Below are 115,343 nucleotides of genomic sequence, written 5' to 3' on the forward strand. Positions count from 1 at the left end.
CCGGGCCGTACGCGCCTTTTGATCGTTGATCCGTTCCTGGAGGCGCTCAATCTCAGCCTTGGCATTGCTGGCTTCTTTCACCAGTTGATCCCAGTCGTGCCCGCTGCGGTCATTATTCAAATGCTCTTCCCAGGAGACAGCCCGCTCTTTTCGTTCCGCCACCGCCTGTTCAAGCTCTTCTTTTTCTCTATGCAGCCGTTCTTTTTCTTTTTGTTGAGCGGATACATTCTCCCGCAGTGCCGCTGTCCGTACTTTCTCATCTGTTTCCTGCTCACGCAGCGACGCTTCTTCCTTATCCCGCTTTGAGTATTCCTGCTCGAGCTTGTCGATTGAGGATTTTAACTCCGAAAGGGTTTTTTCCACTCTCTTCCGGCTTCCTTCAAGCACCTGCAGCCGCTCTTCCAGACGTTTTTTCTCTTCTTCTAGCGACTCGTATTCCCGGTCAAACATACCAAGACGGGAATCAAGGCGGTCATGCTCCTGCTCGCTTTTGCGGCGCATCTCTTTTTTTTCCTCGAGCTGGCTGCTGTATTCGAGGGCTTTCTGCTGCTTTTCGCCGGCGGTTTCTTTCTGCTTTTTTGCAGCCTGTTTCGTCTGCTCCACTGTTTTTTCCCAGTCTGCAGTCTTTTTTTCTATGTCTGATAAATTGTCTTTTAACTCCCGAAGTTCACGCTGCTTTTCGAGAAGCGTTCCCTTATGATTCTGTGTTTTCCCCCCGCTCATCGAGCCTCCGGGGTTTACGACGTCCCCCTCGAGGGTAACGATACGAAGCTTATAGCTGCATGCTGCTGCCAGCCGGTTCGCCGTTTCCAGCTGGTCCACCACAAAAATGTGTCCGAGCAGCTGGTCGCGGATGTGCTCGTATCCCGGGCGCACCTGCACGAGCTCTCCGGCAGTGCCGATAAAACCGGAAAACGACCGGGCCTTGTCATAGCTGGCCCGGTCTGCCCGCCTCGGCCGCACTGTTTCAGAAGGAAGCAGGGTCGCCCGTCCCTTTTGGTGCCTGCGCAGAAACGCAATCGCTTCACGGGCATCCTTTTCGGTCCGGGTTACAATATGCTGTAGCGATGCCCCGAGAGCCGTTTCCATCGCCTCCACGTATGCCGCAGGCACATCGATCAGCTCTGCCACTGAACCGATAATGCCCGCAAGCTTCTGTTCCCGGGCTTTCAAAATTTCTTTAGCACCTTGATAATAGCCGGAGTATTCCTCCTGCATTTCTTCAAGCATCCGGATTTTTGATTTTTTTTCGTCCACGTACCGATACGCTTTATAGAGCTTATCTTCCTGTTCCTTCAATTTTTCTTCCAGGCGCTCTTCTTCGCTGCGCGCCGCTTCTGCATCCGCACGTGCATTTTCTGTTTGCTGCAAGAGCGATTCTTCTTCTTTTTTCCGTTTCTCCACGATCTGCCCGGAGCTCCGGCGTTCTTCAAGAAATGATTGGTTATCCTCTTTCAGCGCGTTCATGCGTCGTTCGAGGGAAGATTTCTGATCTGTCACATAACGAGTCTCGTTGCCAATAGAGGCCTGCTCATTCAGCCGGTCAATGTACTCACTTTTTTCTTCTTCAAGCTCCTTCCCATTCATTTCCTGGTAGGAGCGCAGCTGCTTTTGGACAGCCTGTAGAGAATTCATTGCGCTGTTGAGCGCTTCGTTCTCCTTTTCATACCGGTCTCTTTGTTCCCGGTAGGCGTTTGTAACCCCGCTCAGCTTCGTTTCGTCTTCTTCAAGCGCTTTTTTCTCCGCCTCCAGCTTTTCAGCCGCATGCTTTCCCTGCTCGTTGGAAAGATTACGATCCCCTTCGCGTTTTTCAAGGTTTCTGGCCGCTTTCACATAGCCGCTCTGCACCTGCTGGTGGAACCGGGCGAGCAGGGCTTCGAGCCTCCGGGCTTTCCGGGCAGCCGCTTCAGTCTCTTCTTTTTTCTGTTTCCAGCGATCATTGTTCTCTTTTTCCATTTTTTCTTCCTGCTGGGCTGTTTTCCACTCAGAGTGCAGTTCTTCAATTTCATGTACAAGTAGAGCTGATTCCAGGGATTCAAGCTCCTCCCGTTTTTCCAGATAATCTTTCGCAGCAGAGGCCTGGATTTGAAGCGGCTCCATCTGCTCGTTCAACTCATGCAGAATATCCTTTACCCGGTGCAGATTCGCCTCTGTGGATTCAAATTTCCGTTCGGCCTCCTGCTTGCGCTGCTTATATTTCAGTACGCCGGAGGCCTCCTCAAACATTGCGCGCCGCTCTTCCGGGCGGCTGTTTAACACTTCTTCGACCCGGCCCTGGCCAATAATTGAAAACGATTCTTTCCCCATGCCGGAATCCAAAAACAGGTCGATAATATCTTTACGACGGCATTTTGTCCGGTTCAGCAGATATTCACTTTCACCGGAACGGTACAGCCGGCGTGTCACGCTGATTTCACTGTATTCATACGGGAGGCCTCCACCCTCGTTATCAAGCACAAGCGTTACTTCCGCAATATTCAGCCCACGGCGCGTGTCACTTCCCGAAAAAATCACGTCTTCCATCCGGGCGCCCCGTAGGGAACGGGCCGACTGTTCCCCAAGCACCCAGCGGATGCTGTCGGAAATATTGCTTTTTCCGCTGCCGTTTGGTCCCACTACGGTCGTTATGCCGGGATTAAAGTCAATATGTAAACGGTCGGCAAACGATTTAAATCCTTTGATTTCTATTCGTTTCAGGAACAAAGGTATGCCCCCTCTTATTTTATAGTATGCTCCAAAAGCTTTAGCCACTGTGCTTCACTATTTATATTTTATCACACCACGCACACCGGCAGAACTCGATCTAAATCCCCCTTTGTCAAACGAAGGAAAAACCACTACAATAATAATAACGTTGTCATGAAAACACCGCGAGGGTTCTTATAAAGAAATGAACCGCAAGGGTTTAAACTGGACGGAGTGGAGGAGAAAAAAATCGCTATGAGTTTAGAACAAGCAAGCCGTGATAACCTGGATTATATGATTACCGACCTGCAGAAAAAACTACAGATCGTCAATGTCTCCGTAATGCAGCCGGAACATTTTGATGTCGATCAATACCATGAGATTAAAGAAATCTACGACATGGTAGATGCCAAAGATAATATAAGCGTCAGCGAAATGCAGGCCATCGTTTCTGAGCTCGGCCACCTGCGCAAGGGCTGAACCGCACATTTAAACAACCGCCAATTGCTGGCGGTTGTTTTTTTAATTCTTCTATTCACGGCGCTGCAGCTGTTCAAGCGTGGCCTGCGCTGCCCGCTGTTCCGCTTCTTTTTTTGATCTTCCGCGGCCGGTGCCGACGCGGGTTTCGTTTACCGAAACAGCAGAAGAAAATTCCCTGTTATGGGCCGGCCCCTGCTCATCGGTAATTTCATAGGAAATAACACCAAGGTTTTCTTTTTGAACAAATTCCTGCAGCTGACTTTTGTAATCAGCCGTAACGGAAAAAGCTCCTTCATCAAGCTTCGGAAACACGAAGCGTTCCAGAAACTGTTCGACGTTTGAAAGCCCCTGATCAAGATACATTGCACCAACAAACGACTCAAACACGTCTGCGAGCAGCGCCGGACGGGTACGGCCTCCGGTCATTTCTTCGCCTTTGCCCATCAGGACCACGTTCCCAAATTGCAATTCCTCGGCCAAGCTAGCTAGCGATGCTTCACATACCATTGCAGCGCGTAGTTTTGTCATATCGCCTTCCGTCATGGAAGGAAATTCGCGGAACAAATGGTTGGAAACCGCCAGCTCCAATACAGCATCGCCGAGAAATTCCAAACGTTCATTATCTTTTACGTGTTTCATTCGATGTTCATTCACATAGGAAGAATGGGTGAAAGCCTGCCTCAGCAGCTGTTCGTCTGCAAATGAAACCTGAAGCTCCCGGAGAATGGACTGCATGAGTTCATGCTGTCTGGTGGTAAATACTGCTTTCTCCCTGGACTGGTTTTTGGACGATGTAGGTTTTGGCACAAAAGGTCCTCCCTTAAACTAATTTCGGGGTATTACATAGAAAAGCCCAGCCCGCTTTCACAGGACGTGGGCTTGCTTTCTATTACTGCTTCTCTATGTAATTAATTACATCACCGACTGTTTGAATTTTTTCTGCTTCTTCATCAGAAATTTCCAGATCAAATTCATCTTCCAGCTCCATGACTAATTCGACTACATCGAGAGAGTCCGCGCCGAGGTCTTCCTTAAAGGTCGCGTCTTTATTTACGTTCGCTTCATCCACCCCGAGGTGGTCTGCTACGATTTTTTTTACACGTTCCAACGTATCTGCCATTCCATTCACCTCCTTCAAAGAATCGTTTCGGCTTCACCCCGTTCATTCCACTTCCTGCCGTGAATGAAACCGCTGTGTCACCGACATTTTATGGCATTACCATGCCGCCGTCAACATGAAGCGTCTGGCCAGTCATATATTTGGCGCTGTCTGAAGCCAGAAACAATACAGTATTGGCTACGTCTTCCGCATCCCCAAGCTTTTGCAACGGGATCTGCTGCATCATTTGCTCTTTAGTTCCTTCTTCAAGCTCCTCTGTCATTTCCGTCGAGATGAATCCGGGGGCGACAGCGTTCACGCGGATATTTCTTGAAGCAAGTTCACGGGCGAGCGTTTTCGTAAGTCCCACGACTCCAGCTTTTGATGCCGTGTAGTTTGCCTGGCCGGGGTTGCCGGTTGTACCAACGACAGAGGCCATATTGATGATTGTTCCGCCCCGTTTTTTCATCATCGGCCTAGCCGCGGCCCGGGACGTCAAAAATACACTCTTTAAATTCGTGTCGATTACGTCGTCCCACTCGTCTTCTTTCATGCGCATTAACAGGTTGTCTTTCGTAATACCGGCATTGTTTACAAGTACGTCGATACCGCCGAATTCCTCTGTTACTTGTTTAAGCATTTCTTTTACATCCGATTCGCTCGACACATCGGCCTGGATAACGAGCGTTTTCACCCCGTGCTTCCCGCACTGCGAAGCGGTATCCTCGGCTTTTTCCCGGCTGCCGGCATAGTTGATGGCAACGTTCGCCCCCTGAGCCGCAAAGCCGAGGGCAATGGCCCTGCCAATACCTCTCGAGGCACCCGTTACAAGCACGCTTTGTCCTTCAAAATTCATGACGATGCACTCCTTTTTTCGAGCCATTTGTCTAACGATGCTTCGTCCTGCACTGCATGTACATCCAGGCCGCGGCGCTGAATCCGCCGGATCATCCCGCTCAGAACATTGCCCGGGCCGATTTCCACAAACTCCGTTGCACCAAGGTCAATCAGGCGGCGAATCGAATCCTCCCAGTGGACGGGAGAAGTCACCTGGGCAATCAACTGCTGGCGGATCGCAGATGGATCCGTCGTTTCTTTCGCATCCACGTTTGCTACAAGCGGCCGGCGCGGTGCGCGAATTTCTACATTTTGCAGCGCCTCTGCCAGTTTTTCCTCCGCCGGCTTCATAAATGAAGAATGAAACGGGCCGCTTACCTGCAGCGGAACTACTTTTTTCGCCCCTCGCTCAGGGCCGTGTTCCTCCACATAACTCACACCTTCCCGGCTTCCGGAGATGACTATCTGTCCGGGCGCGTTCAGGTTGGCCAGCTGCACTTTATCTGCGGCTTCTGTCGCTTCCTCCACAAGCTTCTGCAGATCTTCACGCTCCATGCCCATGACGGCGGCCATGGTTCCCTTACCGTCAGCATCTGCTTCGGCCATCCATTTTCCACGCTTTGCTACGACAGAAACAGCGTCTGCGAATTTAAGCGCCCCATTAGCCACCAGCGCAGAGTATTCCCCGAGGCTGTGGCCGGCTGTGTAATCTGCCTGTAGTCCCTGCTCCTCCACAAGTGCATGGAGAGCGGCGCTCATTGTAAGCAGCGCCGGCTGGGTGTATTCTGTCTGGGTTAATGTCTCCTCCGGTCCGTTGAACATAATATTGGTCAGGCTGTACCCGAGCGCTTCATCTGCTTCCTGAAATACCGTGCGGGCAACCGGAGTGTGATCATACAGCTCTTTTCCCATTCCAACAAACTGGGACCCCTGTCCCGGAAATATAAAAGCGGTTTTTCCCATTGTGAAGCCTCCTACTCTTCTAAATGCTGCTGCATAAGGTGTGTCACATTTTCCTGGGCCATCTGCCGGGCCTGGCGGATCGAGTGGTACACGGAGATGTGATCAGACGAACCGTGGCACTTGATCAGCGGAGCCTGCAGCCCCACGAGTGTAGCGCCGCCGTGATGGGAATAATTCATTTTTTCCCGCAGGTGCATCAGTCCTGTTTTCATCATAGCAGCAGCCAGCTTTGTCCGCAGGCTTGCCATGAATTCTTTTTTCAGCAGAGAAAACAGCGTGGATGCGGTCCCTTCAATAGATTTCAGCACGAGGTTTCCAGAAAAGCCGTCGCAGACCGCTACGTCACAGACGCCGTCGAGCAAATCCCTCGATTCTACATTCCCGACAAAATTAATTGGGGCATGCTCGAGCAATTCATACGTCTCTTTCATTAAATTATTGCCTTTGCCTTTCTCTGTTCCAATATTAACAAGCCCGACCCGCGGCTTTTCAACTCCCCGCACCAGCTGCATATATGTACTGCCTAAAATCGCATGCTGATACAGGTGACTCGCCTTTGCATCCATATTAGCCCCGGCATCAAGCAGAAGAAAGCCCGTGCCGTCCACCGTAGGGAGTGTCGGAGCGAGAGCTGGCCGTTCCACGCCGTGTATTCTGCCAATGTGCAAAAGTCCGGCCGTCATAAAGGCGCCGGTGTTGCCGCACGAAATACCAGCCGCTGCCCGTCCCTCTTTCACTTCCTGCACAGCCAGTACCATGGAGGACTGTTTTTTGCGACGGATTGCTTTTGTCGGGGATTCATCTCCGTCAATCACTTCATCGGTATGCAAAATATCAATCCGCTCCGTCTTGGATAAATGCTTTTTAATCTGGGACTCAGAGCCCACCAGTGTGATTTCAATATCTTTAAAAGCTTGTACAGCAGCCATTGCTCCCGCCACCTGGGCTTTAGGAGAATGATCGCCGCCCATTGCATCGACTACAATTCTCATTTTTTAGTCTCCTTATTCACTCACCGGAGCAGCGTGGGAGCGGTACATGACGAAGTCGCCCTGAAACACTTCTTCCCCCTGCACGCGGCTTGTCACCGTAACATATGTTTTTCTTTCGGTCTTTTTTGTAACGACCGCTTTTGAAATAATTCGTTCTCCCAGAAGTACCTGCCGGTTGAATTCCAGCGAAGAACGCATCGTAAGCGCCAGATCATCGTTGATCACAGCCACAGCCAGCGAATTCGCCTGCGCAAACAGATAATGGCCGCGTGCAATGCCATTCCTTGAGAAAACGTGATCTTCCGTAATCTCAAGCATGCTGATCGCTTCGCGGTCCAGATGGAGGTCAATAACCTCGCCAATCACTTCGTCAAGCGGCAGCGCCTTTACTTCATCAAGCCTTTCCTTGGCTACGTGCTTGATTCTCTCCCGGTGCTCCGGGATCGAAAGCTCCAGGCGGTCCAGACGAACCGTCTGTACACTTACCTGAAACGACCGGGCAAGTGCTTCATCAGTAATAAAAGGGTTCGAGGCAATAACAGCCTGAAGCTCTTCCTGTCTTGCCTTTTTATTTTTTCGGGCCATTTTAATCATCCACTTCTATGAGTAGGTACTAATAGTAGTATATAGACCGATTTCTTTCATTTCAACCACTAATCCAGTTTATCTTTTTGAAAAGCTCCCGCCTCCTCAAGATATTCCCGGAGACCCAGATACTTTTCATCCTTCCAGAACACTTCGCTGCGGATTAACTTAGCCGCATCGTCCCGGGCGGTTTCGAGAGCTTTAAAATCGTGGACCACATCGGCAATTTTAAACTCGGGCAGGCCGCTCTGCTTTTTTCCGAAAAAGTCTCCCGGGCCCCGAAGCTCCAGATCTTTCTCTGACAGCACAAAGCCGTCTTCGGTCTCCTGCATGATACTCATTCTCTCCTGGCCGGTTTCGGATTTTGGATCAGCCAACAGTACACAGTAGGACTGATGCTCCCCGCGACCGACACGCCCCCGCAGCTGGTGCAGCTGGGAAAGGCCGAAACGCTCTGCATCATAAATTACCATCATCGTGGCATTCTGGACGTTTACGCCAACCTCAACCACCGTCGTTGAAACGAGAATGTCCAGCTCATGGGCAGCAAATCGCTGCATCACGTCTTCCTTTTCCTCCGCCGGGAGCCGGCCGTGCATGAGGCCGACCCGGTAACCCGGAAAAAACTGCATTAGCTGGGCGTGCACATCAATCGCATTTTGCACGTCGAGCGCTTCCGACTCTTCAATAAGCGGACAGATCACATACGCCTGCCTTCCCTGGTCGATTTCTTTCTGCACGAAACGAAGCACCCGCTCTAGCATCTGCGGCTTGGCCCAATACGTTTCAATCGGTTTTCGCCCGGGAGGCATCTCATCAATCACGGATACGTCCATATCTCCGTATACGCTGATAGCAAGCGTCCGGGGTATCGGAGTTGCGGTCATAAACAATACGTCCGGGTCCTCTCCCTTTTCTTTAAGGATCCGGCGCTGGCCTACCCCGAACCGGTGCTGCTCATCGGTAATGACAAGCTTCAGGTTATTAAACTGTACGGGCTCCTGAATGAGGGCGTGGGTTCCGATAATAATATCAATGGTGCCATCAGTGATGCGGTCATACACGTTACGTTTTTCCTTCTGCCGCATGGAGCCGGTCAGCAGGCCGACGGTCACCTCTGTGCCTGCAAATAGCTCCTCAAGCGATTCATAGTGCTGCTCGGCGAGAATCTCTGTAGGCACCATCAGCGCTGATTGTGCCTTGCCTGTAAACACCGCCTGCATGGCAATAGAGGCCACTACCGTTTTCCCGGAGCCAACGTCCCCCTGCAGGAGGCGGTTCATCCTTATAGGGGCTTCAATATCCTCCAGGATTTCCCGCACTACTCTTTTTTGCGCATTCGTCAGCGGAAACGGAAGCTGTTTTTCAAAAGCTGCCGTGGCCTCTGCATCATACACAAACGGCTGAGCTGAGGCCGACTGCCGTTCCATCCGTTTAAACATCTGCATTTTCAGCTGAAAAAACAGCAGTTCTTCATAGACATATCGTCTTCTTGCGTGCTTCAGCTCCTCCCGGCTCCTTGGCTGGTGCAGCGCCTGAAAGGTCTCAGGCTTTCCTGGAAGACGGTACCTTTCCCGTATTTCCCCGGGCAGGTTTTCAGGCACTATCTGATAGACGTGCTTTACCGCCTCTGCCTGAATCCGCTGCATCTGTTTGACCGTCAGGCTGCCCGCCACACTGTATATTGGCTCAAGCTGCTTTGCCGGATCAGGGGCGCCGGCCCGAAAGTCCTGAACCGATATCGTAAGACGATGTTTATCCCATTTGCCGGTGATCGTCACCTGTTTACCGACTTCTATCTGCTTTTTTAAAAACGCCCGGTTAAAAAACACAGCGGTCACCAGTAAATGGTCAATTAAAATCCGCACCGTCATCCGGGACTTTTTTTTGCCGAAAAAGCGCACTGATGGCTCCGACTGCACTTCGCCGGTAATTGTCACTTTTTCCTGATGCTTCAATTCTTCTATAGGAACCACTTCGTGGTTTTCGTATCGATAGGGGAAATGGTGAAGCAGGTCATTTATGGTGGTGATACCAAGCTGTTCGAGCTCCCGTTGTTTTTCTTCTCCTACACCTCTTAAGTCAGAGACAGGTGATTGAAGTATGGAATTCATAAACCGTCCCTTCCTTCCTGCTTTTGCTTTAATACACGAACGGTTGTTCACCTTTCATTATATACGTTTCCTTTTACGCACGAAAGAGGTACTCCCATGCGTTAAACAAAAAATAAGCCGCCGGAGGCAGCTTATTCCACAGAAACGATATATTGATACAGCGGCTGTCCACCCGTATGCGTTTCTACTTCTACGTCCGGGTACGCTTCTTCGAGCTCTGCGGTGATTTCCTCCGCAAGCTCTTCGCTGACATCTTCTCCGCTGATCAGTGTAATAATCTCGCTTTCACTATCCACCATCTGCGCAAGCAGCTCCTGAAAGGCCTGCTTCATCTCCTGATGGACAGTGACAATATCTTTTTCGAAGATACCCATAAAGTCGCCTTCCTGGATCTTTTTCCCATCAATGCTCGTTTCCCTTACCGCATGGGTAATCTGGCCCGATTTAACATAGCGGGTCGCTTCTTTCATTGCTTCTTCATTTGCCGACGCCTCTTTCGTTTCGTCAAATGCAAGCATTCCTGCGAGGCCCTGCGGCACGGTCCTGGTCGGGATGACAGTCACCTGCTTGTCGCTGATGTCTGCTGCCTGCTCCGCTGCCATAACAATATTGCCGTTGTTCGGCAGCAAAAACACGTGCTCCGCATGCACCCGGCTGATCGCCTCAAGAAGATCCTCCGTACTAGGGTTCATGGACTGCCCGCCGCGGACGACCTCCTGCACTCCGAGGCTTTCAAACAGGGAAGCTACGCCGTCGCCGGTCGTAACGGTTACAAAGCCGTACGCGGCAAGCGAGGCGGAAGCCTCCGGCTCTTCTGCCGGTGCCTCCTGCTGCAGGGCACGGTTCTGCTCACGCATATTTTCAATTTTTATATGAATCAGTTCTCCAAATCGCTGGGCTTTTTCCAGAATTTTCCCCGGCTCTTCCGCATGAATATGGATTTTCAGCAGATCATCATCGCAGACGGCTAACAGAGAATCGCCGTATTCTGACAGCTCTTCCCGGAAGGATTCTTCCTGAAAAGAGGCAGATGCTTCACTGCCTGCAAAACGAACCATCACTTCAGTACAATAGCCATATGTGATAGCTTCAGCCGGGTCTTTATGATGCTCAAGCTTTACCAGCTGATCAAGCGAAGGCACGGCTTCTCCTTCTTCCTCCTCTTCGCCGGTGAGCGCGTGCAGCATTCCCTCGTATATATGAACAAGGCCCCGGCCGCCGGAGTCGACTACCCCGACTTCCTTTAATACCGGCAGCTGCTCCGGGGTGTAAGCAAGCGCTTCTTTTGCTGCTTTCAAAAACTGGCACATCCAATCTTCAGGCGCCAGCGCATTCGCATTATGTTTATTTTTCATCGTAAGGGAGGCTTCCCTCGCCACTGTCAGAATCGTACCTTCCACTGGCTTCATCACTGCCCGGTAAGCGGCGTCCACTCCCTGTTCAAAAGCTTCTGCCATATCCTCTGTGCGCAGTTCAGCCTTTTTTTCGATGGATTTGGCAAAACCGCGGAACAGCTGTGACAAAATAACTCCCGAGTTCCCGCGCGCGCCCATCAGCAACCCCTTCGAAAAGAACTTGGCTGTTTCTCCGGCATGCCCGCTGTCGTTAAGCTGTTCGACCCCGGAGCGAATCGTCAAACTCATGTTGGTGCCTGTATCCCCGTCCGGAACTGGAAACACATTCAATGCATCCACCTCTTTGCTGTGCTTTTGCAGTGTGGAAGCTCCCCGCTTCAGCATCTTTGCCAGTTCAGGACCGCGTACTAATTGATCCATTTTTCTCTCTCCTTCATCCGTCGCATCCTATGGTAGTGCTGATTCAATCTGGACTCCCTGCACATATACATTCACAGCGGCCACATCCAGGCCGAGCATTTTCTGCAGCTGGTACTTTACCTTCCGCTGCACGTTGTGCGCCACTTCAGAAATTTTCGTACCATAGCTTACGATTATATACATATCAATATGGATGAGCCCGTCCTCTTCCCGGACGACCACTCCACGGGAATAATTTTCTCTTCGCAAAAGTTCCGATAAATTGTCCTTAAAATGTTTCTTTGACGCCATGCCTACAATGCCATAGCAGTCCATGGCTGCCGCTCCCACGGCAGTGGCAAGCACTTCGAGTGTAATATCGATTGTTCCGTTAGATGAATATATTTCGAAGCTCATGTCTCGTTTCCTTCCTTTCCAGACGCCGGCTGTGCCCGGACGATCCAGCTTCTTTTCAAAGTAACTCTGCCATTATCACTATAACCACGTTTTTCTTAAATGAAAAGCATAATTGTATTTTTAGCGAATCAACATTGCGTCTGTCCAGGCTCTATGCTAATATATTTGAGTATGGGTAATTTTGTTTGATATTAATAAGGAGGTGCCATATATGTCCCGCAGATGTTATGTAACAGGGAAAGGCCCTAAATCCGGAAATAAACGTTCTCACGCTAACAATGCAACGAAACGCCGTTGGGGAGCCAACGTGCAAAAAGTCCGCATTCTTGTAAACGGTAAGCCAAAACGCGTATACGTTTCCGCGAGAGCTCTAAAATCCGGCAAAGTGACACGCGTATAAAGCAAAAAGCGGCCAGGGCGCCGCTTTTTTTATGAAGGACTAGTTTACATAATAATATTATTTACTGCTTCAGTTCTTCGATCGCCTTTGCTTTATCTGTCTGTTTGAACAAGGCTGACCCTGATACAAGCACGTTCGCCCCGGCTTCAAGACAGTCTTTGGCTGTTTCCCGACTGACTCCCCCGTCTACCTCAATCTCAAGTTCTGGATTGACGATATCCGCCGCTTTTTTTACTGCCCTGATTTTATCGAGTACGTTAGGGATAAACGCCTGGCCGCCAAAGCCTGGATTTACAGTCATTAAAAGCACAAGATCCACATCGGGCAGAATGTGGGTAATCATCTCCACCGGGGTCGCTGGGTTTAACACGACACCTGCGCGGCAGCCGGCTTCTTTAATCTGCTGGATCGTCCGGTGAACATGCGGACAAGCTTCTACATGTACCGAAATAATATCAGCTCCTGCCCGAGCAAAATCCTCGATATAGCTCTCAGGCTTTTCAATCATTAAATGCACATCAAACGGCTTATCGCTGTAGGGCCGGATGGCCTCAATCACAGGCAGCCCAAACGTGATATTCGGAACGAAATGCCCGTCCATGACATCGATATGTATGTAGTCCGCCCCGGCTTCGTCGATTTCCTTCACCTCCCGGCCCAATTCCGCAAAATCAGCCGATAGTATAGAAGGCGCTACTTTTATCATCATTAATACCTCCTTGGTGTGGATAAAATTTCTTCATGGAATTGCTTATAATGCTCATAACGGTGGGGCGGGATACGTCCCTCTTCCACATCAAGACGTATGGCACAGCCTGGCTCCTGCCGGTGCGAGCATCCCCGGAATTTGCAGTCCGGCATTCTTTCCCGCATTTCAGGAAAACAGATATCAAGATCTTCGGCGGTGATTGAACCAAAATCAAGTGAGCTGAACCCGGGCGTGTCTGCTACCCATCCATTGTTTACACGCAGAAACTCGACATGCCGCGTCGTATGCTTTCCGCGGCCGAGTGCTCCGGAAATGTTCGCTGTCTCAAGATCAAGGTCCGGTGCAACCGCGTTTAGAAGCGATGATTTCCCAACTCCCGACTGCCCGGATAAAAGAGAATACTTTTGCGGAAAGTAAGCAGCTGCTTCTTCGAGCCCCTCCCCGGTTTTCGTGGAGTAAAAATGGAAAGGATAGCCGATACGTTCATAGTCGGCCTGCACGCCGCGCAGCGTTTCTTTTTTTGACTCGTCTGCTTTGTCCCATTTACTTACCAATATGACTGGCTGAATTTCTTCATTTTCTACATGTACGAGAAAACGGTCGAGCAGCCAGGTGGAAAAATCAGGCTCGACGGCAGAAAAGATGAGCAGAGCCTGGTCAATATTTGCAATAGGCGGGCGCACCAGTTCATTCTCCCGCTCTTTAATTTCAAGCACGTATCCATCCGTATGATTCTCTGCTTCAAACCGCACTACGTCACCTACAAGCGGTTTGATTTTCTGTTTACGAAACAGCCCGCGGCCCCGGCACTGAAAATATCCTTCTTCGCTGTCTACATAATAAAAACCGCTGACTGCTTTTACGATTCGACCTGTCGCCATACCTTCGCCCCTTCCTGTAATACTTGGCCCTCTCCTGTATTAAGCCCGTCCCATACAGCTGTCTGCGTTAAAGGGAATACATGCGGGAATACCTTTGTTGAGCCGTTAACGACAAACATTTCCGGAAGCAGCCAGTAGAAAAATGCTGCTCCTGAAAATACAAGGATGCAGGCTAGTACATATGGCCATTTTTTGGTTTTTTCCGGCTCTTCATCCACTGCTTCCGGGCCGGAATACTGCTGTTCATCCTCCTGCACTGCTGGCGCTGCTACCATCGTGTCCTCTTCAGGCAGCCGGGGGTCAGACCACCCCCCCTCCGCCTTGCTTGCATGTTCCTCCTGGATAAAATAAGGACGCTCGTTTTTTCTTTCATCCGACAGCGCGGAACGGATATCTTTATACATTTCTTCGGCGCTCATATAACGGTCATCAGGGCTTTTAGCCGCTGCTTTCAGGATAACGTTCGACAGGCTTTGCGGCAGGCCCTGACGAAGCTGGACAGGGTCCGGCAGCGGCTCCTGAATATGCTTTAAAGCGATGCTTACGGCGGATTCTGCGTCGTAAGGGATCACCCCAGTCACCATTTCAAAAAGAACAATGCCAGCTGCATAAATATCCGAGCGTACACTTACTACGCCGCCTCTTGCCTGCTCCGGCGAAATATAGTGAACGGAGCCCATCATCGTATTTGTCTGTGTAATCGTGGAAGCAGAGGCAGCGCGGGCGATGCCGAAATCAGCCACTTTTATTTCCCCCCGTTCATTGGAAAGGAGGTTATGAGGCTTAATATCCCTGTGGATGATGCCGTGGGTGTGTGCCTGCATCAGCGCTTCCAGCAGCTGCTTGGTTATATGTACCGCCTGTTCAAGCGGCAGCGGGCCGTGGAGGCGGATCATTTCTTTCAGCGTCTGGCCCTCCACGTATTCCATAACAATATAATGCAGTTCCCGCTCCTCACCAACATCATAGATATTGACCGTGTTTTTGTGTCCCAGAATAGTGGCTGCCCGTGACTCCCGGCGGAATCGCTGCAAAAATTCCTCATCGCCGTTAAACTGCGGTTGAAGAATTTTAATTGCTACCAGCCGTTCAAGGATCATGTCCTCCCCGAGGTATACGTATGCCATGCCCCCGCTCCCAAGGAGGCGCTTAATATGGTAACGGTCACTGATACGGCTCCCAATCAGTTGGTCCATACCTCTTCCTCCCGAATTACTACCGCAATCGTTATATTGTCTTCGCCTCCGCGGTCATTGGCTGCCTGCACCATCGCTTCCACACCTTCACGAAGCTGTTCGTGAGAAGCAAGCATACCGGCCATGTCTTCGGCTCCGAGCTTATTGGTCAGCCCGTCGGTGCAAAGAAGCACGCCGTCCCCCTCACTCCATTCATACGTGTAAATGTCTGGAGAAAGGCTGCGGTCCGTGCCGAGTGCTTTTGTCAATATATTTTTCTGCGGGTGCGATTCCGCTTCCAGGGCTGAAATCTGGCCTTTATTGTACAGCTCCTGCACAAGGGAGTGGTCTTCGCTCTGTTGTTGAACTGTACTATTCGTCCAGATGTAGCTGCGGCTGTCGCCGATGTTTCCGGTCACGGTAAATGCCGGATGGCAGATTGCCGCTACAAGAGTGGTCCCCATCCCCGTATGCTCCGGATAATGATGAGCGTGACGAATGATGGCTTCATTTGCTTTCATCATGTTCTCAGTCAACCATTCAGAGGCCTCTTCAATTGAATCAACAGACGGATTTTCTTCCCATGCGTCTTTTAATGTCTGATAAGCCATAGCGCTTGCCACATCTCCGGCCGAATGTCCGCCCATTCCATCAGCCACGATAGCTAAAACAGTGCCGGAAGCATTCGTGACGATGCCTCCGGTATCCTCGTTATGAGGACGGATTTTCCCCCGGTCTGTTAAAAACATATGATTCACTGGGAATTTGCCTCCGTTTCTTCTTTCCGCTGGTTAGCACGCAGCTGTCCGCAGGCTGCATCGATGTCATGCCCCTGCTCACGCCGGATGGTTACGTTTACCCCGCGGTCTTTTAATGCCTTTTCGAACGCAAAAATGTCGTTTCTTGTTGTACGTACGTAGTTTCTTTCCGGCACATCATTTACAGGTATCAGATTGACATGGCATTTCAGATCCCCGATCAGGTCCGCGAGCTCGTCTGCATCCTCTTTCTGGTCGTTCACCTGCCCGAACAGCCCGTACTCAAATGTGATTCTGCGGTTTGTTTTCTTTTGATAGTAGCGGATCGAATCCATCAGCTCAGAGACGTCCCATGCACGGTTGATCGGCATCAGCCGGCTGCGGGTTTCTGTGTTTGCTGCATGAAGAGACACTGCAAAATTAATCTGCATGTTTTCGTTGGCAAAATCATAAATGCGTGGCACAACCCCGCTTGTGGATACGGTAATGTGGCGTGCGCCGATGTTTAAGCCGTCGTCGTGATTAACTACACGCAGAAAATTCATCAAGCCGTCGTAGTTATCGAACGGCTCGCCAATGCCCATGACAACGATAGAGCTTACGCGTTCATCTCTTTCATCAAGCAGACGCTGGGATTCAAGCACCTGGGCGGTAATTTCGCCGCCTTCGAGGTTTCTTTTCAAGCCGCCAAGCGTAGAAGCGCAGAAGGTACAGCCAAGCCGGCAGCCTACCTGCGTAGTGACACAGACGCTGTAGCCGTAATCATGCTTCATCAGTACGGTTTCGATCGTATAGCCATCCTGTAGTTCGAAGAGTATTTTAATTGTGCCGTCCTGGGACTGCTGATGGACCACCTCTTTTAGTGTCGTCAGGGTGAACGTGCTCTCGAGCTTTTCACGAAGTGTTTTCGGGATGTTGGTCATTTCCTCAAAGGACGTGACGCGTTTTTGATACATCCATTCAAACAGCTGCTTCGCCCGGAATGCCGGCTCCCCATTTTCCTTTAACCATTGTTCAAGTTCCTCGTATTTCAAGCTGTACATGGAGGGGCTGTCCGTTTGAGGGGCAGGCGCCTCCTTTTTTAAAATCTGCATGCTTATGCTCCTTCCGTTTCTTCCTGATTATTTTTTACCGCCGCGGCAATGAAAAACCCGTCTGTACCGTATTCATGGGGAAGTATCGTGCACCAACCGTATTCGTTGGAAAAATGCTCTATTTCTAAAATATTTAGTTTATCGGTCAGTTCCTTGTCTGGTGAAAGCTCTGGATGCCGGTGCAAAAATGCTTCCCACACCTGTTCGTTCTCTTCTGGGCGAATTGTACACGTGCTGAACACAATCCTTCCATTAAATCGTAACATACTTACCGCTTCATTCAATATTTCAAGCTGTATCTCCGGCAGACGTTCAAAGTCCTGTGCCTTTTTGGCCCATTTCTGTTCAGGCTTTTTCCGGATAACGCCAAGGCCGCTGCACGGGGCATCGACAAGCACCCGGTCAAACGTACGCGCCGGAAAAGTCGTTGTCAATTGACGTGCATCTCCCGCGGCGGTTTCTATATTTTCAAGCCGCAGCCTTGCCGCCTGTTCTTTAATCTGAGTAAGCTTTTTTGCACTCAGGTCATGAGCTGCCACGCTTCCGCCCGGGCCGGTTCGTTCGGCTGCGTCCGTTGATTTTCCGCCCGGGGCGGCACAGGCGTCAAGGATTTCCATGTTTTTTTCGATTCTAAGTGCTTCGCCGGCTTTCATGGAGCTTTCGTCCTGTACCGTAATATAGCCGTTCTGGTACGTTTCAGTAACAAGCACGTTGCCCTTTTCAACAATCAGCGCCTTTTCCGCAATTGTCCCGCGGGTCGTCTGAATGCCTTCCTGCTCGAGCATTTCCTGCACGTCCTCTAGTTCAGCCTCCGGGGAGACCCGTACATTCGTTTTCGGTGTAACATTATTTGCTTCTGCGATACGAAGAGCTGTTTCTTCTCCGTAAGCTGCCTTCCATTCCTGCAGCATCCATGCCGGATGACTGTACTCCACGGCCAGGCGTTCTCCGGCATCGCTGATGGCGGAGAAGTCGGGAAATCCTTTTCGCTGCAGAGAGCGGAGTACTCCGTTCACAAAGCCGCTCACCCCTTTGTTTCCCCGCTGCTTCGCAATCTTTACCGCCTCATCCACAACGGCGTGGTCCGGTACCCGGTCGAGGTAGCGCATTTGATACACACTCATGCGCAGCAGCACACGCACCCAGACATCAAGCCTGTCGAGCGGTTTATTGACAAAAACTCCGAGGACGTAATCCAGGGTATTCTGGCGCCGCAGGGTGCCGTAAACAATTTCGGTCAGCAGGCCGGCGTCTTCCCGCGACCATGCTTTTCCGGCAAGCTCATGATGGAGCAGCAGATGGCTGAAGGCCTGGCCGGCCTCCACCCGTTCAAGAAGAGAAGCTGCAGTGTATCGCAGGGAATGGGAGGGTTCGGTTTTATTCATCAAAACTCTCTCCTTTAGCCCAGCCGTGGCTGCCCCGCAAAAACTCGGCCGTATTCATCCGTTTCTTTCCTGCCGGCTGAATCTCCCACAGCCGCACTAATGTACCGTCGCCAGCGGCCACATCAACATAGCTTTCCTCTATAGCGGTAATCGTTCCCGCTTCCGCACTGGCGGAGGCTTCTATCCATTCTGCCCGCCACACCTTAATCGGCTTCTCATCTTTTTCCGTATAAGCCACCGGCCATGGATTCATCCCCCGGACCTGGTTATAAATCGAGCGGCCGCTCTGCTTCCAGTCAATTCTTTCCTGGCCGCGCTTAATATTGGAAGCAAACGTTACGTCAGCTTCGTTCTGGGGAGTTCGTTCTGCCGTCCCGTCAATAACACCCGGCAGCGTATTAATTAAAAGATCTGCCCCGAGTACGCTCAGTTTGTCGTGCACATCCCCGACTGTATCCTCCCAATCAATATCTACTTCCCGCTGACGGATGATGTCGCCGGCATCAAGCTTTGCAACCATATCCATGATGGTGACGCCTGTTTTTTCCCGGCCGTCGATAACCGCCTGGTGAATCGGGGCACCGCCCCGGTACTCTGGAAGCAAAGAAGCATGAACGTTCACTGCCGCAATCGAAGGAGCTTCGAGCAGCTTTCCCGGAAGAATCTGCCCGAACGCAGCCGTAATAATCAAGTCTGGTTTCTCTGCAAGCACTTCGTTTAATGATGCTTCGTTCTTCAGTTTTTCCGGCTGCAGTACAGGAAGCTTCCACTTTTCGGCTTCTACTTTGACCGGCGGCGGGGTCAGTTCTTTTTTTCTTCCTTTCGGGCGGTCGGGCTGAGTGACTACCGCCGTTACTGGATAGCCTTCTTCAAGCAGACGCCTTAGAATCGGGACCGAAAAATCCGGCGTGCCCATAAATAAAATGTTCATACTTATCCCTCTTTTCACAATACACAGCCCCGTGCGTCGGTCACTATCGAAGCAGCGGGGCTGGATTTTACCTTATAGAAATAACTGCGGGTACATATCAATTGTAATAAACAGCTTATCCTGGGCTGTTTCCTTTTGATAGTGTACAGCAATGTCGTTTAGTATTTTCGTTAACTCAGGCTCATCTCTGTATTTTATCATGCATTGGTACCGATATCTATCCTTGATCCTCGCAATCGGAGAAACAGTCGGCCCGAGTATTTTTGCTTGCGGCGATAATTGCTCCCGCAGCCGGTTTGTCACTTTTTCTGCAGTTTTCAGTGCGACACCGATTTCTTCATGCGAAACATTGACCATTGTTAAATAGTAATATGGCGGGTAACCGCCACGCTTGCGCTGCCCCATCTCATGCCGGCTGAATGAAGGATAGTCATGATTTTTGGCAAACTGGATGCTGTAATGCTCAGGACTGTAGGATTGAATCACTACTTCTCCCTGTAGCTTGTCCCGGCCGGCCCGGCCGCTCACCTGGGTAAGGAGCTGAAAGGTACGCTCCGGGGCCCGAAAATCAGGCAGGTGCAGCATGGTGTCTGCGGCAAGCACTCCAACGAGTGTGATCCTCGGAAAATCCAGTCCCTTAGCAATCATCTGAGTGCCAAGTAAAATATCAGCTTCTCCGTTGCCAAACCGCCGCAGCAGTTGTTCATGCGAGCCTTTTTTCGTCGTCGTATCCATATCCATACGGATAATCCGCGCTTCCGGCAGTACCTTTGTCAGCTCTTCCTCCACCTTCTGGGTGCCTGTGCCAAAGTAGCGGATTTGTTCACTTTCGCAAGAAGGGCACGTCGAGGGCATAGTTTCTTCATAGCCGCAGTAATGGCATTTCAGTTGATGCTTTGTCTGATGGTACGTGAGCGTAATTTCGCAGTGCGGGCATTCAGCGGTGTAGCCGCACGAACGACACATGACAAAGGAAGAGTACCCACGGCGGTTTAAAAACAGGATGCTCTGCTCCCCTTTTTCTAGTCGGTCCTTCAGCTTTTCGAGGAGCGTTTCGGAAAATACCGAACGGTTTCCCTTATGAAGCTCCTCTCTCATATCCACCACATCAATGGCGGGCAGCTGTTTCTGATTGATTCTCTCCGGCATTTCAAGCAGCTGGTAGACCTCCCGGCCGGCCCGGGCATAGGATTCCAGTGACGGTGTAGCGCTCCCTAATACGACCGGCGCCCCGTGGTATCTGCCTCTCCAGATCGCTACTTCCCGGGCGTGATACCGGGGATGATCCTCCTGCTTGTAGCTGCCTTCATGTTCTTCATCAATAATAATCAGGCCAACGTTTTTGAAAGGGGCAAAAATCGCAGACCGCGCTCCGATCGCTACTTTTGCGTCTCCGGCATGCACCCTGCGCCATTCGTCATACCGCTCGCCTCTCGACAAGGCGCTGTGCATCACTGCCACCTGGTCCCCGAACCGCCCTTTAAAGCGTTCGACCATTTGCGGGGTAAGGGATATTTCCGGCACCAGCACAATCGCTTCCCGTCCCTCCTGAAGCACGCGATCAATGGCCTGCAGGTAGACTTCTGTCTTTCCGCTTCCGGTCACCCCGTGCAGCAAAAACGTATGGTGCTGCTGCCGGGATGCTTTTTCTATAATCGGGGCAAGCGCCTGCTGCTGATCATGTGTCAGCTCCTGCGGAGGGGTTGCTTCAAATGAACGGTCTTCGAACGGATCCCGGTACGATTCCTGGTCCCGTTCCATTAGGATATTTTTCTCCACAAGACCCTGAATGACAGCCCGGCTCGCCGTCTGCTCATGCAGCAGCTGTGCTGCGGGCACCGCAGCCTCTTCATCTCCGATCGAAAGAAACCAATCATACAGCTCCAGCTGCTTTTTCGCCTTCGCAGTAAGAGAAGCTGCATGCGCCCGGTGCTCCGGATGAAGCCGCAGCATCCGCCTGGTCTGTTTTTTCGTCTGATCCTTCACCTGGTAATCGATCCGGATCTGTTCATGCCTGACAGCTTCCTGCACATGCTGCATTACCGCCTTATCGTCGGGGAGGTCCTTCCAGTCGACCGTGGTCTGCTTCTGAAAAACAGCCTGAAGTACTGGTGTCAGAATCTCCGTCGGCACGAGCAGCTCTATTTTCTTCTTCGGTTTTGCCCGTATAGCCGCCGGAATCATCGACTGGTAGGCGGTAATTAAAAAGCATACCGTTTCCACAGCCAGATATTCTCCAAGCTCAAGCAGCTCCCGGGTGAGCACCGGATGGGGATCGAGTACATCTGTAATCGGCTTGACCCGGGCGAGCTCTGTTTTTTCCTCGACCCGCCAGATGAAGCCCTGAATTTTCCGGGCGCCAAATGGCACCGTTACTCTTGAACCGGGATGTGCGAGCATTTCGAGTGAAGCCGGAATGTCATAATCAAATGCCCGGTTCGTCTGGCCGGTAGCTATATCAACAATTACTTTGGCGTACATCGTTACGCGTCTCCTATTCGTTTCTGCAGCCAGACCATAATTTCGGCCGCTGCCTCATGCTTCGACTGGGTAGGAAAAGAAACGGCTCCATTTTTATCGACAAAGGTAATCGTGTTCTGATCGGTACGGAAGCCGGAGTCCGATTTACCGATTGCATTGGCGACAATTAAATCGGCGTTTTTGCGCTGCCGCTTGCTTTCTGCGTACTCCTCGAGGTGTTCCGATTCTGCGGCGAAACCGATCAGCAGCTGATGCTTCTTTTTTTCACCGAGCTCCTGGAGAATATCCGGCGTTTTCACCATCGGTACATCAAGGCCATCATCTTTTTTCTTCTGTTTTTTTTCATATACGGTTTCGGGCCGGTAATCTGATACGGCGGCAGCTTTAATCACCACATCCGATGCCTCATAATAAGTCAAAACAGCTTTGCGCATATCCTCTACGCTTTCTACATCAATTCTTGTCTGGACGCCGCCGGGCGTAGTGAGCGTCACCGGCCCTGCTACCAGCGTTACCTCTGCTCCCCGCCGGGCAGCTTCCTCTGCAATTGCAAAACCCATTTTCCCGCTGGATGGATTGGTGACGACCCGGAAAGGGTCAATATGCTCGTGCGTTGGCCCCGCTGTAACCAGGACCCGTTTTCCGGCAAGCGGGGTGCCAACGTTTTCAGCGTCCTCGACAAACTGCATAATATCCTCAGGCTCCGCCATCCGGCCTTTTCCTATCCAACCACAGGCGAGATACCCTTCCCCGGGTTCAATGAACCGATAGCCGTCCTTTTTTAATGTTTCTTTGTTTCGCTGAAAGCTCGGATGGTTATACATGTTAACATTCATTGCCGGTGCAACGTAGACGTTGGCAAGTGTTGCCATCATGGTGGTTGTGAGCATATCGTCTGCAAGCCCGTTTGCAAGCTTCCCGAGTGTATTGGCGGACGCAGGCGCTACAATGAACACATCCGCCCAGTCTGCCACGTCAACATGGGAAACGACCGAAGGATCCGCTTCTGCAAACGTGTCGTCATACACTCTTGAACGGGTGAGCGCCTGGAAAGTAAGCGGGGTGATAAATTCTTTTGCCCCCGGGGTCATAATAATACGCAGCTCGGCCCCTGCCTGGTACAGCTTACTTGCAAGCGCCGCAGCTTTATAGGCAGCTATACCTCCTGTGACGCCGAGCACCACTTTTTTTCCTTTCACAGCTTCGTCCTCCTTTTATGGACCCTTCAGGCTAAAAAAAGCAACCTACGTGATGCCATAGGTTGCTTCTTCTATCCGGTGCCCGTCCATTTCTTGTTATTCTTCGTAATCTCCCTGACGGTAGCTGAGCACGCCGGCCTGAATTTCTTCAAGAGCAATACCCACTGCCTTGACGGATTTTGCATTATCAATCATTGGAAGGGCCCCATCGATTTCTTCAAGGTCTCTCGCGCGCTGGGCCGATACGGTTACAAGCGTATATTTGGAATCGATATGCCCGAGCAGCTGGTCAATGGACGGATAAAGCATTCCTTCGTCATTTCTGTTTGAAGCCATTATTCCACCTCCGCTAGTTCTTTGTATTTTTCAATCAAGCGTTCCTGCTTGCAGTGTTCTGCCGTGACGATGGAACGGATGCGCGAGACCGCTTTATCGATCTCGTCGTTTTCGACCACATAGTCATACATCTGCATCATGTCAATTTCATTTTTGGCCACCGTCATCCGTTTGTCAATCAACTCGGACGTTTCCGTTCCGCGTCCGACGATCCGGTTTCGGAGCTCGGCAAGGCTCGGGGGCATCAAAAAGATAAACGTCCCTTCCGGGTAACGCTCCTTCACTTTTTCCGCGCCCTGCACTTCGATCTCGAGAATGATATCTTTACCGCGGTCAATGGTTTCCTTGACGTAATCAAGCGGGGTTCCATAGTAGTTGTCTACATACTGCGCCCATTCGAGCAGCCGGCCCTCCTCGATCATTTTTTCAAATTCTTCCTTTGAATGGAAGAAATAATTTACTCCGTGCTCTTCTCCCGGGCGGGGGGATCTGGTAGTAGCAGAAACGGAATATTCGATATTAGTATCTTTTTCCCGCAAAGCACCGCACACAGTACCTTTTCCCACACCGGCCGGGCCGGAAAGTACAATTAATAACCCTTTATCATCTTTCATAGGTTGACAAGCCTCATTTCACAATCTTATTCGTCCGATGAATCATCGTCTTTTGTATACAGCCGCTGGGCGACTGTTTCGGGCTGAACTGCAGAAAGTACGACATGGTCGCTGTCTGCAATGATAACCGCTCTCGTCCGTCTCCCGTATGTTGCGTCAATCAGCATGTTCCGATCTCTTGCTTCCTGAATAATCCGTTTGATTGGTGCTGATTCCGGGCTGACAATGGAAATAATCCGGTTCGCTGACACGATATTCCCAAATCCAATGTTGATTAGCTTAATGCTCAAAACTACCCCTCCTGGTCGGACCATCCCTCTAGCTGCTGCCTGAAAAAATGGTTCTTGTATGTTTTCTTCTGCGGCGCCTGACGAGTCGTTCTTTTGGTTAGTATAGCACGTTTATTTCAAGCGTCACAAACGATGCTTCGCGGTGAGCCCGAACATTATGTACTTCTACATTGTAAACAATATCTTTCCGGCTCACAACCAATGTTTATTCAGCAGACAAGACGGCGAGCTTTTCATTATGCTATAATCCACCGTACAGAACGCAAGCAGCAGAAGGTTTTCTCCTGCTTGTACGAGTAAAGGATGATCGAACGTGAGCTTTGACGGAATTATGACCCAGGCCGTGGTCCAGGAAGTACAGCAAACGCTTCAAAGCGGCCGGATCACAAAAATACACCAGCCCTACAAAACCGACCTGGTTATCACAGTGCGGGCGAACCGCAAAAATCACCAGCTGCTCCTCTCGGTAAACCCTTCCCTCTCGAGAATGCACCTGACAGACGAGAAGTATCAGAACCCGCCGGAGCCATCCATGTTCTGCATGCTGCTGCGCAAGCACCTCGAAGGCGGTTTCGTGCGGGAGGTCTCCCAGCAGGGCCTTGAACGAATCGTTTCGCTTCGCATTGAAAACAAAGACGAAATCGGTGACCTTACGGAACGGACCCTGGTGATGGAAATCATGGGCAAGCACAGTAACGTAGTACTTCTTAATGAAGACCGCACGCATATTCTGGACAGCATGAAGCATATCTCTCCGGCCCAGAACACGGTCCGCACGATTCTTCCCGGCCAGGCATATATCGAGCCGCCGTCCCAGCATAAAGCAAACCCTCTCGAGGCTGGGGCCGGCGACGTGCTGAGAGCACTTGACGCCAACCAGGGCAAGCTCGACCGCCAGCTGATGCAGGCATTTGAAGGCATTTCTCCCCAGAGTGCCAAAGAAGCTGTTCACCGGGCAGGCCTTGGGTCGCTCCAAAAACTGGCCGATACGTTTACCGCGCTTATGGCCGATGTTAAAAACGGAAATTTCCAGCCGCAGATCGTGACTACCGAAGCGAATAAAGAATACTACAGCCCGGTCAATCTTTCTCATGTGGAAGGCTCGAAGGAAATTTTTGACTCAGCAAGCGCCATGCTCGACCGCTACCATAACGGTAAAGCCGAACGTGACCGCGTCCACCAGCAGGCCCACGACCTCGAACGGTTTCTGCAGAATGAGCGCGAAAAAAACGAGCGCAAGTTGAAAAAACTGCGCCAGACAATTACCCAGGCCGAAACCCGCCTCGTCTACCAAAAATACGGAGAGCTGTTAACCGCCCATATGCACCAGCTCCGCGGGGGAGAGAGCGAGATAGAAGTAACGGACTACTACGACCCAGAAGGCGGCACGCTCAGCATCGGGCTTGAGCCTGAACTATCGCCGTCAGATAATGCCCAGAGGTACTTTAAGCGCTACAATAAAGCTAAAACCTCGCTTTCGGAGGCTAAAAAACAGATTAAGCTCACCCGGCGTGAAATAGATTACCTCGACCGTCTGATCCAGCAGGTCGAAACGGCTGCTCCTTCCGACATTGACGATATTCGCGAAGAATTGTCGGACGGCGGCTACCTGAAAAAACGTGTTCAAAAGAAAAAGCAGAAGAAAAATACGAAGCCTCAGGTCGAGCAGTACGTTTCTTCTGCCGGTATTCTTCTGCTGGTGGGGAAAAACAACCGCCAGAACGAATACGTTACCAACCGGGCAGCAAATGCGGGAGACACCTGGCTGCACACGAAGGACATTCCCGGCTCCCACGTAGTGATCCGCTCCACAGACGTAGACGAGGAAACGTTGAAGGAAGCGGCTGTACTTGCCGCCTATTTCTCCAAAGCGCGTTCTTCGTCCTCCGTGCCGGTCGACTACACCCTGATCCGCCATGTACGAAAACCAAACGGGGCTAAGCCCGGGTTTGTGACCTACGACCAACAGTCCACCCTGTTTGTTACTCCAGAGGAAAGCCTCGTCCTCGAAATGAAAAACCGGGCTAAGTCCCAGCCTGCCGCCAATTAAAAAGCTCCTTCCGAACAGCACTGCTGTTCGGAAGGAGCTTTTTTCGCTTATATTTATGACCAGGACACCGGATCCTGCTTCCATTCCTGCAGACGCTCCATATCTTTTTCCCGGACGTAGCCTTCCTCAGCAGCAATCCGAATCAGCGCGGAGTAGTTGGTAAGGGTCTCCGACGGCAGCTGTGCTTCTTTAAGCTGCCGGCCGGCTTCCTCCAGCTCATACGTGAAAATCGCAGCGGCTCCGAGCACCTCGGCTCCGGCTTCTAGAAGCGCCTGCTGAACCGTAATCATGCTTTTGCCTGTCGAGATTAAATCTTCGACAATTACGACTCTATCCTCCGGGGCGACCCGCCCTTCTATCTGGTTACCTTTGCCGTGTGACTTGGAGGATCCGCGAACATAGCACATTGGCAGGCCGAGCTTGTCAGCAGCAATCGCCGCATGGGCAATTCCGGCGGTCGCAGTGCCGGCAATAATTGTAGCTTCGGGGTACCTTGCCCGAATCAGCTCCGCAAGCCCTTCAGCTACCCGGGTCCGTACATCGGGGTACGAAAGCGTCAGTCGATTGTCGCAATAAATTGGAGAGCGGATGCCGGATGACCAGGTGAACGGTTCATCCGGCCGGAGGGTTACTGCTTCTATCATCAGCAGGTCTCTACTGAGAATTTCTTCATTTTGCATCGGACATTCTCCATTCCTGTTCCATTTGTTCGTAAGCTCTTGTCGGATCAATGGCCCCCGTAATGCTTCGGCCAACAACGATCGCATCACTGCCAAGCTCGGCAGCAACTCCAGGAGTCACCACCCGCGTTTGATCCCCAGCCTCCTCACCGGCTCTGCGGATACCAGGAGTTACGGTGAGAAAAGAGCGGCTGCAGGTGCTTTTAATGAGCGGCACTTCTCCCGCGGCACAGACGACGCCGTCCTGCCCCGACCGTTCGGCAAGATCCGCGTAAGCCGTTACGGCTTCATTCATCGAAAGTGGTATGCCAAGCTCTTCATTCAGCACCGCTTCGGATGTGCTCGTCAGCTGGGTCACGGCTATGCATGCAGGTCTTTTCTTTCCGAAAGGGGTGCCCTGCTCCAGCCCCTCGACAGCCCTGGCCATCATCCGGCTCCCGCCAGCGGCATGCACTGTAACAAGATCCACCTGCAGCCGGGCGAGCTGGGCGGCAGCCCGTTGGACCGTATTAGGAATATCATGCAGTTTCAAGTCAAGAAACACCCGGTGGCCTTCTGCTTTCCACTCCTCCACAAGTGCCGGGCCTTCTTTATAAAATAATTCCATGCCAACTTTTAAAAACAACGGCGTCTGCCCAAAAGAAGCGAGCAGAGCGTCCGCTTCCGATTTGTCCGGCACATCCATTGCGATAATCAGGGGGTGGTCGTTCATGCTTTCACCCCGCCCTGCTTCCAATCAGCCCAGTCCGCTGCCGGCTCGGTGCCGGCCCAGTCTGTCAGCTGCTGAATAATTTCCGGGCAGGCAAACGGGTTGCTGATGTTTGCTGTTCCAACAGCCACCGCATTGGCACCAGCCATCATAAATTCCAGTACATCCTCCATTCCCATGATGCCTCCCATGCCGATAATAGGAAGAGCCGTCACTTGCCGCACCTGATAGACCATCCGGATCGCCACCGGCTTGATAGCGGGCCCTGAAAGGCCGCCGATTTCATTGGCAAGCAGTGGTTTCCGCGTTGCTGGGTCGATCTTCATGCCCGACAATGTATTGATCAAAGAAAGGCCATCTGCCCCTGCATGCTCCACCGCTTTAGCAATCTCGGTAATATCAGTCACGTTCGGGGAGAGCTTCACGTAAACCGGCACGTTTGACACGTCCTTCACCCTCCTCGTCAGCTCTGCAGCCAGCTTCGGATCAGTACCGAACGTAATACCGCCCTCTTTCACATTCGGGCAGGAAATGTTGAGCTCCAGGGCTGCTGCCATTCCGGATTCTGACAACCCGGCAGCCACCGCTTCATAGTCTTCCATTTTCGTTCCTGCGACGTTGGCAAGAACCGGTGTGTTAAACTGCTGCAGCCACGGCAGCTCCTGTTCGGTGACTCCTTTAAGCCCGGGGTTTTGAAGCCCGATGGCATTCAGCATGCCTGCTTCTGTTTCTGCCACCCGCGGCGTTTCATTGCCGAATCGAGCTTCCTCGGTGGTCGCTTTGACCGCGATGGCCCCTAAATCGTTGAGATCATACAGCTGGGCAAATTCTTTTCCAAACCCAAAGCATCCACTCGCCGGCATGACCGGGTTTTTCATTTCGAGGCCGGGAAGGCTCACATGCATTTTCATGACAGCACCACCTCTCCCCACGGAAAGACCGGGCCGTCGCTGCATACCTTCCGGTAGCTCGTGCCTTCCGGATCATCTGCAGTGTGACAGACACAGGCAAAACAGGCACCGATACCGCAGCCCATGCGTTCCTCGAGAGAAAGCTTTCCTTTTGCCGTTGCATAAGAGCCGTCAAGCGCCCGGAGCATCGGCAGAGGCCCGCAGGCATAAACGGCATCATAGGAAAGCTTCCGGCGGTCAATGACGTCTGTGACAAAACCGGGCTCTCCGACGCTTCCATCAATGGTGCTCACAAAGCAGTCCCCAAGCGAACTGAACCTTTTCTGAAAGAAAGTACTGGAGGCATTGGCGAAGCCGAGTACAGTCTGCACCCGGATGCCCTGGCCCGCGAGCTGTTTAGCGAGCCCTAGCAGCGGCGGCACACCGACGCCGCCCCCCACGATCAGCGCCTTTTCCCCTTCGTTCATGTCACTTGTATCAAATCCGTTGCCGAGCGGTCCCAGCACATCTACTTCGTCACCTGCGCGCCATGCCGCCATCCGGCTTGTCCCTTCGCCTTCGGAACGAAACACAAGCGCCATTCTCCGACGGGCAGGCCAGTATTCACTAATACTGACCGGACGGCGCAGAAGCGGGGCTACGTGTGGTGATGTCTTCACATGCACGAACTGTCCCGGGGCCCCGATACGCTCCGGCATATCTCCTTCAAGCACTACTTCAAAAATCGAGGCGGCAATTTCATCGATTGAAACGACGGTCATCCATTCTTTTTGAATCATGTGATCACCTCGTTGGTCCGTTCCTCTTTCATCGCAGGCATCGCTTCCGTGGAAAAAGTAATCATTTCAAGCACCTCCAGGAGCGCTCCTGCCGTATCAAGCGACGTGAGGCATACCACTTCGTTTTCCACCGCTTCCCGACGGATCCGGAAGCCGTCTGCTGCTGCTTTTTTCTGTTTTTCCATCGTGTTAATCACGAATTGGGCTTTGCCTTCACGGATAAAGTCTAGAATGTTTGGCGACTCTTCTTCTACTTTAGCAACCGACGATGCCGGCACCCCTTCCTGGTTCAGCCATGTAGCCGTCCCCTGGGTCGCGGTAATAGTATAGCCAATTGCATGAAACCGTTTGGCAAGCACCAGCGCTTCTTTTTTCCACTCATCAGCAATGGTAAACAGCACGGTGCCGTGATTTGGAATTTTCATCCCGGAAGCGATCAGCCCTTTATATAATGCTTTCTCGAGGGTCTGATCGCGGCCCATGACCTCCCCGGTTGATTTCATTTCCGGGCCGAGGGAGATTTCCACCTGGCGGAGCTTGGCGAAGGAAAAGACCGGCACCTTTACCGAAACCCCTTCTGCTTCCGGCAGCAGACCGTCATCATATCCAAGAGAAGCAAGGCTTTCCCCGACCATCACCCGGGTGGCAAGCTTTGCGATCGGGCAACCGGTAATTTTACTTAAAAATGGCAGGGTGCGGCTCGCCCGCGGATTCACTTCAAGCACATACACTTCGTTTTCATGAATAACAAACTGAATATTCAGCAGTCCTTTGATGTTCAGGCCCTTTCCGATAGCGATGGTCCGCTCTGCAAGTGTTTGTTTTGTCTGATCCGACAGCGTCTGCGACGGGTAAACCGCAATCGAATCGCCCGAATGTACGCCGGCACGTTCAATGTGCTCCATAATGCCGGGAATGACTACAGTTTTCCCATCTGAGATCGCATCGACCTCCACTTCTTTACCGACCATGTAACGGTCAATCAGCACCGGGTGCTTCCGGTTTACGCGCACGGCCCGCTCCATGTAGTTGAGCAGCTCTTTTTCATTTCCGACAATTTCCATCGCCCGTCCGCCGAGCACATACGACGGGCGCACCAGCACCGGGTAGCCAATATCAGCTGCCACCACCCGTGCTTCCTCTGTGCTTACGGCTGTGCGGCCAAGCGGCTGTGGAATTTTCAACGACTGCAGGGCTGCTTCAAATTTATCCCGGTCCTCTGCCCGGTCCATATCTTCGAGTGTCGTGCCAAGAATCTTCACCCCGTGGTCAGCGAGTCCGTCTGCAAGATTGATGGCCGTCTGGCCGCCAAATTGGACGATAACGCCTTCCGGCTGTTCCACGTCGACTACGTGCATCACGTCCTCTACGGTCAGCGGTTCAAAATACAGCTTGTCTGACACACTGAAATCCGTCGATACCGTTTCCGGATTGTTGTTAATAATAATCGCTTCGTATCCCGCTTCCTGCAGCGCCCATACGGTATGCACCGTCGCGTAGTCAAATTCCACTCCCTGGCCGATCCGTATCGGCCCGGAGCCGAGAACAATGACAGAAGGGCGTCCGGTTTTGCTGCTTTCGTTTTCTTCCTCATAGGAGGAATAATAATACGGTGTCTCCGATTCAAACTCCGCCGCGCATGTGTCGACCATTTTATACACCGGATTAATACCGAGCTTGAGACGCTGGCTGCGAACCTGTTTTTCTGTCGTATTCCAGTAAGCCGCCAGGGTTTCGTCAGCGATTCCTGTCGTTTTAGCCATCCGGAGGATCTCTTCATCGTTTGGATACGCGCGTGCCATCTCGGCCACTTTGACAATACCGGCGAATTTTTCAAGAAAAAACCAGTCGATTTTTGTCCATGTGTGCAGCTGCTCAAGCGAATAGCCGCGCTTCAGTGCTTCTCCGATATAAAACAGCCGTTCGTCATCTGCGTGAATAAGCTTCTCTATCAACTTTTCTTCAGTGGCCTCAGCATAGTCGGGGTGCGTCAGAAAAGCCCGTCCGAGCTCCAGTGACCGTATGCCCTTTAAAATGGACTCCTCAAACGAGCGGCCGATGGCCATCACTTCTCCTGTCGCTTTCATCTGCGTTCCGAGCCGGCGGTTTGCTGCTTCAAATTTGTCAAACGGCCAGCGGGGGATTTTAGTAACTACATAGTCAAGCGCAGGCTCAAAGCTTGCGTAAGTGGTGCCGGTGATCGGATTCTTCAACTCATCCAGCTTATAGCCCGAAGCAATCTTTGCTGCCAGCTTGGCAATCGGGTAGCCGGTCGCTTTGGAAGCAAGCGCCGAGGAGCGGCTCACGCGTGGATTGACCTCGATGATGTAGTATTCAAAGCTGTCCGGGGACAATGCAAACTGCACGTTGCATCCGCCTTCGATTTCGAGCGCCCGAATGATTTTCAGCGACGAATCGCGGAGCATGTGGTATTCCCGGTCGGCAAGCGTCTGGCTTGGGGCAGTTACGATTGAGTCGCCGGTATGAATCCCGACCGCATCGATATTTTCCATATTACAGACAACAATTGCCTGTCCGGAGCTGTCTCGCATTACTTCGTATTCAAGCTCTTTAAAGCCTGCAATGCTTTTTTCAAGCAGGCACTGGGTCACCGGGCTGTATTTAAGCCCCGAGCCCACGATCTCCACCAGTTCATCATGATTGTGCACCAGGCCGCCGCCGGTGCCTCCAAGCGTGTAGGCCGGACGGACGATGACCGGGTAGCCGATGTCATCCACGAAGGCTTCTGCTTCCTGCAGGTCGTGCACAATTGTGCTTTCCGGCACCGGCTCATCCAGCTCATACATTAGGTTCCGGAATGACTCCCGGTCCTCTGCCTGCTCGATCGCAGAAAGCTCCGTACCAAGAAGGGAGATCTCGTATCGCTCGAGCAGGCCGTGGCGGTGCAGCTCCATCGCCATATTCAAGCCGGTCTGACCGCCAAGGGTCGGAAGAATGGCATCCGGGCGCTCTTTACGGATCACCCGGTCGACAAATTCGAGGGTCAGCGGCTCCATGTATACCTGATCGGCAATGTTTGTATCAGTCATGATGGTCGCCGGATTGGAATTAATTAAAATGACATCGTATCCTTCTTCCTTTAACGCCTGGCACGCCTGGGTGCCGGCATAGTCAAACTCCGCCGCCTGTCCGATCACGATAGGGCCGGAGCCAATCACTAATATTTTTTGGATATCTGTACGTTTTGGCATGGTGACTCCCCTTTTATATGCGAGTAGGTACTTTTTCGTAGCGGTTCATCAAGCGGACAAACTGATCAAAAAGGTCGTTCGCATCGCTCGGCCCCGGGCAGGCCTCCGGATGGTACTGAACGCTGAAGGCCGGATATTCGCGGTGCTCGACGCCTTCTACGGTGCCGTCATTAACGTTGACGTGCGTCAGGACGAGGTCTGTTCCCATCAGCGAATCCCGGTCTACGGTGTAACCGTGGTTCTGGGAGGTGATGTCGACCCGGCCGGTTTTCACTTGTTTAACTGGATGATTACCACCGCGGTGGCCGAATTTAAGCTTGGACGAGGTGGCCCCGCAGGCAAGGCTTAACAACTGGTGCCCGAGGCAGATGCCAAACACCGGCACTTCCCCGACCAGGCTCCGGAGCGTCTCTACCGCCTCAGGTACATCTTCAGGGTCCCCGGGACCGTTACTGAGCATCACCCCGTCCGGATTCAGGGCAAGCACTTCTTTCGCTGTGGCGTTGTATGGCAGTACAAATACGTCACAGCCGCGGCTGAGCAGATTTCGGGTAATGCCGTGCTTGGCGCCGTAGTCCATCAGTACTACCCGTTTGCCGTTGCCCGGCGCATGGTAGGCATTTTTTGTACTGACCCGGGACACCTGATCCCGGGGGTCGATCCACTGCTGCAGCTCACGGACAGCTTCCTCTTCATCTACTTCTTCCGTACACAGCCTGCCCCGCAGTGTACCGGCAGTCCGGATCATTTTGGTAAGGCGGCGTGTATCAATGCCGCACAGCCCTGGAATGTCTTTTTCTTTGAGCCATTCGCTGAGCGTTCCGATGCTTCGGAAATTGCTCGGGTGTGAAGCTGCTTCTTTGATGATCAACCCGCCGGCAGAAGGATGCATCGTTTCAAAATCGTCACGGTTAATGCCGTAATTGCCGATCAGCGGATACGTCAGCGTCACTAGCTGATCGCAGTAGGACGGGTCGGATAAAATTTCCTGATAGCCGGTCATGCCGGTATTAAACACAACTTCTCCCACAGTTTCCCGTTCGCTTCCAATACCTTCCCCGTGAAAAACAGCCCCATTTTCCAATATTAATTTCCGCTTCATTTTTGCACCTCTTTCTTTTGATACACGGTTTGTCCATTTACGATTGTAAGTACCGGCCAACCTTTAAGCTTCCAGCCGGTAAACGGTGTGTTTTTTCCCTTGGATACAAACTGGCCGGGGTCGACTGCCTCTTCGTGCTCCAGATCAATGAGCGTCAGGTCTGCAAAAGCGCCGGCAGAAAGCGTGCCGGCAGACAGGCCAAACACCCTGGCCGGCCGTCCGGTCATTGAGGCAAGCAGATGTTCCAGGGTGCACACTCCGTTTAAAACCAGTTCGTTATATAAAAGCGGAAAAGCTGTTTCAAATCCCGTAATACCAAACGGTGCTTCGCCTATCGGCCGTGCTTTTTCTTCTGCTGCGTGAGGCGCATGATCGGTCGCTATAAAATCAATGGTGCCATCGAGCCAGGCTTCAAGCAGCGCCTGCCGGTCACCCCGGGAACGCAGCGGCGGATTCATTTTATAGTTTGTATCCACCTCCGGGATGTCATCTTCGCTCAGTAGCAGATGATGCGGCGTCACTTCAGCCGTTACGTGAATACCCGCGCGTTTGGCATCGCGAATCAGCCGCACGGATTCCTTCGTGCTTACGTGACATACGTGATAATGGCAGCCGGCCGCTTCAGCAAGCAAAATATCGCGTGCAATATGCACCGATTCAGCTATCGCCGGTATGCCCTGGAGTCCGTTCTTTTCTGCAAACCTGCCGGCGTGCACGCTGCCACCATAAACAAGGGTGTTTTCTTCACAGTGTGCTACCACCGGCATGTTAAGCGCTGCCGCTTCGAGCATAGCTTCATACATGACAGAGGCGTCCTGCACGCCCACTCCGTCATCCGTAAAAGCAAAGGCCCCGTGCTCCTTCAGCGTTTTCATGTTCGTTCGTTTTCTGCCTTCCTGTTTCTCCGTAATGGAAGCATACGGATGAACACGGACAGCAGCCGTGGCTTCAATGCGCTCATACAGCAGATCAAGCTTTCCGGCAGAGTCGGGCACCGGGTACGTATTGGGCATCGGGCACACCGTAGTGAAACCGCCTTTGGCCGCTGCCTGCGTACCTGAATAAATGGTTTCTTTGTGCTCGCCTCCCGGCTCGCGGAGATGCACGTGTACGTCGACCAGGCCTGGAGCGAGCAGGCACCCTTTCGCGTCAACCACCACTTCCGCTTCCTCAGGTGCACGGCCTGTTTCCTGAATACGTCCGTTTTCAATCAGCACATCACGGGATTCGATCGTTTCCTGTGGGGTAAACACCTGTGCGTTAATTATCCATCCATTCATTTCCAATCTCCTCCTTTTGCCTGCCTTAAAACGTGATCAAGCACAGCCATGCGAACATATACGCCGTTAGTCATCTGCTTGAAAATTCTCGAGCGGCTGCCCTCCACGAGCTCGTCTGCTATTTCCACGCCCCGGTTGATTGGAGCCGGGTGCATAATAATACTTTTATCCTTCATCCGCTGCGTTCGCTCTACGGTGAGCCCGTAAGCTTCGTGATAATCGTTTGGCCCGGCTATCAGCTGAACCGTGTGGCGCTCATGCTGTATGCGGAGCATCATCATGACGTCCGCCACCTCCACTGCTTCATCCATCGGTATAAAGCGGCTGCTCATGGCTTCATCCATCCATTCCTTTGGCCCCGATACGTATACTTTCGCTCCGAGGCGCTCCAATACCTCTACGTTTGAACGGGCGACCCGGCTGTGCCGGATGTCTCCAGCGATGACGACCTTTACTCCGGCAAACCTGCCAAACTCCTGCTGAATAGTCATTAAATCCAGAAAAGACTGGGTTGGGTGATGCCCGCAGCCGTCCCCTCCGTTAATGATGGGAATGTTAATAAAGTCCCGAAGCTCATCGAAGTACCGTTCCTGCTCATGACGGATAACCACCACATCCGCACCAATGCTTTCCAACGTGCGTACCGTGTCGTACAGGCTCTCTCCTTTTTTTACGCTTGAAGTTGCAGCGTCAAAATGCAGAATCCCAAGACCAAGGTTTTGCTCGGCCGCTTCAAAACTGAGCTTCGTCCGGGTACTCGGTTCAAAAAACAAATTCGCCGCGTATAAAGGAAGGGTCGTCCGCTCCCGTTTCATGTCTGCGAACTCGTTCGCTCGCGTCAACAATTCGTGGATCTGGCGCACATTCCACTCTTCCATGGTCAGCACATGCTGCACGACTGCCGTTTTTGAAGTTTTCATACTCATCATTGTTTCCGCTCCTTTTCAATGCTCTCGTCCTTCATAAAAAAACCCGGAGTCGGAAAGACTCCAGGTTTACGGGTATGATGAAACGCCCCGCGCAGGATACACTGCTGCCGGGAGTGTTTTCATGCCGTTCAACCTTGGATGTCTCTCTGTACTTCCTTAAAGGATGATTAAGCTGCCTTATTTTTTGATGTGGACGTACTTGCGGATTCAAACATTGACCGGTTGCCGTAGGAGTCCTTTTTCCCCGGAAGCACTGCATGCAAAATCATCCCAATCACTGTTGCAAGCGCCATGCTCGAAATCTCAAAGTATTCCCCAATTTCGATGAACGCTCCTCCAATACCAGTCACCAGAATGACTGAGCTGATAATCAGGTTCCGCTTAATGCCAAGATCAATATTATTATCAATCAGCATCCGGAGCCCGTTCGAGGCAATAATGCCAAAGAGCAGAATAGAAACGCCGCCCATTACGGCTCCTGGAATGCTTGCGATAAAGGCCTCCACCTTTCCGATAAATCCGAAGCTGATGGCAAGTACCGCCGCTCCGCCGATGACATATACACTGAATACGCGGGTGATGGCAAGCACGCCGATGTTTTCCCCGTATGTCGTGTTTGGCGGCCCGCCAAGCACCGCGGCAAACATAGTGGCTACACCATCTCCCATAATGGAACGATGGAGCCCTGGTGACTCCAGAAAGTTTTTCTCTGCTACCTTGCTTAACACGAGCTGGTCGCCGATGTGTTCAGCAATTGTTACCAGCGCAATTGGTGCCATGATGGCGATGACACTCCAGCTCCAGTCCGGGCTGTATGTCGCAAAAGGTACCGAGAAATCCGGCACCTGAATCCAGGCGGCCTCCCCGATAGCTTCTGTGTTTACCATTCCGGCAGCAAGCGCCGTCATGTAGCCGCCGATGATGCCAAACAGCACCGGAATAATCCTGAAAAATCCCCGGAAAAACACGGAAGCGACAATGACAATCGCAAGTGTCACAGCAGCGACGCTCATATGGCGCATCGGTTCATTGTAGTTTCCGGTGTCTGCGTTGTAGTTCATCGACATTTCGATTGCTGTCGTCGCAAGGCCAAGACCGATGACCATAATGACCGGACCGACTACTACCGGCGGAAGAATATTCATCAGCCAGCCTACACCGGCTTTGCGTATAATCAGCGCCGTAATTCCGTAAACAAGTCCCGCAGCAAACGACCCAAGCATCACACCCCCCGGGCCTCCGATGGATAAAGCAGCAATAATCGGGAAGATAAATGCAAATGATGAACCAAGATAGGCCGGTATTTGTCCTTTGGTAATCGCCAGATAGGCGAGTGTTCCAAGGCCGCTCGAGACCAGCGCTACCGCGGGACTGAGTCCCGTAAGCGCCGGCACTAGTATTGTCGATCCAAACATGGCGAACAGATGCTGCAGGCTAAGAATCAGCCAGGTGGCCGGTGCCGGGCGGGTCTGAATATGGATATCTTCACTATTTTTCATGATAAACCTCCATTAGTATTGGCATGGAGGGAAGAAACGCTTTCGTCTCATCCCTTCTTGAACTCACGGGTCCAAATTAAAGAGAACTGATCTTATGCCGAGTGGATACTAACCTGATCTTCACCGTCTTCTTCTGCCATATTAACGGCGATAATTTCTTCGCGCGATGTCGGCACGTTTTTACCAATGTAATCCGGGCGTACCGGCAGCTCCCGGTGGCCCCGGTCCACAAGTACCGCCAGCTGAATCTGTGCTGGCCGTCCGCTGTCCATCATAGCGTCCATCGCTGCCCGTACCGTTCGTCCAGTGTATAACACGTCGTCCACGAGTATTACTGTCTTACCGGTGACGTCCTCGGGGAGTGTTGCTCCGTGGAGCTCCGGCTCCCGGCTGTTATTATTGTGGGATAAATCGTCGCGGTACATCGTAATGTCCACTTCGCCAATCGGTATGGCATTTCCTTCAATCCGTTCGATGCTCTCTGCGAGCCGGTTGGCAATGTAAATCCCCCGCGTTTTTATCCCGACCAGGATACAGTCTTCCACGCCTTTATTCCGTTCAATAATTTCATGTGACACTCTCGTCAACGCTCTCCGGATCGCTTGTTCATCCAAAAGCACCCGTTCCATCTGCACCATCCTCCTTTTCTTCAATGAAAAAGCCCTCATCCTGTGAGGATGAGGGCTTGAGGCTCCGGATACGCGCCATTACAGGCCGGGTATATACATACGCCGCCCTTAGGAATTTTGCGTTCGGACACCACCTCTTCTCAGCCTCACGGGACTGTGTTAAAAAGGCATTCGTTTTTATCGTTATTACGTAGTATGACAGTCTTTTTCTGTGCGGTCAACTGGTTTTGTCAAGTTCATCAATCGCTGCCTGTATTTCCTGTGGCAGTTCAGCTTCCACTTCGATCCATTTTCCGCTGACAGGGTGCTCGAAGCGGAGGCGGTAAGCATGAAGTGCCTGTCCCGGCAAAGCCAGGGTTTTCCGGCGTCCATACTTTGGATCAGCTGCAACCGGATGGCCGATCTGGGCAAAATGTACCCGGATCTGGTGCATGCGGCCAGTTTCGAGCTCACATTCCACAAACGTATATTTGTGCCACCATTGAAGCACTTGGAAATGAGTCACCGCCGGCTTGGAGTTTTCTCTTACAGCCGCCATTTTCTGTCGGTCATGAGGATCGCGCCCGATCGGCATGTCGATTTTTCCGGTTTCATGTGGTACTTCTCCGTGCACAATCGCCTTGTATTTACGCTCAATTTTTCGGTTTTTCATCTGATTCGATAATTGCTCGTAAGCTTCAGGATGCTTGGCTGCTATCAGCAGACCCGAGGTATCTTTATCCAGGCGATGAATCAGCCCAGCCCGGGCTTCAGGATAATTCTGCCACTCCGGATAGCGGTGCAGAAGTCCATTCATTAATGTGCCGCGGAGGTGACCAGGGGCCGGGTGCACGACCATCCCTGCCGGTTTATAAATTACCACTACATCGTCGTCCTCATAACGTACGTCAAGCTCCATTTCTTCAGGAGTCATCTCTTCATGACTTTCTTTTGGTACACTAACATCGATTCGATCCCCGGCCTGGAGCTTGTAATTGTTTTTGACCCGGCTGTCATTGACCGTAATCCAGCCGTCTTTGACCCACTGCTGTACAACTGAGCGGGACTCTTCCAGCTCGTCTGCCATTAGACGGTCAACTCTTGTGCCCTGTTCTTCTTCATTAACGGTTCGTGAATTCATGTGTTTCTTCCTTCTTTCGTGATCTTTCGTCTAAAAACATGCCAATAATCAACCATGCTACACCTACTGTGAGGGCAGCATCCGCAACATTGAAAATTGGGTAATTGTAGGCAAACAGGTAAACATCAACAAAATCGACTACTTCTCCAAATAAAATACGGTCAATGAAATTTCCAATAGCTCCTCCCAGAACGAGTGCCAGCGGGATACCAAAGGTAAATGAGAGCGTTCCATATTGCTGCAGGTAATACACTACCACCGCTATCACGACAATCGTAATAAGTATAAAAAACCAGCGCTGGCCCTGCAGGATGCCAAAGGCCGCTCCTTCGTTCCGGTGAGAGGTCAAATATAGAAAGGATGGGACAATTTCAAAGCTTTCTCCAACACGCATGGAGGCAGCTACTATGTATTTGGTTGCCTGGTCGAAAATAACAATCAGCGCAGCCAGCAGGTAATGCCATTTAATAATTTTCATACAGCCTCTTTCATCCTCTCTTACGGAGTGCGTTCCACCCTTAGCATTTTAGCACATATTCACGGGTGCGAACAGCGCCCCGAAGGAACCTTCCGCCTTTTGCTTTGCATAAAAAAAAGCCCCCTTTATAATCAGGGGGCTCCCGTATTAGGATTGATTAACGTTTTCTTTCTGATGCATTACCGAAGCACAGCGGCTGCACAGATCCGGGTAAGCCGGGTCTTCTCCTACTGTTTCGGTTACTTCCCAGCAGCGTTCGCAGCGTTCACCCTCCGCTGCTCCTACAACAACGCTTACTTCATCAAGCTTCGACGCTTCTGCCGGAGCTTCGGATGCTGAGCCGGCGACTTCCGCTTTCGACACAATAAAGAGCGTCTTTAAGCGGGTTACGCTCTGAAGCATGTCTTTAACTTCCCCGTCTGCATAAATGTCAACCGAGGCTTCAAGCGACTTGCCAATCACTTTTTCTCCCCTCGCTGTCTCCAGCGCCTTCAACACATCGTCCCGGACATCCATGAGACGATCCCATTTTCGCCGGAGCGCTTCGTCCTCTGCAGAACGGTCTGCCTGCGGCATGTCCGTCAGCTGCACGCTGTCTGCTTCTGTCTGAGGGATAAACTCCCATACCTCTTCGGCCGTATGCGGGATAATTGGGGCAGCCATCTGTACGAGGGCAGTTAAGGTGTCATACAGTACTGTCTGGATCGCCCGTCGGCGGACGTCGTCTTCATGCTCAACATAAAGCGTATCCTTGGCAATATCGAGATAAAATGAGCTCAGGTCGACGGTACAGAAATTGTGAAACGTCTGATAGACATTGACGAACTGATACTCTTCATAGCCGGCCCGGATTTTTGTGATTAAATCCTGCAGACGCAGGTGCATATACTGGTCAAGCTCGCTCCAGTCCGATGGCGAAATCCGGTGTTTTTCCGGATCAAAATCACTCAGGTTCCCGAGCATAAACCGGAATGTATTACGGATTTTACGGTATGCTTCAGCGATTTGCTTTAAGATGTTGTCCGACAGCCGGTGATCCGCCTGATAATCAACACTCGACACCCAAAGCCGGAGAATATCCGCCCCGAGCTGCTTTGTGATGTCATTGGGCGAAATTGTGTTACCGAGCGATTTACTCATTTTTTTGCCTTCCCCGTCCATCGTAAAGCCGTGACTCAGCAATGACCGGTATGGCGATTTTCCGGTGACCGCAACGCTCGTTGTAAGAGAAGAATTAAACCAGCCGCGGTATTGATCAGAGCCTTCGAGATACATATCAGCCGGACGCTGCAGAAGCGGAGATGCCTCAAGCACTGATTGATGCGAGGAGCCGCTGTCAAACCATACGTCCATGATATCCATTTCCCGTGTAAAGCTGCCATTTGGGCTATGGTCCGAGGTGAATCCTTCCGGCAGGAGCTCCGCCGTCTCCCACTCAAACCATACGTTGGAACCATGGGTGCGGAACAGCTCGGAGACGTGCTGGATAGTTTCATCGTTAATGATCGCTTCTTCGTCCTCGGCGTAAAAGACCGGGATCGGCACACCCCAGGCACGCTGTCTGGATATACACCAGTCGCCCCGGTCCCGCACCATATTATACAGGCGCGTTTCGCCCCAGGCAGGCGTCCATGTCACGTGGCTGATTTCATCTAAAAGCTCTCCGCGAATATTCTCGATCGAAGCAAACCACTGATCAGTCGCCCGGTAAATGACCGGCTTTTTCGTTCTCCAGTCATGCGGATAGGAGTGGCTGAAGAAGTTCAGCTGCAACAGCGCTCCGAGCTGGTCCAGGTTATCCGTGATCGCTTTGTTCGCTTTATCATAAAAGAGACCTTCAAACCCAGGCGCCTCCTCAGTAAACACCCCTTTGTCGTCTACAGGACAGAGCGTGTCAAGCCCGTACTGCTGGCCTACAATAAAGTCTTCTTCCCCGTGGCCCGGAGCTGTGTGCACGCAGCCGGTACCGGCGTCCAGCGTTACGTGGTCGCCGAGAATAACGAGAGAGTCCCGGCCATAAATAGGGTGCTCAGCCATCACATACTCAAGGTCACGGCCCTTCATACGTTTTGTAATTTCATAGCCGTCCCATTCGAGCTTCTGTTCAAGCTCCTCCAGGAGCCCTTCAGCCACAACATACTTTTCGCCGCCCGCTCGAACCACGACGTAATCAAGCTCGGGGTGTACCGTGATCGCCAGATTGGCAGGTATAGTCCACGGCGTCGTAGTCCAGATGATAAACTTTTCATCGCCTTCAAGTACGTCCTTGCCGTCCTTAACCGCAAACGAAACATAAATAGACGGAGAGCGCATATCGTGGTATTCGATCTCTGCTTCTGCCAGGGCCGATTCCGAAGACGGCGACCAGTAGACCGGTTTTTTGCCTTTATAAATATGGCCCCGTTTGGCCATCTCCCCAAATACCTGGATCTGTTGGGCTTCGTATTCATGATTCATTGTCACATACGGGTTTTCCCAATCGCCTCTTACTCCAAGACGTTTGAACTGTTCGCGCTGACGGTCAATTTGCTTCTCCGCATATTCTTCACAGGCGGCGCGAAATTCAGCTGTTGTCATTTTTTTTCGGTCCACTTTTTTATTTTTCGTCAATGCTGTTTCTATCGGAAGGCCGTGAACATCCCAGCCCGGCACGTAGGGAGCATGGTAGCCCGTCATCGATTTGTAGCGGACGATAAAATCCTTGAGTACTTTATTCAGGGCATGGCCCATATGGATGTCCCCGTTGGCATACGGAGGGCCATCGTGGAGCACAAACAGCGGCCGGTCCTGGGTGCGTGCTTGTACCCGTTCATAAATGCCCTGCTCGTTCCATGTTTTCTGGCGCTCCGGTTCTTTATTCGGCAGATTGCCGCGCATGGGAAATTTGGTTTTTGGCATTAGCAGTGATTCTTTATAACTCATTTCCGTTTCCTCCTTTATTACATTAAAAAGAGCCATCCTGAGCCCCCGTGCATAGGGGCGAGAATGACTCGCGGTACCACCCTGATGAGCGCAGGAAGCCATACAGCTCCCTGCTCGTCTCTTCATTGGCAATAACGGCTTTTCAAAAGCCGCCTTAACTTACTTTTTTGTTCAGTTAAGGAACTCCGGGGTGATAACAAAAATGCCCTGGTTCTGCGCTTTCACCAACCGCAGATCGCTGAGACCGGTACATTACTGCCTGCTCCCCTTCAACGTTTGTCGAATATGATAATGCAAAAGTATAATCTAGTTGCCGGTGTTAGTCAAGCCGTTCGCCGTCGCCTGCATAAACTTCTGCCTCTGCGGCTTCTTCTTCAGAAAGATTCAGCCATTCATCCGAATGAAGCATCTCCATCTGTGCTTCCAGAAGCATTTTAAACTTGGTCTGGTAAACAGAAGCCTGTTTTTTCAGCTCTTCAATTTCAAGCTCAATGCGGCGGGATTTGTTCAATGCTTCGTTGACGATCCGGTCCGCATTTTTTTCTGCTTCCTTCACCGTCAGTTCACCTTCTTTACGGGCGTTTTTCCGCACTTCTTCTGCTGATTCCTGGGCTACATATATTGATTTGTTCAGAGTTTCTTCGATATTGGAGAAGTGATTAATCCGGTCCTCCAGCTCTTTCGTACGTTCGTACATCTCATCACGTTCGCGGATGACATCTTCAAAATCCTTAATCAACTGTTTTAAAAAGTCATTCACTTCATCTTCATCGTATCCCCGGAAACCTCTTGTGAATTCCTTATTATGAATATCCAGTGGTGTTAAAGGCAAAATCGTTCACCCTTTCTCCTATTCAAGTATGTATAAAGGCCCGAGAGCCTGCTGCCTTTTTCTACATTCGCGGCAAAAAAGGCAGTTCCTTCTTTTAAAACAAAAAAGATTATTTTTTTCTTTTCTGTTCCTTAACCCCGTATACTATCCGCTGCTTATCTTTTTTGGTGCGTCCCAGCACCTCCATCAATTTGGAGCGGCCAAGCCCTCGTACCGAAACATAGTCCCCGGGGTGCAGGACGTAAGAGGATTGTTCAACCTTCTTCCAGTTCACGCGCACTTTCGCTTTTTCGATGAACGGCAGCGTTTTGCTTCTTGAAAGCCGGTACGCTTCTGCCATAAACGTATCAAGCCGAAGCGAAGAGACCGTCGTTTCGCGTTCCACCCACTCTTCTTCTATTGGAAGCATAGCGGAAAACGGCTTTTCCACCGGCGTCACGGAGACATTGGCAATTTTCGGGAGGTTCAGCTCGATATAGCTGCGGACTTCAGCAGCTGCCACGAATTGAAAGCGCCCCTCCCCTTCCAGGATATCACCGAACTTTTCCCGTTTTAATCCAATGCCCATCAGTGCCCCGAGCACATCTTTATGCTCAAGGGAAGCGAATTTCTGCGGATAAGAGATCTCAAACAATATCAGCTGAAAATCCTCCTGCTCCGGCTGTTCATAAAACGGATAAATTAACGCCCGTTTTCGCTCAGCATCATCGCTCCCCCCGGCAAACGCATAGTAGACGGTCTCGTCTTTGCCGATAACTGAAGCTAAAATATCCCGCTCCCGCGGATCGAGAAAATCGGTCAGCCGTCTTTCAAAGCTGGTTTCGACTGCTTCTTTCCAGTCCGCTGCCTGTTCCACCCAGGCCCTTTCTTCTGGACGGAAGTGTTCGAGCATATTCATGTTTTATTCACCTCAATTAAAACAACGCACCGGCATTAAAAAACAGCGCCCGTATGCCTGATTCTGCAAAAAAGAGTACAATGATGGCCACAATTGGTGAAATATCAAGCGGGCCGAGCGGTGGAATAAATCGGCGGAACGGCTCCAAATATGGTTCGCAAATCGAGCCGATAAACTGGCCGATCGTAGATTCTCTCGCATTTGGGAACCAGGACATGAAAATATAAACAATTAAAACAATACGGTAAATACTGATTAAACTGATCAACAAAGAACCTATAAGCTGCATAATCCCTCCCCTTTCTTTTTAATAGTGCTCATCCCGTTCTGAAATGATTTCTGTAATAGCGCCCGAAATATCTACATTTTCCGGCGCACAGAAAAAGATCTGGCTGCCAACCTTCTGAATATCCCCGCCGATAGCATAAACAGTACCGCTTAGAAAATCAACGATGCGCCGGCCCTGATCCTTTGGCACCCGCTGCAGATTGATGATCACTGCTTTCCGGCTGCACAGGTGATCGGCAATATCCTGTACTTCCTCGTAGCTGCGCGGCTCCAAGAGCATCACCTTCGAGGACTTCTGCACACTCTGCAGGCTCACCACGTTGCTTGGCGCCGCCCCCTGCTTGTTTTCATGCTGGGCATATTGCTCTTCTTCAGAAAGAGGAACTTCCTGTTCGACAACATCGTCGTCCATTTCAAAAAAACGCCGGAACTTCGAACGCAAACTCATCTTCTCCTCTCCTTTTTACACAGAGATACCGGCTGCTTTGTTACTTAACGCCGGAGTCTTTTATTCACCTACAAGCGAAGTGCCGAGCCGGATATGAGTAGCGCCTTCTTCAACAGCTACCATATAATCGTTGGACATTCCCATAGACAAATAACTGCAGGGCGCATGAGCCCAGCTTTTTTCCTGAATGTGTCCGCGCAACTCATTCATCTGCCGGAAAACCGGCCGGGTTCGTTCAGCATCCTCTTCAAATGGGGCGAGCGTCATTAATCCTACGATTCGGAGCCGGGGCAGTTTCATCAGCGATTCAATGAACGGTTCCACCTTTTCCGGGGAAAGCCCTGCTTTGCTTTCTTCTCCCGAAACATTCACCTGCACGAAGCATTCGGTAACTGTTTCTTCGGACCGTTTGTTGATTTCTTCTGCCAGGCTCCAGCGGTCGAGTGAATGAATGTATGCACATTTACCGATAATTTTTTTTGCTTTTTTTGATTGGAGGGTACCGATAAAATGAATGTCCGCCCGGCCGGAAACAGCTTCGTATTTTTCAAGTGCTCCTTCCACACGGTTTTCCCCTAAATTGGTTATTCCGGCGTTCACTGCCTCTACCGCGCGCTCCGGGGAGACATACTTTGTAACAGCAATGCATGTTACCTCCCCCGGGTCCCGGCCGGAGGCTTCGCAGGCACGGCCGATATTACGTTTTATCGCTTTCCAGTTGGATTCCACAGTGTTCAAGTGCAGCATCCTCCCTGCCTATATAATATAGATATAACTCATCATTCGTCCAGTTTTCCCGTTTTCACGGCGATGGGAGAAAAACAGCTCTTCCTCAGCGTAAGTACAGTAACGGCTGACAGCAATACGTTCGGGAGCTATTCCTGCACGTTCAAGCAGAAGCCTGTTAGCAATCTTTAGGTCAAGCTCATACCGGCCGTTTGCCTTTTGAATCCACGGCTTATGGTATAAAAAAACTTCTTTATCCTGAAAAGATTGGATGACTGCTTCATTTACCTCATAGTTGGCTCCGGATATCGACGGCCCAATGGCAGCATACATCTGCTCCACCGGGACTCCCTTCTCTATAAAAGCACGTACCATTTCTCCGCCGATGTCCGCTGCAGTTCCTTTCCACCCGGCGTGGGCCAGCCCGGCCACTGCAGAGCTCTCTGTATAAAAGAACAGAGGTACACAATCAGCATAAAAGCTCACAAGCGTAACGTCCTTCGATTGCGTAATTAGGCCGTCAGCTTCCGCCACAGCGGTCTCTCTTTGCTCACTGCCTTTGCCTGCATCGCTTTGGCCCACTTCCACAATCCGGCTGCCGTGGACCTGCTCCTCGGCAATCCACGTAGATAACGGGCGGTTAATATGCCTGGCAGTGATCATGCGATTATTTATAGTGATATTATTGTCTTCCCCTACATGGAAAGCCGTATTCCGACTTTCATAAGGCGGCTTTCCTATGCCATCTGTTCTGGTGGTAAAACCGGCGGCCACTGCTGGACTTTTCGTTTCCAGCTGAAGAATGCCGTTTGTTAAAAGATGAAACGGCTCGTGCTTCATGCCATCATGCCCTTTCTGCTTATTGATCGGTTTGCACAAAACTCATCGCTTTATTATCCGTGTGCTCCAGCGAAGAAAAGCGGGCCGTGTCCGGCCCGCTTTTTTCTTCTATCGCCTGCCCCGCTTTAGCGGCGGCGCCGGTTGCGCAGAAATGTTGGAATATCGAGTCCTTCGTCTTCCTCCTGTCCCTCTCTGGACGATTCGTTTTCAGAAACAGGCTCTTCCTTCCATTCCTGTTGAGGCGCAGGCTGCTGTGGCTGCTGCGGAGCCTGTTGTCTTGACGGCTGCTGCCGGGAAACAGTCTGTCGGCCGCCGCCGCGTGTTCCCTGCGCGCTCCGCTGATCTTCACTATCCTGAAAGCCGGTCGCAATAACAGTAACGACGATCTCATCTTTCAGGTTTTCGTTAATCACTGAGCCGAAGATCATATTAACATCTGTATCCGAAGCTTCAGATACAATCTCAGCAGCTTCGTGCACTTCAAACAGACTCAGGTTGGAGCCGCCGGTGATGTTCATCAGAACGCCCTGGGCGCCTTCCACAGATGTTTCAAGCAGCGGGCTTGAAATGGCTTTCTTTGCTGCTTCCACGGCCCGGTTCTCTCCAGTGGAAATACCAATTCCCATCAGCGCAGAACCTTTTTCACTCATGATGGTTTTTACGTCAGCGAAATCCAGGTTGATAAGACCCGGCACCGCGATCAGGTCACTAATGCCCTGTACACCCTGGCGGAGAACGTTGTCCGCTTCACGGAACGCCTCAAGCATTGGTGTGCTTTTATCTACGATTTCAAGCAGACGGTCGTTTGGAATTACAATCAACGTGTCCACTTTCTCTTTCAGGGAAGAAATGCCATTGGAGGACTGCACTGCACGCTTCTTGCCTTCAAACGTAAACGGGCGTGTAACGACACCTACTGTCAAAGCCCCGATTTCTTTAGCTACTTCAGCAATCACCGGAGCCGCACCAGTACCTGTGCCTCCGCCCATGCCAGCTGTGATAAATACCATATCGGCACCAGTCAGCGCTTCCTCGAGCTGTTCTTTACTTTCTTCCGCAGCCTTTTTCCCGATCTCCGGGTTCGCGCCGGCGCCAAGGCCTCTAGTCAATTTCCCGCCTAGTTGAAGCTTTGTTTCTGCCTCTGATAATTTTAACGCCTGGGCGTCTGTGTTTACAGCAATAAATTCGACTCCCTGTAAACCGTTCTCGATCATACGATTCACAGCGTTCGAACCGCCCCCGCCGACACCGATGACTTTAATCTGGGCTAGCTGGTCCATATCCATTTCAAATTCCAACATATGTGGTCCTCCTATATAGTCGTTTTATCCATCGTTACTTAATTATTCAAAGAAAGATTTAAATACGCTTCGCATCCGCTCTTTAAACCCAGGCTCTTCCGGATCTTTTTCCTTTGTCCGGTTTTGCTGGCGCGTGCTTGAACCATTGCGGTAATTAGAGTCTCCTGCTGAAGCCGGACGGTCTGATTCAGCGTATTTCTCAGAGCGTCCTGCGGCTACAACGGACTCCTCCCCACTATGAACCTTCATGCTTTTATATGCAAATTCAATCAAGCCAATGCTTGCGGTGTACGTTGGCTCACGGACACCGATGTAGTCCGGCATGGCAAGACGGACATGCTGTTTCCAAATGTCCTGGGCAAGCTCAAGCGTTCCCGGCATCATGACTGCCCCTCCGGTTAACACGTAACCGCCGGGCAGATCATGATAACCCATGCGGGAGATCTCCTGCTGTACTAATGTAAGAATTTCTTCCATTCTTGGCTCGATTATCTCTGCGAGTTCGAGCTGCGTGAATTTTTTCTGGTCGTTGTTGCCAAGCGTCTGAATCGAAAATGACAAATCATCCGAAGCGTCATCGATAAAGGCGTGGCCATGCTCAAGCTTCAAGCGCTCCGCTTCTTCTGCAGTCGTTCTGATGCCTACAGAAATATCGTTGGAGATATGGCTGCCGCCGATCGGAAGAAAGGACATTGTCTGGAGCTGCCCTTCCTGAAACACAGAAACCGTGGTTGAGCCGCCGCCAATATCAATTAATGCAACGCCAAGAGAACGCTCGTCCTTTGATACGGCTACACTCCCTGAAGCCAACGGCTGCAATACAATATCTGCGATTTCCAGTCCTGCTCGCTCCACACAGCGTAGTAGGTTATGTAAAGCGGTTTTAGCTCCTGTAATAATAGTCCCTTCCATTTCCAGGCGGGTGCCGAGCATGCCACGCGGGTCTTTAATTCCGTCCATTCCGTCTACAATAAACTGGGCTGGAATGATATCAATAATTTCTCTGTCAGGCGGTATACTCATTACATGCGCTGCGTCAATGACCCTTTCTACATCCTCATCCTGAATCTCGCGGTCTGTGCTTGATACAGCCACGATTCCATTACATGCCCGCATTTCCACTTGATTGCCGTTAATTCCTACAATGACTTGCTTTACTTCCAGATCAACCATTCGTTCAGCCTGGTCTACAGCCTCTTTAATCGCTTTAACCGTTTCATCGATATCGACGATCGCGCCTTTTCTCATACCGATAGACGGCGCCCGGCCGACTCCAATAATTTTCAAGGCGCCACCGCTCATATCTCCGATAATCGCTCGGACAGACGATGTGCCGACATCAAGACTGACATACAAATTTTCACTGTTCAAGGTTGGGCACCCCCTTATAGATCTATTTTCGCTTCAACGTTATAGCTATTACATCTTTTATAATTCCATACGCAACAGAATGTTTCCGGTTGCGCTTCCATTAATAATATATGGCAGTATTTTTGGGTGAGTTAAGAGAAATACGCCTTCTTTTCAGTCTACAACAACTATCTTCAATGGAAAAGGCAATTTTCAAACAATATTCATTCTTTTATCGTTCAGCTTCATTACCACTATTGTTTTCTTCTGATTCAGAAGAACTTCCTTCTGCTCCCTCAGGAGTATTGTTTCCTTCGATAAAACTCTCCTCAGGAACTTCCTGTGTCCCTTCATTTCCTTGCACAGATCCTTCTTCCGATTCTGTTGCTTTAAAGTACGGCGCTCTCATCATGTAAAGCACTCCATCCTGGCCGGCCTCAATGTTTCTTGCAATAGATGGATACGATCCCATGTATTCTGCAAAATCTGATACAGAGCTGCGTACCTCCAGACCATCATTCATATAAAGAGTGATATTGTCTTCATTACTCTCAGAAGGCTCGAAATACACTTCTGAAATCCGGTTGGTTACCCCCTCGCCAAGTTTACCAAGCTCTTCAGCAAATGCTCCGAGTCTGTCTTCATTATTAAAATTCTGCAAAAGCGGCGCATCGGCGGGAAGCTCCTTGTTTACCTTTTCTGTCAGCGTATGGCCGTTTTCAAGCACTGGGGCGTAAGCTCCTTCTGCCTGGGTGTAGGCAACTTTTTCATACTCAGTAACTTCAATATTTACGGTCGCTGGCCAAGATCTTGACACTTCTGCTTCTTCGACTTCCGGCAGTTGTTCTACATTATTTTTAATCACGTTTCTGTCCATTTCCCAAATATTCGTACCGACCTGGACCCCGCTCTCTTCTTTAATAGCCTGCTTCTCTGTAAAATGGGATCCACTCGTTTCAATACTACGGATATGACTTAACGGAGATTGAAAATAGATAACCAGCCCAATCAGAATAAAAAACACAGCCAGATAGATGAACAGCCGCCGTCGAGATTTTTGCCGGCGCTGCTCTTTTAAACTGGGATGGTGTTCTTCGAGCGAGACCAGCTTGCCATCATTTGGCTTCCTCACACCGCAGTCCTCCTCTATTCCCTCGCGTATCAGCTATCGGCTGATCTTCTTTTTACGATTTCCACTTCGGTCTCGAGGTCAATGCCGTAAGCATCTTTAACGGAGGACCGGGCTTTTTCAATTAAAGCAAGCACATCAGATGCTTTGGCGTTCCCTATGTTGACAATAAAGTTCGCATGCAGCTCTGATATCTGCGCCCCGCCAATCACGTGCCCTTTTAGCCCAATGTTTTCAATAAGCTCCCCGGCATGGTCCGGAAGAGGGTTTCGAAATACGCTTCCGGCGCAAGGGTAGGCCCACGGCTGCGTCTCTCTTCTGTACTCTTTGTAGTCCTGCATTTCCTTAAAAATGACATCCTTTTCGCCCTGTTCAAGCTTCAATCTGGCAGCAACACATATGCCTTTGTCCGACTGGAGCCTTGAGGTGCGGTAGGCAAATCCCATTTCCTTATTTGGTATCCACTCCATTGTGCCATCTGGAAATAAGATTAGAGCTTCCGTCAGAACCTTCGACATGTCAGAGCCATGGGCCCCAGCATTCATAAATACTGCACCGCCCACACTCCCCGGGATCCCTCCGGCAAATTCCATGCCTCCGTATCCGTCTCTGCTTAGAATTGTAGCAAGCCGTACTAAAGGATAACCCGCTTCCACAGTAACTGTACCGTTATCATTTTCCATATTGGCGAGCTTTGTGCCAAATTTCAACACTACCCCTTCAATGCCTTCATCATCCACCAGCAGGTTTGAGCCCCGGCCGATAGCACGCCATGGCAGGCGTTCTTCCTGAATCCATTTCATCGCGTTCGTCAGCTCTTCTACGCTTGTCGGCTCAATCAGCCAATCTGCCGGACCTCCAATCTTCCAGGTCGTATGCTTTTCCAGTGGTTCATCTTTCATTACTTTTCCAAAGTCTTCAAAGTCCCACGCTGATTCCGCCTCTTGTCCCATGTAATCCCCTCCTGTTTTCTTATTCATTTATTTCAGGTTCCCTGGATTCATCACATTTTTGTTTTTATATACTCTCTTTTAACGAATGCATCATTTCGATCCATTCCTGAAGCCACCTTACGAAGGTGGCTTCAGGAGTGGAGCAAACCCGCACTCCTTCTCACCTGTACTTTCCGACGCATTCTATAAATGTCCGGCCGCGTTCTTCAAACGTCTGGAACTGATCCCAGCTTGCACAGGCAGGGGAAAGCAATAGCACGTCCCCACTTTCAGAGAGCTGAAAGCCTTTATCCACAGCATCTTCCAAAAATTCTGTACGGTGAATTTCAGTTACTCCTGCTTCCTGTGCAGAGGCCGCTAGTTTATCTCTCGTCTGGCCATATGCGACTATTGCTTTGATTTTTTGAAAAGAATCTATCAGCTCATCAAAGGTATTACCACGGTCGAGTCCTCCAGCGAGCAGTACTACCGGCTCTTCAAAAGCTTCAATTGCTTTTTGGGTAGAGAGCATGTTTGTAGCTTTGGAATCGTTATAAATTTTACGCCCATTCACGATTCCACTAAATTCGAGACGGTGCTCGATGCCGTGAAAATCAGATAACGCCGATTCAATAGCTTCATTGGAAGCCCCCAGTACTTTTGCTGATGCAATAGCCGCGAGCATGTTCTCTTTATTGTGCGCCCCGGGCAGAGAGGCACGGTCCAGAGCCATTACCGGCTCCGTTTTAAAATAAAACATACCGTCTTTAATGTATGCTCCGCCTTCACAAACTGAGGAAGTTGAAAAGGGTACGAGCGCTGCGCCGGAACGCTCTGCAATTCGCTTAACTTCTTTCTGGTCATAATTATAGACCGCTGCATCTTCTTTCGTCATGTTTTGAAAGAGCTTCGCTTTGGACTGCTCGTAATCATTCCGTGACCCGTGATAATCCAGGTGGGCATCAAAAATATTTAACAGTACGCCAACCTTGGGACGGAACTGCTGTATTCCTTTCAGCTGAAAGCTCGAGACCTCTGTAACCATAATCTGGTTCTTTTTGATCTGAGGAGCTACTTCACACGCCACCTTCCCAATATTACCAGCTACAGCCGCTTCCCTGTGGTCCTTTTTGAAAATAGCCTGGATTAATGAAGTGGTGGTTGTTTTCCCGTTTGAGCCTGTAATGGCCACCATTGTTCCTTCACAAAGCGCTGCCGCAAGCTCAATCTCCGTAATAATATTGAAATTTTTTTCCACGGCTTTTTCAATAAATGGGTGATGGTAAGGAATACCAGGGTTTTTAACAATGACCGAAAACGGTTCATCAAGCAAGGAAAGCGGGTGGTCTCCTGTAACCAACCGTATTCCAAGATTTTCAATCTCCTGCAGCGAGGCATCTTCTTTCACCGCTTCTTTCCCGTCATTCACTGTTACCTCTGCGCCGGAACGATGCAGTAGCTTTGCAGCCGCCAGTCCGCTTTTAGCCAGACCTACTATCAGTACTTTTTTTCCTTTATATTCTTCTAAGCGATCCATTATAAAAACACCTCTAATGCGACCCCGGACAGCCCGGCAGCAGCGCCTACTACCCAAAAAGCAGTAACGACCTGCCATTCCGACCAGCCTGATAGTTCAAAATGATGATGAACCGGGCTCATTTTAAATACTTTTTTTCCTCTTAATTTGTATGACATCACCTGGATAATAACGCTTAGTGTCTCCAAAACAAATACGAGGCCGATCACAATCAATGTCAGTTCGGTTTTTGTCAAAATTGCCACAGCAGCAATCGCTCCTCCGAGTGCCAGAGAACCAGTATCTCCCATAAAAATCTTTGCCGGGTATTTATTGAAGATTAAGAAGCCAAGCAGGCTGCCTACCACTGCAAACGAAAACAATCCGATATCCATGTACCCAAGCGAAAAAGCAACCAGGGCGTAGGCTGCAAATGCCATCGTTCCAGTACCGGCCAACAGCCCGTCCAGCCCGTCCGTCAGATTTACGGCATTAGAAGCTCCGACGAGCATGACAATAATAAGAAAGAAATAAGCCCAGCCAAATTCGAGCGACCACCCCGTCCCCGGCACAGCTACGCTTGTATCAAACGTGCCGGTGTACAATACAATAAAAAAGATAAATGCAATAACAATCTGGCCAACCAGCTTCTGTATACTTGTAAGTCCCAGATTTCGCTTCATCACAATCTTAATGAAATCATCCAAAAATCCAAGGATGCCGAATCCTACAGTCACAAGTAAGAGGAGCCATATTTCCGTGGTGTATCCGACAAAAAGTGGCAGAACGATGAGAGCGGTGGCTAAAAGCCCCGCAATGATCATTACACCTCCCATCGTCGGGGTACCGCCTTTTTTCTGATGAGAGGCCGGCCCCATTTCTCTTATGCTCTGGCCAAATTTCAGCCGTTTTAAAGCGGGAATAAGCAACGGTGCCGACACCGCACATATGGTAAATGAAACTATTGTTACTATTAAAGCTGCAAAACCCATTAAGGGAGCTCCTTTCAGTATGAAACGCTACGCCTGTTTATTATTTTTTCTGACTGCTTCTTTTGCTACTTTGCGGTCATCAAATGGCAAAGTTTGATCTCCTACTATCTGGTACGTTTCATGCCCTTTGCCTGCAATGAGCACGGTGTCTCCGGCTCCTGCCAGGAATACGGCACGTTCGATCGCCTTTTCGCGGTCTTCGATTATTTCATATGTCTTCCCGGTAAATCCTGCTTCCATCTGCTCTAATATGCTAACCGGGTCTTCTGAACGCGGATTGTCTGAGGTAAGGATCACCATATCGCTGAACTTTTCCGCAACAGCTGCCATCTTCGGCCTTTTTTCTTTATCTCTGTCGCCCCCGCAGCCTATTACGGCATAAAGACGTCCTTCAGTCATCTCCCGGGCTGTTTGGACTACATTTTCAAGTCCGCCTGGAGTGTGCGCATAATCAACGACAATCGTACTTTCCTGCCCGGCTTCTACAGCTTCAAACCTGCCGCTTACCCCCGGGGCATGTTTCAGTCCATCCACGATACTTGTGACTGATACATTTTCTGCAATACAGGCAGCAATAGCTGCAAGAGCATTGTACACATTGAACTTTCCAAGCAGTGGATATTCCACTTCGGTGCTGCCCCAAGGAGTATGCAGCGTAAAGGATGTTTTGCTCCCTGTCGTGTTTATATTCTCAGCGTAAATATCATTATTTTCACTGAGACCGTACGTAAGTACTGGCACTGTGGTTACTGCTTCGAAGTAAGCGGAAGCTGCGTCGTCACCATTTAAAACTGCTGTACTCAGCTCTCCTGCAAAGCTGTTGCCTAACTGGGAAAACAGAAGGCCTTTCGCATTTCTGTAGCTTTCCATCGATCCGTGGTAGTCCAGATGGTCCTGGGAAAGATTCGTAAAAACTGCTGTACGAAACTGTACGCCTCGTACGCGTCCCATCTGCAGGGCATGAGACGACACTTCCATCACGCAGCTTTTCACCTCTTTGTCCCTCATACCGGCAAACAGCTGCTGCAGCTCGAGAGATTCGGGTGTCGTGTTATTTGTCTCTATGGACTCACTTCCAATTTTGGCATACATTGTGCCGATTAAACCTGTCTTTGTCTGCTCTTCGTTCAGGATGGATTCGACTAAATGACTGGTAGTCGTTTTACCATTCGTTCCAGTAATACCTATTACACGAACATCTTTTGTAGGATGATCGTAAAAATGATCCGCAGCGTAGGCCATCACTTTCTGCGTATCTTTTACGAGCCACACCGGCGCTTCAACATCCACATGCCGTTCAGCTATTACCGCTGCAGCTCCGTTATTTACTGCCTGGGAGGCAAAATCGTGGCCGTCGACTTTTGTTCCTTCAATACAAAAAAACAGACCATTTGGGGTGACTTCCCTGGAATCCATATGTAAACTTTCTATTTCTTTATCTTCGCGTTCAAGCCGCACCATTATGCTTGGAATAATATCTGTAATATATTTCATTTCCGTGCCTCTTTTCTATCCGGAGCAAGTGTTTACCACTAATTATAGAAAAAATGTGTTTCGCCCTTCCCGGGTGTCTTTTAATGAACATGCACGCAGAGAACGAAAAAAGTCCTCTGCGTACACCCCACTCATTCTAATGTGAACAATCAAGCATGTCATGGGACAATCGTCATTAGTTTTCTGCTGGTGCTTCACTTTCTTCTGGCTGTTCTTCCCCGGAGCTTCCCTCTGTTTCCTGGGGAGAAGCCTCTTCCGGCTGCACTTCATCGTTTTCATTTTCTTCAGCATTTTCTTCTTCTGCCGGCTGCTCTGTCTCGGCGTTCTGCAGCTCGTCCGGAGGCACCAGCTCCACTTCCATTTTTTCAGCAGCGCTTACGGCCGTCCCCGGAGCAACCGATTGGGTGCTGACATAGCCCGAACCGTTTGCCGTTATATCGACCTCCAGCAGTTTTTCGAGACGCTGGATCTCCCGGAGGGACCATCCACTGACGTCCGGAATGCTTTTCTGGCCGTTCGTCAGGAAGATTACTTTTTCACCTACAATCAGGCGCTCTGTCTTTGTCGGGATCTGATTTTCGACCTGATTTCCGCTGCCGATGACTACCGGCTCGAGACCGGCTTTCTTAGCGGCTTTTTTAGCCTTTTTTACTGACTTCCCAGTGTAGTTTTCAAATTCAATGCCAGATTCTTCATACGCCTTGTTGTCTTCAACATCCGAAGGGGTAAGGTTCATGTATGAAAGGCTCTGCTGCATCACCGGATTAAAAATAGCACTCACGGCATCAGAGCCAGTTTCTGTCGGCTCCAGCTCCGGACGGTCCACAACAACATAAACAATAATTTCCGGATCGTCCACCGGGGCCATACCAATGAAGGAAAAAATGTTTTGGTTTTCTCCACTCAGATATCCTCCTCCCTCAGGGTCAGAGATCTGGGCTGTACCAGTTTTTCCTGCAACCTCGACTCCATCAATCTGATACGGAGCCCCAGTGCCATGTTCACCTTCAATAACGGTTTGCAGCTTTTCCCTTGTCTTTTTAGCCGCTTTCTTACTGATCGGCTTTCCTGCTACTTTGGGCTCGGATTCATACGTTGTTTCGTTGTTGTTCGGGTTTTCAATATGATCGATCACATAAGGCTGCATCATTTTGCCATCATTAGCGATGGCAGTGGCCCCCTGAATCATTTGAATAGGAGTGACTGTAGACGCCTGCCCAAAGGCTGTTATACCAACGTTTAATGGCGTTTCTTCCGCTAACGCCCCGTCCGCCTCATTCGGGAGATCAATCCCGGTTTCCTGGCCGAATCCGAATTTTTCCAGATAATTAAATAGGGCTCCTTCAGGCAGAATTTCAAGCGCAATTCTCATAAATGCTACGTTCGAAGAACGGCGGAGCCCTTCATTATAAGTGATTTCGCCCCAGCCTTCCCCGTTGTTATGATCCCGGATCGTTTCTCCGGACACGTTATATGTGCCGGATTCATAAGTATCTTTGCCTTCAAAGACGCCTTTATCAATCGCAGCAGCCAGCGTAAAGATTTTCATCGTCGAGCCGGGCTCAAACTGGTCGGACACAGCATAATTGGTATAATTTTCGATTTCTTCATATTCATTCGGGTTGAAGCTCGGCCGGTTGCTCATTCCGAGGATTTCACCGCTGTCTGCGTCTGCCACAACGCCCATCATTTTGTTTGGATTGTAGTTTTCTTCCACCTCTGACATCGACTGTTCAAGCACGCTTTGAATATTGCCATCCAGTGTCAGGTAAACGTCTTTGCCATCTTTAGCTGTGTTCGTCGTTGTCTCATCTTCGTCAAGAAGAGCATTCTCTTCCGATTCTGTTCTCGTGCCGTCTTTACCGGTCAATTCTTCATTTAACCCGGCTTCGAGCCCCATGTGAGCTTCTGACATATCCCGGCTCATGTAGCCAAGGACATGACTTGCAAACGTCTGGTTTGGATAATAACGCGTCGGCTCTTCACGAAAATGTATGCCTGCGAGGCCAAGCTGTTCAATTTCTTCTCTTTCAGATAACGTTAAATACTTGCTTCCTGAACCGAGTTCCACCTGATATTGGTCGCGGTTGAGCATTTCTTTCAGCTCTGCTGCTTCCATGCCGATCAATGGACCGAGTTTTTCAGCTACTTTAGCTGGATTTTTCACGTGATCATCGTAGGATTCATCGAGCACTGCATAAACCGAATAGGATGGCACCTGTTCTGCCAGCGGTTCGCCCTTCTTATCGAAAATAGTCCCCCGCTTCGCCTCGACGGTTTCAGTTGTAGTATACCTGGAGTCTGCCATACTTGCCAGGTCATTGCCCTCTACCGTTTTTCCCACTTGAATATAGACCATGCGGCCCGTGAAAATAAGGAAAAAAATAGAGACAGCAAGGACCAATAGGAGCGCCCGCACTTTCGTACTTTTCAATTTCTTCATGCTGAGAACGTTCACCACCTGAGTTTTTACATGTAACGGGGCCGCTGGTTAACTTGCAAGAAGGGAGCGGTACTGCCGTGTCCCCACGGTTTCCCCTCCCTTCTGTGTTAGTTCTGTTCTGTTCCGTTTACAACTTGAATATTTTCGTCCTTCATTTCCATGCCCAGTTCATTTTTAGCGTAATCCATGATGCGCTCCGGTGAACTAAGTTCAGCCACCTGCAGTTCAAGGTTTTGATTCACCTGCTGCTGCTCCTGGATCTGTGTAGCGGTCTGGTCGATTTGCTGATCCTGGGCGTGTATGGTGGCAAAATTCGAAACGATGAAAAAGGAGGCGATTAGAATCCCGACAATGACCGCAGTCATAATCAGTTTTTCACCTTTTGTAATACCACCGCGAACGTGGTACTGGACTTTTTTATGTACTATTTGTTTGTCTTCCTGCTGGCGTTTTATCTGCTGTGCCAAATTCTCCATTATTTTTTATCCTCCTCGCGTTTTTCGATGATTCGAAGCTTCGCGGAAGCCGCCCTTGGATTTTGCGTAAGTTCATCTTCTGATGGCAGGATCGGTTTCTTTGTGACCAGGTTGAAATCTGGTTCTGCTTCATCGGGCACGACCGGGAGTCCCTTCGGAAGCGGAGGTGGAGAACTTTTCTGTTTAAACAACTTTTTACAAATCCTGTCTTCTAACGAATGAAATGTTATGACACACAATCTTCCGCCGGGCGCTAACATGGTCAGCGCATCGTCAAGCGCTTCTTTGAACACATCAAGTTCATTATTTACAGCAATTCGCAAAGCCTGAAAAGTCCGCTTCGCCGGATGCCCGCCTTTTCTCCTGGCCGGTGCAGGTATTGCACTTTTGATGATTTCCACTAGTTCTTCGGTTGTTTCAATACGGTGATCTTCACGCGCTTTTTCGATTTTTCTGGCAATCTGTTTTGAGAAACGCTCTTCCCCGTATTCTGAGAGAATCTGCCAGATTTCCTGAAACGATGCTTCATTGACGATGTGTGCTGCTGTACGCTCCTGCCGGTGCCTATCCATCCTCATGTCAAGCGGGGCATTATAGCGGTAGCTGAACCCTCTTTCCGGCCGGTCGAACTGCGGTGATGACACTCCAAGATCGAATAATATCCCGTTTACCTGCTCAGTATGAAGCTCGAGCAGTTCTTCTTTTAAAAACTGGAAATTGCTATGTACGATCCTGAAATTTTCTCCATAAACCCGGAGCCGCTGCTCTGCATGAGCGATCGCTTCCTCATCCTGGTCAAAGGCTATTAAAAGGCCCTCGGAAGAAAGCTGCTTCATGACTTCTTCACTGTGTCCGCCGCCGCCGAGAGTACAATCAACATACACCCCGTCCGGACGAATATTCAGCCCCCGGACTGATGCTTCTTTCAATACGGTTTCATGTTCAAATTGTGGCGGCACTTCTATTCCTCCGGCAAAAACGTGTTTGATACTGCGCTAAAAATCCAGGTCGGCCATGTTTTCTGCAATGTCTGGAAATACTTCTTCTGATTCTGCATAATATTCGTCCCATTTGTGTTTATCCCATATTTCTACTCGGCTGCTTACCCCGATGATCATACATTCTTTTTTTAATTCTGCATATTGGCGGAGGGTGGTTGGAATCATCGAACGCCCCTGTTTATCAAGTTCGCATTCTGACGCTCCTGAAAAGAAAAAACGGGTGAATGCCCTTGCATCTTTTTTTGTGAAAGGCAAAGCTTTTAATTTAGTTTCAATGCGTTCCCATTCGTCATATGGATAAACAAACAAGCATCCATCCAGACCACGGGTAACGACGAAAGAATCTCCCAACTTCTCCCGAAAACGGGAGGGTATAATAATTCTTCCTTTATCGTCCATATTATGTTGATATTCTCCCATAAACATATGGACCCAACCTTTCACCACTCCTTACATTTAAGTTACCACATTCCCCCACTTTGTACCACTTTTTCCGGAAAATTTTTTAACAAAAAAAAAACTCCCCGATATTTCGGGAAGCTTTCAGCCGGATAACGTATAAATTAGTGTGCAGATGCTACAGTAATATAATATTCTGCCGGCCGCTTTTCCATTCTGTTTCGGCAGCCGTCTGCGCCGGAAGAAAGGCGCCGAATTCGTTTAACATAAATAAAATATTAACCTGCCTTTCCGCCGGTTCCCGGCGAGGATACAGGCGGCCGATAATTAACTCCAGCCGCCGGACATGTATCTGCACTCTCCGCTCCTGCTCTGCATCCAGCCGTTCTCCAAGGTAACAGGTTTCTTTTTCAATCCGTCTCCAGTTTTCTTTCGCAAAACTTTCCTGTGAAGGAAACTGGCGAATCCATTCTTTAGCAAGAGCTGCATGAGCTTCTTTCATTTCTTCCAACGCCTGGAGGGCTTTTGCTTTCCCGTCCACTTCCAGGGCAGCGCGGCGCACCTCCTGGAGTTTTTGTTCGAGTAAAGGTAAATCCAGCAGCATTCTATAGGGAACATTCTCTTTTTCAGCGGCCTGCTGTACCTGACGGGTGACATAATGCACTTCCATACGCTTTTGCACCACCGGCATCCGCATGCCGAGTAATTCAAACAATGGCTTTAAAAGAGACCAATACTGCATTTCCCCTGGCCCTGCCACAAAGTGCAGAACCGGGAGCATCTGCTCCTGCATCAGCGGCCGGGTAATTACGTCAGTGCTGAAACGGGTGGGTTGGCGCACTGCTTCTTCTAGTAATTTCTCCGTCCCCACAGTTTTTCCCGATCTCCGGCTCCTCCAGGCTCCATCTTTATATTCAAGCAGATGTCTCACGTAATTTATATGATAGAATAGATGCCCGCTGTCAAAATTGATGCCCGCGACCTCGTCGTATCCCGCTGCCTTTCTTTCAGCTGTGCCCTGATAAACAGCCGCATTTATTTTATCTGGATCGGAAAGCAAAGTTTTAAAAAGCGGCTTTCCCAGTTCTCTCCATTCCGGCTGCTGCGGATCCATCATGATAAGTTTTGTATCCTTAAACAGCCAGCGCATCATCTCTGCAAAAAACTGGGACCACGACCTTGAACGATTCAAAAGCACATACACTTCATCTCGTAATTCTTTCGTAAATGGACTTTCGCGGAGCTTTGAAAAAGCTTCTTCCACGAATGCTTCCACTTCCGCTGCTTCAAACGGCTGCTCTGACACAGGCACATTCGGCAGAAAGTTTCCTTCGAACCTCGTTTTATCTAAATGCCCTTCAGCCGGGAAATTGACGTGGTTTACTTCCTCCCAGTCATGATCTTCCCCTGCAATCCAAAACAATGGAAGGACCGGACGCCCAAGCCGCTTCTCCTCCTGGTCTGCAAGCTTTAGCACTGATAATGCCTTGGAAATTACCAGCGAGGGGCCGGTGAGCATGCCAGCCTGCTGGCCGCCCGCTACCACCACGGCCTCGTCATTGTCCATTTTTTCAAGAGCCTTGACCGCTTTATCCCCATAATACAGCCCGCCATTATACTTCTGCAGAAGCTGCTTTAAGTACCTGCGCTCAAAGGACCGGCCGTCTAAATAACGAAGCCGGTCCTCTACCCCCTGATTTTCCCCAGTGTAATGAAAGAGCTTCCTGGCACCGGGCCTGCCCGCTTGATAGTCATGTAAAAAATAATCGGTTTCTATTGGTTGTTCGTACAGAACTTTCATGTCAAACTACCTTCCTTCACGCCTTGCTCCGTTCTATGCCATAATCTGCAGATAGGCCCAATATCCGGCTAAGAGGATGTATCCTGCCGCAAATATAAAAAAGCTGCATCTCCATATGCCTTTCAGCACCCGAAAAAACTCCAGCTCCTCGCGGGAATGATAATGAATAATGGAAATCACGACAGCGCTGGCCAGAATCACTAAATAAATGACCCACAGGTAGGATTCGTTCCACAGGTCACTTGACCATCTATGGACCGAAGCGATGAACAACAGCGTAGTTGAGTCGCAGGCGGCCCTGAAGGCATATGCTTTTCTTTTCGTTAATTTTGCCGTGACCAGATAGGCTATGTACCAAAAAACCAGCGGCAGCGCCAAGCCTGCTTCCATTAACCATCCATATATCTGCTGTAGCATATTTGTCACTTTCCCTCATCCAGTTTGCTCTCATTTTCTTAACTCTATCACATTAAACCACAATACTATTAATGAATTATAGATGTCTCAAGCATTTTAGCATATCTCTTCTCTCCGGACTAGTAGCACCGCACGATCCAAACGGACGACTTTTCACTTTTCGACTTTAAGCGTTTTCGTGTATAATGAAGTTGGAAGTTATTAGTGAAGGAGGCCAATCGCATGAGTGGAATTGAAGTTGTACCATTACTCATAAACTACAAGACATTAGAAGAATTTCAAAACTTCAAAGAAGTTGGCGCTCAAGAGCTTTCTATGCAGGAAGAGCTCGAGGAAAACATCATGGAAAACGACATCCGTTCTCCATTTTACGGCATCTATTTTGGAGGCCGGCTGGTCGCACGTATGTGCTTATATACAATTACCGGCAAATATGACCGCTTTTTTGATCCTCCCCAGGACTACCTTGAACTCTGGAAGCTTGAAGTACTCGAGCCATACCAGGGACGTGGTTTTGGCGAAGAGCTTGTCAATTACGCAAAGAGCTTTGAGCTGCCGGTTAAAACAAACGCACGGCAGCGTTCAGATGATTTCTGGCTGAAAATGGGCTTTGAGCCCGCAGAATATAACCCGGTCAGGGACCGTGGCGAAAATCCATATGTCTGGTATCCAAAAGGGGTACAGCCGCAGAAAGCAGAGGAGCTAACTGCAGAACCACCGCTTTCTGACACTGAATCATAAGCAATGCCTTTCCGATATCATAAAAAAACAGGGCGCCGAAAACGGCACCCTGTTTTTTATTTTTCTACAACTGTTTCGCCTTTGTAAGAACCGCAGTTTCTGCACACACGGTGAGATAGTTTCTGCTCTCCGCATTGTTCACATTCTACCATACCTGGTACTGCTACTTTTTGATGAGCTCTGCGCATACGTTTACGGGTCTTAGAAGTACGTCTAAAAGGTACTGCCATGATTCCCACCTCCTTATAAGATAAAGATTATTTCAACCAGTGAATGATTTTGGATCAGCTGGAGCCTTTATCGAAATACTTCGATAAATCAGCCATTCTCGGATCAACTTTAGGAGCTTCCTGCTCCCGTTCCTTTATTAATTCATCCTCCGAGATTACCCGCCAGTCGTCTCCACTTTGAGGAGCAAGCGGCTCACCGTCCCCTTCTTTGGCGAAAACTCTGAAGGGCATTTCAAGGAAAATGTTTTCTTTAATATATGGGAGAAGATCGACAAAACCATCTTCTGGCTCGTGTTCATTAATGTTTTCTTCGTCCGCCGGCATACCGTCCAGCCGAAATGCTTCAAACATTTCCACATCAAACGGATGGTGGACATCCGCGAGCGTCCGTGCACATGGTAGTATCATTGTTCCTTTTAACCGCAGGCTTACATGGAAGGTTTCTTCAACGATCGATCCTTCGCCCTGAACCTGCACGGCACTGATATCCCTTAATTCTTTGTCACGCTCAATCATTTCTGATACATCTGCGCTGCCTTCAATGTTAAACGATTGTTCGTGCTTCTTTGAAAGTAACTGCTGGATACCCCATTTCATTGGATCCACCTCCAGACAACAAGAGTAATTATATCCATCGAAACGACCTTTGTCAATATTTTTTCTTTACAGTAAACCCTTTTGAACTCTCGAAAAACATCGTATCATGAATAAAGAAAAGAGAAAAGCGATATTTACCGAAAATACCCTAGTTGAAAGGCGGTCCTATCATGAATGTCTTAGGAATGGTTGTCGAATACAATCCTTTCCATAACGGCCACCTCTACCATCTCGAACAGGCCGGCACCCAAAGTAACGCGGATGTAGTCGTATGTATAATGAGCGGCCCTTTTCTCCAGCGGGGTGAACCAGCTCTCGTTCCTAAAAGAGAGCGGGCGGAAATGGCGCTCTCGAGCGGCGCCGACCTTGTTATTGAGCTTCCGTACATGTTCGCCTGCCAGCACGCCGACATATTTGCTGCGGGGGCTGTTTCCATCTGTAGAGAGCTTGGCATTACTCATTTGAACTTCGGGAGTGAACATGGAAAAGCTGCCCCATTTGTACAGCTTGTTGATTTCCTGCACACCCACAGGGGCCGTTTTGATGAGCGCGTCCGCTTTCATATTCAGGGAGGCTGCAGCTACGCCAAAGCAAACGAACTGGCATATAGAGACTTGGAGGCTCCGGGCTCGCTGCCGGACTTGAGCCAGCCAAACAATATCCTCGGCTTTCATTACACAAACGCTGCCGCCCGGATGTATCCCTCGCTTCACATAGGCACCATCAAACGTAAAAACGCTTCTTATCACGATATTTCTCCGCGGGATCCGTCTATCGCGAGCGCCACCAGTCTCCGGCACATGCTTGAAAGAAACGAAGATATCAGCGCTTATATCCCTGAGGCGTCCAGGCGTATTCTAGCCGGCCTTCCAGCCCTGCGCTATTGGGAGGATTACTTTTCAGTTCTACAGGCAAAAATGCTGACCATGCCCACCGCCGACCTTGCCTCTCTCTATGATATGTCCGAAGGCCTCCATCACCGCATGCAGCGCCTGATGAAAGAAGCAACCGGCTTCGGGCAGTGGCTGCAGCTGGTTAAAACGAAGCGCTATACTTTAACACGGCTGCAGCGCACCGCAGTACATCTATTGACCGGCCTTACAAAAGAGGAAGCTCACGCAGCCTCTGATGGCCAGCACGTTGATCACCTGAGGGTGCTCGGCATGAATGCACGGGGGAGAACTTATCTAAATAAAGCTAAAAAGAATATTTCTATCCCTCTTTACACAAAAATGACTAATAAAAAAACGCCGCAGCTGGCTGTGGGCGAAAGAGCTGATACTGCTTATGCGCTTTTGCTTCCACCTTCTGAAAGACAGAAAGAATGGCGGAGAGATTATGACCTTCCGCCCCTTCTGCTTTTTTAAGAATTGCTTTCAGCTTTTTTTAAATCGTTTTTCAGATACTCCACTGCTTCCTCCAGCGTTGCCACTGGCACCACTTTCATATCACTGTTGATGCTTCGTGCCGTCTGCCTGGCAATTTCATAATTGGACGGAGAAGCCATGCCGGCATCCGGGGCAAAAAAGACATCTATGTCCTTTTTATCCGCTGCGACGATTTTTTTATCTATTCCGCCAATTGGGCCAACTTCACCCTGTTCATCAATGGTCCCGGTGCCGGCTATTTTTTTTCCGCCTGTAATATCTTCTTCTGTAAGCTGATTGTATACTTCAAGGGCAAACATCAAGCCGGCGGAGGGCCCACCTATGGAGCCTGCATCAATTGTGGCCTCTGGGTTAAGAGAAACGGACCTTTCTGTATAAGGATACAATATTCCAAGACCCGAGCTTTCTTCCTCCCCTGTCGAGGCCGGAAATGATTCCACAGCTATCTCTGCTTCCATCTGCTCTTTATTTCGCTGGAAGGCTATAGTTGCTTTCTCGCCGGTCTCTATGCCCTCAATCGCGTTGTTTAATTCCTCAAGTGTCTGAACCTCTCTGCCATTGACCGCCTGGATCAAGTCTCCTTCCTCGAGCTTTTCTGCCGCATCCATTCCATCAATAAAATCACTGGCCCTTACTCCGCGGTATTTTACATTCACTGTCTTTCCAGCCGCTTCATACGCTGCTATTTCTGCAGACTCCTGGGAGCTCTCCATCACCTGGCGCTGGCGTTCAAAAAATTCTTCCTCACTTTCATCTCCGAATTGGTAGGAATCCTTTGGGGAAAGCTCCCGGTAAGGAGAAAATACCGACCATAAAGCGAGCGCCGGGGTAGCTCCCTGCTGGTAAACAGTCGTTAAATACATCTCACCGGACTCCCCGGCTCCCTCCTCCACCTCTACAACGGAGGACAAGCTGGCCGCTGAGCCCGGCTGTATATAATAATACGGGAGAGGCGCCTGCGTTAATATAAGCACAACAGCTGCTATGACAGCCGCAGTAATAATCCGCCGCATTTTCCTGTTTCGGTTGTGATACATGGTCTTCATCCTTTATTAAACGATTATTCTTCATCATACGAAGGATGGCTGGAAATTTGCAACGAATCGCACTTCTACCCCCGGCTCTTTTTCTCAAACTGTTTCCGAAGTGCCTCCTCCACATGCGCAGGCACGAGGCCGGAAACGTCCGCTCCGTATTCCGCTACTTCTTTTACAATACTCGAGCTTAAATAAGAATACTGGTGATTTGTCATCATAAAAAAAGTCTCTACTCCGGGTTCAAGCTTTCTGTTAATTGAAGCCGCCTGCATTTCATACTCAAAATCAGACACAGCCCGGAGGCCTCTTACAATCGTATCGGCTTTCACTTCTTTTACATAGTCCACTAAGAGCCCGTGAAAAGCATCCACTTCCACGCCTGGCATGTGTTTGACCGATTCTTCAATTAATTTTACCCGTTGGTCAATAGAGAAGAACGGCTCTTTTTTCCGGTTATGCAGCACCGCCACCACCACATGATCGAATACATTGTGTGCCCGTTCGATTATATCCAGATGGCCATTGGTAACCGGATCAAAGCTTCCTGGATAAATTGCCTTACTCGCCATTTTCAGGACCTCCCGTCAGCTGCAATATTGTAAGCGTTGTGTCACCATAATTTTTTTCTGCGAAAACCGACAGTCGTTCGTCAAACGCTGCCGCTTTTGCTGCGGCGTGTTCCCATATCAGCATGCCGTTTTCCTTTAACATCGAGCAGTTCAACAGCTTTCCTACTAGCTGTTCTGCTTTTTCTTCTGCGTAAGGAGGATCGAAGAACACTAAATCGAAACTACGCCCCCGGCTTTCCAAACGATCGATTGCCTTAGAAGCTTCTGAACGATAAACTTCCGCCCGCTCGCCAAGGTTCAAAGCATCAATATTGCTCCGGACTGTCTTGACGGCGGTTTGAGCTTTGTCGACAAAAACAGCCGAGCTGCAGCCTCTGCTCAGCGCTTCAATTCCGAGATTTCCGGTTCCTGCAAATAAATCGAGCACCGTTTCCCCATCAGAAAAAAACGGGCCAAGCTTATGAAACAACGCCTCCTTCACTTTATCAGAAGTCGGCCGGGTGCCGGTTCCAGGAACGGCTTTCAGCCGGCGCCCTTTAAAATCTCCTGCTATCACTCTCATACCTTTCGCCTCACTCTACGATTCTGTGCGCTGTGCCAGCTTTGGAAGTACTTTTGCATACATGACAAAAGCGGCAGCTCCCAGTATGGCAGCGCTAATTAAAAATAGGCCGCGCATGCCGAGAGCGGCGCTGATTAAGCCCCCGGCCGCCGGCCCGAGCATGTTTCCAAGAAACAAGAAGCTGTTGGAAAAGCCGTAGGCCCGGCTCTCCATTCCCTGCGGGGACAGCTGCCGGATTAGCGTGTTAGCTGCCGGCAGCAGTCCGCCAAGACACAAGCCGACCAAAAAACGCGCCACGATCAGCTGCCAAAGGTTGGTAACAAAAGCCTGCGGAATAGAAAGGAGCACAGCACCGATTAACGAACCGAACAGCACATACTGGGCTCCTCTTGTATCACTGAGTTTGCCAAGCTTGGGCGAAGCAAGCATATTCGCCACCCCCAGGGAAGCTACGGCCAGTCCGGCATAGAAAGCATTTTCCTCTCTGCCGCTCAGCTCCCCGACAAACACGGAAATAAGCGGGTTGACCCCGATCAGCGCAAATTGCACGAGAAAAATAACAGTGTACAGGGGGATCATCGGCTGTACACCTGCGATTTTTTTGAAATCATCGCTCGTTTTCGTTTTCTCCGCCTTTTCCGGCTTCTCGAAGTCTTCTTTCACTAAAAACAAAACGGCTACCGCAGCTACGGCGATACCGAGCCCGGTAATGTTAAATATGGCCCGGAAGCCAAACGCGTCTGCTAGAAGACCGCCGATCAGCGGCCCACAAATTGTTCCTGCCACCGTGCCTGACTGCAGCAATCCAAGCGCCCTGCCTGCGTATTCTTTAGGCGTATTTGTAGACACAAGCGCAATCGAAGCAGGAATAAAACCGCTAATCGTGCCATTTAGCATTCTCAGAAAAAAAAGACTCCATGGGCCGGTAGCAAATCCCATCAGTACCATTACTATGGCCATGCCGAATCCCGAACGGAGCACCATCAGCTTACGGCCCTGTCTGTCAGCAATTTTACCCCAGAGCGGGGCAAACAAAAAAGCTGTTAAAAAATTAACGCCAAAAATAACGCCTGACCAGATACTTATCTGCCCAGGATCTGTCACTCCGAGTTCCTGCAGATACAGCGGCAGGAATGGAACGATCATCGTCATGGCTGCCATCACAAAAAATTGGGCGGCCATTAATATATATAAATTTTTTCTCCATTTTACCATTAGAGAGGTCCCTTCTTTCTGCCTCCCCTATTATAAAACAGCGTTCCCAATGGGACAATAAAAGTCAATTTATTTATATCCCGATACTGTCATCCTGCGGTTGGCTTTCTTTTTCAACTTTATGGTATTCTAGCGGAATAAATGGTTTTTCCGACCGTTCCACCCTTTCTACAAAACCAAGGTTTCCCAGCTGACTTATGACCATTTCCGCATTTTCCTGATCCACATATAAAACTGCGTATTTCATTTGTTTGGAAACGTAATGCACTAACCCGTACTTTCTCAGCTGCCTCGCCTGTTTGACGGATTTAATCCAAACGGCTACCCCGATTCTCGGCTGATGCATGAAAGCACATCCTTTCGCGTGATTTTCGTTAAGTCTAGCATGCCGGAGGAAAAAAGAGCAATGCTGGCAAGGAGGAGTAACATGAGCCAACCATCTGTAATAATTATTGGCGGAGGCTTCGGCGGACTTACGGCATCTGCTCTGCTCGCCTGCCATCACTATAATGTCACTTTATTTGAAGCTTCCAACGAATGGGGAGGGTGTGCCGGAAAGTTTACGCACAAGCCTCATCTGTTTCCAGTCGGGGCTACACTCGGGCTGGGCCTGCAGCAGCCAGACGGCCTTCATTACCGCGTCTTCAACTACCTGAAGGAGCCGCTCCCAGAACATGTGGGCCTTGAGACCATTATGCAGGTACACGCTCCTTCTTTTTCTCTTCCGTTGTATTCTTCACGGGAAAAACATATCGATACTCTCTGCCGGTTGTTCCCTTCCTCGGCAGATGGCATCCGCTCGCTATACCGTTATATTTCCCGGGTCGGGGAGGAACTCCGGAAGCTGATCCATCACCTTCCGGTTCTTCCCATGCAGAAGCCCGCAGATTTCATCCGCTCGGTCCGGGCACTCAGACCCGGCATTCTCGGCGCTGTCCGCTGGCTTGCCGCCTCTACTGAAGATGTGCTGCGGCATTACCGTCTGCAGGACACCGAGGTGCACCAGTATATTGACGGGCAGCTTCTGGACAGCCTGCAGACAAGCAGCCGCCACGCTCCTGCCTTGCTTGGATTGTACGCCCTCGATTTATACCATCAGGGAGCTTCTTATGTATATGGCGGGCTGTACCGCATGGCCGAGCAGTTAAAAGAAGCAGCCGAACGCCACAGCGCCTCGATGCAGAAACGCCGCCGCATTCAGGCGGTGGAAAGAAACAGCGACGGCACCTGGACAGCTATCGATCATCGGGAACGAAGAACCACTGCCGATCATCTGGTGTTAAACATCCCAGTCCAGGCCGCGCTCCCGCTTTTTCACCCTAAAGAGCGAAACCAGTTTACCCGTCGCTGGCAGACCAAATCCGAAACGCCGATCTGGAGCACGTTTTCCATGTACGGAGTCTGCGAGCCCTCCGCTCCTCCCTCAGCGTTGTTTCATCAATTGCTTTGGGACCAGAACATTCCCGGCATTTCGAGCCATTTGTTTTATTCATTATCAGCACCGGATGACCGCACCCGGGCCCCCGAAGGTGAGCGTACGTTTACCGTTTCCACTCATACGCCGCCCGAGTTCTGGGAAGATCTTTCTTTATATGAAGAAAAAAAGTCAGCAGCCACCAGGGCGCTTGTAGAAAAAATCCAGGAAGCCGGCCTGCCTGTCCAGCCGGAGCGGGTCCTGCCCGGTGCTCCGCATGCCTGGGAGCGATACATTAAACGTCCCCGCGGCATGGTCGGCGGCTTTCCACAGACGAGAAGGGATACGTTTTTTTACCCATTATCCCATCGTTCTCCCCTTGAAAACGTATGGTTCTGCGGAGACTCTATTTTTCCGGGAGCGAGTACCATGGCCGTGACCATGAGCGGTATCCATGTGTTTGAATCAATCAGCGGGCAGTCGTTTGCCGCTCTTGAACGAAAGCAGTAGTCATTTGCGGTAAAACTGCTTTCGTCCAACTTTTTCCACCGCCGACGGCCACAGCTGATAAAGCGCACTGAGCATTCCCATCCAGCGGGGCATAAAAACTGTACGCTTTGGCTGCTCCACTAGCTGCACAAGCCTACCAGCCACTTTCTCCGGGGCCAGGGCGAGCTGCTCGACCGAACGCTTATATCTCCCGCTTGGATCGGCGCGGTCATGGAAATCGGTTTTTACCGGTCCGGTATTTAACACTGAAACCCGTATTCCGCTCTCCGCGGTTTCGAGCCGCAGCGCTTCTGCAAACCCAATTACTGCACGCTTGCTGGCCGCATAAACGGTCGCTTTTGGAGTGCCGATAATGCCCGCGGTTGAACCTGTGAATATGATATGCCCGCCGGCCTGTTTTAATTCAGGAAGCAGTGCCTGCGTGATAGCAATGTTTCCTTTTACGTTTGTATTTATCATCTGCTCCCAGTCTTTTATACTCAATTGCTCCAACTCCCCGAATTTCCCAGTGCCGGCATTATTGATAAGGACGTCCGGTTTTCCGTGAACAGCGGTTATTTTTTTCATTTCTTCTGCTGCATCTTCAATTATTTCTACATCCATTGTCCAGGCGATAAATTCCCCGGGGTGAGCCTCCCACTCTACTGCTGCGGCTTGCAGTTTCTGCGTGTTTCTTCCTATGCCTATTACTTTCTCTCCATTTTGCACGAGCTTTTCTGCTGTTTTTCTGCCGATGCCGCTGCTTGCTCCTGTTAGTATAATTGTTTTCAATCATTCTTCCTCCTCTCTGGTGTATTAAAACTTGACAAACCACCCGGCTCTTCACATAATAGTAATCACAAATAAGCTGAATAGTGCAAAAGCTGTGAAACGGAAATAGTAGGACAAAGCACCGACAGAGAGCATAGCCATGAGCTGAAAGCTATGCCGGAATTTGTTTTGCCTGAACCTGTCCGTGAGCTTCCTTTAGGACGCAGCCCTGCGTTAATGGGCATGAGCGGAAAAGACAAAGTCTTTTCAACTAAAGGTGGTACCGCGGATAACTCTTTCGTCCTTTTACAGGCGAAAGAGTTTTTTATATGCACCCAGTACGAATAAAGACAGGTGGTTCCAATGAAAAAAGAACGGGTCGTTGTTAAAATCGGAAGCAGTTCTTTAACAAATCAGCAGGGAAGTTTAAGCAGGGAAAAGCTGAAGCAGTACGCAGATGAAATCATCCAGCTCCGCCAGGCGGGAAATGAAGTCGTGTTGATCAGCTCCGGCGCGGTCGCTGCCGGCTTTTACGATCTCGGCTACCCGTCCCGGCCGGTTACCACTGCCGGCAAACAGGCTGCGGCCGCTGTCGGCCAAAGTCAGCTGATGCAGGCATATAACGAAGAATTTAGCAGAGTAAACATTGCCTGCGGGCAGTTGCTTTTAACCCGGGAGAATTTCGCCAATCACAGCCAGTACCAAAACGCCCACTCCACGATCACCGAGCTGCTTCACCGCCAGGTACTTCCTATTATCAACGAAAACGATTCTATTGCTGTTGATGAACTTACTTTCGGGGATAATGACATGCTGTCCGCGCTTGTAGCAGGGCTTGTACATGCAGATACACTGCTGATATTAACAGACATTAACGGGATTTACGACAAGAATCCAAACGAAGACCAGGGGGCCAAAAAATATCATTTCATCCCGGCCATTACGAATGACCTGATGGACCAGGCCGGAGAAACCAGCTCTTCTGTAGGAACCGGCGGTATGCGTTCCAAATTAAAAGCAGCCGGCACCGCTCTCCGCCTGGGCACCCGGGTGTTTGTCGGCAGGCTCAGCAGCGGACACCGACTTGAAGACGTCCTTAGCGGCAAAGGGGACGGCACCTATATAGGCGTGCCCGGCGGGGACGTTTTAAACAATAAAAAACAATGGATCGGTCTCCATTCCGTTACCGCGGGCGCTGTAGTGGTCGATGACGGAGCGGCAAAAGCGCTGCTGCGTTCAGGCAAAAGCCTTCTCCCTGCCGGTATCGTCGATGTGCAGGGCCACTTTTCAGCCGGCAACGTTGTTGATGTGTATGACCAGAAAGATAACCTGCTCGGCCGGGGACAGGTCAACATGAGTGCCGAGGAGCTCCAGGCTGTGAAAGGGAAATCCACGGCCGAGGCTGCATCCTTTACGTCAACGTCGAAATCAGAAGTCATTCACCGGGATAACTGGATTACTACCGTAAGGGAGAGATAAACATGGAACAAACACAAATCAGTACTCAAATGCGGGTGCAGGGAGAAGCAGCTAAAAAAGCGGCTAAACGTGTCGCTACTGCTTCCACCGAAGAAAAAAACAAGGCGCTTTCACTTATCGCTGACGAACTTGAAACGCGGGAAACTTTTATTCTTGAAGCAAACGCCAAGGATCTCGAAGCAGGAAGAAAAAACGGCTTGTCCTCCGCCCTGCTTGACCGGCTCACGCTCGACTCCGGGCGTATTGCAGGGATGGCTGACGGATGCCGGCAGATTGCTTCTCTTGAAGACCCTATTGGCGAAACTATTGAATCCTGGACCCGGCCGAACGGTCTGAAATTGGAAAGCGTCCGGGTGCCGCTCGGTGTCATTGGCATGATCTACGAAGCCCGGCCGAATGTAACAGCGGACGCAGCCGCCCTTGCTCTAAAAACCGGCAACGGAGTTCTTTTACGTGGCAGCTCTTCCGCTTTTCGATCGAACCAGGCAGTCATGGACGCTATTTGGGAGGCTCTGGCAAAAACCTCTCTTCCGAAAGAAGCGGTTCAGCTCGCCTCCGACACGTCAAGGGAAGCGGCCGCGACGATGTTTCAAATGAATGATTACCTGGACGTTTTGATTCCGCGCGGAGGCGCCAATCTAATAAAAACCGTGGTGGATCAGTCGACTGTGCCTGTCCTTGAAACCGGTGTCGGCAACTGCCATATTTTTATTGATGACAGCGCCGTGGCTGATAAAGCAGTTCAGATTGCCATTAATGCCAAAACGCAGCGTCCTTCTGTCTGTAACGCAGCTGAAACCCTCCTTGTGCATGAGGCATGGCTTGAGGCTCACGGAGAAGCCCTTGTCCATGCGCTGCTCGCCCACGGGGTTACTATCCGGGGAGACGCTTCAGTGCAAAAGCTGCACGGCGATGTGGAGCCTGCAGCCGACGAGGATTGGAACACTGAATATCTGGATATGATAGTCTCGATGAAAACCGTAAAGAGCACCGAAGAGGCCATCGAGCATATCAATATGTTCACGACGTATCACTCCGAAGCAATCCTTACAGAGTCCGAGGAAAATAAACGGATGTTTTTCCAACAGATCGATGCAGCGGCGCTTTATCATAACGCCTCTACCCGGTTCACCGATGGGTTTGAATTTGGCTTCGGGGCCGAGATCGGCGTCAGCACTCAAAAGCTGCATGCCCGAGGGCCAATGGGACTAAAAGCGATCACTTCCTACAAATATTTAATTCACGGAGATGGACAGATTAAATGATGACAAAAACTAATCTACAGCAGAAAACAATTGCTTTTATCGGCTCCGGCTCGATGGCGGAGGCTATATTTTCCGGTCTTCTGCGCCACGAGCTGGTCAAACCGGCAAACGTGCTTGGGACGGTAAAAACCTCTGCTGATAAGCAGGAGCGGCTGAAAAAGCAGTACGGTATTCAGGTAAAAACTGATAATAAAGAGGCGGTAAAGGCGGCAGACGTCGTCGTTCTGGCCGTTAAGCCGAAAGACGCCGAAGCAGTCATTCAGTCATTCGCCGAGGAGCTAACAAAAGATAAGCTAGTGATCAGCGTTCTGGCCGGCATTTCCTTAAATAATCTGGAAGCTTTCGCTGGCAAAGAGGTGCCGGTAGTGCGTTCAATGCCAAACACGTCTGCGCACGTCGGTGCTTCGACAACAGCTATATGCGCCGGTTCCTATGCTACTGACGAAGATCTCGATCTTGCGGAATCGTTGTTTCAGGTAGTCGGCAGCGTACACACAATTTCTGAAGAGGATATTGACAGCTTCACCGCGATTGCCGGCAGCGGACCTGCCTATTTTTATTATTTCCTTGAAGCTATGGAGCAGATGGCGGCTGAAGCTGGCTTCCCGCCGGAGGAAGCAAAAAATATTATCGCTCATACGATAGAAGGAGCGGCTTATCGCTACCTTGATTCCGATAAAAAACCGCACGAACTGTACCAGGAGGTACTGAGTCCAAACGGGGTGACTGAAGCGGCGTTTACCCACCTGGAAAAACACAGAGTGCAAAAGCATTTTTTAGAAGCCATGAAAGAGGCTTCCAGGCGATCCGGGTCCATCGGTGATTAAAAGCAGAAAGCAGGAGCCGGCTCCCGGTTCCTGCTTTTTTATTGAAGCAGCGATACAATTTTTTTCGCTGCATCCTTTCCGCTTAAAACGGCCCCTTCCACTTTTCCTTCACCAAATGCATCCCCGGCAAATGCAAGAGGATAAGGATCATCATAGCTTCGTGAATGATTTGGGTACATATGCACCGGCTTCGCATACCTCCAGCGCTTTGGGTGGAGCTTCAGTACCTTTTCCCGGTCCAGCAGCGGCCCGGCGATGCGGCACAGCTCTTCAGCAAAAGCTTCGCCGCTGTCGTTCCAGTGCTCCCTCGACCATTCTCCTTCTGCATGCACCGTAAGTACGCAGGTTTCGGAAATGCCTTTTTGCTGATTACAGCCGATAAACTGAATTCTTGGATCCTTTGTCTGGATGCCCCCCGGAACCTGAAGAGGGCTTTCCCCTTCATATTCAATCATTACAGCCAGGCACGGGTCGTATTGAATTGAGGAAAGATCCTTTTCCCAAAGGCGCTCCCCGGGCACGTTTTGCAGCATATCAAGGGATTGCGGCACCGGGGGAGTTAAAAGTACAGCTCGCGTTTCCATTTGATTAGTTTCTGTACGAAGTATCCAACCTTCTTTCCCGGGCACGATAGCATTAATTTTTGTTTCTTTTTCTATCGTTTTCCCTTTCCATAAATTTTTCATCAACGGAGCCATCCCAGCGTTACCTACGTATCTCGGGTGCCCGTCTCCTTGAAAATGCTGCTCTTGTTCAAGGTTTTCCAGCTGAATAAAGCCGTTACTCCAATTGCGTATGTATTTCGCGCCCTCCCATTCCTTTGCTATTTCACGCATAGATTGACTTCTGGCGGTGAAGAACTGGGCGCCATGGTCCGCACGCCCGTCGTTCAATCTTCTTGTTGCCATTCTGCCCCCGACTCCTCTGCTTTTTTCGACCACCATAGTGCCCAGGCCGTGCTTTTCAAGTTCCCGGTTCGCGCTCCATCCGGCGAGACCGGCACCGACAATAATGACATCCGGATTCATATAACTCCTCCTCTTAAAGCTATTTCTTTTCTTTACCTGCTATTTTTTGTACAATCAAAACGGTTCACATCTTTTTAAAGGAGTCCACCTATGAGCGAGATATCTACCTTTACCCGTTTTCGGCAGCGTTTAGCTGTCATTTTAAATCAGCCAGTTTTCACTGCCATTGTAACGACACTTATATTATTCAATGCCCTGCTCGTAGGTCTTGAAACTTCCGAAGCATTATACAACCGCTACGAAAATACGTTTTCAGTATTAAATTACGTCCTTCTCTGGCTGTTTACCATTGAGGTTATCATCCGGTTTCTTGGTGTCTTTCCTTCCTACAATTTTTTCCGGTCTCCCTGGAACTGGTTTGATTTTTTCATTGTAGCGGCCGGCCATATTTTTGCCGGCTCCGCTTTCATCACCGTCCTTCGGGTGCTGCGGGTGCTCCGGGTGCTGCGCGCTATCACGGTTGTCCCTTCCCTGCGCCGGCTTGTAGATGCTCTGCTTCGTACCATTCCCTCTTTAGGAAATATTATGATTTTGATGAGCATTATTTTTTACGTTTATGCTGTAATCGGTACGATGCTTTACCGCGACACCGCCCCTGCTTATTTCGGTGATATTTTCCAGTCCCTGCTGACGTTATTTCAGGTGGTCACATTGGAGTCATGGGCAAGCGCGGTCATGCGCCCAATTGCAGAAACTAATCCATTGAGCTGGATTTATTTTGTCTCTTTCGTACTCGTTGGAACGTTCGTGGTGTTCAACTTGTTTGTAGGCGTTATTGTCAGTAACGTCGAAAAAGCTGAAGCCGAAGAAAGCGAGGACAAGCTAAAAAAACAGCTTGATCACATGGAGAGCGAACTGTATGATATTAAACAGCTTCTAAAAGAAAAGCATAAGGATTAATCGGTTTTCATATACAAAGAGGGCAGCCACCGGCGGCTGCCCTCTTTATTATTACTGAAGTACTTCCTTCGTACTGAAAAATTCTTCATACAGACCTCGGATTGCTTCATCCACATGCTCTTCAGCAATCCCGAAACTGAGTGAAACCTCAGAAGAACCCTGGTTGATCATTTCAATATTAATGCCTTTTTCAGAAAATGCGCGAGTCGCGCGTGCAGCTACACCTACCGTTTCATGCATGCCTTCACCTACGAGCATAATCATTGCGTATCCTTTTTCAATGTAGGCATCGTCCGCATCGAGCTCATTTATAATACGCTCAATGATCCGCTCTTCTTTCTCTTTAGACATCTGCCCTTCTTCAATAATGATAGAGGTATCATCAATTCCAGACGGCATATGCTCATACGAGACTCCTTCGTCTTCAATAATCGAAAGCAGCCGGCGACCGAACCCTACTTCTCTATTCATTAAGTATTTACGTACGTAAATTGTTTCAAATCCTTTGTCTGCTGCGATCCCGATGATTGGATTCAGGGCATATTCCCGTTCAGAAATGATCATTGTACCGCTTCCCTGCGGATTATTCGTGTTTTTCACACATACCGGAATTTTTTTACGGAAAGCCGGAATGAGGGCTTCATCATGAAAAACAGCAAAGCCTGCGTAGGAAAGCTCACGCATTTCACGGTAAGTCATTCGTTTGATTGCGCACGGGTTGTCCACCACTGTCGGATTGGCCGCAAATACTGAATCCACATCTGTGAAGTTTTCATAAAGGTCCGCCTGTACTCCCGCAGCCAGAATAGAGCCTGTAATATCAGAGCCGCCCCGGGAGAATGTAACGAGATCTCCTTCTTTTGAATAGCCGAAGAAGCCTGGAAATACTACTACTCCGTCGCGTTCTCGCAGCTTATAAATGTGGTCGTACGATTCATTCAACACCTGGGCGTTGCCCGGAGTATCGCTCACAAACAGACCGGCGTCATTTGGATTAACATATTCGGCTACGGTTCCGATGCTCTGAAGATACTGTGCCACCACTTTAGCATTGTTATCTTCACCACCGGCCTTCATCTGATCAATGAAGCGCCCTTCGTTATTTTTGGTGAACTGGATCCGGCTTTCAATATCGCTTTCAATGGTTGCAATAATGTCGTCTGATAAATTCAATTCGGATGTAATGCTGCGAAAGCGTTCCAATACTTTATTTTTCGCATCCTCCACCCCGGAATTCTCCAGGCAGGCTTCCGCAAGGGTGATTAATAAATCCGTCACTTTTGTGTCTTCACTGTTTCTTTTACCCGGGGCAGAAACGACTACCACTCTGCGGTCTTCGTCTGTCGCTACAATGTCTGCCACCTTTTTAATCTGCTCCGCACTCGCAAGAGAACTCCCGCCAAATTTCGCTACTTTCATTTCTTTGTCACTCCTGTCGTTATTTCCATTCTTTTTATTAAAGTTTTATGCGTATATTGCTTTTTCTAATTATATGAGTGAATTGTTCAAAAATTTCACAATTAATAGATTATCATATGTTTCATCCGTCAACAATCAGTAATATGAGTGGTTAAAGCCCATCTGGACTGATTCTTATGAAAAAGAATCCGTGGTCCGAAGTATCCTCTTAATCCATAGTAATTACTTTCGATTGGTAAGACATAGGACGATATGTATTCTTTCCCTCCTTTTCAAGCTCTTAAGCATTAATTTTACAATTTTGCCCACGGACGATGTAAGTTAATCTAACAAATAAACATACATGTAAAAGTTATTATGGTATATTAGCTTACAAAAGAGATGAAAAGGGGAGTAAACCATGTCGTCATATAAGGATAAAAAAGTAATTACGATTGGAGTTATGAGCGAATTAACCGGACTGTCCGAAAGAAAAATTCGTTATTATGAAGAACGTAAACTGATTCACCCTGACCGTACCTCCGGCGGGACTAGAAAGTATTCCTTTTTAGATGTAGAGCGGCTCCTCGATATCGCAGAAAAAATGGAAGATGGCATGCAGACGTTTGAAATACGCCGCATGGAACAGAAGAAAATGAAAAACAAAGAACTGCGGGAAAGAATGCTTCGCGGCCAATTGAATGCAGCCTTCAATATGCGCAAGGGTTAAATCCATTTTATTCCAAAAGACAACTGTTGAGTCGATTTGGTTCAACAGTTGTCTTTGGTGTGCCTAAAAGCCTTCAAATCGTCGATAATTACGTTTTTTGGAACTTGACGAAACCTTGAAATCCTTTTATTATTCAACATGACTTTATATCCACGCCTCATACCTATTGGCCTTCTGCTCCATGAGAAATCAACGAAAGTATGTGATGACAGTGCTTCATGAATTGAAAAACACAAATATTATGGACCAGGAAATAGCTGAACTGATCATCGGCCATGAAAAAGTTGCCCATGTTCAGGCTGCCAACCCTCTGGACCATGCGCTTTTAATATTAATTAAGTCCGGCTATACCGCAGTCCCTGTTTTAGATACACATTACCGTGTTCAGGGACAAATTAGTAAAGCTCAGGTGCTCGACACCATTTTGGGCACCGAACGGATCGAAATGGACAAGCTTCATGAACATACCGTAGAATCGGTGATGTCGGAAAAGGTGCCGAAGATGAACGTAAATGATAACTTTGGGAAGGCCTTAACCCTTTCTATTAACCACCCGTTTGTATGTATTGAAGACGATGAAGGAGCTTTCGTCGGCCTTATTACCAGGCGCGCTATTCTGGTCATGGTCCACCGGGAGTTTCAGTCTCATTAAAGAAGTTCCGCTTTTCGTTTAAAAAGCGGAACTTCTTTTATTTTCCGTGCTGAATTGTTTTACCACAAAAGCTTTCCGGTTTTTAAACATTCCGTTTAAAAAACACTTCACCATCCAGGCCGGCACTACCGATTCAAATTCAATGTAATCATGTACGCCCGTTAACGGCCCGAGCTCCTGGAAAGTATGGGTATGCTTCCAGGATATAAACGGAAACGGCAGCTTTTTTCCCTCATCCTGAAACGCATTCGGCGCGTCTACGTAAGTAATAACTGAGTCCCAGACAGTTTTCCATATACCAAAATATAAATATAAACGGATTTCTGCTCCGGCTTCTGTTTTCCCTGAAGATTCCACTTCAACTTCCGGAAACTCTGTCATTTCTTCAAGCTGCACTGGATCGCCGAAATAGTTCCAAACTTCCTCTCTGGATGCAGGTACTACAGTCTGAGCTTCGAAGACTCCTTTAAACATAGCAAAAACCTCCTCTTTAAAGGAGGTATACCCTAAAAGAGGAGGTTTTATGTTTATTAAGAGCATCCACAGCTTCCACCAGTGGAACAGCCGCATGATTGGTTATCATAAAATGGATTGCCCGTCGGCACTTTGATTGAGGATGAGACGGATTCAGCTACCAGCGTTGATATTTCTGTCAGTAAGTTATCCAGCGCTTTTTCTGCCTGTCGGTACCGGATGACAGTTTCATGCATGTCCATTTCCCGTTTTACGACCCTCACCTGCTTGGCGGTTGTTTTGTAATCCGGGTGATATGCTCCAAACCGCTGCACTTCTTCATATTGATCCTTCCAGCTTAAAAAATTATTAATTTTTTCCTGCGCTTCCGGATCTTCTTTCATCGCCTTCTTGGCTTCCCTGTATTCAATATATATATCAGATTCCACCACCATGTGGCCTAACTGTTCTGATTGCTCAAGTATATCTATAGACGTCGATGCTTCTATTACAGCCATACATTCACCTCCGCTTTTATCTTATCACGGATCACCTCATTCTATGAAGAACGAATCGCCATATTTGTTCGCTTTTTGTCTTATTGCTACAATATAAGGAGAGCGTAACTACGGAGAGGATGACAAACATGACAGAAAAACATTTACCCCAGCTGACAGAACAGGAAATGCTCGAAAGCATTCTGGCGGACGGCTCCCCGAAGGCTAAAGAGCTGACTAAACATTATCTCAAACTGCTGCACGACTGGGATAATTCAGAGGCCCGAAGTGGAGTGGAACATTTCATGCACACTTCTACCTACTGGGAGGATGAAGAAACGCTTTGTGCTTCCATTCCCATTCATCCGGGTCTGCATAATACCCACGGCATCGTCCATGGAGGGATTCTGACGACGATAATGGATAATTCCATGGGCGTGCTGCTCACGGAGCTTTCTCCTGTCCCTGGTGATATTTTAACGATCGATATTCACGTGCAGTTTATTGCCGCTGGTACTGGCAAAGAGCTGACCTGCAAAGCATCGCCTATTACTGTTGGACGCCGCATTTCCTATGCTGAAGCAGCGGTTTATGATGAAGAAAACCGGCTCGTTGCAAAGGCAGACGGCACCTTTTATTTAAAGCAGGATGCCCGCTCCTGACTCCGCTTCCATTTATTAATTACTATTATCTGCTTAAATACTTTATAATAAATAAAGTACATAATGCTTCACTTTGATGAAAGGAGCTTCCCTGTGACCGCCCTGCTGACAAAAAAAAATATTTTCCGGTTTATCGGCATCGTTCTGGCCCTCGTCGCTCTTTACTTTATTCTGCCTGTTTCGGGCCCGATTATCCTTGCATGGTTAACAGCCCTGGCCCTTTCTCCCGCTGTAAGGCTTACCATGCGTTCTCTTAATATTAAACGGCCATTTTCGGTTATGATCGTTTTCTCGGCTTTTCTTCTGTTATTAATTTTACTTGGATATTTGTTAATTACTCAGGTGATCACCCAGGTGGTAGCTTTTTCCAAAAATCTCCCTACATATATCAGTAATCTCGTAGAAACAGTAGAAAACATTCAAACCGGGCTGAACAATCGTTACGAACAGTGGAATCTTCCGCAGGATACTATTGACCAGATCAACAACCGGATTGCCGAGATGCTTACCAGCCTTCAGGAAAATATCGCAAGCGATGATCTGCTGAACCAGGCCACGGCAATTATTGCTTCTATTCCCGGCTATTTGATTATGTTTTTAGTGTATTTGATCGCTCTTTATTTATTTATGATCGATCTCCCAAGACTGACAGACAAATTTTACTCTTTTTTAAAGCCTGAGACTTCTGAAAAATTTCAGTTTATGACCAGCCGGCTCGCTGAAGTAATCCTCGGTTTCTTCAAAGCCCAATTTTTAGTCAGCTTAATCATACTGGCAGTTACGTTTGTCGGATTAATGATTTTCACCCCTGAAGTGGCAATTGTGATGAGCCTGATTATATGGGCCGTTGACTTTATTCCAATTATCGGCTCCATCGCCATTCTCGCCCCGTGGTCTATTTATATGTATATCAGCGGTGACCTTGTTCTTGGAACGCAGCTGCTGGCCCTCGGCATCGTTCTTCTCATTATTCGCCGTACTGTGGAACCTAAAGTAATGGGGCTCCATATCGGCCTTTCTCCGCTTGCTACTTTAATCAGCCTCTACCTCGGGCTGACCCTTCTCGGCGTAGTAGGCTTTATCGTCGGCCCGCTCGCTGTTATTGCTTTCACTTCTGCCCGGGAGGCAGGACTCATCAAGTTAAATTTCAGAGTATAAAAAAGGAAAGCCGCGGGGCTTTCCTTTTTTCTTAATAGTACGGGGCAATCATAAAGTAAACCACTACGCCAGTAACACTTACATACAGCCACAGCGGCATCGTCCACCGGGCAATTTTGCGGTGTTTTTGCACCTGGTACGTAAATCCTTTTAAAAATGTATAAATCGAAAGCGGTACAATCAGTGCTGCTAAAATAATATGGGAGATCAGGATAAAATAGTATATATACTGAATGACTCCTTCTCCGCCGTAAGACGTGCTCGAGGCAAGGCTGTGGTATGCCAGATACGTGACGAGAAAAAGGGTCGTTGTTGTAAACGCCCCGTATATAAACCGGCGGTGCATCTTTATATTTTTCCGTAAAATAAAGTACAAAGCCCCCAATAAAAACACGGTGGTAAAGCTATTAAAAATAGCATTCATCATCGGCAGAATCGTCAGGTCGAAACCATTAAATGTCTGGCCGCCGCCTTCTACAAATATTAAAATCGTTACAAGCCCATTAATAATCACGCTGAGCAGAATCACGATCCATGTATGCGTGCGATTGGTGCGCTTTTGTTCTTCAGCCTTTAATTGAGACACGTATATTCCTCCTCTTCTGTGGTAGCGGTTATATTATACTAAATCACACCCATTTATGCAGATCCCTGGATTAACAATCCAGTGAACGTTTTTTCTTTGAGGCTTCTGCTTTCACATATTTTTCACAATTCATTATTTGTTCATCAGGGGATCATGATTAAAAATTGACTTTTTCAGGCTGGAAATCTACGATTAATTATGTAACAACAACGTGAAATTCTTAATTGCATTCATATTGAAGGAGTGACTTATTTTGCACTGGGGACTACGCACATTCGGCGTCATCACCTCCATCGGCATGCTCATCGTATTGCTGCAGGGAGCACTGGTGACTAATACAGGGTCCGGCGAAGGCTGCGGTGCCACATGGCCGCTTTGTTTCGGGGAAGTAGTACCTTCCAACCCCGCCGTCGCCACTATCATTGAATACAGCCACCGGCTTTGGTCGGGACTGATGGGGCTGTTCGTAATTATTCTTGCTATTTGGTCATCTGTGAAGCTTTCTCATCTGCGTGAAACAAAGTTTATGGCGCTCATGGCTGTATTGTTTATTATTTTTCAGGGGTTAATGGGCGCAGGCGCAGTTATCTGGGGCAACTCGAGCCTCGTGCTTGCTCTTCATTTCGGCATCAGTGCCATTTCACTTGCAACGGTTATTATGCTCACCATTCTGGCATTTGAGGATAACCGCAAGCCGTCGCTGCAGCCAAAAGTGACAAAAGGCTACCGCAATTACCTGGTTGCCACTATTGTTTATTCCTACGCCGTCATTTATACCGGAGCCTATGTGAAGCATTCCGGCGGAGCAGAGATAGCCGGCTGGATTCACCGCGGTGCCGCTGTCGCTCTTATGGTCGTCGTAGCCGTACTGATGATTTGGACGCTGAAACGATTTCGGGCCTATACGTCACTGGCTGCTATGAGCGTAATGGCTTTTGTGCTGATACTAGTTCAGGCGGGGGCCGGCATTGCCCTGATTTTTGGAGCTCCGCATTTAACGTCTGTGCTTATTCATGCACTGACAATCAGCATCATTTTTACCATAATGACCTACATGCTTGTCATTATTACCCGGCAGCCTGCTGTTTCTTCCACAGAACTCACCAGCACCTCTAAAAGCATACACCAAAAAGAAGCAGGCCTTCACCACTAGAAGGCCTGTTTTTTCGTCTCAAAAGAAGTCGTACATAAACGGAGTAAAGCCCGGAAGAGCATGATCAAGCAGCTGCAGCTGCTGCTTGCTGCCTTTTACAAGAGACGTGCGCTCAGCTTCCCGTACAGTGAGGTATCCCATAACGAGAGCGGTCAGTGTGTTAATGGAAAGGTCGATACCGGTACGGTTCGATAGCACTTCTTTGATCTCCATCCGCCCTTCTTTTGATTTATACAGCTGCCAGCTCGTATTGTTCCAATCACAAAATGTATCTTCCACATGCAGCACGAGGGATTCCTCGACCGGCAGATTCAGCGGATACTGATGCAAAAATGGGTACACATCCACGATGCGGGCCATAAAATAGCTTTTTCTCGTTTCTTCGATTTTGGGTTCCGGCAGTAAATAACGGCTCGGGTCATCAATAACGGGTGAAATTTTGGCAGTTTCAATCATAGAATCATGATTGGCCAAAAACCGCCACAATTCCCTGCGTGCATCTTCATGCCATGCTACAAACTCATGCACAGTTAGCTGCTGCTCTTTTACTTCATACAGCACATATCCGCTGTCAAAGCCATTCGCATCGGTGTAAACAGCAGCGTTGCCTTTCTTGCGCTGAAGCGTGCGGTTTTTCCACCATTGTTCAGAGCGTACAATCATGCCGGCATACTGCTTTGCCCATTTCTGGTAGATATAGTCGAGTATCTGCCAATCCTGCTGATAAATTCGGCGGATATACCCTTTTTCAGGTTCCCCGGTTTCCGGAAGCTCGCTTTTTGTTACTGTCCAATGCTTCGTATCACAAAATACTTCCCAGCCGAATTTTCGGTAAAAGGAAGTGGAAAACGGATAAAGCATAGAGATCGGCACGCCCCGGTCTCTTAAATCCACCAGCGCTTCTTTCAATAGCGAGCGCACTAAACTGCCCCGTCGCTTTTCCGGCCACGTTGCTACGCCAGAAATTCCCCCCATCGGCATTTTGACGTCTCCAAGGTAAACAATCGTGGGAAATATCGCTACTTTAGAAAGAACCTTCCCCCGTTCGACGGCGACCCAGTTGTCCTGGGGCACGATCGTGCGGCGCCTTTCCCGGCGCTGTTCCTCTGTCAAATGAATTTGGAAAGCATACTGGGCCAGATCTAAACTTTGATCAATTTCTGATTTTTTCATACGGCGAATGTCCATGGCTTAGTCTCCTTTAAACATCTCAATTGCTTTTTTTCGCTGAACCGAGTGATCTATTTCAGGCTCCGGGTAATCTTGACCGAGTATACAGTTATACTCTTTTTGCTGTTGTTCATCCATTTTCCACGGGGTATGAATATATTTTTTTGGTACTCCCTGCAGTTCCGGCACATGTTCGCGGATATAATCGCCCTGCGGGTCAAAGCGCTCACTCTGCCTCACTGGAGAAAAGACGCGGAAATAAGGCACCGCATCCGTGCCGGTGGAAGCCGCCCACTGCCATCCGCCAGCATTGGAGGAAGGGTCATAGTCAATAAGCCTTTCAGCGAAATACCTCTCTCCCTCCCTCCAGTCAATTAAATAATCCTTAGTGAGAAAGGAAGCAGCGATCATCCGGCCCCGATTATGCATCCAGCCGGTTTCATTTAACTGCCGCATGCAGGCGTCCACCACCGGATAGCCAGTACGCCCCTCTTTCCAGGTCTGCAGCCGTTTTTCATCATACTCCCACGGCAGATTTTGGTAAGCTTCCTTCAGCTCTTTATTTTTTAGCTCGGGATGCGTGGCGTGAATCATATTATAGTAATCTCTCCAGGCAAGCTCGCTTACAAACGCTTCAGCCCCTGGATTTCCTTCTTCAAGCTGTTCTGAAAGGGCCTGATAAATTGTTCTCACAGAAAGCCGGCCGGTTTTTAAATATGCGGACAGCCGGCTCGTTCCGTCCTGGGAAAGTGCATTGTTTGTTTCGTGGTATGTCGGAGCTATTTCCTCCACAAATGTCTCCAGCCGTTTATGGCCGTCTTCTTCACCGGTATGCTTCCACGTTTCCCCGTAATGCTTTAAATAAGAGGATAATTTTCCGTATGCGGCTTTCTGCGGCAGGGAGGGACGAGCCTGCCGACTGCTTATAAGATCAAGCCTGCATTTGTACGGTTGTTCTTTTTCGAGCTGGCGCCAGGCACGATAATACGGAGTGTAGACGGAATACAGCCCACCGTCCTTTTTCTTCACTTCATCGGAACGATGAAAATGAGCATCTTTATATACGTGGGTTTCTACGCTGCGCCGCTGCATTTCTGTCTTCACCTGCTCGTCCCGGTAGGCGGCAGGCGGTGCTTCGTCTTCATTAAAAAATAAATGCGTAAGCCCGGGCACCTTTTCTTTTAAATAGGCGAATGCCTTTTCCGCCGTTCCATGCAGGAAATATAATTGTATATGTTGATCATCGCATTCTTTGCGAAATTTTTCTAGATTTTGAAAAAAATAATCATGGTGGGGACATGAAAAACTGTAAAACTCCGGGTCAAGATGAAAGACTAAAAACCACTGCCTTCCCTCTTCCGCCTCCACCCATTGCTGCATTTCATGCATTGCCCGGTTATCTGTTAATCGTAAATCCCTGCGCATCCATAAAGCACTTACTTCCGTCATACATTCCGCTCCTTTTATACCGTAGTTCTTCTTCAATTCTATACCTTTTTTCAGTTTATTTAACGCTTTTTCCGTAAGAAAACATGCTTCCATAGAAATTTCATTTTTTGAAACCTACTACCTCTCTGTGTTAGATTTTTCTCTATTTTTATTTTGCCATAAAAAAAGACCGGCCTACCGGCCGATCTTTTAGTACCTGTTATTCAAATTCGAGAAGAAGATCTCCCGATTCGATCGGTTCATTATTTTCTACATAAACGCCCTTGATTTTACCATCAAACGGCGCCTGGACAGTCGTTTCCATCTTCATTGCTTCCGTAATCATAAGCTGGTCGCCTTTAGCCACTTCATCGCCCTCTTTGACAGAGGTTTTCAGCACGGTTCCAGGCATCGTTGCCCCAATATGGTTAGGATTTGATTTATCCACTTTTGGACGCACATTGGCATCCACCTTGGCATTTTTATCCTTAATAACAACTTCACGGGACTGCCCGTTCAATTCAAAGTACACGTTTCTATGACCAGTTTCGTCCGGCTCTGATACGGAAATGAGCTTCACGATCAGCGTTTTCCCTTTTTCGATTTCCACTTCCACTGTTTCCCCGAGCTCGAGCCCGTAGAAAAACGTCGGTGTATCAAGCACAGATACATCACTGAAGCTTTGACGGAACTGTTCAAATTCCATGTATACTTTCGGATACATCGCGTAGGAAATCATATCATGACTGGTCACCGGGCGGTCGAGCGTGTTAAAGAGTTCTTCTTCAATAGCTTTAAAATCGACTGGTTCAAGATTTTCACCCGGACGGTTCGAAATAGGGGTACGATCCTTCAAAATAATTTTTTGAAGTTTTTCCGGGAAGCCCTGGTGCGGCTGCCCTAAGTAGCCCTGGAAGAATTCCACGACGGAATCCGGGAAATCAAGGTTCTGGCCATTATCGTAAACGTCTTCTTCTGTCAGGTCGTTTTGGACCATATACAGTGCCATATCTCCGACGATTTTCGACGACGGCGTTACTTTGACAACATCCCCAAACATGTCGTTAACACGGCGGTACATTTTCTTCACTTCCCGCCAGCGGTCCCCAAGGCCTACCGCTTTCGCCTGCTGCTGCAAATTGCTGTACTGGCCGCCCGGCATTTCGTGTTCATATACCTCTGGTGCGGGTGAACGCATGCCGCTTTCAAAGCCTTGGTAGTATTCACGCGTGGTATCCCAGAAGTCACTGAGCTCCTGCAGGGCACCAACATCCACCTTCGGCTGCCGCTTATTTCCGGCCAGGGCATAATACAAGCCGTCTGCGCTTGGCTGTGAAGTGAGACCAGCCATAGAGCTTTCTGCCACATCGACAATGTCTACTCCGGCTTCTACCGCACGGGCGTACGTAAAGATACCGTTGCCGCTCGTGTCATGTGTGTGAAGGTGCACCGGAATGGAAATGGAATCTTTGAGCTCAGAAACAAGCTGGTACGCTGCTTCCGGCTTTAAAAGTCCTGCCATATCTTTAATGCCCAGAATATGGGCGCCGGCGTTTTCAAGCTCTTTCGCGAGGTTTTTATAATACTTCAGGTCATATTTGTCCCGCTTCGGATCAAGAATATCTCCTGTATAGCACATGGCAGCCTCAGCGATTTTATTCGTCTGTCTTACTTCATCAATCGTAAGCGTCATTCCTTTCAGCCAGTTAAGGGAATCAAAAATCCGGAAAACATCAATTCCGGCATTGGCTGATTTTTGCACAAATTCTTTAATCAGATTATCCGGGTAATTTTTATACCCTACGGCATTGGAAGAACGGAAAAGCATCTGCAGAAGCGTGTTCGGCATACGCTCGCGAAGTTCAAGCAGCCGGGTCCACGGATCTTCGTGCAGAAAGCGCATAGCTACGTCGAATGTTGCCCCACCCCACATCTCTGAGGAAAACAAGTTAGGCAGCATGCGGGAGGTCGGTTCTGCGATGCGCTTCAAGTCATCGCTTCGGACCCTCGTAGCAAGCAGCGACTGATGGGCATCACGGAACGTGGTGTCAGTCAAAAGCACTTCATTTTGGTCTTTCACCCAGTTTGCGAGCCCTTCTGGCCCCTGTTCATCGAGAATTTGTTTTGTTCCTCTCGGTATCGGTTTTTTCTTATCGATCTTTGGTACCACCGGTTTGTTGAGCGTTGGCTTTGGTGTGTTTTCAAGCCCGGGATAACCATTTACAATCGTTTCTCCGATAAATGTGAGCATTTTCGTTCCACGGTCCTGGCGCACTGGAAAGACGAAGAGCTCCGGGCTCGAATCGATAAAGGAAGTGTCATACGTGCCCGTAATGAATTTTTCATGCTGAACAACGTTTTCCAAAAACGGGATATTTGTGCGAATACCACGAATCCGGAATTCCCGAAGGTTCCGGAGCATTTTTTCCGAAGCCCCTTCAAATGTCCGTGCCCATGTGGATACCTTCACGAGCAGAGAGTCATAGTACGGAGATATGATCGCCCCCTGGAACCCGTTCCCGGCATCGAGCCTCACTCCAAAGCCTCCGCTTGAACGGTAAGCCATGATTCGTCCTGTATCCGGCATGAAATCGTTCGCAGGATCCTCTGTCGTCACCCGGGATTGAATGGCATAGCCGAAGGTTTTAATATCCTTTTGCTCTGGAATGTCTATGGAACCATCATGCAGTGTGCCGCCATCGGCGATTTTCAGCTGGGACTGCACGATGTCTACCCCGGTAATCATTTCCGTAATTGTATGTTCTACCTGAACGCGGGGGTTAACTTCAATGAAGAAAAATTCTCCCTTGTCGTTAACCAGAAACTCTACCGTGCCCGCATTGACGTATTCAATATTTCTGGCCAGTTTCACAGCAGCATCGCAAATGCGTTCACGCAGCGACTCATCGAGCGCAATACTTGGTGCTACCTCCACCACTTTCTGATGGCGGCGCTGAATGGAACAGTCCCGTTCATACAAATGGATAACGTTTCCTGCTTTGTCCCCGAGCACCTGCACTTCAATATGCTTTGGATTTTCGACAAATTTTTCTACATAAACGATATCGTTGCCAAAAGCAGATTTCGCTTCGGATTTTGCCCGGTCGTATGCATCCTCGAGCGATTCTGCATCGCGGACAATCCGCATGCCGCGTCCGCCTCCGCCAAGCGAAGCTTTAATCATAATCGGGAAGCCGTGCTTGTCAGTGAATTCCTTCACTTCTTCCACACTGTTTACCGGACCGTCGCTTCCTGGAATAACCGGGAGGTCTGCAGCAATCGCCGTTTCTCTCGCTTTGACTTTATCCCCGAACATTTCCAGGTGACGGGTCTCCGGACCAATAAAGGTAATTCCTTCTTCATCACAGCGTCTGGCAAAGTCAATATTTTCAGAAAGAAAACCATAGCCCGGGTGAATAGCATCGACACCGTTCTCTTTTGCTGTACGGATAATATCTTCAATATCCAGATACGCATCGATCGGTTTCTGCCCTTCTCCTACCAGGTAAGCTTCATCTGCTTTATACCGGTGGAATGCTCCTACATCTTCATTGGAATAAATAGCCACGGTGCGTATATGTAATTCGGTGCACGCCCGAAATATGCGTATAGCAATTTCACCGCGGTTTGCTACTAATACCTTTTTAATATTCTCTAGACCGTTCATCCTTCTCCTCCTCTTATCTAATGCATCTCCAGCAGGATGTATCTATCTTATCCCGATAGGAGCAATCAGAATTATCTTCAATAACAGATAATTCTAAATATAAATTATCATACGCAAGAACCAGGCCATCTGTCAAAGTAATATTCGCATTTTTTTAAAATTTGTGCCTATTTTGAATACAAGATGAGCCTGCTTTACATAATATTTCCCTAATTTTCACTAAAATAAAACTTCAAATAAAAAACTTAGTTGTTTGTAAAAAAACCAAGCTATTCAATTAGAATAGCTTGGCTCATCCACCGACTGTTGCTTCATGAAAAGCAGCAAGTTTCCGTTCAAGTTCAGAGAGAATTTGTTTACCGGTATGTTCGTCGATGAGATTCAAACGAATGGCAAAGTCGATTTCCCGTGAAAGCCCAAACATTTGTGTATCAAGCACCTCTTCGTAAAGCGGGCATTGAGGCATTGTCAAGTTGTCCATCTGCACTTCAATAAGTTTTCTAATCTTTTCAGCATCTGCTTTCAATAAAGCGTATGCTTTCTCGCTATGTTCTGTTGCTGCCCTCATGCTCAAGGCAATCCCTCCTACAAGCTGACTCCTTCTATTCATCTTATCTGTTCATTAAAAAAAAAGCAAGACGATTTACGTATAAAATCTTGATTCTTCAGACTATAAGCCATAATCTCCGGGCCAGCAGCAACTTCTGCTTTTTCTCTATTACCCGGTTGTGGTAGCATAAAAACCAGTTCCTATCAGCAGCTATAAAATTGGAGGAGTGCTTTATGAATTTCATCGTAATGATTCAGGGGAATGTTCGTTTTCCGATCACTCTCGATCCTACTACCTGGATATTTGATGACCGCAAAATTGACCTTGATACGTATTTTGATACCGATCCTGCTGCCGGAGAGCAGCCTTCCACGGAAGCCGATCATACAGCCAGGCGGTTTGCACGTGACCGTGAAGAAGGTTCCAATGCCCCTGATCCGGATCCAGGACGCGGACGCACTAACAAAGTACGCAACAAAAAAGAAGCCATCATCAACGGCTCCTTCGGCATCAGGTTTGAGCCGTTTTTACAGAATGCCGAACCAAAAGAGGACGCAAGCCACGTTGTTGTGGAAACAGAAGCAGAAACTCATCTTGTATCTCTTGAAGAAGCGAAAAATTTCATTGTAGCATTTTCCCATAAGGGCAGTCCGCTAAAAGAAGACGGCCCGGTCCACATATATTACGGAAACGGGGCTAACAAGGCTAATCCTATTCGGCATGTAACAGGTTTTCAGGTAAAATAAACAGAAACGACAGCTGGAGCTATTCCAGCTGTCGTTTTTTATAGTATGTCCGCTGCAAGCTGCGCGAGACCGGAACGTTCTCCTTTCTCCAGCTTGACGTGCCCGCTGATCCCCTGGTTTTTGAACATTTCAACCACATAGGCCAGGCCGTTGTTTAATTCGTCGAGGTACGGGTGATCAATTTGGGCCGGGTCGCCGAGAAAAACAATTTTACTGCCTTCTCCCACTCTTGTTAATATTGTTTTTACTTCGTGCTTTGTTAGATTCTGAGCCTCATCAATTATAATATACTGATCCGGAATACTGCGTCCGCGAATATAAGTTAATGCCTCCACCTGAATCGACCCCATCCCGGCAAGAATAGAATCAAGCTCGCCGGGCTTTTTAGCGTTAAAAAGATACTCCAGGTTATCATAGATAGGCTGCATCCATGGGCGCAGCTTTTCATCTTTTTCCCCTGGGAGGTAACCTATATCTTTACCAAGCGGCACAACAGGTCTTGCAACCAACAGCTTATGGTATCTTTCCATATCTTCAATTTGAAGCAATCCGGCAGCAAGAGTCAATAGGGTTTTGCCCGTTCCTGCCCGCCCAGTCAATGTTACAAGAGGTATATCTTCCCGAAGCAGCAGCTCGAGGGCCATTTTCTGCTCCACGTTTTTCGGACGGATACCCCAAACATGATCAATCTCTGATGTGAATTTACGAATTCTTTTGCCGGAGGCGTCAACCTTTGCAAGAGCTGAAGAGCTGCTCAGACCATCTCTTAAAATAAGGAATTCATGGGGGCAGAACCCTTCTTCAGAAACCTCCCCGGAAGCGAGAGAGCCTTCCTCGAAAAAAGCGTCAAGCAACGGGCGGTCGACCGTCAGTGTCTGATGCCCTTTATAAATATTGTCGTATTGGGTGACCCGGTCATTCAAAAAGTCCTCTGCTGTTATACCAAGAGCATCTGCTTTCACGCGTACAAGAGCGTCTTTACTGATAATGACGACATGGTAGTCGCCCAAAAGCTCGTATTCGTCCTTTAAATTCTGGGCCACGGCGAGGATACGATTGTCATTGGTCACTTCAATAAAAGTATCTTTCATGCTTTCGTATGAACGGTGATTCAGTTCTACACGTAGTGTCCCGCCTGAACCGAGAGAAACTCCTTCATGGAGTTTGCCTTTTCCGCGGAAGCGATCCAGAATCCTGGCTGTTTCTCTCGCGTTTCTGCCAAGTTCATCCATCAATCTTTTTTTGGAATCAATTTCTTCCAGAACCACTGCCGGAATCACTACATGATGTTCGTCAAACTGATAAATTGCCTGGGGATCTTGGAGCAGTACGTTCGTATCTAAAACGTAAATTTTTTTCATAACAGGTGCTTCCCCCTATCTTGTCTCTATCGCAATATTTAAATTATTGTGTTTTCTTCATAGCTTCAAGTACTTTATTATCCAGCTCGTCTGCCGCTTCCAGGTCATATGTTTTCTCAAACACCGGGCCGCTGATCATTCTGGAACCGTAAAACATTACATCTTTCACTTCAACGACCTCCACTTCTATGATTGCAAGCGGAAAAGATATACCATTGACCTCCGTCGTTAAAATTTTCCCTCTGCCTGCAATGGAGTAAGTGGTGCCTCCGCCGATGACAGTCATAGCCATTCCCGGAGCCGCCCGCAAGTTTTTCATGACGGACGCCCGGGCATCAACCGCAAACCGGAGCATTCGGGATGAAGATGCATATACCCATGACACGGCGTGAATATCCGGGGTAGAATTTTTCTGATTGATCGTAGAGACCGTCACGTACTGTTCCTGCTTTAATAAATAGACGATTTCTTCAGGTAGCTCGTCAAACACACGACTAGCCATATGTATCCCCCCTTATATGTATAATAGTACCATTTTGGTTTGAAAATTTGTCCATTCTTTTTCGGATTCTTTTGTTTAATTTTCTGTTCTAATCATCTGGCCCCTCTTCTGTTATCAAGGCAGCGGTCGTGTTATACTTAAAGCATATCTTTTGGTTGCATAAAGCAGAGGTGAAACGAAATGATGCGGGTAAAATGCGTAATCTGCGATGAAATTCATAAATTGGACGATGAAAATCCTCAAGCAAAAAAAATTAGGAACCGTCCGATTCACACGTATATGTGTTCTGAATGCCATGAACGGATCTCAAACCGGACAAATGAGCGGAAAGCTACTGGTCATTTCCATTTATACCGGGATCCGGTAAAAGACAACGACTGGTAATAATGGGTTTACCCGATCGGCATTGATTGATAATAAAAATCCCGGCTGCAGTAATTACTGCAGCCGGGATTTTTATTATTTGGAAACGCTCTGGCGCTTTTCTTCGCGCTCGCGTTCGCCTTTTTGGAGAATTTTCTTTCTTAGTCGGATTGAATCCGGAGTAACTTCGCAGTACTCATCTGCGTTCAAATACTCAAGAGCTTCTTCAAGTGTCAGAACCCGCGGGCGTTTCATCGTTACGGTCTGGTCCTTGGTAGCTGAACGCACGTTTGTCTGCTGCTTCGCTTTTGTTACGTTTACAGCCAAATCATTTTCACGGCTGTGCTCACCGACAATCATGCCTTCATAAATTTCAGTACCAGGCTCGACAAACATCGTACCGCGGTCTTCAAGCTGCATCATGCTGTATGGAGTCGCTTTTCCATTTTCCATGGAAACGAGCACTCCCTGACGGCGGCCGCCAATCTGCTCTTTGATATACGGACGGTACTCTTCAAACGTATGGTTCAAGATGCCGTATCCTTTAGTCTGGGATAAGAATTCATTCGTATATCCAACCAAGCCGCGGGATGGGATCATGAAGTCAATCCGGACCTGGCCGTCACCTTTATTAACCATGTTTTCCATTTCACCTTTACGTTCACCGAGGGATTCCATTACCGGTCCGGTAAAGTCCTCAGGTACATCAACCTGAAGGCGTTCATAAGGCTCACAGAGTACGCCGTCCACTTCTTTAATAATTACCTGCGGCTTAGATACCTGCAGTTCAAAATCTTCGCGGCGAAGGTTTTCAATTAAAATAGACAGGTGAAGCTCACCGCGGCCGGAAATCAGCCAGGCGTCCGGGCTGTCTGTTTGTTCGACCCGGAGACTCACATCCGTTTCCAACTGCGTCAGCAGCCGTTCTTCAATTTTACGGCTCGTAATTTTGGATCCTTCCCGTCCGGCAAATGGACTATTATTCACAAGAAAAGTCATTTGCAGCGTTGGTTCATCAATACGAAGTACCGGCAGTGCTTCCTGATGATCCACCGGGCATATTGTTTCCCCAACCATGATATCTTCTACACCGGATATGGCCACCAGGTCCCCGGCTTTCGCTTCGCTGACTTCTTCTTTTTTCAGGCCAAAGAAACCAAACATTTTAGAAATACGGAATTTTTTCACCGTACCGTCAAGCTTAACCAGCGCTGCCTGGTCACCTGTTCGCAGCGTTCCACGGAAGACCCTTCCGACACCAATTCTCCCCAGATAATCATTGTAGTCAAGCATCGCTATCTGGAACTGGAACGGCTCGTCACTATTGTCCACTGGCACTGGCACATTATCTGAGATCATGCGGAAAATAACGTCCATATTTTCGTCCTGTTTTTCAGGGTCTTCGCTTGCCGTGCCGTTAATTGCGGAAGCATAAACAACTGGAAAATCGATTTGGTCTTCGTTTGCTCCGAGCTCGATAAACAGGTCCAGCACTTCATCCACAACTTCTGAAGGACGGGCCATATCGCGGTCAATTTTGTTTACGACTACGACCGGAGTCAAGTTCTGCTCCAATGCTTTTTTCAAAACAAAGCGAGTCTGCGGCATGCAGCCTTCATAGGCGTCTACAACCAGAAGTACACCGTCCACCATTTTCATGATACGTTCTACTTCCCCGCCAAAATCTGCGTGGCCCGGGGTATCAAGAATGTTGATACGCGTATCATGGTACTTTACTGCTGTGTTTTTCGCCAGAATCGTAATACCGCGTTCTTTTTCAATATCGTTGGTGTCCATTGCCCGCTCGTCTACCTGTTCATTTTCCCGAAAAGTTCCTGATTGACGAAGAAGCTGGTCGACAAGGGTGGTTTTCCCGTGGTCAACGTGGGCAATAATCGCGATATTGCGAATATCTTTACGTAAAACTGTCACTATAAATCTCTCCTATTCTCTTGCTGCAATCATAACAAACCCTGGCACTCGGCGACATCGTCTTCCATAAAGCCAGGGTTCTCATTGCCATTTTTATCTGAGTTCCTACCATTTTACATTGTTAGTATAACATATGCCGGATCCCATTTAAGAAACGCCGACTGGCAAGTTACTATCACAGACACTACTTTCAACAATATAACATAAACGTGTACTGAATCATAGCCGTCTGACTGTATTTGAGTTTTCTTTCAAAAGCCGATAAAATAATAACAGCATCATTTAATAGAAAGAAGGGAATTTATGACAAAAATACAGTGGTTATATTTACTGCTCGCCACTTTAGCTATTTTTGGGATCGCCTCCATCGGCATTGCTATCGCCGAAGCCTCCATTATTATTGCTATTGTTTCAATCGCTGTAACATGTTCAGCTTTTTACTTTGCCCGGAAGCTGAAAGCAAGATCTGCAGCTTAGCTTAAATGAGTACGGGGGATCAGCTGTTCAGCATCCCCCGTACTTTTTCCTGCAAGCCTGGACGCCCGGCCAGATAAGGTCCTTTTTCAAGCATCGACGGCCTTTTGTTATCGATTGTCGAAATGTCTGCCCCTACTTCCCGCAACAGCACTTCCGCTCCAGCGAAATCCCAAGGCGCAAGCCACAGGTTCACATAAGAATCAAGCCTGCCACATGCTACATAACAGAGTTCAATGGCGGCCGAACCGTACGCTCTTGTGCTTCTTGACTCATCCACAATATTTCGCATCTGTCGGGCGTAAGGAATTTTTTCATTTTTAATCCACCTGGCGTTAATACCCACAATCGCTTCCTTTAATTCTGCCGGCTTCAATTTTGAAAGCTTTACGTTATTGTGGTAGGCGCCCTTTCCTTCCAGTGCGGTAAACCATTCATTAGCCATAACGTCATAAACAATGCCGACTTTGCCGATTCCATTTTCAAAAACAGCCAGGGAAATGGCAAAATTAAACTGCTGATGAACAAAATTTGTGGTCCCATCGATAGGGTCTATAATCCAAATAATGTTATCGGTGTCTGTAATATCAGCACCGGCCTCCTCTTCTCCTAAAATACGGTGCCCGGGATATTCTTTATTAATTTTCTTTGTTAACAGTCGTTCAATTTTAAAGTCCATTTCGGTTACCAAGTCATTGGGATTTGATTTTGTTTCTATGACCAGGCTTTCCTCCAGAGAAGCGCGAAGCAGCTCCCCGGCCTCCTGTATCCATTGCACGGCTTTTTCCTGCATGGCCGACCAATTCTCTTCCATTATAATCCTCTCCACTTCTTCCATATGTATATGAGTTATTCTTCCCTCTAAATAGTAAATTTATGCACCGACTTCTGCACAAAAAAGATCCGGCCTGCTGTAGAGCAGCCCGGATCCTTTTATTTATATTACACTTCCAGTCGAATCCACTCCTGGCGTAATTGCTCTAAGCGGTATTTGCTGGCGTGTATAGATGTTAAATCTTCTTCTGCCATGGCGTCATGAAGGGTTACCAGTTCATAATCAATTTCTAAGCGCAGTACCGGGATTCGTTCTTCTGCATCTCTACGTTTAAACGCCTGAATTACTTGTTCCAAGTTTCCCACACCCCTTAAATGGAATATTAATGTCTCGAGCTGAAAGTTAACTGACGCTGGCAAGCCTTCTCAGAATGTTCAGAAAATATAAGATGCAGAACTATCTCTTTTGTTCTGAAATTATATTTTGCTACGGCCTCTCCCTACTGTCTTTTTTGTTTATCTAACGATGTACTGAGAAAGTTTGTGTACTCGTTATTCTATAAGGATTATTGGAATTATAAAACCTTTTTACCCGAAACGCAAGAAAAACACACAAAAATTTTCAGTATTTTTAAATAATTGTGTTTTTTGCCTATGTCCATTAGTTGCCGGATATACAAAATTTCAGTATGCTTGACTGTAGATTAATTGAAAAAGGAGCAGTCATTACATGAGCAGAATGCATTTTACCAAAAAAGACTTTTCTATTATGCAGACAGAGGGGCTTGAAAACCGCATGAGTCAAATCCGGGAGCATATTCAGCCCGTCTTTTCTCAATTAGCAGACTCCCTTGCTGAAGATTTATCCACAGACACCGGCGAAGAATTGTTTATTCATGTTGCAAGGCACGCCCGGCGCTCCGTTCATCCTCCGGAAAGCACCTGGTTTGGTATTGCTCCTGATAAAAGAGGCTACAAAAAGCATCCCCATTTCCAGGTCGGCCTTTTTGACGATCATCTTTTTGCCTGGCTCACCCACATGTACGAAGTGCCGGATAAAGCTGGTATTGGCAGCATGTACCTGGACCGCCTCTCCCTGCTTACCTCTCTTCCGGACGACTATAAAATCTCCCCGGACCATACGAAACCGGATGCGTTTTATATTCAGGAAAATCAGGAAAAGACCATTCATACTCTTGAGCGTTTGCGGGACGTCAAAAAAGCCGAGCTCCTGATTGGCCGCCAGTTTGACGCGAAAACAGCCTCTTCCTGGAATGAGAAAGAAACGTACGAGTATATCTACGGTACATTTAAGGAACTTCTTCCTTTATATCACTTGTCTCTCCAGACTGTATAAAACAGCCGTGCGCTCTACCCAGAGCGCACGGCCATATTAATTTTTTCTTCTGCTTCTGCTTTTTTTGCCGCCTGCACGGTTTTCCAGCAGCTTACTTCAGCGTCCTCGTCAAACTGGCGAAACATTTGCTTCTCCTCGCTTTTGCTCGGTACCACTTCTTTAAATTTTTTGTATAAGCCTAAAATATCTTCCCTTGGCACAGCTTTGCCGTACGCAGTTTCAATAATCTGAAAAAAGGTGGTTACATCAATAATTTCCTGCGTAGTCCATTCCATGGAGATGGGAATATTAACATTTTCTTTCATCACTGGTTCCCCCTTCATTAATATTCTAGCAAATCCCCGGCGAAACGTTCCACAAAGTTATTTAATGACTGTATAAAGTCTGCTATAATTTGAATGTTTTTGATCGCATTGGAGGGACACATATGAACAAACAGAAGCTTACTCCGATATTCACTAAGTTAAAAGAGCATATACAGGCAAAACCTGTGCCTTTTCACATTCCAGGCCATAAAAACGGCACTGGCATGGACGAGGAATTCCGCGAATTTATCGGCAGTAATATATTAAATATGGATCTTATTAATATCGAACCACTCGATGATCTGCATCATCCGTCCGGAGTGATTGATGAAGCGCAGAAGCTCGCCGCCGAAGCCTTCGGGGCAGACTATACTTTTTTTTCTGTGCAGGGTACAAGTGGCGCCATTATGACGATGATTTTATCTGTATGTGCCCCGGGAGACAAAATTCTTGTGCCGAGAAACGTACACAAATCGATCATGAATGCGATTATTTTTTCCGGAGCCGTGCCTATTTTTATGTATCCGGCTCTTGATGAGCAGTTCGGTATTTCTCACGGCATCACGCCTTCCACAGCTCAGCACGCTCTGGACAGGCATCCTGATGCAAAAGCGCTGCTTGTGATTAACCCCACTTATTTTGGTTTTTCCTCTGATCTTGGTGCCATTGTAGAAACCGCCCACCAGTACGGCGTACCGGTTCTCGTAGATGAAGCTCACGGGGTGCATATTCACTTCCACCCCAGCCTCCCTCCTTCAGCCATGGAGGCAGGTGCTGATATGGCTGCCACAAGTGTGCATAAACTCGGGGGCTCAATGACGCAAAGCTCCGTATTGAATGTCCAGGGCTCTCGGGTTTCGATCGCTCATGTACAGGCGGTTTTCAGTATGCTTACAACAACGTCTACTTCATACCCGCTTCTAGCATCGCTCGACGCTGCACGCAGGCAGCTTGCACTGAAAGGGCAGGGGTTGATAGAAGATACACTTGAACTCGCAGAAAAAACACGGGTCTCTATTAACGCCATTTATGGCCTCTACTGTGCCGGTACTGAAATGCTTGCGCAGCATACCGTGACCGCTATGGATCCGACAAAGCTGTTAATTTCTGTTCAGCAGCTTGGCATCAATGGCTACGAAGCTGAAAAATGGCTGCGGGAGCATTACCGCATTGAAGTAGAGCTTTCCGATTTGTACAATATTCTCTGTATTGTGAGCTTTGGCGACACGGAAAAAGAAACCTCGTTACTTGTACATGCACTAGAAGAGCTCGCCAGACAGCATTACACCGCTGAAACTTATGCAGTACCCGCAGTGTTAAAGCTTCCGTCCATACCTACCCTTTCCATCGCACCGCGCGATGCATTCTATGCCGAAAAAGAAACCATCACTCTTTCAGAAAGTGCCGGCCGGATTATCGCAGAATTTATTATGATTTATCCTCCTGGGATCCCGGTGCTTTTACCAGGGGAAATCATTGCCGAGGAAAACTTAACGTATATTCAAGCTAATGCAGCGGCCGGGCTTCCCGTTCAGGGCCCAGAGGACCCCTCCCTTCAAACGATACGTGTAATCCAGGAACAAAAGCCAATTCAATAAAAAAGCAGCTGTGGCTGCTTTTTTGGCTTTTACATATAATGAGGAAGTTTGGCATTAATAAAAGACATAATTTCTTCGAGCAGCCATACTTCTTCCTTTTCCAGTTCTTTCATTTGCGCCTCTCTTGAAATAATAATTCCGCCCGCAAATATTTCTTTTTCATAAAAAGGGAGCACCCAGTGATACATACCTTCTTCCTGGCAGCAGAATACCGTTTTCTGTATGTCCGCTAAAAGCAAAAGGCCGTTTTGAATATCTATTTCCTTCGTAAATACTGGATGAGCGTCCCCGTCTTGCCATTCAAAGTGTGTTCCTTTATTAACGTACAAAGAAATAAGGTCTTTATGCGGCCAGTATTTTTGGAATGCATTCATAACGTAGTGCAGGAAGCCTTCAGGCGTTATGGAGTAATCATGGGCAAGGCCGACGTGAAGCCTTATTTCATCATAAAGTGCGGAATGGTCCATAAATGTTCCCCCTTCGTGTGAATCTTGTTCATTTTTAATCAATATAGCATTAATGTAAAGCCCAATAAAATTTTTCAACAAAATTCGACATAAAAAGCTTCTATATCAAGCATTTCCCTACTCTTTTTCTATATATTGGGGATCAATAAAGGAATAGCCCTTTTCATTAAATCCTTCGATAATTGGGCCGAGTGCTTCTTTCGTCCATTCCCGGTCGTGCATAAGAATGTTTGCCCCGTTCGTTAACAGTTCAGTATTCAGCGTAATATCCGTAAGTGCCTCTGCATCCTGGTATTCAGCCTCAAAATCATACCCGTACGTCCAATTCATTTTTATCATGTCGTGCTCTTTGGCATATTCGTCACTAAAGGAAGTATTCTGCCCAAAAGGTGCACGGAAAAAAGCCGGTTCTTCACCTGTAATTTCTTTGACAAGTTCATCGGTTTCTTTTAATTCTTCAAACTGCTTTTCTTCTGATAACTCAGGCAGTGAGGCATGGGTAGTTGTATGATTTCCTATGGCAAACCCCATGTCGCTTATTTTCTTCAGGGCTTCTTTGCCTTCTTCATCTTTTAAAAACATTCCATTAACAAAAAAGATAGCAGGAGCTTCATTATCCGCTAAAATTTCTGCAATTTCTACAGCGTTTCCGTCCGGGGCGTCGTCGAATGTGAGAAGAACTTCGTCTCCCTCGTTCTGCTGGGCCTGCACAGTCCAGTTTGCTTCATTGACTTTATAAACCGGGGCTTCTTCCTTTGAAACAGATACTTTTTGCTCTTCCTTTTTTTCCTCGTTCTGCTCCTGGTTTTTTTCACCGGCAGCAGTATCTGTTTTTTCTTTTTTATCTGCGGCTGCATTCTCTTCTCCAGCACTTGAGCATCCTGCAAGCATCAATGCAAGTGATGACAATAATAACGTTTTTTTCAACCCGACTCCCCCTATTTGTTTATTCCCTTTTATATTTTAGCAAAATTTATACAAAACCAGGTCTAAAAGTTTAAAAAACTTCTATATAATGTTAATAATGTTGCTTTGTTGGAAATAATTTCCCTTCTTATGGACTGTAGGTATTTTTTAACAATTTCGTATAAAGGTTTCTAGGTTTACGGACCTAGACTTAGGGTATAGATTATTCGTGCGTTCTGGTTGCGTATGAAGTTATGAGTGTTATAATAATCATCGTTGTTATTTTTTAAATAGGTATGTGTCTGCTTATTGAATTCTTGAATATCCCCTTTATGCAGAATGCCTCTGCCTAAAAATTGAATGCTTCGCTAAAAGGAAGGTGGAATTTAAAAAGTCATGAGAAAATTAACAAGCGTCTTTTTTGTGACCTTAATAGCGGCGCTTGCGGTAATCATCTGGGGTGTTGTTACACCAGAGAATTTAAACGTAGTGACTGGTAACATTCAGGGATGGATTGTTACTAATCTCGGGTGGTTTTATTTAATATCCGCAACGTCTTTTGTTATCTTTTGTATTTACTTAGTATTTAGTCCGTATGGGAAGATCCGTTTGGGTAAACCGGATGAGCGTCCCGAATACAGTTACTTAACATGGTTTGCATTTCTATTTACAGCCGGTATGGGGATCGGTCTTGTATACTGGGGAGTAGCCGAGCCGCTTTATCACTATTACGGCGGTCCTGAAGCAGACCCGCAGACACCAGCTGCTGCTTCTGATTCTATTCGCCTGTCGTTTTTCCACTGGGGACTGCATCCATGGGCAATTTATTCGGTAGTAGCCCTGGCCCTGGCTTACTTCCAGTTTCGCCATAACGCGCCAGGAATTATCAGCTCGGCGTTCCGTCCACTTCTCGGTGACCGGGTAGATGGATGGTTAGGTACGTTGATCAACTTTATCGCTGTATTTGCTACTATTTTTGGTGTTGCGCAATCTCTAGGATTCGGTGCTACGCAAGTAAATGGCGGGCTCAGCTATATTTTTGAAGGCATTAATAACGACCTGCCTACTCAGCTGATTATTATTCTTATTTTTACTATTCTTTATCTCGCCTCGGCCACTACCGGCCTAAACAAGGGAATTCGTTATTTAAGCTGGGCCAACATTGCTTTAGCTGCAGTTCTGATGCTGTTTGTGCTCTTCGCTGGCCCAACAACAAGCATTCTAAACTCTTTTACTGGTGGGATTGGTAACTACCTCCAAACCTTCCCGGATCAAAGCTTCACTACCTATGCTTATACTGGAGACCGGGCATGGCTTGATTCCTGGACAGTATTCTACTGGGCCTGGTGGATTGCATGGGCTCCGTTTGTTGGTACCTTTATTGCCCGCGTGTCCCGCGGACGTACTATCCGTGAATTCATTACCGGTGTTCTGCTCGTACCATCAATCTTTTCGTTTGTATGGTTTGCCGTTTTTGCAACGACCGGCATTGCCGAAGACAACGCTCAAAACGGTGGATTGTATGAACTGATGACAAGCCAAAGCGATGAAATAGCTCTTTTCGGCCTGCTTGATACGCTTCCTTTCGGAGCCATCACAGGCGTGATAGCATTACTCTTAATCATGAGCTTTTTCATCACCTCCGCAGACTCTGCCACATTTGTTCTTGGGATGCAGACGACCAACGGGAGCTTGAACCCGCCAGTATCCATTAAATTCATATGGGGCCTTGTTATTTCCGGTTCCGCAGCAATGCTGCTCGCTTCCGGGGGTATTAACGGCATACAAGTCGTTATGACCATTGCGGCCCTGCCGTTTACTATCATCATGATCTTAATGTGTGTATCGCTGTTAAAAGCCTTGCAAACCGACCGCAGTATTCTTAACAAAGAACGTAAACTACGCCAGGACGATGAAACAGGACTTTCCCGGCGCGAACGCGAACAGCTTCGCAAAGAACAGGAAGAGCTCCAAAAAGATTTGACTGGCAAAAGCTAACTTATAAACGAAAAACAAAACCCTGGCCTCAGCGCCGGGGTTTTTTGTTCTAAAAACTAGTCTCTGCTCCAAAAAATTCCAGGATGAGCTTGAGTTTTCCTTATTTTTCACAAAAAAGGCCACGGCTTGTGTAAGCCGTGGCTCTTTCTATTTTTTACGTGATGTGGATTGGCATGCCGAGTGCTGCTTCTGCCGTTTCCATCGTAATCTCACCTAACGTTGGGTGAGCATGGACGGTCATCGCTACATCTTCTGCTGTCATACCTGCTTCAATGGCCAGACCTGCTTCTGCAATCATGTCAGAAGCGTTAGGACCAACAATTTGAGCTCCGATGACTAATCCATCATCTTTGCGAGTGATGAGCTTCATGAAGCCTTCAGAGACGTCGAGAGACAATGCCCGTCCGTTTGCCTGGAACGGGAACTTCGCGGATTTTACATCAAAGCCTGCTTCTTTCGCATCTTCTTCTGTATATCCAACGCTTGCAAGCTCCGGATTCGAGAAAACAATCATTGGCATGCCGAGGTAATCGACTGCTGCCGCTTCTCCGGCGATAGCCTCTGCAGCTACCTTCGCTTCGTAGGAAGCTTTATGAGCAAGCGGGAGACCAGGGACAATATCACCGATAGCATAGATGTTATCCACACTTGTGCGGGACTGCTCATCTACTTGGATAAGGCCTCGTTCGCCGATCTCAACGCCAATTTGCTCAAGTCCCAGCTCCTCTGTATTAGGACGGCGCCCTACAGCAACCAGTACATATTCTGCTTCAAATGTTTTTTCTTCGCCTTTTACTTCAGCCGTCAGAGTGACACTGTCTTCTGATTCTTCTACTCCCTGAGCAAACGCTTCGGTCTGAATATCCACACCCTGAGCTTTTAATTTCTTTTGCACAGGCTGAGTCATTTGCTTTTCAAAGCCCTGGGAGAGAATCCGGCTTTCGCCTTCAAGCACAGTAACCTCTGTCCCGAGATTTGCATAGGCGCCAGCCATTTCGATGCCGATATAGCCTCCACCGACAACAATAAGGCTTTTCGGAATTTCTTCGAGGTTTAATCCTCCCGTAGAATCAAGTACACGCTTGCCGAAAGGAAGCGGTTTGAGTTCCACCGGCCGGGAACCTGTAGCAATGATGCAGTTGTTAAATTTATACGTTTGCGAGCTGTACTCGTCTGTAGAAACCTTTACCTGATCCTTGTCGGAGAAATAAGCTTCCCCTCTTACGATGTTCACCTTGTTTGCTTTCAGAAGGGATTCAACGCCTCCGGTAAGCTTTTCAACGACGCTGCCCTTCCACTCCTGCACCTTTGTGAAATCCACTTCGGCGCCTTTCGAAGTAATTCCCATATTTTCAGCGCCTTCGTTAGCCTCGTGAAAACGATGGCCGGCCTGAATCAATGCTTTGGATGGTACGCAGCCTACGTTTAAGCAGACTCCGCCCAGATTTCCTTTTTCTATGATCGTTACTTTTTGTCCAAGCTGGGCCGCACGGATGGCTGCAACATAGCCACCCGGACCAGCACCTACAACTAGCGTGTCAATTTCTTCTGCAAAATCTCCTACTACCATGAATTATCCCTCCATTGAGATTAGTTCTGGTTCATTTAACAAGCGTTTGATGTGATTCAATGCGTGCTGGGCTGTCATGCCGTCAATGAGACGGTGGTCATAGCTTAATGAAAGAGCAAGCATCGGTGCTGCAACAATTTCGCCGTCGCGCACTACCGCTTTTTCTTCAATACGGCCAATACCAAGAATAGCTACTTCCGGATGGTTAATAACCGGAGTAAAGAAAGCGCCCTTCGCAGATCCCAGGTTTGAAATCGTTGCGGATCCCCCGCTCATTTCAGCTGAGGAAAGCTTCCCGTCTCTTGCTTTTGTAGCAAGTTCGTTGATTTCATCGGCCAGGGTAAAGATAGGCTTGCGATCCGTATCTTTAACAACTGGTACGACGAGTCCCTGCTCTGTATCAGCTGCAATACCGATATTGAAGTAATTCTTATAAACGATTTCAGAAGCTTCATCATCGATAGAAGCATTTAATACAGGGAACTTACGGATGGCGGAAGTCAGAGCTTTTACTACGTACGGCAGGTACGTAAGCTTAATGTCCTGCTCTGCTGCCATTGGCTTGAATTTTTTACGATGGTCTACCAGGGCAGTAACGTCCACTTCGTCCATATGCGTAACGTGCGGAGCCGTCTGTTTTGATTGTACCATTTTTTGAGCGATAGCTTTACGGATACCTTTAAGCGGCACGCGTTCTTCCATAGCACCCCGATCCTGTGAAGGCGCTGTGCTTGCAGCCGGTTTGCTTTCTTCGGCACCGGAAGCTGCTTCAGTTGTTTCTTCTTCTGCTGACTGGTCGCCGCTCAGGAAGGCGTCAATGTCTTCACGAAGGATGCGTCCATTTTTGCCGGATCCTTTTACTTTTTGGATCGTAACGTCGTTTTCACGTGCGTATTTACGTACGGACGGCATAGCGATAACGCGGGCGTCTTCGTCTACATCCGTTTCGCTTGAAGTACTGGCACTTTCGCCGCCTGCCGGCGTCGGGCTCTCTTTTTCTGCTTCTGTGGAAGCGGGCTGCGCATCATTTTGCTCCTGCTCATCTCTTGAAGCTGTTCCTTCAGTGCCTTCCTTTTGTTCAGAAGACTGCTCAGAATCTCCTTCGTCCCCGCTGCCATCATCGATGGTCAATATCACTTCACCGACGGTAGTTGTTGTTCCTTCATCCACTTTAAGCTCTAAAACTTTTCCGTCCACCGGCGAAGGAATTTCCACGACGGCTTTATCATTTTGCACTTCGCAAAGCACATCGTCTTCTTTAATTTCATCGCCGGGTTTTACCTGCCATGAAACAATTTCACCTTCGTGAATCCCTTCACCAATATCGGGAAGTTTAAATTCGTAAGCCAAAACAAATGCCTCCTTTTAGTTTACATCGATTTATGCGTAGCAAACAGGTTGACTTCAACCATCAACCTGTTTGCTCGTGTAGTAATTTTTAGAAATTGAGTACAGCCTTCGCTTTTTCAATTACATCATTTTCATTTGGAAGCCAAACATCTTCAGCAGCTGCAAATGGAAAGATCGTATCAGGTGCTGTCACCCGAAGAACCGGGGCTTCTAGATGAAGAATAGCTACTTCGTTTATATTTGCAACTACACTGGCTGCAATGCCTGCCTGTTTTTGTGCTTCCTGGACCACGACCACACGATTGGTTTTTTTCACCGACTCAATGATTGTATCCATATCCAACGGGCTAACAGTACGCAGGTCTACGACTTCAGCCTCGTAGCCTTCTTCTTTCAGCTGGTCTGCTGCTTTCAGGCATGTGTGTACCATTGCACCATAAGCAACTAGTGTAACGTCTTTCCCTTCACGCTTTATATCTGCTTTACCAAGTTCCACAGTGTAATCCTCTTCTGGAACTTCTTCCCGAAAAGAGCGGTACAGCTTCATATGCTCCAGGAAAAATACTGGATCATCGCTTCGGATAGCAGAAATCAATAGCCCTTTTGCATCGTAAGGAGTCGAAGGGATAACCACAGAAAGTCCCGGGGATTGAGCGAGAAGCCCTTCTAAGCTGTCGGCGTGGAGCTCGGGAGTTTTTACTCCGCCTCCAAATGGCGCGCGGATAGTGACCGGGGCATTATTTTTCCCACCCGTACGATAGTGAAGACGCGAAATCTGTCCTACTACTTCATCCATTGTTTCAAATACAAAACCAAAGAATTGGATTTCCATAACCGGGCGGAAGCCCGTCACAGCAAGCCCGAGTGTCAGACCGCCAATGCCTGATTCTGCGAGCGGGGTGTCGAATACGCGTTCTTCGCCAAATTCTTTTTGCAAACCTTCTGTAGCACGGAATACGCCACCATAATGACCTACGTCTTCGCCGTAAACAAGGACATTTTCGTCATTTTTCAGCTCCGTGCGCATCGCCTCTGTAATTGCCTGAATCATTGTCAACTGCGCCATAGCTTACTTCGACTCCTTCTCTCTGTATTCTTCTAACTGTTTGTTTAATTCCTCAGGTAGTTTTTCATACATAATCCCAAGGAGATCGGAAACCTTTTGTTTAGGTGTTTCATCTGCTTGTTTCATAGCCGCTTTAATATCTTCTTTAGCTTTTTCTACTACTTCATTTTCGCGGTCTTCATTCCAGAGATCCTTCTTCTCAAGGTACGCGCGGAAGCGGACGAGCGGGTCTTTCTTTTCCCATTCGTTATCCAGCTCTTCCGTACGGTAACGGGTCGGGTCATCTCCAGACATCGTATGTGGACCGTAACGGTAACATATTGATTCGATTAACGAAGGTTCGCCGTTCAAGGCATTTTTCCTTGCTTCCTGGGTAACAGAATACATGGCAAGAACATCCATTCCATCTACCTGAACCCCGTGCAGGCCGGCTGCTACTGACTTTTGAGCTATCGTTTTAGCAGCGGATTGCTCTTCCACTGGTACGCTGATCGCAAACTGGTTGTTCTGCACAACAAAGATAGCCGGAGCTTCATATGCGCCCGCGAAGTTCATGCCTTCGTAGAAGTCGCCCTGGGATGAACCTCCATCACCAGTATAAGTAATTGCTACATTCTTGTTCCCGCGGCGCTTCAGACCGACTGCTACACCAGCATTCTGTACAAAATTGGCACCAATAATGATTTGAGGCGGTAATACGTTTAAATCTTCAGGAATCTGTCCACCATGAAAATGGCCTTTGGAAAACAAAAATGCCTGGTACAATGGAAGGCCGTGCCACACAATCTGCGGAACATCACGATAGCCTGGAAGAATCCAGTCTTCTTTGTCCAGTGCATAATGTGAACCTATCATCGATGCTTCCTGACCTGCTACTGGGGCATAAAACCCTAAACGTCCCTGGCGGTTCAGCGAAATTGCACGCTGGTCCCAAATGCGTGTATACACCATACGGTGCATCATTTCCTGAAGCTGTTCATCGGATAAGTCCGGAAGCGCTTCTTCGTTTACTACTTCTCCGTTTTCATCTAAAATCTGAAACATTTCAAAGTGACTTTCGACTTGCTCAATCGTTTTTGTCGCCACAAATGTTCACCTCTTCCTCTCTTCTTAAAATAAACCGGCTGTATCCAGTAGTAGTGTTTATCTGTTCTTGAATTATCGTTTGCATAATACACTTGCTTTTGATTGGGTATTCTTATGTGTGAATCCAGAACCACATCATCTTTTAATACCCTTCAAAGCCGTAATATAATCACCGATAATTTTAATAAAGAACAAATAAGTAACTGTTTCAGTTTATTATATCATTTCAGTGAAACAATACTTCTCAATAGTTAGAATATACCAAACGAAAAAGATACGTCAATCCTTTTTGCTCAAAGGATTATCCTGTCATTTAGCATCTTCTAGTTTTTGTAAATAAGATAATCTGTTATATATCATTTGTCTATGCCTATATAAACAGTCCAGCCGTTTTTGGCCTTTTTTCTGCCCTGCTTTTCCCGCTTGTTATAAAACTGAATTAACTTTCTGCCTCCACCATCTCCCCGAATGCATTTTTAGCTTCATTGAATGATTTTGTTTCTGTATTGAATGAGTCCCTGAAGCTTTCTACCTCCTTATAGGAGCTGTTAATTTTATCAAGATGCTTTTCGAGCGATTCAAGCTCCAGATTTTCATCAGTAAACGATTCATACATCTCAATTTCTTTATCTGCTGCTTCTGTATAAGCCCCGTGAACGCTATTAAATGCTTCATTTCTCTTCTCCATTGCCTGTTGTGCCTGTTGTGCCTTTTTAGTCATTTTTTCATTTTCAAGGTTGTTGATCGGCTCCCCTGCTTCCATTGCCTCATCATAAGCTTTATTAATTTCTTCTTTTTCTTCTTCCATTAATTCTTTGCGTTCCTTGACTGAGCTTACGGCTTTTTCTATAGATGATTTAATTTTTTTCTGTTCCTTATTTTCATAGGAGGTTAAATTTTCAAATACATTTTGTTCCTCTTTAGCCAGCTGGGTCAATTTTTTATCCTTTTCCGGAAATTCTTCCTCTGCTCCAGCTGCTTCACTCCAGTGATTCTGAATATTTCCTTCTGGCGAGCCGCATGCAGACAGCATGACTGCAGATAGAGTAATAACTGCTGCTCCAGTTATCTTTTTATTCATCTTATGCATATGTATTCCTCCGCTATATTTATTTTCTCAGCCATTCTGTTTTTAAAAGCTGTTTAAGCTGAAATTTTTTTGCTATACTAATACACTGTTATTAATCACTATCATTTGCACGCTTGATTGGAGGCAGTAGATTCATGTTAACGATGAAAGATATTCAGCGTGAGGGGAGCCCTGCGCTCCGCAAAGTATCTGAAGAAGTTCCGGTTCCTCCGTCTGCTGAAGATTTGCATGTTCTGCAGGACATGCTGGATTTCTTAAAAAACAGCCAGGACGAAGAAACCGCTGAAAAATATGAGCTCCGTTCGGGCGTCGGCATAGCAGCGCCACAGCTCGGTATCAATAAACGAATGTTCGCCATGCATGTAACCGACGATAAAGATGAACTGTACAGCTACGGGTTTATTAACCCGAGAATTGTCAGCCATTCCGTCGAAACCACCCATTTAGAAGGCGGAGAAGGCTGTCTTTCCGTCGACCGGGAGGTGCCCGGAAATGTGCCCAGGTATTCACGTATCACATTAAAGGCCAAAACGCTTGAAAATAAAGAAGTAAAATTGCGTCTTCGGGGAATGCCTGCTATCGTCGCCCAGCACGAAATTGATCATCTGAACGGCGTTATGTTTTACGACCGGATTGAAGATTATGAAGATGAGTACAAACGGGAACTGCCCAAGCTATAGTTTGCAAAAAAAGCATTTTCCTTCGGGAAGATGCTTTTTTATGAGCATCTTTTTATCATTTTCTATGCTTTCTTATCATCGATGCCTGGATAGTATACAAAAAGGCTGATAACTGCTGGCGACGCTTTTCATCGACTTAGCTCCGGCATTTCTCAACGCTCTCCTCCGTTATTGGTAATAATTACTATAATTTAAAATTTATTTATATTTAGAAAATTTATTCCCTTTTGTATTTTATCATGGTTCTTTAGTACCCGTATAGTTACTTTCTTTTAACTATTAACTTCTCTGCAGCCGGACGATTTTTGTAATGAAATGATTAAAAGGATGAAAAAAACAGTCTCATGCTTTATAATATGAATTATTAATGGTTGGTACGTACACTGTGGTGCTGTTCAGCTTGAGTTCTTTGGCCGGAAGCTGAGTAGAACCGCTCTGGATATGAAGTCATTTTTGATTAAACAGCCAGGCTGTTGCAACGATTACTTCCTGTCCTTCCTGCATTATTTTGCTTTTTTATATTTACAGTACTAGTTTATGCCAAAAAACCATTTTTTCTAAAGCAGTTATATACGCCGCATTTACATTTCAAGAAGGAGAGATATTTACGATGATTTTCAAAGTTTTTTACCAAAATAATTTTACAGAAGCTCCTGTACGGGAGAACACCCATTCACTATACGTAGAAGCAGAATCAGAGCGGGAAGTCCGCCGCAAACTTGCCGATAAACAATTCAACATTGAATTCGTTCAGGAGCTCACTGATAAGCAGCTTGAATTCGAAAAAAGATCCGAAGACTTCCAAGTGGAGAATTTATAACGTATGAAACAAATAAAACAAAATCAAGTTGCAGTTTTTGCCCTGGGCGGGTTAGGCGAAATCGGCAAAAACACGTATGTTGTTCAATACCAGGATGAAATCATCGTTATTGACGCCGGGATCATGTTCCCTGAGGATGACCTGCTTGGCATTGACTACGTTATTCCCGATTACACCTACCTTGTTCGGAACAAAGAAAAAATTAAAGGCGTCTTTATTACCCACGGGCACGAAGACCATATCGGCGGTGTGCCTTTTCTGCTAAAAGAATTAAATGTCCCTATATACGGGGGGCCATTGGCTATTGGCCTGTTAAAAGGAAAGCTCGAAGAACGCGGGCTTTTGCGAAAAGCAAAACTAAACACTATACAGGAAGACCAGCCTGTTGCTTTCAACCATTTAAAAGTAGACTTTTTCCGGACCACCCACAGCATCCCTGATTCACTCGGTATCAACGTTCATACTCCTGAAGGAAATGTGGTGCATACAGGGGATTTCAAGTTTGATTTCACCCCGGTGGGAGAGCCGGCCAATTTAGCCAAAATGGCTGAGATCGGTGAAAAAGGCGTTCTCTGCTTGCTTTCCGATAGCACAAATGCAGAAGTCCCCGGATTTACCGTTTCGGAACGAAAAGTCGGGGATAATATTCATTCCATCTTCCGACAGGCCAAAGGAAGAATTATTTTTGCTACATTTGCCTCTAATATTTATCGTCTCCAGAAGGCTGTTGACGCTGCTGTCAAAGATGGACGTAAAATCGCCGTTTTTGGACGCAGTATGGAAGCTTCCATTACCATCGGCCAGGAGCTGGGTTATATCAATGCGCCCAAAGGGACATTTGTGGAGCCTTCGCAGCTAAATAAACTTCCCGATGACCAGGCAGCTATTTTATGTACCGGGAGCCAGGGAGAGCCTATGGCAGCCCTCTCCCGCGTGGCCCATGGGACGCATAGGCAAATCCAGATTATTCCCGGGGACACTGTTGTGTTTTCAAGTTCTCCTATTCCAGGAAACACGACTTCTGTGCACAAAATTATTAACCAGCTGTACCGGGCCGGCGCCCGTGTTATCCATGGTTCGCTGAATAATATTCACACCTCGGGTCACGGGAGCCAGCAGGAGCAGATGCTTATGCTTCGTTTGATGCGCCCGAAATATTTTATGCCGATCCACGGGGAGTACCGGATGCTGAAAATGCATTCCCGGCTTGCAAAGGACTGCGGTGTACCACTCGAAAATTCATTTATCATGGAAAACGGCGAAGTGCTCGCTCTCACTAGAGACAGTGCTTCTGTCGTAGGCAAGGTGCCTTCTGGTGCTGTTTACGTCGACGGCCATGGAATTGGAGACATCGGAAACATTGTACTCCGCGATCGCCGCATTTTATCTGAAGAAGGTCTCGTGGTGGTCGTCGTAAGCATCGATATGAAAAACTTTAAAGTCTCAGCTGGCCCTGATTTAATTTCACGCGGGTTCGTTTATATGCGTGAATCCGGAGATTTAATAAATGATGCCCAGAAAACATTAAGCAGGCATCTCGATGAAGTAATGAAACGAAAAACAAGTCAATGGTCTGAGATTAAATCAGAAATTATTGACAACCTGGCGCCTTATTTATACGAGCGTACAAAACGGCGCCCAATGATCCTTCCTATAATTATGGAAGTGTAATCCATTTTCTTGCTGCCTCCGCATATACTGTGGAGGTTTTTTGTGTAGATTTTTCATTCTCCTTCAGTTACAATGATGATATTGAAAATCATTATCATTTAAACAGGAGGATTTTTATGTATTTACATGCGATTGTTGGACGCTTGACTATTTTTACGGCTGGACTGGCATTGCTTGCTTCCTGCAGCAGCGGAGAGGGCAATTCTTCCGATAATAATTCAGATAGCGGAAAAGAAACCAGAGCATATGAAACGGAAAAAGGCGAAGTCACTATTCCCTCGGAACCTGAAACCATCGTGACCGATTACTATGCCGGAGAGCTGCTTTCAGTGGGGGCTGACGTCTCCGGCACCGGGCCGGATGCGTTTTCCAATCCTTTTCTTAAAGAACAGCTGAGCGGCGCTGAAGACGTCGGTGCCCCCCTCAATCCCGAGGAAGTGCTCGAGCTCGATCCGGATCTAATCGTTGTTATGTACGATGAGAATTATGAACAGCTGTCAGAGATCGCACCGACGGTTTATATTCCATACAATCCCGACACGAATGTTCAGGAAACGCTTGATACCTTCGGAGAATTGACAAATAACCAGACGGAGGCAGAAAATTTTAAAGAAACCATTGAAACAACTGCTTCGGAGGCAAAAGAACGTATTAAAGGAACTATCGATGAAGGCGATACCTTTGGAATCTACGAGCTCACTAACAATGATGAACTTTATGTTTTCGGCGCAAATGGCGGACGCGGGGGTCAGGCTATCTATAATGCTCTTGATTTAAGTCCTCCCGAAAAAATTCAGGAGGAAGTTATGGGGGGAAACGCCCAGGAGATTTCAATGGAAGTACTCAAGGACTACTCTGCTGACCACATGTTTATGACTACCTATGACCCTGAAAGCACTGGTGAAAGCAAAGAAAAAATCCAGGAATCTGATGTATGGGCCAATCTGGACGCTGTACAAAACGATCAGTTTTACTTCCTTGATTTTGATACATATTATCCATATGATCCGATTTCTGTGAACGAACAAATCGATTTAATCGCCGACAAGCTTTCTGAGCAATGAAACAGAAAAACGCCCTCCGGATGAACACGGAGGGCGTTTAGTTAATGATATACATAAAGTTCTTTGATAATAAGATCCAACGGGTTTTCCGCCATGTACGTTTTCATCTGGGCGATTGTATCGTTTCGATTTTCTTCAATGCTCTGCAGGGCGTCATGCAGCGTGTCTTCGTTAAGCTGCTCTTCTTCTAGAACGGCTGCATACCCTTTTTCCTGAAAGGATTCAGCATTCAGAATCTGGTCTCCCCTGCTCTGAGCACGCGTTAACGGCACGATCAGCATAGGCAGATGAAGGGTTAAGAACTCAAAAATAGAGTTGGAGCCGCCGCGTGTAACGATCGTATCAGTTGCTGCAAGTACATCAGGCAGCTCTTCATTAACGTATTCAAACTGACGGTAGCCGGGCTGGTCTTTTAGGGTTTCATCTGTATGACCTTTACCACAAAGGTGCACTACCTGGTAATTTTCAGTCAGGCGCGGCAGTGCCGCCCGAATTGTTTCATTAATTTTTCTCGCTCCAAGACTGCCTCCCATAACGGTTAGTACCGGCCGGGACTCCTCAAATTGAAGGAATTCCATCCCTCTTTTTTTGTCTCCCCGGGTAATCTCTTTTCGCACCGGAGAGCCAAGAGCTTTCGCTTTTCCCGGCGGAAAATGGGTTGTTGCTTCATCAAACGAAGTAAATATTTTTGTAGCAAACCGTTGGGCGATTCTATTGGCAAGGCCCGGGGTAATATCACTTTCGTGAATAATGACAGGAATATTCAACGTTTTGGCCGCGATAATAACCGGCACGGTCACAAAGCCGCCTTTGGAAAATACTACGTTCGGTTTGACCTTTTTTAAGTATTTCCGGGCTTCCAAACATCCTTTTACTACCCGAAAAATATCAGTAATGTTCTGCCAGTCTATGTAACGACGCAGTTTACCTGAGCTAATGGCATGATACGGAATGCCTTTGTGTTCGACCAGCTCTTTTTCAATACCTTCTTTGGAGCCCACGTAATAAATATCCCAATCGTTTTGGTTCAGTTCGTTCATCACGGCAATGTTCGGAGTAACATGACCGGCGGAACCGCCGCCGGTGAATACGATTTTTTTCAGCATTTCCCTCATCATCCTATACTTCTTCCAGTTTATGAGATTATGGTTCTCACGCCTTTTATAATATCATACGCTTACGAAGGTGTAAGTTGTTTCGATAATAAGGAAAACATTTCATGCCAATATTTTTCCGTCTGCCGTCTTTGCTCTCTTAAATGTTCTTCTACTGTTTTTGGATGCAGCTGCTCATGATGAAGAAAAACTACGTCCTGGGTAACAATCACTTGGCTTCCATTCAAAATAGAGTTGATTTCCACCTTGATTTTTTCATCCTGTCCGCCTGTTTCTTTTCGAACGAGTGTTTTTTCAATTCGTTCCGGCGGATCGATTTTTAAGTATTCTCCGTAAGCACGGTACGTCTCCTCCTGGCTTTCGTTCACAACGCTCCATGCACCGCCCTCTGTGACATTGGCCTCTGCTTCAGATTCCCGGCTTTCTCCTGAGGGGAACATCCAAGTTTTCATCAGTTCGGGGTTAGTCCAAGCTTCGTATACCTGTGCGGGCTCTGCATGATGAATGTGGCATCCTGCCTGAGCAATGATTCTGCTGTATTTTGCCATAATCGATTTCTCCTTTACACTTTGCTTTTCAAACTCATTCCCTAAATGAAAGCTGAAAAAACGCGACTTCCATATTTTCAGGCTGTTCCTGTTTATTATAATAGGGGCGCGGGTATATCCCA

General features: G+C 48.4%; 111 protein-coding genes, 1 pseudogene and 2 other annotated features (1 of these 114 running past the window's edge). Of the genes and pseudogenes, 25 read left to right on the forward strand and 87 right to left on the reverse strand.

Translation table 11 applies throughout. The features are described from left to right. A protein-coding gene (gene smc, locus ACTTK6_RS05440; protein WP_462832900.1) for a chromosome segregation protein SMC crosses the window boundary here: on the reverse strand, nt 1-2,703 show its 5' portion. It extends 861 nt beyond the left edge of the window; 2,703 of the gene's 3,564 nt are visible here — the first part of the coding sequence; the start codon lies at nt 2,701-2,703; its stop codon lies off the left edge, out of view. Nucleotides 2,704-2,940: 237 nt separating this feature from the next. Between smc and ACTTK6_RS05445 the strand changes: the two genes are divergently transcribed. Next, on the forward strand, nt 2,941-3,165 hold the full coding sequence (locus ACTTK6_RS05445; RefSeq protein WP_079476136.1) for a DUF1128 domain-containing protein: 225 nt from the start codon (nt 2,941-2,943) through the stop codon (nt 3,163-3,165). Nucleotides 3,166-3,216: 51 nt separating this feature from the next. Here ACTTK6_RS05445 and rnc read toward each other — a convergent pair whose 3' ends face one another. The 9 genes from rnc to ACTTK6_RS05490 form a co-directional block, all read right to left on the reverse strand. Beyond that, the gene (rnc, locus tag ACTTK6_RS05450) at nt 3,217-3,972 is read right to left on the reverse strand and encodes a ribonuclease III (protein WP_371862224.1); all 756 of its coding nucleotides are present in this window, start codon (nt 3,970-3,972) and stop codon (nt 3,217-3,219) included. Nucleotides 3,973-4,054: 82 nt separating this feature from the next. Further along, entirely contained in the window at nt 4,055-4,285 is a 231-nt protein-coding gene (acpP, locus tag ACTTK6_RS05455) for an acyl carrier protein (RefSeq protein WP_027847178.1), read from the reverse strand. An 88-nt stretch (nt 4,286-4,373) separates the two neighbouring features. Further along, nucleotides 4,374-5,120 carry a 3-oxoacyl-[acyl-carrier-protein] reductase gene (gene fabG, locus ACTTK6_RS05460; protein WP_079476135.1) on the reverse strand — a complete coding sequence of 249 codons (747 nt, stop codon included), beginning with the start codon at nt 5,118-5,120 and terminating at the stop codon, nt 4,374-4,376. After that, nucleotides 5,117-6,064, reverse strand: coding sequence for an ACP S-malonyltransferase (fabD, locus tag ACTTK6_RS05465; protein WP_079476134.1), 948 nt, complete (start codon nt 6,062-6,064; stop codon nt 5,117-5,119). Before fabD ends, fabG begins: the two co-directional genes overlap by 4 nt. An 11-nt stretch (nt 6,065-6,075) precedes the next feature. Then, nucleotides 6,076-7,056: a phosphate acyltransferase PlsX gene (gene plsX / locus ACTTK6_RS05470; protein WP_462832901.1), complete on the reverse strand. Its 981-nt coding sequence runs from the start codon at nt 7,054-7,056 to the stop codon at nt 6,076-6,078. Between the two features lie 12 nt (nt 7,057-7,068). Further along, the gene (gene fapR, locus ACTTK6_RS05475; RefSeq protein ID WP_079476132.1) at nt 7,069-7,641 is read right to left on the reverse strand and encodes a transcription factor FapR; all 573 of its coding nucleotides are present in this window, start codon (nt 7,639-7,641) and stop codon (nt 7,069-7,071) included. Nucleotides 7,642-7,709: 68 nt separating this feature from the next. After that, nucleotides 7,710-9,755, reverse strand: a complete 2,046-nt coding sequence (gene recG, locus ACTTK6_RS05480; protein WP_462832902.1) for an ATP-dependent DNA helicase RecG — start codon at nt 9,753-9,755, stop codon at nt 7,710-7,712. A gap of 131 nt (nt 9,756-9,886) precedes the next feature. Next, on the reverse strand, nt 9,887-11,530 hold the full coding sequence (locus ACTTK6_RS05485; RefSeq protein WP_462832903.1) for a DAK2 domain-containing protein: 1,644 nt from the start codon (nt 11,528-11,530) through the stop codon (nt 9,887-9,889). Between the two features lie 27 nt (nt 11,531-11,557). Further along, nucleotides 11,558-11,926: an Asp23/Gls24 family envelope stress response protein gene (locus tag ACTTK6_RS05490; protein ID WP_022792732.1), complete on the reverse strand. Its 369-nt coding sequence runs from the start codon at nt 11,924-11,926 to the stop codon at nt 11,558-11,560. Nucleotides 11,927-12,137: 211 nt separating this feature from the next. On the opposite strand from ACTTK6_RS05490, the gene rpmB reads away from it, so the two are divergent. Beyond that, nucleotides 12,138-12,326 carry a 50S ribosomal protein L28 gene (gene rpmB, locus ACTTK6_RS05495; RefSeq protein WP_079476129.1) on the forward strand — a complete coding sequence of 63 codons (189 nt, stop codon included), beginning with the start codon at nt 12,138-12,140 and terminating at the stop codon, nt 12,324-12,326. Nucleotides 12,327-12,387: 61 nt separating this feature from the next. Here rpmB and rpe read toward each other — a convergent pair whose 3' ends face one another. The 12 genes from rpe to remA form a co-directional block, all read right to left on the reverse strand. Beyond that, the gene (gene rpe, locus ACTTK6_RS05500; RefSeq protein ID WP_079476128.1) at nt 12,388-13,032 is read right to left on the reverse strand and encodes a ribulose-phosphate 3-epimerase; all 645 of its coding nucleotides are present in this window, start codon (nt 13,030-13,032) and stop codon (nt 12,388-12,390) included. A 2-nt stretch (nt 13,033-13,034) separates the two neighbouring features. Beyond that, nucleotides 13,035-13,916, reverse strand: coding sequence for a ribosome small subunit-dependent GTPase A (gene rsgA, locus ACTTK6_RS05505; protein WP_079476127.1), 882 nt, complete (start codon nt 13,914-13,916; stop codon nt 13,035-13,037). After that, complete coding sequence (gene pknB / locus ACTTK6_RS05510) at nt 13,895-15,112, reverse strand: Stk1 family PASTA domain-containing Ser/Thr kinase (protein ID WP_462832904.1); 1,218 nt, start codon at nt 15,110-15,112, stop codon at nt 13,895-13,897. Before pknB ends, rsgA begins: the two co-directional genes overlap by 22 nt. Then, on the reverse strand, nt 15,100-15,849 hold the full coding sequence (locus ACTTK6_RS05515) for a Stp1/IreP family PP2C-type Ser/Thr phosphatase (protein ID WP_462832905.1): 750 nt from the start codon (nt 15,847-15,849) through the stop codon (nt 15,100-15,102). The genes pknB and ACTTK6_RS05515 overlap by 13 nt, the downstream gene beginning before the upstream one ends. After that, entirely contained in the window at nt 15,846-16,943 is a 1,098-nt protein-coding gene (gene rlmN / locus ACTTK6_RS05520; protein ID WP_079476125.1) for a dual-specificity RNA methyltransferase RlmN, read from the reverse strand. Before rlmN ends, ACTTK6_RS05515 begins: the two co-directional genes overlap by 4 nt. Nucleotides 16,944-16,945: 2 nt before the next feature. Then, nucleotides 16,946-18,328: a 16S rRNA (cytosine(967)-C(5))-methyltransferase RsmB gene (gene rsmB / locus ACTTK6_RS05525; RefSeq protein WP_462832906.1), complete on the reverse strand. Its 1,383-nt coding sequence runs from the start codon at nt 18,326-18,328 to the stop codon at nt 16,946-16,948. Next, nucleotides 18,321-19,259: a methionyl-tRNA formyltransferase gene (gene fmt / locus ACTTK6_RS05530; RefSeq protein ID WP_079476123.1), complete on the reverse strand. Its 939-nt coding sequence runs from the start codon at nt 19,257-19,259 to the stop codon at nt 18,321-18,323. The genes rsmB and fmt overlap by 8 nt, the downstream gene beginning before the upstream one ends. A 72-nt stretch (nt 19,260-19,331) precedes the next feature. Next, the gene (priA, locus tag ACTTK6_RS05535; RefSeq protein WP_079476122.1) at nt 19,332-21,740 is read right to left on the reverse strand and encodes a primosomal protein N'; all 2,409 of its coding nucleotides are present in this window, start codon (nt 21,738-21,740) and stop codon (nt 19,332-19,334) included. 2 nt (nt 21,741-21,742) lie between these two features. Further along, entirely contained in the window at nt 21,743-22,939 is a 1,197-nt protein-coding gene (coaBC, locus tag ACTTK6_RS05540; RefSeq protein ID WP_079476121.1) for a bifunctional phosphopantothenoylcysteine decarboxylase/phosphopantothenate--cysteine ligase CoaBC, read from the reverse strand. Nucleotides 22,940-23,035: 96 nt separating this feature from the next. Next, the gene (rpoZ, locus tag ACTTK6_RS05545) at nt 23,036-23,248 is read right to left on the reverse strand and encodes a DNA-directed RNA polymerase subunit omega (protein ID WP_462832947.1); all 213 of its coding nucleotides are present in this window, start codon (nt 23,246-23,248) and stop codon (nt 23,036-23,038) included. A gap of 26 nt (nt 23,249-23,274) precedes the next feature. After that, a complete protein-coding gene (gene gmk / locus ACTTK6_RS05550; RefSeq protein WP_079476120.1) occupies nt 23,275-23,889 on the reverse strand; it encodes a guanylate kinase in 615 nt (204 codons plus the stop codon). Between the two features lie 26 nt (nt 23,890-23,915). Next, the gene (gene remA / locus ACTTK6_RS05555; protein ID WP_079476119.1) at nt 23,916-24,179 is read right to left on the reverse strand and encodes an extracellular matrix/biofilm regulator RemA; all 264 of its coding nucleotides are present in this window, start codon (nt 24,177-24,179) and stop codon (nt 23,916-23,918) included. 313 nt (nt 24,180-24,492) lie between these two features. On the opposite strand from remA, the gene ACTTK6_RS05560 reads away from it, so the two are divergent. After that, nucleotides 24,493-26,229, forward strand: coding sequence for an Rqc2 family fibronectin-binding protein (locus ACTTK6_RS05560; protein ID WP_079476118.1), 1,737 nt, complete (start codon nt 24,493-24,495; stop codon nt 26,227-26,229). Nucleotides 26,230-26,282: 53 nt separating this feature from the next. Here the strand turns inward: ACTTK6_RS05560 and pyrE are convergent, their stop codons facing one another. The 32 genes from pyrE to ACTTK6_RS05720 all read right to left on the reverse strand — a co-directional run bounded on the left by pyrE (nt 26,283) and on the right by ACTTK6_RS05720 (nt 61,762). After that, entirely contained in the window at nt 26,283-26,909 is a 627-nt protein-coding gene (gene pyrE, locus ACTTK6_RS05565) for an orotate phosphoribosyltransferase (protein ID WP_462832907.1), read from the reverse strand. Then, entirely contained in the window at nt 26,899-27,621 is a 723-nt protein-coding gene (pyrF, locus tag ACTTK6_RS05570) for an orotidine-5'-phosphate decarboxylase (RefSeq protein ID WP_079476116.1), read from the reverse strand. Before pyrF ends, pyrE begins: the two co-directional genes overlap by 11 nt. Next, complete coding sequence (locus ACTTK6_RS05575) at nt 27,618-28,529, reverse strand: dihydroorotate dehydrogenase (RefSeq protein ID WP_094907861.1); 912 nt, start codon at nt 28,527-28,529, stop codon at nt 27,618-27,620. Before ACTTK6_RS05575 ends, pyrF begins: the two co-directional genes overlap by 4 nt. Beyond that, on the reverse strand, nt 28,526-29,308 hold the full coding sequence (locus ACTTK6_RS05580) for a dihydroorotate dehydrogenase electron transfer subunit (RefSeq protein WP_462832908.1): 783 nt from the start codon (nt 29,306-29,308) through the stop codon (nt 28,526-28,528). The genes ACTTK6_RS05575 and ACTTK6_RS05580 overlap by 4 nt, the downstream gene beginning before the upstream one ends. Next, nucleotides 29,305-32,520: a carbamoyl-phosphate synthase large subunit gene (carB, locus tag ACTTK6_RS05585; protein WP_462832909.1), complete on the reverse strand. Its 3,216-nt coding sequence runs from the start codon at nt 32,518-32,520 to the stop codon at nt 29,305-29,307. Before carB ends, ACTTK6_RS05580 begins: the two co-directional genes overlap by 4 nt. 13 nt (nt 32,521-32,533) lie before the next feature. Then, entirely contained in the window at nt 32,534-33,622 is a 1,089-nt protein-coding gene (locus ACTTK6_RS05590) for a carbamoyl phosphate synthase small subunit (protein WP_462832910.1), read from the reverse strand. Further along, nucleotides 33,619-34,902, reverse strand: a complete 1,284-nt coding sequence (locus ACTTK6_RS05595; protein ID WP_462832911.1) for a dihydroorotase — start codon at nt 34,900-34,902, stop codon at nt 33,619-33,621. Before ACTTK6_RS05595 ends, ACTTK6_RS05590 begins: the two co-directional genes overlap by 4 nt. After that, nucleotides 34,899-35,798, reverse strand: a complete 900-nt coding sequence (locus ACTTK6_RS05600; RefSeq protein WP_079477027.1) for an aspartate carbamoyltransferase catalytic subunit — start codon at nt 35,796-35,798, stop codon at nt 34,899-34,901. The genes ACTTK6_RS05595 and ACTTK6_RS05600 overlap by 4 nt, the downstream gene beginning before the upstream one ends. Nucleotides 35,799-35,998: 200 nt before the next feature. Next, nucleotides 35,999-37,330, reverse strand: coding sequence for a solute carrier family 23 protein (locus ACTTK6_RS05605; RefSeq protein WP_462832912.1), 1,332 nt, complete (start codon nt 37,328-37,330; stop codon nt 35,999-36,001). Nucleotides 37,331-37,422: 92 nt separating this feature from the next. Beyond that, nucleotides 37,423-37,959 carry a bifunctional pyr operon transcriptional regulator/uracil phosphoribosyltransferase PyrR gene (pyrR, locus tag ACTTK6_RS05610; RefSeq protein ID WP_269845147.1) on the reverse strand — a complete coding sequence of 179 codons (537 nt, stop codon included), beginning with the start codon at nt 37,957-37,959 and terminating at the stop codon, nt 37,423-37,425. A 217-nt stretch (nt 37,960-38,176) separates the two neighbouring features. After that, entirely contained in the window at nt 38,177-39,079 is a 903-nt protein-coding gene (locus ACTTK6_RS05615) for an RluA family pseudouridine synthase (RefSeq protein WP_079476108.1), read from the reverse strand. After that, nucleotides 39,060-39,557 (reverse strand): signal peptidase II, encoded by a 498-nt coding sequence (lspA, locus tag ACTTK6_RS05620; protein WP_462832914.1) that lies wholly within the window; start codon nt 39,555-39,557, stop codon nt 39,060-39,062. Before lspA ends, ACTTK6_RS05615 begins: the two co-directional genes overlap by 20 nt. A gap of 147 nt (nt 39,558-39,704) precedes the next feature. Further along, nucleotides 39,705-42,479, reverse strand: coding sequence for an isoleucine--tRNA ligase (gene ileS / locus ACTTK6_RS05625; protein ID WP_462832915.1), 2,775 nt, complete (start codon nt 42,477-42,479; stop codon nt 39,705-39,707). A 50-nt stretch (nt 42,480-42,529) separates the two neighbouring features. After that, nucleotides 42,530-42,761, reverse strand: a binding site (T-box leader). Nucleotides 42,762-42,798: 37 nt separating this feature from the next. After that, nucleotides 42,799-43,311, reverse strand: coding sequence for a DivIVA domain-containing protein (locus tag ACTTK6_RS05630; RefSeq protein WP_079476106.1), 513 nt, complete (start codon nt 43,309-43,311; stop codon nt 42,799-42,801). 109 nt (nt 43,312-43,420) lie between these two features. Then, nucleotides 43,421-44,209 carry a YlmH family RNA-binding protein gene (locus ACTTK6_RS05635; RefSeq protein ID WP_079476105.1) on the reverse strand — a complete coding sequence of 263 codons (789 nt, stop codon included), beginning with the start codon at nt 44,207-44,209 and terminating at the stop codon, nt 43,421-43,423. Between the two features lie 16 nt (nt 44,210-44,225). Continuing rightward, on the reverse strand, nt 44,226-44,498 hold the full coding sequence (locus tag ACTTK6_RS05640) for a YggT family protein (protein ID WP_022792702.1): 273 nt from the start codon (nt 44,496-44,498) through the stop codon (nt 44,226-44,228). Nucleotides 44,499-44,516: 18 nt separating this feature from the next. After that, entirely contained in the window at nt 44,517-44,945 is a 429-nt protein-coding gene (locus ACTTK6_RS05645) for a cell division protein SepF (RefSeq protein WP_079476104.1), read from the reverse strand. Nucleotides 44,946-45,005: 60 nt separating this feature from the next. Then, nucleotides 45,006-45,683, reverse strand: a complete 678-nt coding sequence (locus ACTTK6_RS05650) for a YggS family pyridoxal phosphate-dependent enzyme (RefSeq protein ID WP_462832916.1) — start codon at nt 45,681-45,683, stop codon at nt 45,006-45,008. Nucleotides 45,684-45,701: 18 nt separating this feature from the next. Continuing rightward, nucleotides 45,702-46,511 carry a peptidoglycan editing factor PgeF gene (gene pgeF / locus ACTTK6_RS05655; protein WP_462832917.1) on the reverse strand — a complete coding sequence of 270 codons (810 nt, stop codon included), beginning with the start codon at nt 46,509-46,511 and terminating at the stop codon, nt 45,702-45,704. 125 nt (nt 46,512-46,636) lie between these two features. Then, nucleotides 46,637-47,812: a cell division protein FtsZ gene (gene ftsZ / locus ACTTK6_RS05660; protein ID WP_079476101.1), complete on the reverse strand. Its 1,176-nt coding sequence runs from the start codon at nt 47,810-47,812 to the stop codon at nt 46,637-46,639. Nucleotides 47,813-47,854: 42 nt separating this feature from the next. Beyond that, nucleotides 47,855-49,183 carry a cell division protein FtsA gene (gene ftsA / locus ACTTK6_RS05665; protein WP_079476100.1) on the reverse strand — a complete coding sequence of 443 codons (1,329 nt, stop codon included), beginning with the start codon at nt 49,181-49,183 and terminating at the stop codon, nt 47,855-47,857. Between the two features lie 211 nt (nt 49,184-49,394). Then, entirely contained in the window at nt 49,395-50,294 is a 900-nt protein-coding gene (locus ACTTK6_RS05670; RefSeq protein ID WP_079476099.1) for a cell division protein FtsQ/DivIB, read from the reverse strand. Between the two features lie 29 nt (nt 50,295-50,323). Continuing rightward, nucleotides 50,324-51,244 (reverse strand): UDP-N-acetylmuramate dehydrogenase, encoded by a 921-nt coding sequence (murB, locus tag ACTTK6_RS05675; RefSeq protein ID WP_462832918.1) that lies wholly within the window; start codon nt 51,242-51,244, stop codon nt 50,324-50,326. 160 nt (nt 51,245-51,404) lie between these two features. After that, the gene (murD, locus tag ACTTK6_RS05680) at nt 51,405-52,760 is read right to left on the reverse strand and encodes a UDP-N-acetylmuramoyl-L-alanine--D-glutamate ligase (RefSeq protein WP_462832919.1); all 1,356 of its coding nucleotides are present in this window, start codon (nt 52,758-52,760) and stop codon (nt 51,405-51,407) included. Then, nucleotides 52,760-53,731: a phospho-N-acetylmuramoyl-pentapeptide-transferase gene (gene mraY / locus ACTTK6_RS05685; RefSeq protein WP_462832920.1), complete on the reverse strand. Its 972-nt coding sequence runs from the start codon at nt 53,729-53,731 to the stop codon at nt 52,760-52,762. The genes murD and mraY overlap by 1 nt, the downstream gene beginning before the upstream one ends. A 27-nt stretch (nt 53,732-53,758) precedes the next feature. After that, nucleotides 53,759-55,225 (reverse strand): UDP-N-acetylmuramoyl-L-alanyl-D-glutamate--2,6-diaminopimelate ligase, encoded by a 1,467-nt coding sequence (locus tag ACTTK6_RS05690; RefSeq protein ID WP_079476095.1) that lies wholly within the window; start codon nt 55,223-55,225, stop codon nt 53,759-53,761. 175 nt (nt 55,226-55,400) lie between these two features. Continuing rightward, a complete protein-coding gene (locus ACTTK6_RS05695) occupies nt 55,401-57,668 on the reverse strand; it encodes a penicillin-binding protein (RefSeq protein ID WP_462832921.1) in 2,268 nt (755 codons plus the stop codon). Between the two features lie 107 nt (nt 57,669-57,775). Then, the gene (gene ftsL, locus ACTTK6_RS05700) at nt 57,776-58,144 is read right to left on the reverse strand and encodes a cell division protein FtsL (RefSeq protein ID WP_079476093.1); all 369 of its coding nucleotides are present in this window, start codon (nt 58,142-58,144) and stop codon (nt 57,776-57,778) included. Further along, entirely contained in the window at nt 58,144-59,103 is a 960-nt protein-coding gene (gene rsmH / locus ACTTK6_RS05705; protein WP_094907853.1) for a 16S rRNA (cytosine(1402)-N(4))-methyltransferase RsmH, read from the reverse strand. Before rsmH ends, ftsL begins: the two co-directional genes overlap by 1 nt. Before the next feature lie 36 nt (nt 59,104-59,139). Next, complete coding sequence (gene mraZ, locus ACTTK6_RS05710; protein WP_022792688.1) at nt 59,140-59,571, reverse strand: division/cell wall cluster transcriptional repressor MraZ; 432 nt, start codon at nt 59,569-59,571, stop codon at nt 59,140-59,142. 151 nt (nt 59,572-59,722) lie between these two features. Then, on the reverse strand, nt 59,723-61,345 hold the full coding sequence (bshC, locus tag ACTTK6_RS05715; protein WP_079476090.1) for a bacillithiol biosynthesis cysteine-adding enzyme BshC: 1,623 nt from the start codon (nt 61,343-61,345) through the stop codon (nt 59,723-59,725). A gap of 33 nt (nt 61,346-61,378) precedes the next feature. Beyond that, nucleotides 61,379-61,762 (reverse strand): DUF3397 domain-containing protein, encoded by a 384-nt coding sequence (locus ACTTK6_RS05720; RefSeq protein ID WP_233133209.1) that lies wholly within the window; start codon nt 61,760-61,762, stop codon nt 61,379-61,381. A gap of 222 nt (nt 61,763-61,984) precedes the next feature. On the opposite strand from ACTTK6_RS05720, the gene ACTTK6_RS05725 reads away from it, so the two are divergent. Then, on the forward strand, nt 61,985-62,503 hold the full coding sequence (locus ACTTK6_RS05725; protein ID WP_079476088.1) for an N-acetyltransferase: 519 nt from the start codon (nt 61,985-61,987) through the stop codon (nt 62,501-62,503). 56 nt (nt 62,504-62,559) lie between these two features. Here ACTTK6_RS05725 and rpmF read toward each other — a convergent pair whose 3' ends face one another. Then, a complete protein-coding gene (gene rpmF / locus ACTTK6_RS05730; RefSeq protein WP_079476087.1) occupies nt 62,560-62,733 on the reverse strand; it encodes a 50S ribosomal protein L32 in 174 nt (57 codons plus the stop codon). Nucleotides 62,734-62,787: 54 nt separating this feature from the next. Continuing rightward, on the reverse strand, nt 62,788-63,330 hold the full coding sequence (locus tag ACTTK6_RS05735) for a YceD family protein (RefSeq protein ID WP_079476086.1): 543 nt from the start codon (nt 63,328-63,330) through the stop codon (nt 62,788-62,790). A gap of 170 nt (nt 63,331-63,500) precedes the next feature. Between ACTTK6_RS05735 and ACTTK6_RS05740 the strand changes: the two genes are divergently transcribed. Next, complete coding sequence (locus ACTTK6_RS05740) at nt 63,501-64,697, forward strand: nucleotidyltransferase (RefSeq protein ID WP_079476085.1); 1,197 nt, start codon at nt 63,501-63,503, stop codon at nt 64,695-64,697. On the opposite strand, the gene ACTTK6_RS05745 is transcribed toward ACTTK6_RS05740, so the two are convergent. The 5 genes from ACTTK6_RS05745 to ACTTK6_RS05765 all read right to left on the reverse strand — a co-directional run bounded on the left by ACTTK6_RS05745 (nt 64,694) and on the right by ACTTK6_RS05765 (nt 68,447). Continuing rightward, entirely contained in the window at nt 64,694-65,755 is a 1,062-nt protein-coding gene (locus ACTTK6_RS05745; protein WP_158219053.1) for a SepM family pheromone-processing serine protease, read from the reverse strand. The two genes, ACTTK6_RS05740 and ACTTK6_RS05745, sit on opposite strands and share 4 nt — an antisense overlap. 74 nt (nt 65,756-65,829) lie before the next feature. Then, complete coding sequence (coaD, locus tag ACTTK6_RS05750; RefSeq protein ID WP_079476083.1) at nt 65,830-66,324, reverse strand: pantetheine-phosphate adenylyltransferase; 495 nt, start codon at nt 66,322-66,324, stop codon at nt 65,830-65,832. Continuing rightward, entirely contained in the window at nt 66,314-66,886 is a 573-nt protein-coding gene (gene rsmD, locus ACTTK6_RS05755) for a 16S rRNA (guanine(966)-N(2))-methyltransferase RsmD (protein ID WP_079476082.1), read from the reverse strand. Before rsmD ends, coaD begins: the two co-directional genes overlap by 11 nt. A gap of 15 nt (nt 66,887-66,901) precedes the next feature. Next, the gene (locus ACTTK6_RS05760; RefSeq protein ID WP_094907851.1) at nt 66,902-68,101 is read right to left on the reverse strand and encodes an MFS transporter; all 1,200 of its coding nucleotides are present in this window, start codon (nt 68,099-68,101) and stop codon (nt 66,902-66,904) included. 73 nt (nt 68,102-68,174) lie between these two features. Continuing rightward, nucleotides 68,175-68,447, reverse strand: coding sequence for a YlbG family protein (locus ACTTK6_RS05765; protein WP_079476080.1), 273 nt, complete (start codon nt 68,445-68,447; stop codon nt 68,175-68,177). 81 nt (nt 68,448-68,528) lie between these two features. Between ACTTK6_RS05765 and ACTTK6_RS05770 the strand changes: the two genes are divergently transcribed. Beyond that, nucleotides 68,529-70,025 (forward strand): phytoene desaturase family protein, encoded by a 1,497-nt coding sequence (locus ACTTK6_RS05770; RefSeq protein ID WP_179124096.1) that lies wholly within the window; start codon nt 68,529-68,531, stop codon nt 70,023-70,025. Here the strand turns inward: ACTTK6_RS05770 and ACTTK6_RS05775 are convergent, their stop codons facing one another. Further along, nucleotides 70,026-70,796: an SDR family NAD(P)-dependent oxidoreductase gene (locus ACTTK6_RS05775; protein ID WP_079476078.1), complete on the reverse strand. Its 771-nt coding sequence runs from the start codon at nt 70,794-70,796 to the stop codon at nt 70,026-70,028. It lies immediately after the preceding gene. An 85-nt stretch (nt 70,797-70,881) separates the two neighbouring features. Beyond that, nucleotides 70,882-71,084 (forward strand) — a binding site (T-box leader). 54 nt (nt 71,085-71,138) lie between these two features. Between ACTTK6_RS05775 and proB the strand changes: the two genes are divergently transcribed. The 3 genes from proB to proC are packed head-to-tail and all read left to right on the forward strand — an operon-like array spanning nt 71,139 to nt 74,346. Next, entirely contained in the window at nt 71,139-72,254 is a 1,116-nt protein-coding gene (gene proB, locus ACTTK6_RS05780; RefSeq protein ID WP_094907848.1) for a glutamate 5-kinase, read from the forward strand. Nucleotides 72,255-72,256: 2 nt separating this feature from the next. Continuing rightward, nucleotides 72,257-73,519, forward strand: a complete 1,263-nt coding sequence (locus ACTTK6_RS05785) for a glutamate-5-semialdehyde dehydrogenase (RefSeq protein WP_094907847.1) — start codon at nt 72,257-72,259, stop codon at nt 73,517-73,519. Further along, nucleotides 73,516-74,346, forward strand: a complete 831-nt coding sequence (proC, locus tag ACTTK6_RS05790; RefSeq protein ID WP_094907846.1) for a pyrroline-5-carboxylate reductase — start codon at nt 73,516-73,518, stop codon at nt 74,344-74,346. The genes ACTTK6_RS05785 and proC overlap by 4 nt, the downstream gene beginning before the upstream one ends. A gap of 38 nt (nt 74,347-74,384) precedes the next feature. Here the strand turns inward: proC and ACTTK6_RS05795 are convergent, their stop codons facing one another. Together ACTTK6_RS05795 and ACTTK6_RS05800 are read right to left on the reverse strand one after the other, a co-directional pair. Then, complete coding sequence (locus tag ACTTK6_RS05795; RefSeq protein WP_462832949.1) at nt 74,385-75,182, reverse strand: NAD(P)/FAD-dependent oxidoreductase; 798 nt, start codon at nt 75,180-75,182, stop codon at nt 74,385-74,387. Then, nucleotides 75,174-75,377 (reverse strand): annotated as a pseudogene (locus ACTTK6_RS05800) (NAD(P)-binding protein); the annotation flags it as partial. The gene ACTTK6_RS05795 and the pseudogene ACTTK6_RS05800, both read right to left, overlap by 9 nt. 87 nt (nt 75,378-75,464) lie before the next feature. On the opposite strand from ACTTK6_RS05800, the gene ACTTK6_RS05805 reads away from it, so the two are divergent. Then, nucleotides 75,465-76,274, forward strand: a complete 810-nt coding sequence (locus ACTTK6_RS05805; RefSeq protein WP_079476073.1) for an ion transporter — start codon at nt 75,465-75,467, stop codon at nt 76,272-76,274. Between the two features lie 51 nt (nt 76,275-76,325). Here ACTTK6_RS05805 and ACTTK6_RS05810 read toward each other — a convergent pair whose 3' ends face one another. Next, nucleotides 76,326-77,693 carry an aspartate kinase gene (locus ACTTK6_RS05810; protein ID WP_079476072.1) on the reverse strand — a complete coding sequence of 456 codons (1,368 nt, stop codon included), beginning with the start codon at nt 77,691-77,693 and terminating at the stop codon, nt 76,326-76,328. Nucleotides 77,694-78,093: 400 nt separating this feature from the next. Here ACTTK6_RS05810 and ACTTK6_RS05815 point away from each other — a divergent pair, with 400 nt between their 5' ends. Together ACTTK6_RS05815 and cbpB are read left to right on the forward strand one after the other, a co-directional pair. After that, nucleotides 78,094-78,402 (forward strand): MerR family transcriptional regulator, encoded by a 309-nt coding sequence (locus ACTTK6_RS05815; protein ID WP_079476071.1) that lies wholly within the window; start codon nt 78,094-78,096, stop codon nt 78,400-78,402. A 181-nt stretch (nt 78,403-78,583) separates the two neighbouring features. Continuing rightward, nucleotides 78,584-79,054, forward strand: coding sequence for a cyclic-di-AMP-binding protein CbpB (gene cbpB / locus ACTTK6_RS05820; protein WP_233133203.1), 471 nt, complete (start codon nt 78,584-78,586; stop codon nt 79,052-79,054). A gap of 18 nt (nt 79,055-79,072) precedes the next feature. Here the strand turns inward: cbpB and ACTTK6_RS05825 are convergent, their stop codons facing one another. Continuing rightward, nucleotides 79,073-79,528 (reverse strand): SRPBCC family protein, encoded by a 456-nt coding sequence (locus ACTTK6_RS05825; RefSeq protein WP_079476069.1) that lies wholly within the window; start codon nt 79,526-79,528, stop codon nt 79,073-79,075. Between the two features lie 56 nt (nt 79,529-79,584). Then, nucleotides 79,585-80,025: a YlbF/YmcA family competence regulator gene (locus tag ACTTK6_RS05830; protein WP_079476068.1), complete on the reverse strand. Its 441-nt coding sequence runs from the start codon at nt 80,023-80,025 to the stop codon at nt 79,585-79,587. A gap of 128 nt (nt 80,026-80,153) precedes the next feature. On the opposite strand from ACTTK6_RS05830, the gene ACTTK6_RS05835 reads away from it, so the two are divergent. Beyond that, nucleotides 80,154-80,666: a PaaI family thioesterase gene (locus tag ACTTK6_RS05835; protein ID WP_462832925.1), complete on the forward strand. Its 513-nt coding sequence runs from the start codon at nt 80,154-80,156 to the stop codon at nt 80,664-80,666. Between the two features lie 93 nt (nt 80,667-80,759). Then, the gene (gene ytvI / locus ACTTK6_RS05840) at nt 80,760-81,824 is read left to right on the forward strand and encodes a sporulation integral membrane protein YtvI (RefSeq protein WP_462832926.1); all 1,065 of its coding nucleotides are present in this window, start codon (nt 80,760-80,762) and stop codon (nt 81,822-81,824) included. 31 nt (nt 81,825-81,855) lie between these two features. Here ytvI and ACTTK6_RS05845 read toward each other — a convergent pair whose 3' ends face one another. Continuing rightward, nucleotides 81,856-82,410: a DUF420 domain-containing protein gene (locus tag ACTTK6_RS05845; protein ID WP_079476065.1), complete on the reverse strand. Its 555-nt coding sequence runs from the start codon at nt 82,408-82,410 to the stop codon at nt 81,856-81,858. A gap of 253 nt (nt 82,411-82,663) precedes the next feature. Between ACTTK6_RS05845 and ACTTK6_RS05850 the strand changes: the two genes are divergently transcribed. Further along, on the forward strand, nt 82,664-83,563 hold the full coding sequence (locus ACTTK6_RS05850; protein ID WP_079476064.1) for a COX15/CtaA family protein: 900 nt from the start codon (nt 82,664-82,666) through the stop codon (nt 83,561-83,563). An 18-nt stretch (nt 83,564-83,581) separates the two neighbouring features. On the opposite strand, the gene ACTTK6_RS05855 is transcribed toward ACTTK6_RS05850, so the two are convergent. The 4 genes from ACTTK6_RS05855 to ACTTK6_RS05870 all read right to left on the reverse strand — a co-directional run bounded on the left by ACTTK6_RS05855 (nt 83,582) and on the right by ACTTK6_RS05870 (nt 90,396). Beyond that, nucleotides 83,582-84,751 (reverse strand): GNAT family N-acetyltransferase, encoded by a 1,170-nt coding sequence (locus tag ACTTK6_RS05855; RefSeq protein WP_462832927.1) that lies wholly within the window; start codon nt 84,749-84,751, stop codon nt 83,582-83,584. Nucleotides 84,752-84,754: 3 nt separating this feature from the next. Further along, a complete protein-coding gene (locus ACTTK6_RS05860; protein WP_158219050.1) occupies nt 84,755-86,182 on the reverse strand; it encodes a cryptochrome/photolyase family protein in 1,428 nt (475 codons plus the stop codon). A 199-nt stretch (nt 86,183-86,381) separates the two neighbouring features. Next, the gene (gene pyc / locus ACTTK6_RS05865; RefSeq protein WP_079476061.1) at nt 86,382-89,828 is read right to left on the reverse strand and encodes a pyruvate carboxylase; all 3,447 of its coding nucleotides are present in this window, start codon (nt 89,826-89,828) and stop codon (nt 86,382-86,384) included. 292 nt (nt 89,829-90,120) lie between these two features. After that, nucleotides 90,121-90,396, reverse strand: a complete 276-nt coding sequence (locus tag ACTTK6_RS05870; RefSeq protein ID WP_094907905.1) for an Fpa/YlaN family protein — start codon at nt 90,394-90,396, stop codon at nt 90,121-90,123. A gap of 215 nt (nt 90,397-90,611) precedes the next feature. On the opposite strand from ACTTK6_RS05870, the gene ACTTK6_RS05875 reads away from it, so the two are divergent. Next, nucleotides 90,612-91,124 carry a hypothetical protein gene (locus tag ACTTK6_RS05875; protein ID WP_079476060.1) on the forward strand — a complete coding sequence of 171 codons (513 nt, stop codon included), beginning with the start codon at nt 90,612-90,614 and terminating at the stop codon, nt 91,122-91,124. Nucleotides 91,125-91,162: 38 nt separating this feature from the next. Here ACTTK6_RS05875 and ACTTK6_RS05880 read toward each other — a convergent pair whose 3' ends face one another. Continuing rightward, complete coding sequence (locus ACTTK6_RS05880) at nt 91,163-92,485, reverse strand: PhoH family protein (RefSeq protein ID WP_079476059.1); 1,323 nt, start codon at nt 92,483-92,485, stop codon at nt 91,163-91,165. A gap of 43 nt (nt 92,486-92,528) precedes the next feature. Continuing rightward, entirely contained in the window at nt 92,529-92,987 is a 459-nt protein-coding gene (locus ACTTK6_RS05885; RefSeq protein ID WP_094907841.1) for a pyridoxamine 5'-phosphate oxidase family protein, read from the reverse strand. Between the two features lie 183 nt (nt 92,988-93,170). Here ACTTK6_RS05885 and ACTTK6_RS05890 point away from each other — a divergent pair, with 183 nt between their 5' ends. Next, nucleotides 93,171-93,371 (forward strand): YlaI family protein, encoded by a 201-nt coding sequence (locus ACTTK6_RS05890; RefSeq protein ID WP_079477025.1) that lies wholly within the window; start codon nt 93,171-93,173, stop codon nt 93,369-93,371. Nucleotides 93,372-93,446: 75 nt separating this feature from the next. Here ACTTK6_RS05890 and typA read toward each other — a convergent pair whose 3' ends face one another. Beyond that, nucleotides 93,447-95,282: a translational GTPase TypA gene (gene typA, locus ACTTK6_RS05895; protein ID WP_079476057.1), complete on the reverse strand. Its 1,836-nt coding sequence runs from the start codon at nt 95,280-95,282 to the stop codon at nt 93,447-93,449. 303 nt (nt 95,283-95,585) lie between these two features. Between typA and ACTTK6_RS05900 the strand changes: the two genes are divergently transcribed. Beyond that, nucleotides 95,586-95,759 carry a DUF5325 family protein gene (locus ACTTK6_RS05900; protein ID WP_158219049.1) on the forward strand — a complete coding sequence of 58 codons (174 nt, stop codon included), beginning with the start codon at nt 95,586-95,588 and terminating at the stop codon, nt 95,757-95,759. Between the two features lie 19 nt (nt 95,760-95,778). Here ACTTK6_RS05900 and ACTTK6_RS05905 read toward each other — a convergent pair whose 3' ends face one another. Both ACTTK6_RS05905 and ACTTK6_RS05910 read right to left on the reverse strand, forming a co-directional pair. After that, nucleotides 95,779-96,570, reverse strand: a complete 792-nt coding sequence (locus ACTTK6_RS05905) for an inositol monophosphatase family protein (protein ID WP_462832928.1) — start codon at nt 96,568-96,570, stop codon at nt 95,779-95,781. A gap of 128 nt (nt 96,571-96,698) precedes the next feature. Continuing rightward, nucleotides 96,699-96,887 (reverse strand): hypothetical protein, encoded by a 189-nt coding sequence (locus ACTTK6_RS05910; protein WP_022792649.1) that lies wholly within the window; start codon nt 96,885-96,887, stop codon nt 96,699-96,701. 373 nt (nt 96,888-97,260) lie between these two features. Here ACTTK6_RS05910 and ACTTK6_RS05915 point away from each other — a divergent pair, with 373 nt between their 5' ends. Continuing rightward, entirely contained in the window at nt 97,261-97,887 is a 627-nt protein-coding gene (locus ACTTK6_RS05915) for a YktB family protein (RefSeq protein ID WP_462832929.1), read from the forward strand. A gap of 14 nt (nt 97,888-97,901) precedes the next feature. Here ACTTK6_RS05915 and ACTTK6_RS05920 read toward each other — a convergent pair whose 3' ends face one another. Continuing rightward, nucleotides 97,902-98,192: a UPF0223 family protein gene (locus ACTTK6_RS05920; protein ID WP_079476055.1), complete on the reverse strand. Its 291-nt coding sequence runs from the start codon at nt 98,190-98,192 to the stop codon at nt 97,902-97,904. Between the two features lie 122 nt (nt 98,193-98,314). On the opposite strand from ACTTK6_RS05920, the gene ACTTK6_RS05925 reads away from it, so the two are divergent. Further along, a complete protein-coding gene (locus ACTTK6_RS05925) occupies nt 98,315-99,790 on the forward strand; it encodes an aminotransferase class I/II-fold pyridoxal phosphate-dependent enzyme (RefSeq protein WP_462832930.1) in 1,476 nt (491 codons plus the stop codon). 29 nt (nt 99,791-99,819) lie between these two features. Here the strand turns inward: ACTTK6_RS05925 and ACTTK6_RS05930 are convergent, their stop codons facing one another. Beyond that, nucleotides 99,820-100,257 (reverse strand): hypothetical protein, encoded by a 438-nt coding sequence (locus tag ACTTK6_RS05930; RefSeq protein WP_462832931.1) that lies wholly within the window; start codon nt 100,255-100,257, stop codon nt 99,820-99,822. A gap of 117 nt (nt 100,258-100,374) precedes the next feature. Beyond that, complete coding sequence (locus tag ACTTK6_RS05935) at nt 100,375-101,184, reverse strand: polysaccharide deacetylase family protein (protein WP_233133201.1); 810 nt, start codon at nt 101,182-101,184, stop codon at nt 100,375-100,377. Nucleotides 101,185-101,559: 375 nt separating this feature from the next. On the opposite strand from ACTTK6_RS05935, the gene ACTTK6_RS05940 reads away from it, so the two are divergent. Continuing rightward, nucleotides 101,560-103,161, forward strand: a complete 1,602-nt coding sequence (locus tag ACTTK6_RS05940; RefSeq protein ID WP_079476052.1) for a glycine betaine uptake BCCT transporter — start codon at nt 101,560-101,562, stop codon at nt 103,159-103,161. 154 nt (nt 103,162-103,315) lie between these two features. On the opposite strand, the gene lpdA is transcribed toward ACTTK6_RS05940, so the two are convergent. The 5 genes from lpdA to ACTTK6_RS05965 all read right to left on the reverse strand — a co-directional run bounded on the left by lpdA (nt 103,316) and on the right by ACTTK6_RS05965 (nt 109,323). After that, nucleotides 103,316-104,731, reverse strand: a complete 1,416-nt coding sequence (gene lpdA, locus ACTTK6_RS05945) for a dihydrolipoyl dehydrogenase (RefSeq protein ID WP_079476051.1) — start codon at nt 104,729-104,731, stop codon at nt 103,316-103,318. A 3-nt stretch (nt 104,732-104,734) separates the two neighbouring features. Next, the gene (locus ACTTK6_RS05950; protein ID WP_462832932.1) at nt 104,735-106,081 is read right to left on the reverse strand and encodes a dihydrolipoamide acetyltransferase family protein; all 1,347 of its coding nucleotides are present in this window, start codon (nt 106,079-106,081) and stop codon (nt 104,735-104,737) included. An 88-nt stretch (nt 106,082-106,169) separates the two neighbouring features. Continuing rightward, entirely contained in the window at nt 106,170-107,147 is a 978-nt protein-coding gene (locus ACTTK6_RS05955) for an alpha-ketoacid dehydrogenase subunit beta (RefSeq protein ID WP_462832933.1), read from the reverse strand. A gap of 3 nt (nt 107,148-107,150) precedes the next feature. Continuing rightward, nucleotides 107,151-108,191 (reverse strand): pyruvate dehydrogenase (acetyl-transferring) E1 component subunit alpha, encoded by a 1,041-nt coding sequence (gene pdhA / locus ACTTK6_RS05960; RefSeq protein WP_462832951.1) that lies wholly within the window; start codon nt 108,189-108,191, stop codon nt 107,151-107,153. Between the two features lie 481 nt (nt 108,192-108,672). Continuing rightward, on the reverse strand, nt 108,673-109,323 hold the full coding sequence (locus tag ACTTK6_RS05965; RefSeq protein ID WP_462832934.1) for a YkyA family protein: 651 nt from the start codon (nt 109,321-109,323) through the stop codon (nt 108,673-108,675). Nucleotides 109,324-109,457: 134 nt separating this feature from the next. Here ACTTK6_RS05965 and def point away from each other — a divergent pair, with 134 nt between their 5' ends. The 4 genes from def to ACTTK6_RS05985 all read left to right on the forward strand — a co-directional run bounded on the left by def (nt 109,458) and on the right by ACTTK6_RS05985 (nt 113,558). Then, nucleotides 109,458-110,003: a peptide deformylase gene (def, locus tag ACTTK6_RS05970; RefSeq protein WP_079476046.1), complete on the forward strand. Its 546-nt coding sequence runs from the start codon at nt 109,458-109,460 to the stop codon at nt 110,001-110,003. Between the two features lie 610 nt (nt 110,004-110,613). After that, complete coding sequence (locus ACTTK6_RS05975; protein ID WP_079476045.1) at nt 110,614-110,823, forward strand: DNA-dependent RNA polymerase subunit epsilon; 210 nt, start codon at nt 110,614-110,616, stop codon at nt 110,821-110,823. Nucleotides 110,824-110,826: 3 nt separating this feature from the next. Further along, nucleotides 110,827-112,494 carry a ribonuclease J1 gene (gene rnjA, locus ACTTK6_RS05980; protein WP_079476044.1) on the forward strand — a complete coding sequence of 556 codons (1,668 nt, stop codon included), beginning with the start codon at nt 110,827-110,829 and terminating at the stop codon, nt 112,492-112,494. A gap of 116 nt (nt 112,495-112,610) precedes the next feature. After that, on the forward strand, nt 112,611-113,558 hold the full coding sequence (locus tag ACTTK6_RS05985; protein ID WP_462832935.1) for an ABC transporter substrate-binding protein: 948 nt from the start codon (nt 112,611-112,613) through the stop codon (nt 113,556-113,558). 41 nt (nt 113,559-113,599) lie between these two features. Here ACTTK6_RS05985 and ACTTK6_RS05990 read toward each other — a convergent pair whose 3' ends face one another. Continuing rightward, the gene (locus ACTTK6_RS05990) at nt 113,600-114,664 is read right to left on the reverse strand and encodes an undecaprenyldiphospho-muramoylpentapeptide beta-N-acetylglucosaminyltransferase (RefSeq protein ID WP_462832936.1); all 1,065 of its coding nucleotides are present in this window, start codon (nt 114,662-114,664) and stop codon (nt 113,600-113,602) included. A 71-nt stretch (nt 114,665-114,735) separates the two neighbouring features. Beyond that, entirely contained in the window at nt 114,736-115,221 is a 486-nt protein-coding gene (locus tag ACTTK6_RS05995; RefSeq protein ID WP_079476042.1) for an SRPBCC family protein, read from the reverse strand. Nucleotides 115,222-115,343: the final 122 nt, after the last annotated feature.

This window comes from Marinococcus salis, from assembly GCF_054971365.1.

Coding starts and splice junctions, on each gene's coding strand:
- ACTTK6_RS05645 (WP_079476104.1), bottom strand. CDS start 44,945: ATGAGTTTGCGTTCGAAGTTCCGGCGTTTTTTTGAAATGGACGACGAT.
- ACTTK6_RS05445 (WP_079476136.1), top strand. CDS start 2,941: ATGAGTTTAGAACAAGCAAGCCGTGATAACCTGGATTATATGATTACC.
- ACTTK6_RS05770 (WP_179124096.1), top strand. CDS start 68,529: ATGAGCCAACCATCTGTAATAATTATTGGCGGAGGCTTCGGCGGACTT.
- ACTTK6_RS05745 (WP_158219053.1), bottom strand. CDS start 65,755: ATGTATCACAACCGAAACAGGAAAATGCGGCGGATTATTACTGCGGCT.
- ACTTK6_RS05860 (WP_158219050.1), bottom strand. CDS start 86,182: ATGACGGAAGTAAGTGCTTTATGGATGCGCAGGGATTTACGATTAACA.
- gmk (WP_079476120.1), bottom strand. CDS start 23,889: ATGAAAGATGATAAAGGGTTATTAATTGTACTTTCCGGCCCGGCCGGT.
- ACTTK6_RS05740 (WP_079476085.1), top strand. CDS start 63,501: ATGAATGTCTTAGGAATGGTTGTCGAATACAATCCTTTCCATAACGGC.
- fabG (WP_079476135.1), bottom strand. CDS start 5,120: ATGAATTTTGAAGGACAAAGCGTGCTTGTAACGGGTGCCTCGAGAGGT.
- ACTTK6_RS05825 (WP_079476069.1), bottom strand. CDS start 79,528: ATGTTTAAAGGAGTCTTCGAAGCTCAGACTGTAGTACCTGCATCCAGA.
- murB (WP_462832918.1), bottom strand. CDS start 51,244: ATGGGACAAGAGGCGGAATCAGCGTGGGACTTTGAAGACTTTGGAAAA.
- ACTTK6_RS05760 (WP_094907851.1), bottom strand. CDS start 68,101: ATGGTAAAATGGAGAAAAAATTTATATATATTAATGGCCGCCCAATTT.
- ACTTK6_RS05735 (WP_079476086.1), bottom strand. CDS start 63,330: ATGAAATGGGGTATCCAGCAGTTACTTTCAAAGAAGCACGAACAATCG.
- rsmB (WP_462832906.1), bottom strand. CDS start 18,328: ATGAATAAAACCGAACCCTCCCATTCCCTGCGATACACTGCAGCTTCT.
- coaD (WP_079476083.1), bottom strand. CDS start 66,324: ATGGCGAGTAAGGCAATTTATCCAGGAAGCTTTGATCCGGTTACCAAT.
- ACTTK6_RS05725 (WP_079476088.1), top strand. CDS start 61,985: ATGAGTGGAATTGAAGTTGTACCATTACTCATAAACTACAAGACATTA.
- pgeF (WP_462832917.1), bottom strand. CDS start 46,511: ATGAAGCACGAGCCGTTTCATCTTTTAACAAACGGCATTCTTCAGCTG.
- fmt (WP_079476123.1), bottom strand. CDS start 19,259: ATGAACATTTTATTTATGGGCACGCCGGATTTTTCGGTCCCGATTCTA.
- pknB (WP_462832904.1), bottom strand. CDS start 15,112: ATGGACCAACTGATTGGGAGCCGTATCAGTGACCGTTACCATATTAAG.
- ACTTK6_RS05875 (WP_079476060.1), top strand. CDS start 90,612: ATGAATTTCATCGTAATGATTCAGGGGAATGTTCGTTTTCCGATCACT.
- pyrR (WP_269845147.1), bottom strand. CDS start 37,959: ATGGAACGGGTGCTTTTGGATGAACAAGCGATCCGGAGAGCGTTGACG.
- ACTTK6_RS05885 (WP_094907841.1), bottom strand. CDS start 92,987: ATGGCTAGTCGTGTGTTTGACGAGCTACCTGAAGAAATCGTCTATTTA.
- priA (WP_079476122.1), bottom strand. CDS start 21,740: ATGTACGCCAAAGTAATTGTTGATATAGCTACCGGCCAGACGAACCGG.
- ACTTK6_RS05810 (WP_079476072.1), bottom strand. CDS start 77,693: ATGAAAGTAGCGAAATTTGGCGGGAGTTCTCTTGCGAGTGCGGAGCAG.
- ACTTK6_RS05985 (WP_462832935.1), top strand. CDS start 112,611: ATGTATTTACATGCGATTGTTGGACGCTTGACTATTTTTACGGCTGGA.
- ACTTK6_RS05635 (WP_079476105.1), bottom strand. CDS start 44,209: ATGAATATGCTCGAACACTTCCGTCCAGAAGAAAGGGCCTGGGTGGAA.
- lpdA (WP_079476051.1), bottom strand. CDS start 104,731: ATGGTAGTAGGAGATTTTGCAGAAGAAATTGACACGCTAGTTGTAGGT.
- rlmN (WP_079476125.1), bottom strand. CDS start 16,943: ATGCAGATTTTAAAAAAGGAGGCGCCTGCCCCTCAAACGGACAGCCCC.
- ACTTK6_RS05905 (WP_462832928.1), bottom strand. CDS start 96,570: ATGGAAGAGAATTGGTCGGCCATGCAGGAAAAAGCCGTGCAATGGATA.
- ACTTK6_RS05920 (WP_079476055.1), bottom strand. CDS start 98,192: ATGAAAGAAAATGTTAATATTCCCATCTCCATGGAATGGACTACGCAG.
- ACTTK6_RS05995 (WP_079476042.1), bottom strand. CDS start 115,221: ATGGCAAAATACAGCAGAATCATTGCTCAGGCAGGATGCCACATTCAT.
- ACTTK6_RS05975 (WP_079476045.1), top strand. CDS start 110,614: ATGATTTTCAAAGTTTTTTACCAAAATAATTTTACAGAAGCTCCTGTA.
- ACTTK6_RS05955 (WP_462832933.1), bottom strand. CDS start 107,147: ATGGCGCAGTTGACAATGATTCAGGCAATTACAGAGGCGATGCGCACG.
- ACTTK6_RS05835 (WP_462832925.1), top strand. CDS start 80,154: ATGACAGAAAAACATTTACCCCAGCTGACAGAACAGGAAATGCTCGAA.
- mraY (WP_462832920.1), bottom strand. CDS start 53,731: ATGGGTTTTGCAGCTTTAATAGTAACAATAGTTTCATTTACCATATGT.
- mraZ (WP_022792688.1), bottom strand. CDS start 59,571: ATGTTTATGGGAGAATATCAACATAATATGGACGATAAAGGAAGAATT.
- ACTTK6_RS05575 (WP_094907861.1), bottom strand. CDS start 28,529: ATGAAAATGCATGTGAGCCTTCCCGGCCTCGAAATGAAAAACCCGGTC.
- ACTTK6_RS05870 (WP_094907905.1), bottom strand. CDS start 90,396: ATGAGGGCAGCAACAGAACATAGCGAGAAAGCATACGCTTTATTGAAA.
- pyrE (WP_462832907.1), bottom strand. CDS start 26,909: ATGCAAAATGAAGAAATTCTCAGTAGAGACCTGCTGATGATAGAAGCA.
- ACTTK6_RS05930 (WP_462832931.1), bottom strand. CDS start 100,257: ATGGACCATTCCGCACTTTATGATGAAATAAGGCTTCACGTCGGCCTT.
- rpoZ (WP_462832947.1), bottom strand. CDS start 23,248: ATGCTTTATCCGTCCATTGACCAGCTGCTCGGGCATATCGATTCCAAA.
- carB (WP_462832909.1), bottom strand. CDS start 32,520: ATGCCAAAACGTACAGATATCCAAAAAATATTAGTGATTGGCTCCGGC.
- lspA (WP_462832914.1), bottom strand. CDS start 39,557: ATGAAAATTATTAAATGGCATTACCTGCTGGCTGCGCTGATTGTTATT.
- acpP (WP_027847178.1), bottom strand. CDS start 4,285: ATGGCAGATACGTTGGAACGTGTAAAAAAAATCGTAGCAGACCACCTC.
- ACTTK6_RS05595 (WP_462832911.1), bottom strand. CDS start 34,902: ATGAATGGATGGATAATTAACGCACAGGTGTTTACCCCACAGGAAACG.
- murD (WP_462832919.1), bottom strand. CDS start 52,760: ATGGATCGCTTAGAAGAATATAAAGGAAAAAAAGTACTGATAGTAGGT.
- ACTTK6_RS05855 (WP_462832927.1), bottom strand. CDS start 84,751: ATGGACATTCGCCGTATGAAAAAATCAGAAATTGATCAAAGTTTAGAT.
- proC (WP_094907846.1), top strand. CDS start 73,516: ATGATGACAAAAACTAATCTACAGCAGAAAACAATTGCTTTTATCGGC.
- ACTTK6_RS05900 (WP_158219049.1), top strand. CDS start 95,586: ATGACAAAAATACAGTGGTTATATTTACTGCTCGCCACTTTAGCTATT.
- ACTTK6_RS05990 (WP_462832936.1), bottom strand. CDS start 114,664: ATGCTGAAAAAAATCGTATTCACCGGCGGCGGTTCCGCCGGTCATGTT.
- rpmF (WP_079476087.1), bottom strand. CDS start 62,733: ATGGCAGTACCTTTTAGACGTACTTCTAAGACCCGTAAACGTATGCGC.
- rpmB (WP_079476129.1), top strand. CDS start 12,138: ATGTCCCGCAGATGTTATGTAACAGGGAAAGGCCCTAAATCCGGAAAT.
- fapR (WP_079476132.1), bottom strand. CDS start 7,641: ATGGCCCGAAAAAATAAAAAGGCAAGACAGGAAGAGCTTCAGGCTGTT.
- ACTTK6_RS05695 (WP_462832921.1), bottom strand. CDS start 57,668: ATGAAGAAATTGAAAAGTACGAAAGTGCGGGCGCTCCTATTGGTCCTT.
- ACTTK6_RS05765 (WP_079476080.1), bottom strand. CDS start 68,447: ATGCATCAGCCGAGAATCGGGGTAGCCGTTTGGATTAAATCCGTCAAA.
- ACTTK6_RS05795 (WP_462832949.1), bottom strand. CDS start 75,182: ATGCGTGAAATAGCAAAGGAATGGGAGGGCGCGAAATACATACGCAAT.
- ACTTK6_RS05720 (WP_233133209.1), bottom strand. CDS start 61,762: ATGCTACAGCAGATATATGGATGGTTAATGGAAGCAGGCTTGGCGCTG.
- ACTTK6_RS05940 (WP_079476052.1), top strand. CDS start 101,560: ATGAGAAAATTAACAAGCGTCTTTTTTGTGACCTTAATAGCGGCGCTT.
- proB (WP_094907848.1), top strand. CDS start 71,139: ATGAAAAAAGAACGGGTCGTTGTTAAAATCGGAAGCAGTTCTTTAACA.
- ACTTK6_RS05815 (WP_079476071.1), top strand. CDS start 78,094: ATGTCGTCATATAAGGATAAAAAAGTAATTACGATTGGAGTTATGAGC.
- rsgA (WP_079476127.1), bottom strand. CDS start 13,916: ATGGCGACAGGTCGAATCGTAAAAGCAGTCAGCGGTTTTTATTATGTA.
- def (WP_079476046.1), top strand. CDS start 109,458: ATGTTAACGATGAAAGATATTCAGCGTGAGGGGAGCCCTGCGCTCCGC.
- pdhA (WP_462832951.1), bottom strand. CDS start 108,191: ATGTTTCAGATTTTAGATGAAAACGGAGAAGTAGTAAACGAAGAAGCG.
- recG (WP_462832902.1), bottom strand. CDS start 9,755: ATGAATTCCATACTTCAATCACCTGTCTCTGACTTAAGAGGTGTAGGA.
- ACTTK6_RS05485 (WP_462832903.1), bottom strand. CDS start 11,530: ATGGATCAATTAGTACGCGGTCCTGAACTGGCAAAGATGCTGAAGCGG.
- rsmD (WP_079476082.1), bottom strand. CDS start 66,886: ATGAGAGTGATAGCAGGAGATTTTAAAGGGCGCCGGCTGAAAGCCGTT.
- ACTTK6_RS05615 (WP_079476108.1), bottom strand. CDS start 39,079: ATGAATTCACGAACCGTTAATGAAGAAGAACAGGGCACAAGAGTTGAC.
- ACTTK6_RS05605 (WP_462832912.1), bottom strand. CDS start 37,330: ATGAAAAATAGTGAAGATATCCATATTCAGACCCGCCCGGCACCGGCC.
- ACTTK6_RS05830 (WP_079476068.1), bottom strand. CDS start 80,025: ATGGCTGTAATAGAAGCATCGACGTCTATAGATATACTTGAGCAATCA.
- ACTTK6_RS05805 (WP_079476073.1), top strand. CDS start 75,465: ATGAGCGAGATATCTACCTTTACCCGTTTTCGGCAGCGTTTAGCTGTC.
- ftsZ (WP_079476101.1), bottom strand. CDS start 47,812: ATGTTGGAATTTGAAATGGATATGGACCAGCTAGCCCAGATTAAAGTC.
- ACTTK6_RS05590 (WP_462832910.1), bottom strand. CDS start 33,622: ATGAAGCGGAAATTAATATTGGAAAATGGGGCTGTTTTTCACGGGGAA.
- ACTTK6_RS05890 (WP_079477025.1), top strand. CDS start 93,171: ATGCGGGTAAAATGCGTAATCTGCGATGAAATTCATAAATTGGACGAT.
- ACTTK6_RS05965 (WP_462832934.1), bottom strand. CDS start 109,323: ATGCATAAGATGAATAAAAAGATAACTGGAGCAGCAGTTATTACTCTA.
- plsX (WP_462832901.1), bottom strand. CDS start 7,056: ATGAGAATTGTAGTCGATGCAATGGGCGGCGATCATTCTCCTAAAGCC.
- pyrF (WP_079476116.1), bottom strand. CDS start 27,621: ATGAACGACCACCCCCTGATTATCGCAATGGATGTGCCGGACAAATCG.
- ACTTK6_RS05490 (WP_022792732.1), bottom strand. CDS start 11,926: ATGAGCTTCGAAATATATTCATCTAACGGAACAATCGATATTACACTC.
- fabD (WP_079476134.1), bottom strand. CDS start 6,064: ATGGGAAAAACCGCTTTTATATTTCCGGGACAGGGGTCCCAGTTTGTT.
- ACTTK6_RS05785 (WP_094907847.1), top strand. CDS start 72,257: ATGGAACAAACACAAATCAGTACTCAAATGCGGGTGCAGGGAGAAGCA.
- ACTTK6_RS05690 (WP_079476095.1), bottom strand. CDS start 55,225: ATGAAATATATTACAGATATTATTCCAAGCATAATGGTGCGGCTTGAA.
- ileS (WP_462832915.1), bottom strand. CDS start 42,479: ATGAGTTATAAAGAATCACTGCTAATGCCAAAAACCAAATTTCCCATG.
- cbpB (WP_233133203.1), top strand. CDS start 78,584: ATGAGAAATCAACGAAAGTATGTGATGACAGTGCTTCATGAATTGAAA.
- rnjA (WP_079476044.1), top strand. CDS start 110,827: ATGAAACAAATAAAACAAAATCAAGTTGCAGTTTTTGCCCTGGGCGGG.
- pyc (WP_079476061.1), bottom strand. CDS start 89,828: ATGAACGGTCTAGAGAATATTAAAAAGGTATTAGTAGCAAACCGCGGT.
- rpe (WP_079476128.1), bottom strand. CDS start 13,032: ATGATAAAAGTAGCGCCTTCTATACTATCGGCTGATTTTGCGGAATTG.
- ftsL (WP_079476093.1), bottom strand. CDS start 58,144: ATGGAGAATTTGGCACAGCAGATAAAACGCCAGCAGGAAGACAAACAA.
- ACTTK6_RS05880 (WP_079476059.1), bottom strand. CDS start 92,485: ATGAAAAAAATTTACGTTTTAGATACGAACGTACTGCTCCAAGATCCC.
- bshC (WP_079476090.1), bottom strand. CDS start 61,345: ATGAAAGTTCTGTACGAACAACCAATAGAAACCGATTATTTTTTACAT.
- ACTTK6_RS05925 (WP_462832930.1), top strand. CDS start 98,315: ATGAACAAACAGAAGCTTACTCCGATATTCACTAAGTTAAAAGAGCAT.
- ACTTK6_RS05640 (WP_022792702.1), bottom strand. CDS start 44,498: ATGCAGCTTATAGGTTCTTTGTTGATCAGTTTAATCAGTATTTACCGT.
- ACTTK6_RS05915 (WP_462832929.1), top strand. CDS start 97,261: ATGAGCAGAATGCATTTTACCAAAAAAGACTTTTCTATTATGCAGACA.
- ACTTK6_RS05580 (WP_462832908.1), bottom strand. CDS start 29,308: ATGATTCAAAAAGAATGGATGACCGTCGTTTCAATCGATGAAATTGCC.